Annotated in this window: 105 protein-coding genes, 2 tRNA genes and 2 pseudogenes (1 of these 109 cut by a window edge); 58 read left to right on the top strand and 51 right to left on the bottom strand. The window is 66.6% G+C overall.

Features of this window, described 5'->3' with window-relative positions:
* The 5 genes in view from J2751_RS00540 to J2751_RS00520 are tightly spaced (at most 53 nt apart) and all read left to right on the top strand, a layout consistent with a single transcriptional unit that may run on beyond the window.
* On the top strand, positions 1 to 241 hold the final stretch of the coding sequence (locus J2751_RS00540; RefSeq protein WP_209482508.1) for a branched-chain amino acid ABC transporter permease. Its footprint begins 686 nt before the window's first position; the window shows 241 of its 927 coding nt (coding positions 687-927); its start codon lies off the left edge, out of view; its stop codon occupies positions 239 to 241.
* A 53-nt stretch (positions 242 to 294) separates the two neighbouring features.
* Entirely contained in the window at positions 295 to 1,461 is a 1,167-nt protein-coding gene (locus J2751_RS00535) for a branched-chain amino acid ABC transporter permease (RefSeq protein WP_394357369.1), read from the top strand.
* Positions 1,454 to 2,302: an ABC transporter ATP-binding protein gene (locus tag J2751_RS00530; RefSeq protein ID WP_245202522.1), complete on the top strand. Its 849-nt coding sequence runs from the start codon at positions 1,454 to 1,456 to the stop codon at positions 2,300 to 2,302. Before J2751_RS00535 ends, J2751_RS00530 begins: the two co-directional genes overlap by 8 nt.
* Positions 2,299 to 3,069 (top strand): ABC transporter ATP-binding protein, encoded by a 771-nt coding sequence (locus tag J2751_RS00525; protein WP_209482507.1) that lies wholly within the window; start codon positions 2,299 to 2,301, stop codon positions 3,067 to 3,069. The genes J2751_RS00530 and J2751_RS00525 overlap by 4 nt, the downstream gene beginning before the upstream one ends.
* Positions 3,066 to 4,001 (top strand): DMT family transporter, encoded by a 936-nt coding sequence (locus J2751_RS00520; protein ID WP_209482506.1) that lies wholly within the window; start codon positions 3,066 to 3,068, stop codon positions 3,999 to 4,001. Before J2751_RS00525 ends, J2751_RS00520 begins: the two co-directional genes overlap by 4 nt.
* A 20-nt stretch (positions 4,002 to 4,021) precedes the next feature.
* On the opposite strand, the gene J2751_RS00515 is transcribed toward J2751_RS00520, so the two are convergent.
* Positions 4,022 to 4,819: an RIO1 family regulatory kinase/ATPase domain-containing protein gene (locus J2751_RS00515; RefSeq protein WP_209482505.1), complete on the bottom strand. Its 798-nt coding sequence runs from the start codon at positions 4,817 to 4,819 to the stop codon at positions 4,022 to 4,024.
* 96 nt (positions 4,820 to 4,915) lie between these two features.
* Here J2751_RS00515 and J2751_RS00510 point away from each other — a divergent pair, with 96 nt between their 5' ends.
* Positions 4,916 to 6,064 carry an acyl-CoA dehydrogenase family protein gene (locus tag J2751_RS00510; RefSeq protein WP_209482504.1) on the top strand — a complete coding sequence of 383 codons (1,149 nt, stop codon included), beginning with the start codon at positions 4,916 to 4,918 and terminating at the stop codon, positions 6,062 to 6,064.
* Here J2751_RS00510 and J2751_RS00505 read toward each other — a convergent pair.
* The 6 genes from J2751_RS00505 to J2751_RS00480 form a co-directional block, all read right to left on the bottom strand.
* Entirely contained in the window at positions 6,059 to 6,976 is a 918-nt protein-coding gene (locus J2751_RS00505; protein WP_209482503.1) for a DUF1028 domain-containing protein, read from the bottom strand. The genes J2751_RS00510 and J2751_RS00505 overlap by 6 nt on opposite strands.
* Before the next feature lie 100 nt (positions 6,977 to 7,076).
* Positions 7,077 to 8,513 (bottom strand): aminomethyl-transferring glycine dehydrogenase subunit GcvPB, encoded by a 1,437-nt coding sequence (gcvPB, locus tag J2751_RS00500; RefSeq protein ID WP_209482502.1) that lies wholly within the window; start codon positions 8,511 to 8,513, stop codon positions 7,077 to 7,079.
* Between the two features lies 1 nt (position 8,514).
* Positions 8,515 to 9,834, bottom strand: a complete 1,320-nt coding sequence (gene gcvPA / locus J2751_RS00495) for an aminomethyl-transferring glycine dehydrogenase subunit GcvPA (RefSeq protein ID WP_209482501.1) — start codon at positions 9,832 to 9,834, stop codon at positions 8,515 to 8,517.
* Positions 9,831 to 10,214, bottom strand: a complete 384-nt coding sequence (gene gcvH, locus J2751_RS00490; protein WP_209482500.1) for a glycine cleavage system protein GcvH — start codon at positions 10,212 to 10,214, stop codon at positions 9,831 to 9,833. Before gcvH ends, gcvPA begins: the two co-directional genes overlap by 4 nt.
* Positions 10,215 to 10,441: 227 nt before the next feature.
* On the bottom strand, positions 10,442 to 11,371 hold the full coding sequence (locus J2751_RS00485; RefSeq protein WP_209482644.1) for a mannonate dehydratase: 930 nt from the start codon (positions 11,369 to 11,371) through the stop codon (positions 10,442 to 10,444).
* Between the two features lie 163 nt (positions 11,372 to 11,534).
* Complete coding sequence (locus tag J2751_RS00480; RefSeq protein WP_209482499.1) at positions 11,535 to 12,821, bottom strand: AGE family epimerase/isomerase; 1,287 nt, start codon at positions 12,819 to 12,821, stop codon at positions 11,535 to 11,537.
* A gap of 436 nt (positions 12,822 to 13,257) precedes the next feature.
* Between J2751_RS00480 and J2751_RS00475 the strand changes: the two genes are divergently transcribed.
* Positions 13,258 to 14,124 carry an SMP-30/gluconolactonase/LRE family protein gene (locus tag J2751_RS00475; protein ID WP_209482498.1) on the top strand — a complete coding sequence of 289 codons (867 nt, stop codon included), beginning with the start codon at positions 13,258 to 13,260 and terminating at the stop codon, positions 14,122 to 14,124.
* Between the two features lie 89 nt (positions 14,125 to 14,213).
* Entirely contained in the window at positions 14,214 to 14,807 is a 594-nt protein-coding gene (gene tmk, locus J2751_RS00470; RefSeq protein WP_209482497.1) for a dTMP kinase, read from the top strand.
* Positions 14,808 to 14,838: 31 nt separating this feature from the next.
* Here the strand turns inward: tmk and J2751_RS00465 are convergent, their stop codons facing one another.
* Positions 14,839 to 15,162 (bottom strand): hypothetical protein, encoded by a 324-nt coding sequence (locus tag J2751_RS00465; protein WP_209482496.1) that lies wholly within the window; start codon positions 15,160 to 15,162, stop codon positions 14,839 to 14,841.
* A 76-nt stretch (positions 15,163 to 15,238) separates the two neighbouring features.
* Entirely contained in the window at positions 15,239 to 15,823 is a 585-nt protein-coding gene (locus J2751_RS00460) for a DUF5813 family protein (RefSeq protein WP_209482495.1), read from the bottom strand.
* Positions 15,824 to 15,974: 151 nt separating this feature from the next.
* Between J2751_RS00460 and J2751_RS00455 the strand changes: the two genes are divergently transcribed.
* The gene (locus J2751_RS00455) at positions 15,975 to 17,318 is read left to right on the top strand and encodes a carboxylate--amine ligase (RefSeq protein WP_209482494.1); all 1,344 of its coding nucleotides are present in this window, start codon (positions 15,975 to 15,977) and stop codon (positions 17,316 to 17,318) included.
* 36 nt (positions 17,319 to 17,354) lie between these two features.
* Here J2751_RS00455 and J2751_RS00450 read toward each other — a convergent pair whose 3' ends face one another.
* Positions 17,355 to 17,759 (bottom strand): halocyanin domain-containing protein, encoded by a 405-nt coding sequence (locus tag J2751_RS00450; protein WP_209482493.1) that lies wholly within the window; start codon positions 17,757 to 17,759, stop codon positions 17,355 to 17,357.
* A 92-nt stretch (positions 17,760 to 17,851) separates the two neighbouring features.
* Between J2751_RS00450 and J2751_RS00445 the strand changes: the two genes are divergently transcribed.
* Positions 17,852 to 18,316, top strand: coding sequence for a DUF5799 family protein (locus tag J2751_RS00445; protein WP_209482492.1), 465 nt, complete (start codon positions 17,852 to 17,854; stop codon positions 18,314 to 18,316).
* Between the two features lie 36 nt (positions 18,317 to 18,352).
* Here J2751_RS00445 and J2751_RS15675 read toward each other — a convergent pair whose 3' ends face one another.
* Positions 18,353 to 18,478 carry a DUF7557 family protein gene (locus tag J2751_RS15675; RefSeq protein WP_280900814.1) on the bottom strand — a complete coding sequence of 42 codons (126 nt, stop codon included), beginning with the start codon at positions 18,476 to 18,478 and terminating at the stop codon, positions 18,353 to 18,355.
* 45 nt (positions 18,479 to 18,523) lie between these two features.
* Complete coding sequence (locus tag J2751_RS00440) at positions 18,524 to 20,665, bottom strand: hypothetical protein (RefSeq protein WP_209482491.1); 2,142 nt, start codon at positions 20,663 to 20,665, stop codon at positions 18,524 to 18,526.
* 113 nt (positions 20,666 to 20,778) lie between these two features.
* On the opposite strand from J2751_RS00440, the gene J2751_RS00435 reads away from it, so the two are divergent.
* A complete protein-coding gene (locus J2751_RS00435) occupies positions 20,779 to 21,789 on the top strand; it encodes a phosphotransferase family protein (protein ID WP_209482490.1) in 1,011 nt (336 codons plus the stop codon).
* Here J2751_RS00435 and J2751_RS00430 read toward each other — a convergent pair.
* On the bottom strand, positions 21,786 to 22,580 hold the full coding sequence (locus J2751_RS00430; protein WP_209482489.1) for an aldo/keto reductase: 795 nt from the start codon (positions 22,578 to 22,580) through the stop codon (positions 21,786 to 21,788). The two genes, J2751_RS00435 and J2751_RS00430, sit on opposite strands and share 4 nt — an antisense overlap.
* Before the next feature lie 224 nt (positions 22,581 to 22,804).
* Between J2751_RS00430 and J2751_RS00425 the strand changes: the two genes are divergently transcribed.
* Positions 22,805 to 23,452: an alpha/beta hydrolase gene (locus tag J2751_RS00425; RefSeq protein WP_209482488.1), complete on the top strand. Its 648-nt coding sequence runs from the start codon at positions 22,805 to 22,807 to the stop codon at positions 23,450 to 23,452.
* A 70-nt stretch (positions 23,453 to 23,522) separates the two neighbouring features.
* On the opposite strand, the gene J2751_RS00420 is transcribed toward J2751_RS00425, so the two are convergent.
* Positions 23,523 to 24,074 carry a zinc ribbon domain-containing protein gene (locus tag J2751_RS00420; RefSeq protein ID WP_209482487.1) on the bottom strand — a complete coding sequence of 184 codons (552 nt, stop codon included), beginning with the start codon at positions 24,072 to 24,074 and terminating at the stop codon, positions 23,523 to 23,525.
* Between the two features lie 76 nt (positions 24,075 to 24,150).
* Between J2751_RS00420 and J2751_RS00415 the strand changes: the two genes are divergently transcribed.
* From J2751_RS00415 to aspS, 5 genes are all read left to right on the top strand, one after another.
* The gene (locus J2751_RS00415) at positions 24,151 to 24,318 is read left to right on the top strand and encodes a hypothetical protein (protein WP_209482653.1); all 168 of its coding nucleotides are present in this window, start codon (positions 24,151 to 24,153) and stop codon (positions 24,316 to 24,318) included.
* A gap of 46 nt (positions 24,319 to 24,364) precedes the next feature.
* Positions 24,365 to 25,606 (top strand): DUF4352 domain-containing protein, encoded by a 1,242-nt coding sequence (locus J2751_RS00410; protein ID WP_209482486.1) that lies wholly within the window; start codon positions 24,365 to 24,367, stop codon positions 25,604 to 25,606.
* A gap of 49 nt (positions 25,607 to 25,655) precedes the next feature.
* Positions 25,656 to 26,648 (top strand): NAD-dependent epimerase/dehydratase family protein, encoded by a 993-nt coding sequence (locus J2751_RS00405; RefSeq protein WP_209482485.1) that lies wholly within the window; start codon positions 25,656 to 25,658, stop codon positions 26,646 to 26,648.
* A gap of 342 nt (positions 26,649 to 26,990) precedes the next feature.
* Positions 26,991 to 28,415 (top strand): nickel pincer cofactor biosynthesis protein LarC, encoded by a 1,425-nt coding sequence (larC, locus tag J2751_RS00400; protein ID WP_209482484.1) that lies wholly within the window; start codon positions 26,991 to 26,993, stop codon positions 28,413 to 28,415.
* Positions 28,416 to 28,518: 103 nt separating this feature from the next.
* Entirely contained in the window at positions 28,519 to 29,823 is a 1,305-nt protein-coding gene (gene aspS, locus J2751_RS00395; protein WP_209482483.1) for an aspartate--tRNA(Asn) ligase, read from the top strand.
* Positions 29,824 to 30,518: 695 nt separating this feature from the next.
* On the opposite strand, the gene J2751_RS00390 is transcribed toward aspS, so the two are convergent.
* Complete coding sequence (locus J2751_RS00390) at positions 30,519 to 31,700, bottom strand: PAS domain-containing response regulator (protein WP_209482482.1); 1,182 nt, start codon at positions 31,698 to 31,700, stop codon at positions 30,519 to 30,521.
* A gap of 85 nt (positions 31,701 to 31,785) precedes the next feature.
* The gene (locus tag J2751_RS00385; RefSeq protein WP_209482481.1) at positions 31,786 to 32,046 is read right to left on the bottom strand and encodes a hypothetical protein; all 261 of its coding nucleotides are present in this window, start codon (positions 32,044 to 32,046) and stop codon (positions 31,786 to 31,788) included.
* A gap of 111 nt (positions 32,047 to 32,157) precedes the next feature.
* Here J2751_RS00385 and J2751_RS00380 point away from each other — a divergent pair, with 111 nt between their 5' ends.
* The 4 genes from J2751_RS00380 to J2751_RS00365 all read left to right on the top strand — a co-directional run bounded on the left by J2751_RS00380 (position 32,158) and on the right by J2751_RS00365 (position 38,411).
* Positions 32,158 to 33,567 carry a class II fumarate hydratase gene (locus tag J2751_RS00380; protein WP_209482480.1) on the top strand — a complete coding sequence of 470 codons (1,410 nt, stop codon included), beginning with the start codon at positions 32,158 to 32,160 and terminating at the stop codon, positions 33,565 to 33,567.
* A 241-nt stretch (positions 33,568 to 33,808) separates the two neighbouring features.
* Positions 33,809 to 34,954, top strand: coding sequence for an ADP-forming succinate--CoA ligase subunit beta (gene sucC / locus J2751_RS00375; RefSeq protein ID WP_209482479.1), 1,146 nt, complete (start codon positions 33,809 to 33,811; stop codon positions 34,952 to 34,954).
* Positions 34,951 to 35,820, top strand: coding sequence for a succinate--CoA ligase subunit alpha (sucD, locus tag J2751_RS00370; protein ID WP_209482478.1), 870 nt, complete (start codon positions 34,951 to 34,953; stop codon positions 35,818 to 35,820). The genes sucC and sucD overlap by 4 nt, the downstream gene beginning before the upstream one ends.
* Positions 35,821 to 35,903: 83 nt before the next feature.
* On the top strand, positions 35,904 to 38,411 hold the full coding sequence (locus J2751_RS00365; protein ID WP_209482477.1) for a hybrid sensor histidine kinase/response regulator: 2,508 nt from the start codon (positions 35,904 to 35,906) through the stop codon (positions 38,409 to 38,411).
* Positions 38,412 to 38,475: 64 nt separating this feature from the next.
* On the opposite strand, the gene J2751_RS00360 is transcribed toward J2751_RS00365, so the two are convergent.
* Positions 38,476 to 38,988 (bottom strand): SHOCT domain-containing protein, encoded by a 513-nt coding sequence (locus tag J2751_RS00360; RefSeq protein WP_209482476.1) that lies wholly within the window; start codon positions 38,986 to 38,988, stop codon positions 38,476 to 38,478.
* A gap of 145 nt (positions 38,989 to 39,133) precedes the next feature.
* On the opposite strand from J2751_RS00360, the gene J2751_RS00355 reads away from it, so the two are divergent.
* Positions 39,134 to 39,439 (top strand): helix-turn-helix domain-containing protein, encoded by a 306-nt coding sequence (locus tag J2751_RS00355; protein WP_209482475.1) that lies wholly within the window; start codon positions 39,134 to 39,136, stop codon positions 39,437 to 39,439.
* Positions 39,440 to 39,515: 76 nt separating this feature from the next.
* Positions 39,516 to 40,862, top strand: a complete 1,347-nt coding sequence (locus J2751_RS00350; RefSeq protein ID WP_245202520.1) for a tRNA (N(6)-L-threonylcarbamoyladenosine(37)-C(2))-methylthiotransferase — start codon at positions 39,516 to 39,518, stop codon at positions 40,860 to 40,862.
* Here J2751_RS00350 and J2751_RS00345 read toward each other — a convergent pair.
* Positions 40,847 to 42,880 (bottom strand): AMP-dependent synthetase/ligase, encoded by a 2,034-nt coding sequence (locus tag J2751_RS00345; protein WP_209482474.1) that lies wholly within the window; start codon positions 42,878 to 42,880, stop codon positions 40,847 to 40,849. The two genes, J2751_RS00350 and J2751_RS00345, sit on opposite strands and share 16 nt — an antisense overlap.
* Before the next feature lie 142 nt (positions 42,881 to 43,022).
* Between J2751_RS00345 and J2751_RS00340 the strand changes: the two genes are divergently transcribed.
* Positions 43,023 to 44,930, top strand: coding sequence for a helicase C-terminal domain-containing protein (locus tag J2751_RS00340; protein WP_209482473.1), 1,908 nt, complete (start codon positions 43,023 to 43,025; stop codon positions 44,928 to 44,930).
* A 346-nt stretch (positions 44,931 to 45,276) separates the two neighbouring features.
* Positions 45,277 to 45,468, top strand: a complete 192-nt coding sequence (locus tag J2751_RS00335; RefSeq protein ID WP_209482472.1) for a UPF0175 family protein — start codon at positions 45,277 to 45,279, stop codon at positions 45,466 to 45,468.
* A 68-nt stretch (positions 45,469 to 45,536) separates the two neighbouring features.
* Here J2751_RS00335 and J2751_RS00330 read toward each other — a convergent pair whose 3' ends face one another.
* The gene (locus J2751_RS00330; RefSeq protein ID WP_209482471.1) at positions 45,537 to 46,652 is read right to left on the bottom strand and encodes a 60S ribosomal export protein NMD3; all 1,116 of its coding nucleotides are present in this window, start codon (positions 46,650 to 46,652) and stop codon (positions 45,537 to 45,539) included.
* Between the two features lie 164 nt (positions 46,653 to 46,816).
* Between J2751_RS00330 and J2751_RS00325 the strand changes: the two genes are divergently transcribed.
* A complete protein-coding gene (locus J2751_RS00325) occupies positions 46,817 to 47,167 on the top strand; it encodes a DNA-binding protein (protein WP_209482470.1) in 351 nt (116 codons plus the stop codon).
* A complete protein-coding gene (locus J2751_RS00320; protein ID WP_209482469.1) occupies positions 47,168 to 47,761 on the top strand; it encodes a DUF7411 family protein in 594 nt (197 codons plus the stop codon).
* A gap of 95 nt (positions 47,762 to 47,856) precedes the next feature.
* Here J2751_RS00320 and J2751_RS00315 read toward each other — a convergent pair whose 3' ends face one another.
* The 6 genes from J2751_RS00315 to J2751_RS00290 all read right to left on the bottom strand — a co-directional run bounded on the left by J2751_RS00315 (position 47,857) and on the right by J2751_RS00290 (position 53,286).
* The gene (locus J2751_RS00315; protein ID WP_209482643.1) at positions 47,857 to 48,783 is read right to left on the bottom strand and encodes a decarboxylating 6-phosphogluconate dehydrogenase; all 927 of its coding nucleotides are present in this window, start codon (positions 48,781 to 48,783) and stop codon (positions 47,857 to 47,859) included.
* 78 nt (positions 48,784 to 48,861) lie between these two features.
* Complete coding sequence (locus tag J2751_RS15760; RefSeq protein ID WP_321168511.1) at positions 48,862 to 49,248, bottom strand: anion permease; 387 nt, start codon at positions 49,246 to 49,248, stop codon at positions 48,862 to 48,864.
* Between the two features lie 115 nt (positions 49,249 to 49,363).
* Positions 49,364 to 50,053: a thymidine kinase gene (locus tag J2751_RS00305; RefSeq protein WP_209482467.1), complete on the bottom strand. Its 690-nt coding sequence runs from the start codon at positions 50,051 to 50,053 to the stop codon at positions 49,364 to 49,366.
* Positions 50,054 to 50,147: 94 nt separating this feature from the next.
* Positions 50,148 to 50,612 (bottom strand): hypothetical protein, encoded by a 465-nt coding sequence (locus tag J2751_RS00300; RefSeq protein WP_209482466.1) that lies wholly within the window; start codon positions 50,610 to 50,612, stop codon positions 50,148 to 50,150.
* A 107-nt stretch (positions 50,613 to 50,719) separates the two neighbouring features.
* Positions 50,720 to 51,781, bottom strand: a complete 1,062-nt coding sequence (locus J2751_RS00295; protein WP_209482465.1) for an amidohydrolase family protein — start codon at positions 51,779 to 51,781, stop codon at positions 50,720 to 50,722.
* A gap of 236 nt (positions 51,782 to 52,017) precedes the next feature.
* Entirely contained in the window at positions 52,018 to 53,286 is a 1,269-nt protein-coding gene (locus tag J2751_RS00290) for an HD domain-containing protein (RefSeq protein WP_209482464.1), read from the bottom strand.
* A gap of 112 nt (positions 53,287 to 53,398) precedes the next feature.
* Between J2751_RS00290 and J2751_RS00285 the strand changes: the two genes are divergently transcribed.
* Entirely contained in the window at positions 53,399 to 53,800 is a 402-nt protein-coding gene (locus J2751_RS00285) for a universal stress protein (RefSeq protein ID WP_209482463.1), read from the top strand.
* A 28-nt stretch (positions 53,801 to 53,828) separates the two neighbouring features.
* Here J2751_RS00285 and J2751_RS00280 read toward each other — a convergent pair whose 3' ends face one another.
* From J2751_RS00280 to J2751_RS00270, 3 genes are all read right to left on the bottom strand, one after another.
* Positions 53,829 to 55,016 (bottom strand): HD domain-containing protein, encoded by a 1,188-nt coding sequence (locus J2751_RS00280; RefSeq protein ID WP_209482462.1) that lies wholly within the window; start codon positions 55,014 to 55,016, stop codon positions 53,829 to 53,831.
* A gap of 71 nt (positions 55,017 to 55,087) precedes the next feature.
* Positions 55,088 to 56,044 (bottom strand): halocyanin domain-containing protein, encoded by a 957-nt coding sequence (locus J2751_RS00275; protein ID WP_209482461.1) that lies wholly within the window; start codon positions 56,042 to 56,044, stop codon positions 55,088 to 55,090.
* A 108-nt stretch (positions 56,045 to 56,152) separates the two neighbouring features.
* Positions 56,153 to 56,719, bottom strand: a complete 567-nt coding sequence (locus J2751_RS00270) for a helix-turn-helix domain-containing protein (protein ID WP_209482460.1) — start codon at positions 56,717 to 56,719, stop codon at positions 56,153 to 56,155.
* A gap of 150 nt (positions 56,720 to 56,869) precedes the next feature.
* Here J2751_RS00270 and J2751_RS00265 point away from each other — a divergent pair, with 150 nt between their 5' ends.
* Positions 56,870 to 58,651, top strand: a complete 1,782-nt coding sequence (locus tag J2751_RS00265) for a PAS domain-containing protein (RefSeq protein ID WP_209482459.1) — start codon at positions 56,870 to 56,872, stop codon at positions 58,649 to 58,651.
* 29 nt (positions 58,652 to 58,680) lie between these two features.
* Here the strand turns inward: J2751_RS00265 and J2751_RS00260 are convergent, their stop codons facing one another.
* Positions 58,681 to 60,003, bottom strand: a complete 1,323-nt coding sequence (locus J2751_RS00260; protein WP_209482458.1) for a phosphoribosylamine--glycine ligase — start codon at positions 60,001 to 60,003, stop codon at positions 58,681 to 58,683.
* A 280-nt stretch (positions 60,004 to 60,283) separates the two neighbouring features.
* On the opposite strand from J2751_RS00260, the gene katG reads away from it, so the two are divergent.
* The 4 genes from katG (at position 60,284) to J2751_RS00240 (ending at position 64,362) form a co-directional block, all read left to right on the top strand.
* Entirely contained in the window at positions 60,284 to 62,422 is a 2,139-nt protein-coding gene (gene katG, locus J2751_RS00255; RefSeq protein WP_209482457.1) for a catalase/peroxidase HPI, read from the top strand.
* Positions 62,423 to 62,599: 177 nt separating this feature from the next.
* Positions 62,600 to 63,553 (top strand): alpha/beta fold hydrolase, encoded by a 954-nt coding sequence (locus J2751_RS00250; RefSeq protein WP_209482456.1) that lies wholly within the window; start codon positions 62,600 to 62,602, stop codon positions 63,551 to 63,553.
* A 69-nt stretch (positions 63,554 to 63,622) separates the two neighbouring features.
* A complete protein-coding gene (locus J2751_RS00245) occupies positions 63,623 to 63,949 on the top strand; it encodes a cupin domain-containing protein (protein ID WP_209482455.1) in 327 nt (108 codons plus the stop codon).
* The gene (locus tag J2751_RS00240; RefSeq protein WP_209482454.1) at positions 63,949 to 64,362 is read left to right on the top strand and encodes a rhodanese-like domain-containing protein; all 414 of its coding nucleotides are present in this window, start codon (positions 63,949 to 63,951) and stop codon (positions 64,360 to 64,362) included. The genes J2751_RS00245 and J2751_RS00240 overlap by 1 nt, the downstream gene beginning before the upstream one ends.
* A 69-nt stretch (positions 64,363 to 64,431) precedes the next feature.
* Here J2751_RS00240 and J2751_RS00235 read toward each other — a convergent pair whose 3' ends face one another.
* The 3 genes from J2751_RS00235 to J2751_RS00225 form a co-directional block, all read right to left on the bottom strand.
* Positions 64,432 to 66,648: a PGF-CTERM sorting domain-containing protein gene (locus J2751_RS00235; RefSeq protein WP_209482453.1), complete on the bottom strand. Its 2,217-nt coding sequence runs from the start codon at positions 66,646 to 66,648 to the stop codon at positions 64,432 to 64,434.
* 233 nt (positions 66,649 to 66,881) lie between these two features.
* Positions 66,882 to 67,781 carry a Vms1/Ankzf1 family peptidyl-tRNA hydrolase gene (locus J2751_RS00230; RefSeq protein WP_209482452.1) on the bottom strand — a complete coding sequence of 300 codons (900 nt, stop codon included), beginning with the start codon at positions 67,779 to 67,781 and terminating at the stop codon, positions 66,882 to 66,884.
* A gap of 84 nt (positions 67,782 to 67,865) precedes the next feature.
* Positions 67,866 to 68,210, bottom strand: a complete 345-nt coding sequence (locus J2751_RS00225; protein ID WP_209482642.1) for a DUF5802 family protein — start codon at positions 68,208 to 68,210, stop codon at positions 67,866 to 67,868.
* Between the two features lie 211 nt (positions 68,211 to 68,421).
* On the opposite strand from J2751_RS00225, the gene J2751_RS00220 reads away from it, so the two are divergent.
* The 3 genes from J2751_RS00220 to hisS all read left to right on the top strand — a co-directional run bounded on the left by J2751_RS00220 (position 68,422) and on the right by hisS (position 73,469).
* On the top strand, positions 68,422 to 69,681 hold the full coding sequence (locus J2751_RS00220; protein ID WP_209482451.1) for an ABC transporter substrate-binding protein: 1,260 nt from the start codon (positions 68,422 to 68,424) through the stop codon (positions 69,679 to 69,681).
* Positions 69,678 to 72,050 (top strand): methyl-accepting chemotaxis protein, encoded by a 2,373-nt coding sequence (locus J2751_RS00215; RefSeq protein WP_209482450.1) that lies wholly within the window; start codon positions 69,678 to 69,680, stop codon positions 72,048 to 72,050. The genes J2751_RS00220 and J2751_RS00215 overlap by 4 nt, the downstream gene beginning before the upstream one ends.
* 96 nt (positions 72,051 to 72,146) lie before the next feature.
* Positions 72,147 to 73,469: a histidine--tRNA ligase gene (hisS, locus tag J2751_RS00210; RefSeq protein ID WP_209482449.1), complete on the top strand. Its 1,323-nt coding sequence runs from the start codon at positions 72,147 to 72,149 to the stop codon at positions 73,467 to 73,469.
* 7 nt (positions 73,470 to 73,476) lie between these two features.
* Here the strand turns inward: hisS and J2751_RS00205 are convergent, their stop codons facing one another.
* The gene (locus tag J2751_RS00205; protein WP_209482448.1) at positions 73,477 to 74,262 is read right to left on the bottom strand and encodes an Nmad3 family putative nucleotide modification protein; all 786 of its coding nucleotides are present in this window, start codon (positions 74,260 to 74,262) and stop codon (positions 73,477 to 73,479) included.
* A gap of 35 nt (positions 74,263 to 74,297) precedes the next feature.
* Complete coding sequence (locus J2751_RS00200; protein WP_209482447.1) at positions 74,298 to 75,209, bottom strand: acyltransferase; 912 nt, start codon at positions 75,207 to 75,209, stop codon at positions 74,298 to 74,300.
* 137 nt (positions 75,210 to 75,346) lie between these two features.
* On the opposite strand from J2751_RS00200, the gene J2751_RS00195 reads away from it, so the two are divergent.
* The 3 genes from J2751_RS00195 (at position 75,347) to truA (ending at position 77,947) form a co-directional block, all read left to right on the top strand.
* Positions 75,347 to 76,429: an aldo/keto reductase gene (locus tag J2751_RS00195; RefSeq protein ID WP_209482641.1), complete on the top strand. Its 1,083-nt coding sequence runs from the start codon at positions 75,347 to 75,349 to the stop codon at positions 76,427 to 76,429.
* 190 nt (positions 76,430 to 76,619) lie between these two features.
* Positions 76,620 to 77,057, top strand: a complete 438-nt coding sequence (locus J2751_RS00190) for a universal stress protein (RefSeq protein WP_209482446.1) — start codon at positions 76,620 to 76,622, stop codon at positions 77,055 to 77,057.
* Entirely contained in the window at positions 77,054 to 77,947 is an 894-nt protein-coding gene (gene truA / locus J2751_RS00185) for a tRNA pseudouridine(38-40) synthase TruA (protein WP_209482445.1), read from the top strand. Before J2751_RS00190 ends, truA begins: the two co-directional genes overlap by 4 nt.
* A 45-nt stretch (positions 77,948 to 77,992) precedes the next feature.
* Here the strand turns inward: truA and J2751_RS00180 are convergent, their stop codons facing one another.
* Positions 77,993 to 78,592 carry an Rrf2 family transcriptional regulator gene (locus J2751_RS00180; protein WP_209482444.1) on the bottom strand — a complete coding sequence of 200 codons (600 nt, stop codon included), beginning with the start codon at positions 78,590 to 78,592 and terminating at the stop codon, positions 77,993 to 77,995.
* A gap of 303 nt (positions 78,593 to 78,895) precedes the next feature.
* Between J2751_RS00180 and nadE the strand changes: the two genes are divergently transcribed.
* Positions 78,896 to 79,792, top strand: a complete 897-nt coding sequence (nadE, locus tag J2751_RS00175) for an NAD(+) synthase (RefSeq protein WP_209482443.1) — start codon at positions 78,896 to 78,898, stop codon at positions 79,790 to 79,792.
* A 38-nt stretch (positions 79,793 to 79,830) separates the two neighbouring features.
* Here the strand turns inward: nadE and J2751_RS00170 are convergent, their stop codons facing one another.
* Positions 79,831 to 81,294 (bottom strand): M28 family metallopeptidase, encoded by a 1,464-nt coding sequence (locus J2751_RS00170; RefSeq protein WP_209482442.1) that lies wholly within the window; start codon positions 81,292 to 81,294, stop codon positions 79,831 to 79,833.
* Positions 81,295 to 81,391: 97 nt separating this feature from the next.
* Here J2751_RS00170 and J2751_RS00165 point away from each other — a divergent pair.
* Positions 81,392 to 81,462 (top strand) — tRNA-Gly (locus J2751_RS00165).
* A 651-nt stretch (positions 81,463 to 82,113) separates the two neighbouring features.
* Here J2751_RS00165 and J2751_RS00160 read toward each other — a convergent pair.
* The 3 genes from J2751_RS00160 to J2751_RS00150 form a co-directional block, all read right to left on the bottom strand.
* Complete coding sequence (locus J2751_RS00160) at positions 82,114 to 83,889, bottom strand: ATP-dependent nuclease (RefSeq protein ID WP_209482441.1); 1,776 nt, start codon at positions 83,887 to 83,889, stop codon at positions 82,114 to 82,116.
* Positions 83,890 to 83,991: 102 nt separating this feature from the next.
* On the bottom strand, positions 83,992 to 84,402 hold the full coding sequence (locus tag J2751_RS00155; RefSeq protein ID WP_209482440.1) for a hypothetical protein: 411 nt from the start codon (positions 84,400 to 84,402) through the stop codon (positions 83,992 to 83,994).
* A gap of 75 nt (positions 84,403 to 84,477) precedes the next feature.
* A complete protein-coding gene (locus J2751_RS00150) occupies positions 84,478 to 85,818 on the bottom strand; it encodes a KaiC domain-containing protein (RefSeq protein ID WP_209482439.1) in 1,341 nt (446 codons plus the stop codon).
* Between the two features lie 120 nt (positions 85,819 to 85,938).
* On the opposite strand from J2751_RS00150, the gene J2751_RS00145 reads away from it, so the two are divergent.
* The 3 genes from J2751_RS00145 to J2751_RS00135 are packed head-to-tail and all read left to right on the top strand — an operon-like array spanning position 85,939 to position 88,099.
* Positions 85,939 to 86,763, top strand: coding sequence for an NAD(+)/NADH kinase (locus tag J2751_RS00145; RefSeq protein ID WP_209482438.1), 825 nt, complete (start codon positions 85,939 to 85,941; stop codon positions 86,761 to 86,763).
* A 60-nt stretch (positions 86,764 to 86,823) separates the two neighbouring features.
* A complete protein-coding gene (locus J2751_RS00140) occupies positions 86,824 to 87,393 on the top strand; it encodes a hypothetical protein (RefSeq protein WP_209482437.1) in 570 nt (189 codons plus the stop codon).
* A gap of 43 nt (positions 87,394 to 87,436) precedes the next feature.
* Positions 87,437 to 88,099, top strand: a complete 663-nt coding sequence (locus tag J2751_RS00135; RefSeq protein WP_321168507.1) for a TVP38/TMEM64 family protein — start codon at positions 87,437 to 87,439, stop codon at positions 88,097 to 88,099.
* Between the two features lie 3 nt (positions 88,100 to 88,102).
* Here the strand turns inward: J2751_RS00135 and J2751_RS00130 are convergent, their stop codons facing one another.
* The 3 genes from J2751_RS00130 to J2751_RS00120 all read right to left on the bottom strand — a co-directional run bounded on the left by J2751_RS00130 (position 88,103) and on the right by J2751_RS00120 (position 91,958).
* On the bottom strand, positions 88,103 to 88,825 hold the full coding sequence (locus J2751_RS00130; protein ID WP_245202519.1) for a hypothetical protein: 723 nt from the start codon (positions 88,823 to 88,825) through the stop codon (positions 88,103 to 88,105).
* A 593-nt stretch (positions 88,826 to 89,418) separates the two neighbouring features.
* Positions 89,419 to 90,669 carry a threonine synthase gene (locus tag J2751_RS00125; RefSeq protein WP_209482435.1) on the bottom strand — a complete coding sequence of 417 codons (1,251 nt, stop codon included), beginning with the start codon at positions 90,667 to 90,669 and terminating at the stop codon, positions 89,419 to 89,421.
* A gap of 50 nt (positions 90,670 to 90,719) precedes the next feature.
* Positions 90,720 to 91,958, bottom strand: coding sequence for a CaiB/BaiF CoA transferase family protein (locus tag J2751_RS00120; RefSeq protein ID WP_209482639.1), 1,239 nt, complete (start codon positions 91,956 to 91,958; stop codon positions 90,720 to 90,722).
* Between the two features lie 146 nt (positions 91,959 to 92,104).
* Between J2751_RS00120 and J2751_RS00115 the strand changes: the two genes are divergently transcribed.
* The 4 genes from J2751_RS00115 to J2751_RS00100 all read left to right on the top strand — a co-directional run bounded on the left by J2751_RS00115 (position 92,105) and on the right by J2751_RS00100 (position 95,181).
* Positions 92,105 to 92,902 (top strand): SDR family oxidoreductase, encoded by a 798-nt coding sequence (locus tag J2751_RS00115; RefSeq protein ID WP_209482434.1) that lies wholly within the window; start codon positions 92,105 to 92,107, stop codon positions 92,900 to 92,902.
* 58 nt (positions 92,903 to 92,960) lie between these two features.
* Positions 92,961 to 93,884, top strand: coding sequence for an AEC family transporter (locus J2751_RS00110; protein ID WP_209482433.1), 924 nt, complete (start codon positions 92,961 to 92,963; stop codon positions 93,882 to 93,884).
* Positions 93,885 to 93,994: 110 nt separating this feature from the next.
* Positions 93,995 to 94,342, top strand: a complete 348-nt coding sequence (locus tag J2751_RS00105; RefSeq protein ID WP_209482432.1) for a cupin domain-containing protein — start codon at positions 93,995 to 93,997, stop codon at positions 94,340 to 94,342.
* Positions 94,342 to 95,181 carry a fumarylacetoacetate hydrolase family protein gene (locus tag J2751_RS00100; protein WP_209482431.1) on the top strand — a complete coding sequence of 280 codons (840 nt, stop codon included), beginning with the start codon at positions 94,342 to 94,344 and terminating at the stop codon, positions 95,179 to 95,181. Before J2751_RS00105 ends, J2751_RS00100 begins: the two co-directional genes overlap by 1 nt.
* 29 nt (positions 95,182 to 95,210) lie before the next feature.
* Here the strand turns inward: J2751_RS00100 and J2751_RS00095 are convergent, their stop codons facing one another.
* A complete protein-coding gene (locus tag J2751_RS00095) occupies positions 95,211 to 95,375 on the bottom strand; it encodes a DUF7838 family putative zinc beta-ribbon protein (RefSeq protein ID WP_209482430.1) in 165 nt (54 codons plus the stop codon).
* 219 nt (positions 95,376 to 95,594) lie between these two features.
* Between J2751_RS00095 and J2751_RS00090 the strand changes: the two genes are divergently transcribed.
* Positions 95,595 to 95,978: a hypothetical protein gene (locus J2751_RS00090; RefSeq protein ID WP_209482429.1), complete on the top strand. Its 384-nt coding sequence runs from the start codon at positions 95,595 to 95,597 to the stop codon at positions 95,976 to 95,978.
* Between the two features lie 15 nt (positions 95,979 to 95,993).
* Here J2751_RS00090 and J2751_RS00085 read toward each other — a convergent pair whose 3' ends face one another.
* The 6 genes from J2751_RS00085 to J2751_RS00060 form a co-directional block, all read right to left on the bottom strand.
* A complete protein-coding gene (locus tag J2751_RS00085) occupies positions 95,994 to 96,392 on the bottom strand; it encodes a hypothetical protein (RefSeq protein WP_209482428.1) in 399 nt (132 codons plus the stop codon).
* A 115-nt stretch (positions 96,393 to 96,507) separates the two neighbouring features.
* Positions 96,508 to 97,662: a DUF7118 family protein gene (locus J2751_RS00080; RefSeq protein ID WP_209482427.1), complete on the bottom strand. Its 1,155-nt coding sequence runs from the start codon at positions 97,660 to 97,662 to the stop codon at positions 96,508 to 96,510.
* Positions 97,662 to 98,084 carry a phosphoribosyl-AMP cyclohydrolase gene (hisI, locus tag J2751_RS00075; protein WP_245202518.1) on the bottom strand — a complete coding sequence of 141 codons (423 nt, stop codon included), beginning with the start codon at positions 98,082 to 98,084 and terminating at the stop codon, positions 97,662 to 97,664. The genes J2751_RS00080 and hisI overlap by 1 nt, the downstream gene beginning before the upstream one ends.
* 66 nt (positions 98,085 to 98,150) lie before the next feature.
* Complete coding sequence (locus tag J2751_RS00070) at positions 98,151 to 98,612, bottom strand: GNAT family N-acetyltransferase (RefSeq protein ID WP_209482426.1); 462 nt, start codon at positions 98,610 to 98,612, stop codon at positions 98,151 to 98,153.
* The gene (locus J2751_RS00065; protein ID WP_209482638.1) at positions 98,609 to 99,901 is read right to left on the bottom strand and encodes a DUF92 domain-containing protein; all 1,293 of its coding nucleotides are present in this window, start codon (positions 99,899 to 99,901) and stop codon (positions 98,609 to 98,611) included. The genes J2751_RS00070 and J2751_RS00065 overlap by 4 nt, the downstream gene beginning before the upstream one ends.
* A 350-nt stretch (positions 99,902 to 100,251) precedes the next feature.
* Positions 100,252 to 101,031 carry an HAD-IIA family hydrolase gene (locus J2751_RS00060; protein ID WP_209482425.1) on the bottom strand — a complete coding sequence of 260 codons (780 nt, stop codon included), beginning with the start codon at positions 101,029 to 101,031 and terminating at the stop codon, positions 100,252 to 100,254.
* A gap of 933 nt (positions 101,032 to 101,964) precedes the next feature.
* On the opposite strand from J2751_RS00060, the gene J2751_RS00055 reads away from it, so the two are divergent.
* The 5 genes from J2751_RS00055 (at position 101,965) to pyrF (ending at position 109,585) form a co-directional block, all read left to right on the top strand.
* Positions 101,965 to 104,187, top strand: coding sequence for a CDC48 family AAA ATPase (locus J2751_RS00055; protein WP_209482424.1), 2,223 nt, complete (start codon positions 101,965 to 101,967; stop codon positions 104,185 to 104,187).
* Between the two features lie 61 nt (positions 104,188 to 104,248).
* Entirely contained in the window at positions 104,249 to 104,782 is a 534-nt protein-coding gene (locus J2751_RS00050; protein WP_209482423.1) for a DUF5815 family protein, read from the top strand.
* A 114-nt stretch (positions 104,783 to 104,896) separates the two neighbouring features.
* A complete protein-coding gene (locus J2751_RS00045; protein WP_209482422.1) occupies positions 104,897 to 105,103 on the top strand; it encodes a hypothetical protein in 207 nt (68 codons plus the stop codon).
* A 204-nt stretch (positions 105,104 to 105,307) separates the two neighbouring features.
* Positions 105,308 to 108,532, top strand: coding sequence for a carbamoyl-phosphate synthase large subunit (carB, locus tag J2751_RS00040; RefSeq protein ID WP_209482421.1), 3,225 nt, complete (start codon positions 105,308 to 105,310; stop codon positions 108,530 to 108,532).
* Between the two features lie 216 nt (positions 108,533 to 108,748).
* The gene (gene pyrF, locus J2751_RS00035) at positions 108,749 to 109,585 is read left to right on the top strand and encodes an orotidine-5'-phosphate decarboxylase (RefSeq protein WP_209482420.1); all 837 of its coding nucleotides are present in this window, start codon (positions 108,749 to 108,751) and stop codon (positions 109,583 to 109,585) included.
* Here the strand turns inward: pyrF and J2751_RS00030 are convergent.
* Positions 109,576 to 109,806 (bottom strand): hypothetical protein, encoded by a 231-nt coding sequence (locus J2751_RS00030; protein ID WP_209482652.1) that lies wholly within the window; start codon positions 109,804 to 109,806, stop codon positions 109,576 to 109,578. The two genes, pyrF and J2751_RS00030, sit on opposite strands and share 10 nt — an antisense overlap.
* Positions 109,807 to 109,856: 50 nt before the next feature.
* Between J2751_RS00030 and trmY the strand changes: the two genes are divergently transcribed.
* The 3 genes from trmY to J2751_RS00015 all read left to right on the top strand — a co-directional run bounded on the left by trmY (position 109,857) and on the right by J2751_RS00015 (position 110,983).
* Complete coding sequence (gene trmY / locus J2751_RS00025; protein ID WP_209482419.1) at positions 109,857 to 110,453, top strand: tRNA (pseudouridine(54)-N(1))-methyltransferase TrmY; 597 nt, start codon at positions 109,857 to 109,859, stop codon at positions 110,451 to 110,453.
* 19 nt (positions 110,454 to 110,472) lie between these two features.
* A complete protein-coding gene (locus J2751_RS00020; RefSeq protein WP_209482418.1) occupies positions 110,473 to 110,850 on the top strand; it encodes a CHY zinc finger protein in 378 nt (125 codons plus the stop codon).
* 60 nt (positions 110,851 to 110,910) lie between these two features.
* A tRNA-Pro gene (locus tag J2751_RS00015) sits at positions 110,911 to 110,983 on the top strand.
* On the opposite strand, the pseudogene cas5 reads toward J2751_RS00015, so the two are convergent.
* Positions 110,965 to 111,066: pseudogene (gene cas5 / locus J2751_RS15845) on the bottom strand (CRISPR-associated protein Cas5); the annotation flags it as partial. The gene J2751_RS00015 and the pseudogene cas5 overlap by 19 nt on opposite strands.
* Before the next feature lie 296 nt (positions 111,067 to 111,362).
* Here cas5 and J2751_RS00005 point away from each other — a divergent pair.
* Positions 111,363 to 111,892, top strand: a pseudogene (locus tag J2751_RS00005) (IS66 family transposase); the annotation flags it as partial.

The raw sequence follows: 111,892 nt of genomic DNA, 5'->3' as shown, positions 1-111,892 counted from the left end.
CAATCTCCTGTTGGTCGTCTTCGCCGCGGTGATCCTCGGCGGGATCGGCTCGGTGTACGGCGCGGTGCTCGGCGGCTTTCTGATCGGCATGATAGTCGAGATGACGCCGCTGCTCTCCCGCGTCGGGGTCCCGATCGGTATCGAGTACGCTGAGGCGGTTGCCTTTCTGATCATGGTGGCCATCCTGCTCGTACGACCGACCGGGATCGCGGGCGACACCGCCGAGGGAGGGGGTGTGTAGTCGTGTCCCGATTCGATCCGCGGACCCTCGGCGACGAATTGACGTTCACGGAGGTGCTCGTGAGCGTCGTCCTCGGGTTCGTGGCCCTCGCGTTGCTCCTCTCGCTCGCGGCCGGTCGGCTCGGCCCGTCGTATTTCCTGTTCCTGTTCGGACTGGCCGGGATGTACGCGCTGCTGTCGCTCGGACTGAACGCCCAGTGGGGATTCGGCGGGCTGATCAACTTCAGCGTCGCCGCGTTCTTCGGGATCGGCGCGTACGGCGCAGCGCTGATGACGGCCGGAAACTCGCCGATTGCGGGGGGTTTCAGTCCGCTCATCGGTCTCATCGTCGCCCTGCTCGTCGCCGCGATCGTCGCGGTCGCGATCGGGGTCCCGACGCTCCGGCTCCGGGCGGACTATCTGGCGATCGCGACGCTCGGTCTCGCCGAAGTGATCCGGCTCTTCCTCCGCAACGAGCGGCAGTGGACGAACGGCAGCGCCGGGATCCGCGGGATCCCGAGCTTCTTCGAGGGGTGGCCGCTGCTCGGAACGTTCCCACAGACGATGCCCACTCTGGAGATCGTGATCGTCGTGGGATCCCCGATCACGCTCGGCACGCAGTTCTGGCGACAACTACTCAACGTGTCGCTGTTGCTCGCGTTCCTCGGGGGCGCGTTCTTCGTGCTCCGCCGAGCACAGCAGTCGCCGTGGGGCCGCGTGTTGCGGACGATTCGGTCGGACGAGGACCTCGCGAAGGCGCTCGGAAAGAACACCTTCGCGTTCAAGATGCAGGCGTTCGTATTGGGCAGCGTGATCATGGCGCTTGCGGGCGTCTTCTACGCGCATCTCAACCTCTTCGTCAACCCCGGTGACCTCGACCCGATCACGACGTTTTACGTGTGGGTCGCGGTGATTCTCGGCGGGAGCGGCTCGAACCGCGGCGCGCTGCTCGGCGGCTTCGTCGTCGTCGCGATCCGCGAGGGGTCACGGTTCCTCAACGACTTCGCGTGGTTCCCGATCGACGGAGCACCGTTGCGGCTGCTGTTGATCGGCCTGCTGATCGTGCTCGTGATGCGATTCCGGCCGCAAGGCGTGCTCCCGCCACAGCGCGAACTGATCTGGCCGAGCGCGATCGAGGGATCGAGCACGCCGGAGCGCCCGACGAGCGGCGTGCGCGAACGGAAGGGTGGAAGCGGAGGCGGCGGAGGCAACGGAAACGACGGAGGCGACAACGATGAGTGATCAACCCGAATCGACGGTGGCGACGGAGAGCAGTGACGTGACCGCAACCCCACAGGTCGGCGCGGTCGAAGACAAAGACGACGTCGTCCTCCGCGTCGACGACCTCCAGAAGTCGTTCGGTGGGCTCACGGCGACGGACCATGCGACGTTCGAGGTCGAACGCGGGACGATCACGGGACTCATCGGCCCGAACGGTGCCGGAAAGTCGACCCTGTTCAACCTGATCTCCGGCTTTTACGAGCCTGACGGCGGTACCGTCACGGTGAACGGGACCGACGTGACCGGGATGGAGCCGTACAAGGTCGCCGAACACGGGCTCATCCGGACGTTCCAGACCCCGCGGAAGCTGGAGGGGATGACCGTCCGGGAGGCGATGCTGATCGGGCCGCGAAACCAGCCCGGCGAGTCGTTCCTGACGCTGTTTACGTCGCCGGGGACGGTCGCCGAAAGCGAGTCCGCGAACCTCGCCGAGGCCGAACGGATACTGGAGGAGTTCGAGATCGACCACCTCGCGACACAGCCCGCGACGGACATCTCCGGCGGGCAGATGAAACTCGTCGAGCTGGCGCGCGCGATGTTGGCGGAGCCGGAGGTACTACTGCTCGACGAACCGGTCGCGGGGGTGAACCCGACGCTCGCGAAGAAGCTCAAATCACAGATCCGCCGGCTCCACGAGCAGGGAACCACGTTCGTCCTCATCGAACACGACATGGAGTTCGTGATGGATCTCGCCGACCCGATCATCGTTCTGGATCAGGGACACGTGCTCACGGAGGGGACGCCCGACGGGGTTCGGAGCGACGACCGCGTCATCGAGGCATACCTCGGGGGTGGGGCATGAGCGACGCGTCCGCCGGCGACGAGGCCGGTGTCGAGCCGACCGACGCCGAACGGACCGGTTCCGACCCCGTGCTCTCGCTGTCGAACGTCGACAGCGGCTACGGCGAGGTACAGGTGCTCGACGACCTCTCCATGGACCTCAACGCCGGCGAGATCGTCTGTCTCGTGGGACCGAACGGTGCGGGGAAATCGACCGTCCTCAAGACGGCGTTCGGCATGCTGACGCCGTGGGAGGGCACCGTCGAGTATCACGGTCGCGACATCGGCGGGATGGCTCCCGAGGACATCGTCCGGGAAGGGATCGGCTACGTCCCGCAGACGGACAACGTGTTCGGCTCGCTCACCATCGAAGAGAACCTTCGAATGGGTGGCGTCGCCCGCAACGACGACCTCGACGAAGTCATCGGCCGGCTCTACGATCGGTTCCCGATCATCGACGAGAAGCGTGGAGCGAAGGCGCGAACCCTCTCGGGCGGACAGCGACAGGTGCTGGCGTTCGCCCGTGCGCTCGTGATGGAGCCGGACGTGCTCCTCATCGACGAGCCGTCGGCGGGGCTCGCACCGAACACCGCCGACGACGTCTTCGAGGACGTCCAAGCGGTCAACGACATGGACACGGCGATACTGATGGTCGAACAGAACGTGACGAAAGGACTCGGCATCTCCGACTGGGGGTACGTCCTCGATCAGGGCACGGTCCGGTTCGACGGTACTCCCGACACGTTATTGAACGACGAGGAGGTCTCACAGCTCTATCTCGGAGGATGACCGGTCGCCTCGGCCGGTACGTCTTCGCGCTGGCTCCCCTCGTGGCCGCGGGGCTCTGGGGCGGAATGTACGTCGTCAGCAAGTGGGGGTTCACGCTGATCCCGCCGGTGACGCTCGGCTTTCTCCGCGTCGTGCTCGGCGCGAGCGTCCTCTCGGCAGTCGCCCTCGCCAGCGGTCGACGGGCCCCGTCCCGTGCGGACTGGCCGGGGTTTCTCGCGCTCGGTGGGTGGGTGACCCTGACGATCCTGACACAGTTCGTCGGCACGGAACTGACGAACGCGAGTCAGGGATCGCTTCTGACCGTGTTGACGCCGGTTTTTACGGTGTTGCTGGGTGCGATGGTCCTCGGCGAGCGCGTCACCACGGCGAAAGCGACCGGAATGGCCGTCGCCGGGGTCGGCACCGTCGTCGTTCTCGCGGGCCAGTACGACCTATCGGCGCTCGCCGCGGACAACCTCCTCGGTGTCGGGTTGTTGGTCGTCGCGAGCGTCGCGTGGGCCGGATACACGGTCTGGGGAGTAGACGTCGTGAGACGCTACGGCGCGCTCGAAGCGGCGACGTACTCCTCGATCGCGAGCGTGCCGATGTTGGCTATCCTCGCCGCCGGCGAGCTGTGGGCGCTCGGAATCTCGCCGGCGGACGTTCCGGTGACGGTCGAGTCGGTCGCGACGGTCCTCTATCTGGGGGTGGCGTCGACGGCCGCCGCTTGGTATCTCTGGTATAAGGGATTGGAGTATGTGTCCGCTGGAACCGTCGCCGTCTTCTTCTTCGCTCAACCCGCGGTCGGAGCGGCGCTGGGTGCGGTGCTCCTCGGGGAGCACCTCGGCGGAGGGTTCCTGGTCGGCGGGACGCTGATGGCCGTCGGGATCTGGATCGTCAGCCGTGAGCGAGCGTCGCCGGCGGACGGACCGTCCGACGCGACTCCGGAGTGACACGGATCGAAGCCCGACGATCAGGTCGCTCGTTTCTCGAGTTCGCCTTTCAGCTTCGCGGCGTCGAAGTCGTGATCGGGGCGAATGGCGACGAAATCGAGGAATCGGTCTGCCGCGAGCAGCTCCGCGGGATCGTAGCTCGTCAGGGCGGCGTCGACCGCGACGGAAGCCCCCACGAGCGGTTCCAGCGCCGCGAGCGCGCTCGCGAGGTCGTATGAGCGAGCGTCCTCCCGGCCGCCCTCGCTCACGCTCGTCGCGTCGATCACGTACAGCTCGTCGTCGAGGACCAACACGTTCTCCGCGCGGAGGTCCCCGTGGGCGAGTCCGGCGTCGTGGATCCGCCGGAGCGTCGCGAACAGCTCCGGGGCGAGTTCGCGTTCGCGCTCGTGATCGACCTCGTCGAGCGTCCGGAAGTCCGGGAGGTACTCCAACACGACGACGCCGAGACCGCCGATCTCCAGCGCCTCTATTGGCTCCGGCGCGTTGACGCCGATCTCACGGACCTTCCGAGTCGCCTCCAGCTCGTGGTTCGCCATCTCGTACGGCGTCTCGTAGCGCTCGAAGAATCCCTCCGTCCCCGCGGAGAACGCCCCGAGGTTCCGGCCGGTCGTGAACAGCGTGTGAACGAGGGTGTTCTGTTTGGTGATCACCTTCACGAACAGATCGTCGTCGATCACCATCGGCGTCGACAGCCAGTTGTCGGCGTCAAGGAACTCCACGCGCACCGTCTCCCGATCGTACCGGTCCGCCAGTTCGCGGACGACTGACTCCAGCTCGGCCCACCCGACGCTCCCTCGGACGAGTCGACGGAGCTCCATATACCGAACCAACGAGTCGGCACCTGATAAACGGATCCGTCCGTATTCTTCACGGTCGTTCGCATCGTTTATACTCGGCCGCCGCAAGACTTGCCTATGGACTTCGAACTGCCGGCGGAACACCGGATGATACGCGATACCGTCCGGGACTTTTGCGAGGAGGAGATCCAACCGATCGCTCAAGAGATCGAGGACGACCACCGGTTCCCCGACGAGGTGTTCGCGGAGCTGAACGATCTCGATATGATGGGCGTGCCGGTGAGCGAGGAGTACGGCGGGCTCGGCGGCGACCAGCTCATGTACGCCCTCGTCACGGAGGAACTCGGCCGCGTCTCCGGTGGAATCGGTCTCTCGTACGCCGCACACACCTCGCTCGGTGCGAAGCCGATCGAGCTGTTCGGCACCGACGAACAGAAAGAGACATGGCTCCGTCCGCTGGCGTCGGGCGGTGAGATGGGTGCGTGGGCGCTAACGGAGCCGGGCAGCGGCTCGGACGCCTCGAACATGGACACGACCGCCGAGTACGACCCCGCCGCCGACGAGTACGTGTTGAACGGCACGAAACAGTTCATCACGAACGCGAACGTCGCGAATTCGGTGCTGGTGAAGGCGGTCACCGATGCTGACGCCGGCTACGACGGGATCTCGACGTTCATCGTCGACCCCGACGAGGACGACGGGTTCGAGGTCACGACCGTCTGGGACAAGATGGGGCTCAACTCCTCGCCGACCTGTGAGATCCGACTGGACGACGTTCGTCTCCCGGCCGACCGACTCCTCGGTGAGGAGGGAGAGGGATGGACACAGACGATGAAGACACTGGAGGGCGGCCGGATCTCCATCGCCGCGCTGTCGACGGGGCTCGCACAGGGGGCCTACGAGGCCGCCAAGGAGTACGCGGGCGAACGCGAGCAGTTCGGCAAGCCGATCGCGAAGTTCGACGCGATCCGCGACAAGGTGGTCCACATGCACCGGCAGACCGAGCGCGCCCGCCTGCTTACATATAAGGCAGCCACGACGTACGACGCTGGAGAGCCGGTCACTCGGGCGTCGGCGCTCGCGAAGCTCGACGCCAGCGAGGCCGCCCGCGAGGTGGCCGAGGAGGCCGTCCAGACGCTCGGCGGCTACGGCTACACCACCGATTTCGCGCCGCAACGCTTCTACCGCGACGCGAAGCTCATGGAGATCGGCGAGGGGACGAGCGAGATCCAACACGTCGTGATCGGTCGCGAACTCGGGTTATAAACGCGGCAGTCGCCGTAGCCCGTGCCAGACGGCGTCGACGAGGCGCGTCTCACCCTCAGCCTCGGCGTCGGTCTCCGCCCAGCCGTGTGCGATGGCGTCCTCCAGCGCGGTGATCGAGTGGTTCTCGAAGTTGTTGACGCCGCGGAACGACTCCAGCGCGTCGCGCTCCGCCGTCCCGAACGTCTCCGACGGCTCGCCGGTATAAAAGTCGAGGTCGGCGAGGACCTCGGTCACCGCCTCCGCCTGCTCGCCCTCCAGCGGCCGTGGCTCGTCCGGCTCGGCTCGTGAGAGGAGCGTCACGTCGTACAGCTTGAACACCCGTTCCAGCTCCGCGATCGGCTCCTCATGGTCGTCGACGCGGACATCGATCCAGCGGTCGTTTCGCCCGTCGTAGCCCCCCTCCGGCTTGGCGACGTACAGCGCGGCCGACTGCTTGCCGCGGGAGTCGCCGCCGGCCTCGTCGCCGGCGAACAGCGCCGCGAGAAGCCGCTCCGGCAATCCCCCGTCCGCCGTCTCGAACGCCTCCGCCATCGCGGTGAGCGTCCGTTCGTTCTCCAAGATGTTTCCTTGGACGGTGTAGCTCTCGCCCTGTACGTCGCCCGCGACATCGAGACACTCCTCGCCGGTGAACGCTGCGACGGAGCCGTCCTGCCCGACGACGCCGACCTGTCTGCTCGCCGACTCCTCGTCGTCCTCGATGAGGGCGTCAATCACCTCTCCTGCGGCGTGTCCCTCGCGGAGCAGGTCGAGTCCGTCGGGCCCGTACGCGACGTTCGCGAAGCTTTGGGTCGCCACCGCGCCCGCGTCGGCAGCGGCGAACGGGACGACGGAGCCGACGCTGATGAACTTCGACTGGACGGCGACGCCGACCGCGTCCGTTTCTGGGTCGCGTGCGACTATGGAGAACGTCATGTCGGATCCGGCGAGCGGGAACGGCAAAAGCGTTCAGGCGGCGGCAGGGACGGATCGCCGCGAGCCCGGCTACCGCCAGCCTCACTGCCGCGAGCCGCGCCTACTCGCCGTCGTTTTCGAGCGCCCGCCAAGAGAGCCGCGGGGTGCGCGCGGCGTCGACCTGATCGATACGGGCCGACGTCGTCCGGTTCGGCGCGGCGTCGAGCGTCTCATCGTCGTCGGCGTACGCCCGGTTGAACGCGGCCGCGAGGTCGTCGAGCGACGACTGCCCCTCGATCTCGGTCGGCTCGGTCAACATCGCCTCGGGCACCATCTCGGGCCACTTCGTCGTGGGCGGGTGAACGCCGAAGTCGAGCATTCGCTTCGCGACGTCGGCGGCGTCGCGGTCGCCGGCGGTCGCCGCGAACTCGTGATGGAAGGGGCCGTAGGGCACGTCGAGGTCGATCCGCTCGCCCAAATAGTTCGCGTTGAGCACGGCCTTCGCCGCCGCGTCCGCGAGCCCCTCGTCGCCGAGTCGCGCGATGTAGGCGTACGTCTTTATTAACACGAGCCAGTTGCCCTCGAAGCCGTGTACCTTCCCGATCGACTCCGGCGGGTCGAACCGCTCGTAGCCGCTTCCCGTCTCCGCCTCGCGCACTCGCGGTCGCGGGAGGAACTCGGCGAGTTCGTCGGTGACGCCGACGGGACCGGCACCCGGTCCGCCGCCGCCGTGTGGCGTCGCGAACGTCTTGTGGACGTTGTAGTGCATCACGTCGAACCCCATGTCGCCGGGGCGACCGCGACCCAACAGCGCGTTGAGGTTTGCCCCGTCGTAGTAGAGGAGTCCGCCCGCGTCGTGAACGATGTCAGCGATCTCCGTGATATCACGCTCGAACAGACCGACGGTGTTCGGGTTCGTCAACATCAGCGCGGCCGTGTCGTCGCCGACGGCGGCTTCGAGCGCCTCCAGATCGACGCGTCCGTCATCGCCGGAAGGGAGTTCGACCACGTCGTAGCCGGCGAGCGCGGCGGTCGCGAAGTTGGTTCCGTGCGCCGACGACGGGATCACGACCTCCGAACGGTCGTTGTCGTGGTGCTCGTGATACGCCTTCGCGATCAGGATCCCGGTGAACTCGCCGGCGGCACCCGCGGGCGGCTGGAGCGTGACCGCGTCCATCCCGCCGATGTCGGCGAGGAACTCCTGGAGGCGATGCTGTAGCTCTAAGTTCCCCTGAACGGTTCGGTCGGAGCGATCCGGATGGACCGCCGCGTTCGGATCCGTGGCGACGTCCTCCGTGAACTTCGGGTTGTACTTCATCGTACAGCTCCCAAGCGGGTACGGACCCGAATCTATCGACCAGTTCATCTGCGAGAGGCGGGTGTAGTGGCGGGCGATCTCCGGTTCCGAGGGGTTCGGTAGCGTCACCTCATCGCGTGTGAGTTCGTCCGGAAGCGGGGACTCGTCGGTTACGTCCACCGTCGCCTCGCCCGTCTCCGAGAGAAGCGGTTCGTGATGCGGTTCGTCCTCTCGCGTGTAGCGAGCCTGATCGTGTCGCATCTCAGATCACCTCCTCGAACGCCGCGACCAACCCGTCGGCGCGGTCGGCGTTCAGATCGGTCACGCACACCTCGATGAGATGCTCTCCGACCACGTGAACCGCGAACCCTTCGTCCGCGAGGTCGCCCGCGACCGCGGCCGCCGGCTGGTCGGTGTTGACGACGAACTCCCGGAAGTGGTGCCGATCGTGGACCGGTGCCTTCGCGCCCGAGAGATCGTCGATCCGTTCGGCGAGATCCGCCGCCTCACGGACGCAGTCGTTCGCGAGTTCGACGAGCCCGTCCGGGCCGAGCGTCGCCGCGTGGATCGCCGCGCGGAGCGCCACCCACGCCTGGTTCGTACAGATGTTCGAGGTGGCACGCTCCTTGCGGATATGTTGTTCACGGGTCTGAAGCGTGAGCGTGAACGCGCGGTCCCCGTGCGCGTCCTCGCCGGCACCGACGAGCCGCCCGGGGACCTGTCGGAGGAACTCCTCGCGACACGCGAACACGCCGAGCCCCATGCCGTAGGCGGTCGGCAGGCCGAGCGCGCCGGCCTCGCCGACGACGACGTCGGCCCCGACGCTCGCGGGCTCCTCGAGGACCGAGAGCGCGACGACGTCCGAGCCGAGCGTGAACAGCGCGTCGTTCTCGCTCGCGAGCTCGCCGATAGTCGAGAGCCGTTCTTCGATACAGCCGCGGACGGTCGGGTTCTCGGCGTACACCATGACGACGTCGTCGCCGAGTCGCTCCGCGAGGGCGTCGACGTCGACGACTCCGTCGTCCATCGGATACGACTCGACGGTCAGATCCGCGCCCGCACAGTAGTTTGAGAGCACCGCCGCCTTGCCCTCCCGGAGGTGCTCGGGCACCACGACGACGTCGCCGCTCGTCGAGCGAACGCGGTCGGCAAGGGTCGCGGCCTCCGCCAGCCCGGTCGCGGCGTCGTACATCGAGCAGTTCGCCACCGGAAGCCCGGTCAGCTCGACGAGCATCGACTGGTACTCGAACAACGCCTGTAAGAATCCCTGTGAGACCTCGGGCTGGTACTGCGTGTAGCTCGTGAGGAACTCCGCACGGTCCGAGAGGTGGTCGACGACGCTCGGCACGTAGTGACCGTAGTGACCGCGCCCGAGGAACTCGACGAGGTCGTCGTTACGACCGAACAGTCGGGTACACTCGCGGCGGATCTCCCGCTCGCTCCGGGTGTCGATGCCGAACTCGCCGTCGAACCCGACCGCATCGGGGATGTCGAACAGCGCCTCCTCGTCGTCGACGCCGATCGTTTCGAGCATCGCGTCGGTCTCCGCGTCGGTGTGTGGCGCGTACGGACTCCCGCTCATGCGATCTGTTCGTCGTAGTCGGCCGCGTCGAGCAGCGCCTCGAAGCCGACTCCGTCGCTCGGCGCGACCTCGATCATCCAGCCGTCCCCGTACGGGTCCTCGTTGACGAGTTCGGGGCGGTCGAACAGCTCCTCGTTTACCGCGACGACCTCGCCGGAGACCGGAGAGTAGAGGTCGGAAACGGCCTTTATCGACTCGACGACGCCGAACGTCTCGCCCGCGACGACCTCGTCGCCGACGGACGGCAGCTCGACGAACACCACGTCGCCCAGTTCGTCCTGTGCGAAGTCCGAGACGCCGATCCGAACCGTCTCTCCGTCTCCGGTCGTCCATTCGTGCGATTCTAGGTATCGTAACTCGTCTGGAACTTCGAAGCTCATTGTGGGATAGACCGTGGCACCCCTTCTCCCGGGATTCGGCCACCGTGGCCGGCGGGCCATCGACGGGCCATTGGCGGGCCATCGTCCGGGTAGGAGTGGTCCACGATTCGCGTACCTAACCCTACCGAGGACGAGGAAATAAAAGGTGTGTTCCCGGCGGTCCGTCGCGGGTCACGAGTGGCATCGCAGCCGATGTCACGAGGCAGTGCCGAACCGAACTACGGGTCTCATTCGATCAGTCCCTTGATGTAGCCGATCGCGAACAGTCGGCCAATGTCGGTGTAGCCCGCCATGGCGTCCTCACGGTCCTGTTCTCCGATCATTCTCGGGACGTGATCCGGGCGGATCGGACCGTCGAAGCCGACCTCTCGATACGCCTCGATCGCCGCCTTCATATCCGTCGGTCCCTCGTCGTGCCACGTCTCGACGAAGTTCCGCTCGTCGCCCTCGACGTCTCGGAAGTGGACGAAGTGGATCCGGTCGCCGAACTCGCGGATCGCCTCGATCGTGTCCCCCGCCATCGCCGAGAAGTTACCCTGACAGAACGTGACCCCGTGCCGCGGACTCTCGTGGAGGTCTAGGATGCGGCGATAGTCCTCGACGGACTGGACGATACGCGGGACGCCGCGAACTGGCGAGGTCGGTGGGTCGTCGGGGTGTAAGGCGAGGTTCACCCCGTACTCCTCGGCGACAGGAACGATCTCGTCGAGGAAGTACTCGAGGTTCTCCCACAGCTCTGCCTCGGTGATTCCGGCCGCCTCGTGGTCCGGGGCGCGCTCGGTCCACTCGTGGTCGTACCCGATGCGCTGGGAGCCGCCGCGCCCGGGGAGCGAGTCGGACGTCCGGATGACGCCCAGCGGGTTCTCCGTCCACACCCAACAGTAGGTGTCGATCCCGAGTCGCCCCATGTTCTCGATCAGCGTCTTGACCGTTGCTATCTCCTCGTCACGGCCCTCCTCGCCGAGCACCGTGTTCTCCATCGGGGGGCGGTCCTCGACGACGTCCAACGAGAAGCCGTGGTCGGCAAACCGGGTGACGGTCCGCTGGAGCGTATCGTACTCCCACCAGTCGTCGACTCCCCAGAAGCGCACGACCGCCGTGTCGAGTCCGAGCTGCTTCGCGATGGTCCACCGCCGGTCCGGGCGCGGCGGGAGCATCACCGTCGGATCCGCTTCCGCGTCGTTCGCGCTCGCAGCAGTGTCGTTTCCGGTCGGGTCGGTGTCGTTCGATGTCATGTGTGTTAGTGTGTGTGTCGCCGTGTCAGTGGTCGTCGTATCCGTGGTCGTCACCGGCTCTCCGTCGAGTGGAGGCCGGTCGGGATCAGTCGTCACGTAACCGCCTCCGTGCGGATCGGTATCCCTCATAGCGCGCGCCCAGCGGATGGTAGTCCGGCTCGACGCCGGGCGAATCCGGCGGAACGACTCCGCCGCCGTCCTCGGGAGCGAGCCGCTTCTCGTACCAGACGCCGGCAGGTCCCCGATACAGGTCGGCGCAGATCTCGAAGCGTCGATTCCATTCGTCGAGGACCCCGGCCGCCTCGTCGTCACCGTTCGCGACCGCCCGCTCGGACAGCGCCGCGGACGCACCCATCGCCTCTGCGAGCGCCCAGCCGTAACGGTCGGCGACGATCGGCGTTCCGTTCGCCTCGTGAGTGTAGACGAACCCGTTCTCCGCCCAGCCGTGGTCGACGGCGCTGTCGAACAGCTCCCGGGCACGCTCGTACCAGCCGGTGGTCCCCGCGTCGACCTTCGGCGGGTCCGCCCCGTAGCGATCCAGGAGCGCGAGGAACTTCGCCCACTCGATGTGATGACCGGGTTGGTAGCCCGGCGGTCGGAACTGGTGGCGCGGAGTCTCCTCGTTGTACGCGAAGTCGTGGTCCCATTCGTCGGAGTAGTGCTCCCACAGCAGGCCGCCCGTCTCTCCCGCTAGCTCGACCGTGATCGTCTCGGCGATGTGACGCGCGCGATCGAGGTATCGCTCCTCGCCGGTCGCCTCGTAGGCGGCGAGATACGCCTCGCACGCATGCATGTTCGCGTTCTGGCCGCGGTAGGCCTCCTTCTCGGTCCAGTCGGGGTCACAGTCGCTGCGGAGCAGTCCAGCCTCGTCGCGGAACCGCGCCTCGATCAGCTCGTGGGTCGCCTCCAGATCGGCCGCGGCCCCCTCGATCCCGGCGTCCGTCGACCGGGCGTATGCGAGGAGAACGAACGCGTGAGCGTAGGCGGACCGCGTCCGATCGACCGGCTCCCCCGACCCGTCCACGACGAGATGGTAGCCGCCGCCGGCACCGTCGTCGTGCTCACCGCCGGTAGCGCGATGAGCCTCCCGGAGGAACCGCAGCCCGTGTTCGGCGGCGTCGATACACCAGTCCGGGCCGTCGACGAGTGCCCCGACCGCGAGGTTCGCGATCGACCGGCAGGTCGCGACGAGGTGTCGTCGGTCACCGGTGTAGTGGTCGCCGGTTCGCGGGTGTAACAGCCGGAACCCGCGGTCGGCGAGTACGTCCGGATACTGTACGCGGAGCGTCGCGAGGACGCCTCCTCGGTTGGCACCCGCCCGATCCCGCAACGCGTCGGTTTCGGCGGTACGTGTGTCGTGGTTCGATGTCATGGTGTGTGTTCCGGCTCCGTGTACGTCGGTGTCGGCTGCTGGCTCCGGACGAGGAGAACGGCCGTCTGAGTCCGTGATGACGCTCACGGACGAGGTATCGTCTCCCGTGTCAGCGTCGTCTCGGTGATCGGCTCCCGTCGTGGTACCCGGGTTTGCGTGCGAGTCGGCGTCGGCGACTGCCGAGACCGCCGGCTCGATGAGCTCCTCGACGTCGTTGACCCTCTCGTTATTCGTTGATCGCCTCCACGAGTACTGAACTGACTATTTTAGAAGATTCTACCGATCGGAGTCGACGCCGCGGGACGAACGAGCGAAGGCGACCGTGGGCCGATCGATGGCGACGGTCCTCACACGATCAGATCGTCCGTGAATTGTGCTACACTACCCGAGGGTACGAGACGGGGAATGAAGTATCACGCTTAAGAAAGGGAGTCGCATGAACGACGTCGATCCCGTCCGCGTTGCCGACACACGCGCGCACACAGGTGAAGGACCGTTGTGGCATCCGGAGGAGGAACGACTGTACTGGGTAGACATCCCGGCCGGCCGGCTGTACGCGCACGACCCGGCCACGGGAGCGAACGACCTCGTCTACGAGACGGACGGTGACCCGCTGGGCGGCTACACGATCGAGGCGGACGGAGCCCTCCTGCTGTTCACTCATGGAACGGTGGAACGGTACGTCCCCGGTACGGACGGGACCGAAACGGTTCTCGACGTCGACGCCGAGACACGGTTCAACGACGTGATAGCGGACCCCGAGGGGCGCGTGTTCGCGGGGACGATGCCGAGCGGGGACGGGCTCGGTGACCTGTACCGGATCGACCCCGACGGGTCGACCCGAGTCGTCGTCGAGGGGCTCGACATCCCGAACGGCATGGGGTTCTCGCGCGGCGGCGAGACGTTCTACCTCACGGAATCGGAGGCGCGGTCGATCTACGCGTTCGAGTACGACCGGACGACTGGATCGATCTCGAACCGCCGAACGTTCCGGGAGACGCCCGAAAACGACGGCGTTCCGGACGGTTTGACCGTCGACGACGCGGACCACGTCTGGTCGGCCAGGTGGAACGGAAGCCGCGTCGTCCGGTACGACCCGGACGGCGAGCCGGTCGAGACGATCGCGCTCCCGGCGCGGAAGGTCTCGTCCGTGACGTTCGCGGGTCCCGACTACGACGACCTCTACCTGACGACCGCGTTGACCGACGCCGATCGCGACACGGAGGGTGAGGGGGCGGGCGCACTGTTTCGAGTCCCCGACGTCGGCGGGGGCGTCCCGGAGTTCCGGTCGCGGATCGCCTGACTATCCGTGAGGACGGGAGCCGCGACGGTCGTCAGTCCCGGCGGCGACCGGATCCGGCGATTTATTCGTCGGGCTGCCGGAGCGAACGCATGCTGATCACGCTGGAGGGACTGGACGGAAGCGGGAAAACGACGGTCTGGGAGGCGCTCCACGACGTCTACCCCGACGCCCTGTTCACCCGCGAGCCGACCGACTCCTGGTACGGAGACGCGGTGTATCGCTCCATCGACGACGACGACGCTGATCCGCTCGCCGAACTCTTCCTGTACACCGCCGACCACGCCGACCACCTCGCCAACACGGTCCGACCGGCGCTCGACGAGGGGCGTCTCGTCGTCTCCGACCGCTACTCCGACTCGCGGTTCGCGTATCAGGCCGCGACCATCGCCGCGAGCGACGCGGACGTCGCCCGACCCCTGGAGTACGTACGGGGGATCCACAGCGCGTTCTCGCGTCCGCCGGACGCGACGATCTATCTCGACCTCGACGCACGAACCGCGGCGGACCGAGCGGGACGGACGAACAAGCTCGAACGCGACGGCTACCTGTCCGCGGTTCGGAAGAACTACGAACGGCTCGTCGAGGCCGAACCCGAGCGGTTCGTTCGGATCGACGCAACCCGATCGCCGGAGGCGGTGATCGACTCTGTCGAGCGGGCGCTCGCGGATATCCTCGACGAGTGAGTTGCCGTTGCGTACCCTCTCTTGGCCCCGATCACCGCGTATCCGGCAGCTCGTACTCGTCGGGCGGTTCGACGTAGAGGTAGTCGATGGCAGCACCGAGAACGGCCGGTAGCACCACGAGCAGCGCGACGACGACGGCCGGACTCCGGAGGTTCACTCCCGTTCCGAGACCGAAGAACCCGGCGAAAAGCAGGGTCGACACGAGCAACAGGATCGGCGTCAGGACGACGGTGTACACTACCCATCCCCACGACGTCGACAGTCGAAGCCGGAAAAAGCGTGTCACCACGCCGGCAACGAGGGTGTGAAACGCCAGCAGCGCGACGACGAGCGCGAATCCGAGCAGCGCGATCATGCGTCAGTGCTAGCCTCCTGCGGTCTTCCGCCGCACGTCGGCTCCAGTGAGGTCGGAGCGTCCGTGACGCTCGCCATCAGAACGCCCCGCCGTCGGCTCCGTCGGCCTCGTCTCCGCCCTGCCGCCTCGCCGACGAGATCAACCCGGCAACCGGTTCCGTGTACTCGTAACCGGGGATCACGCCCTGGACGTACGTCCCCTCGACGAAATCGATCAGCGCGCCGGCGTCGTCGACTCCGCGGCGCTCGTTGATATCGCTCAATTCGAACCGGACGACGACGTCGTCCACCCCGCGATCAACGTCGGGATCGAACTCGTGGTCGCCTCGCGTGACGCCCCCGACATCGGCGACGCGCCGTTCGAACGTCTCGAACCAGCCGGTCTCGACGACGTCGGCGACCTCGTCTGCCGTAACCGCCGACAGCGACGGCACGCGAACGGTGACGGCGAAGCGGAGACGCCCGTCTCCGGCGGAGAAAACCGCGACCTCGCCGTCGAACGCGGTCGTCTCGGAGGTCCAGACGTTCGTGTCGTCATCGCCTCCGTCACCATCCGAATCGTCGATATCGACGGGTTCGAAGGACCCGTGATCTCCGAAGGTGCGGCGGACGCGACGGGGGATCCCGGTTTCGTTCCCGGCGTCGTGCTCGGAATCGCTCATATCTCGGAGTACGCCCTGCGCACGCAAAAACGCGCCGGGATCGGGGCTCGGGCGCTCGCCGGGGGCTCCGGTACGACCCAACTCCGTCTTCGGTAGTGGCACGCGAGTCCGGTACTGGTGTCCCTTTGTACCCGGACCGGCGATCGGAGGTATGGCAGACCGATTTCACTCCACCCAGGGACTGATCGACGCGCTCACGGACGCGTCGTTCGACTGCCCGCCCGCACTCGTCAGCAACGCCCACGTCACCGGACTCGGGGTCGCGAGGGCACTCGACGCCCACGACGTGCCCGTGATCGCGCTCGACCGCCCGGCGAACGGCGGATCCGCCTCCGGCTCCAAGGACGCCTCCCGTCCCGACGGCGGCGCGGAGGCTGCGACGGTCTCGGTCACCCACGACGGCCTCGCCCCGCCGTCGGACGCGGTCGACTTTGCGGGCGCGGTCACCTATCCACTCGACGACCTCGACGGGTTCCGCGAGGACGTGGAGGCGATAGTCGACGCCGCGGGACGCGAGGCGGTCGCGTTCGGCTGTATGGACGAGTGGGCACTGGCGTACGCCGAGGCTGACCCGGACGGGGTTCGGCTCCCGTACGCGGGGATCGAGACGGTCGACGACGTGTTGAACAAGTCGCAGCTGTACGCGACCTGTGAGGAACTCGGCGTGCCGTACCCGGAGACGCATCGACTCGGGGGGAACGGCGGGGAGGGGTCGGTCGACGACGCCGACCTCGAGGCCGCGGCCGACGCGCTCGGCTTTCCGCTCGTCGTGAAGCCCGCCCGGAAGCGGGAGTTCGAGGAGGCGTTCGGCACGAACGTGATAGAGGTCGCCGACGAGGCCGAGTTCCGCGATACCGTCGCGGCCGCGGCGGCGGCGGGCGTCGAGGTGATGGCACAGAAGCGTGTCGACATCGCCACCGGCGAGGACCGCTCGCTGGCGTCGTACGTCCCGCCCTCGGGCGTCGACGACGCCCTCGCCGTCGTCGGCAACGCGGCCGTCAGATACCCCCGGCAGTTCGGCACCTCCTGTCTGGTCGAGACCGTCGCGGACCCGGAGATAGAGGCGCGAGCGCTCGGCGTCCTCGACGACGCCGGCTACCACGGGATCAGCGAGGCCGAGTTCGTCTACGACCGCGAGCGTGAGGAGTACCTCCTGCTCGACGTCAACACGCGGCCCTGGAAGTGGATCTCGCTGCCCGTGGCTGCCGGGGCGAACCTCCCGATGGCGGCGTACGCCGCGGTCACCGACGCCGAGTACGAGTCGACCGGGATCGAGCCCGCACGATGGGTCTATCTGCGCGACTACCTCGCCGCCCTCTCCGGTGGGGAGGTCGGCGACCTGCTCGGCGGCGACGACTGGCGCGCGCTGGTCTCGGGGAAATTCGAGGCTGGACGGTCGCTTACGACCGGGATCTATCGGCCGTCGGATCCGGCACCGACCGCGAAACTGTTCGAGACGGAGTTCGACGACCGCGAGTACTACTGTTCCTGCTGACCCACACGGAGGGGGCCGAGAGCCCTCCGAACCCTCTCACTCCACGACTTCGACCCGTCCGTTCATTCCCTGTGTCTGATGTGGTGTACAGACGTACTCGTACTCGCCCGGCTCCTCGAACGTGTGCTCGAAGGTGTGACCGGCCTCGTCGACGAGATCCGAGGCGAATACCTCGTCGTCGACCTCGACGACGTCGTGGCCGCCGCCTCGGCCGGTCCACTCCCAGACGACCGTGGTCCCGACGTCGATCACGACGTTCGCGGGGTCATACGAGAGCCCGTTGTCCGCGCCGACGGTCACGTCGATCGTGTCCTCGCCGGTCCGGTCGACGGCGTCACCGAAGTCGTTTCCGTCGTCTCCCAGTCCGGCACAGCCCGCGAGCCCGAGCAGGGAGAGCGCTCCGGCGGACGCGACGACCGCTCGACGGCTGCGTTCTACCATGCTCTCGGGGAAGGGATGAACGGGCTAAAACGTCTCGCCGTCTCCCGGTCGATGGGAACGAGTTTTTCAACCGTCATCGCCCATGAGCGGGTATGAGCGAGTGGACGGACGCGATCGTCGGCGAGCGGATGGCCGTCGACAATCGGTTCAACGACCGCGTGGCTTCGTCCCGCTTCTCCAGTCAGGAGTGGGGACTCATCATGACCGCGACGGAGTTCGAGATCGAGCACTCCGACGACCCCGAGAACGCGCGGATCGTCGCCGACACCTCGAACCTTCCCGCGATCATGCCCGAGTTGAAGAACGTCCGCGATCAGGTCTCGGCGATGGGTGGCACGCCCGGAGGCGGGGGAGACGGGGGATCCGGCGGCTCCGGCGGCGTCCTCGACTCGATCAAGGGCGCGCTCGGCCTCGGCGGCTCGGGCGGGGGAGCGGCCCCGAGCGACGAGGAGGTCGAGGCCGCCGAACGGCTGGTTCAGGAGTACGCCGACGAGCTACAGGCGCATCTGGAGGAGGTCGGAAAGTGGGAACAGGTGCGGATCGCGTATCAGGAGTGACCGATCGGGGCAGGGGCGCCGGCTTCTGGTTGCGAATTAGTTCCCGGTTGTGTCCGCGTGACTGTCCAGCAGTTCGGTAACGAGTTCGTCGTACTCCTCGTCGGCGGCGCGGAGCGCGTCGAGCCGTTCGATCGTCTCCTCGTCGAGGTGGATCTGTGGCATACGCCATGATTTGAGCGGAGGCGTTGAAAACTCGTCGGCAGTAGGCTACTCGGAGTCGGGTTGAATCAGCGATCGCATGTCGGGTCTGTCGCTCGTCTCGTCCTCGTCGGCGAGCGCGTCGCGGGCCGACTGTTCGATGTCTGACTCGGTGAGACCGTCACTCTGAAAGACGATCTGTCCGTTAAGATCGACGATTCCGTCAGGTTCGGGGATGAGATCCAGTACTTGCGTTCCCGACAGCGATTCTGGTTCGGTTTGTGGAATTCCCCCGAGCTCCGGCAGCTGCTGGCCCCAATTGTGGACACACGTTGACTCCGCACCAACACGCGAGTCCGTCGAGAGAGCAGTATGCGACTCAGCGATATGTGTTTTTGAAGAGCTTGACTGTATCTTGACTACACACCGATATTTATATGATCCGGGCTTTGGTGTGGCCACCACTACCCCCGGATCCCCCGCAAGTCGGATATCACCCGCCTCCTGTACCCCCGCAAGAGCAACGCTCAGAGCAAGCGGCGTCGCGCTCGCGAGGAGTCCGACGAGCGAGCGGATCCGGGAGGCATCGAGCGGTCCGTCGGCGGCGACCGACCCGACCGATCCCGACTCGACGGAGCGGTGCGCGGGTGCGACCGTCCCGGTACGCTCGAAGACCGTGGCAGCGGGGAGGGTCCGGATCCCCGCGAGGTCGATACCACCGTCTTCATGAACGATCCGTGACCCGTCGGTCGGGAGGCTACAGTACAGCAGGTCGACCGCCGGATCGGTCAGCATCTCGACGATCTCCTCGCGACTCGGGCGCTCGTACACCTCCCACGAGTCGACCCCGTCGGGCGGTGCCGGCTCGGACATCGCCCGCCTCCCGGCGTCGGCTCGCTCCGGCGAGTCGACGAGGAACGCGACCCGCACGTCACCCTCGACGGACCGGGATCCCGAGAGGAGGGTCTCGTATCCCGCGGGGCGTAACGCGGAGACCCCGGAGGGGAGCGGCTCGTCGTCGGGGTTCGGGACGCCGCCATCGGGCGGGAGATACGGGCTGGTCGCGAGCGCGAGAGGTCGGTTCGTGGTCGGAGCGCCGGCATCGTCGCCGTCGTCCCCGTCGAGCGGGGATCCACGGACGCGGATCGGAGCGACGAGGTGTGCGAGGTGCGGAAGCAGCTCCGCACCCGCGGGTCCGGGCCGGAGGACGGCCCACGTCGGCCACGGCGGCGCGTACGGCTCGAGTATCTCCGGATCGACCTCCAGATACTCCATCAGCTGTTCGCTTACCGATCGGTCCGCGAGCTTCGGCGGATAGAACGGAAGATCCGGACCGACCTGCTCGTACTCGTAGCGGTCCGACGGGACGTACCCCTCCGTGCGGACGAGCGAGTCCAGAAACAGCGTGGTTCGGAGCAGCTCCGAAACCCGCTCCTCGAGCGCCGGTCCCTCAGAGGGGAGCGGTTCAACGTACCCCGTGTCGAGCCGGATCTCCGGCTCGGCACCGGGAACGACGGCTGCGCCGAGGTAGTACGCGAGAGGAGCGATCCGATAGATGTCGGCATACGTCGGGGGGACGGCGATCTCGATCCCGGTGTCGGGGATCGAGAGGTGGTCCGGCACGTGGAGCTCGTCGCCGCGCTCTATTCTGGGCGGATAGCCGCGAAGCGTGGGCCACGAGCGCTCCGGCGACCACTCCGCTATCGACGAGCCGAGCGCCGACACCGCCGTCATCAGTGCCTCCGGGTCGTCGGGAACGGTGATCGTCGCCTCCGGGCGGGTGTGGAGGGAGCGACCTCCGACGGTGATCGTCGTCGGTCGGTCGAAGGTGATCTCGACCGGATCCTCGCCGGCCATCTCCGTTGCCTCGATCGATACGTCGACTGCGCGGACGAACACCTTCGTGGTCCCAGTGATATCGAAACAGTACGCTCCCCGAGGAAGGCTCAAATCCTCCGTCAGCATGGCGACGAACTCGCCGTCAGACTCGTTGATCGTCACCGAAGAGTAGGACGGAACCGATATCGATTCGGCCTCGAAGCTGACGGCTCGGTCGACGGGAACCGGAAACAGATCCGTGATCGCGGGCTGTGGGTCGGGCTCGCGATCGAACCGAAGCGTAAGTCGCTCACTCTCGATGCCGTCGCGGACGTACAGCGTCTCGCCGTCGGTTTCGAATTCTATTCGCCGAGCGGCGTCCCGTCCTGTCATCGAAACGTGAAACGCTCGTGATACGTATGACGTTGTCGGTCGTTCTCCCCGTTCGAGATCGTGAGCCCGCGGCTCGTCGGAACGGTTTTGCGTCACCGCGGGCCATCGAACGTATGAGCGATGCCGTCGAGGCGACCCTCCCGGTCGCGTTTCCGGATCGAGCCGTCGAGGAACTCGTCGGCGTCGGTCCCTCCTGGAACGGGGGCAACGAGACGGTGGGCGTCGACTTCGCGGATGGCGGGCGCGCGTACCTCAAGGTCGCCATCGAGGGCGACGGAAGCCGGATCGCACGCGAACGTGCGGTGTTGGAACACGTCCGGGCGAGCGGAACGGTTCCGGTCCCGAAAGTCCTCGCCGCGGACTCGGACGCGGACCCGCCGTTTCTCGCGACCGCGCCCGCGCCGGGACGGGACCTGCTCGACGTCTACGCGGCGGCAGAGGACGACCCCGAGCGAGTAGCGCTCCTGCGGGGCGTCGGGCGGACGCTGGCGGCGCTTCACGAGGGGCGCTTCGGGAGCCACGGCGAGATCGTCGGCGGTCGCGTTGACGCCGGTCTCGAACTGGAGACGGCCGGGTGGACCGACGTGCTGCTCGCGACGATCGAACGGACCCGCGAGATCGGGACGACCGATCGCCTCGCCGGACACTTCGACGCCGCCATCGACTGTGTCGAGGCCAACCGGTCGATCCTCGACGAGGCTCCGGCCGCGCTGTTACACGGGGACGTGGCCAAGCCGAACGCGTTCGTCGTCGACGAGGCGGCGGAGACGCAGGTCGGGCTGATCGACTGGGAGCTCGCGCACGTCGGCGACCCGGCCCGTGATCTGGTTCGGGCCCGCGACCAGCTGTGTAACGACTTCGATAGCGAGGGTCCCGCCCGGTTCGGCGACGCGGTGTACGCGGGCTACCGCGAGCGGGCCGGCGGGCTCCCCGAGGGGTTCGAGACACGAGCACCGGTCTACCGGGTCGTCAGGATCCTCGGCCGTTCAGGCTTTCTCGACCAGTGGGAGACGTACCTCGACACACCGATGCCGGAGCTAGTGGAGCGGATCGATGCGGAGCTGGAACGCCGATTAGCGGCCGTCCGAGCGGCGGAGACGGCGGACGGTTCCCACCGCGCTTAGTTCCACGCGGCGTCGTCCGGGTCGATGGTCCGCTCCCCGCTAACCATCGCATCGATGACTTCTAGGTCCGCCTCGGAGAGGTCGATGTCGAGCGCGCCGAGGTTCTCGATCACGTGCTCGCCGGTGGATTTGGGGATCGGAACGACATCGCGTTCGAGCGCCCACGCGAGCGCGACGACCGCCGGCGAGAGCCCGGCGCGCTCCGCGACCTCGCCGAGCACCTCGTCGTCCAGCAGCTCGCCGCCGCCGAGCGGGGAGTAGCCGACGAGGTGGTGATCGAGCTCCCCCGCAAGCTTCCGGATCTCGGGCTGTTGGAACCGTGGGTGACACTCGACCTGATGGGCCGCGATCGGCGAGTCGAGTATCTCTCGGGCTTCATGGACCAGATCCGGCGTGAAGTTGGATATTCCGACGTGGTCGGTGAGTCCCTGCTCGCGGAGTTCATCGAAGGCGGGGAGCGTCGTCTCGGCGTCGTAGCTCCGGATCGGCCAGTGGACGTAGAGGAGGTCGACGCGGTCGAGTCCGAGCCGGTCGAGACTCTCCCTTGCCGTCTCCCGAACGGCCTCCGGCGCGAGGTTCTCCGGGTGGATCTTGGTGGCGACGACGACCTCCTCGCGGTCGACGTCGGCTGCGGCGATACCCTCGCCGACGGCCGCCTCGTTGTCGTACATCTGTGCGGTGTCGACGTGGCGGTAGCCGGCTTCGAGCGCGGTCACGACCGTCTCCGTACACTCGTCCGGGTCGTCGAGTCCGGAGGTCCCGAGCCCGAGTCCGAGATCCAGCGGCGGCATGAACGGTGATTCCCGCCGTGGCCTCAAAAGGCCACCTGAGCCGGAAAGCGTGGGGTGGATCTGGCCGCGGTCCACCGCGCTTCCGCCGACAGCAACGCTTCCGCCGACAGCAACGCTTCCGCCGACAGCAACGCTTCCGCCGACAGCAACGCTTCCGCCGACAGCAACGGAACCCCGCTGCCGCGGTCGACGGATACAACCCGGGAGCCGTCGAACGGGGAGCCATGAGTGAACTCCCCTTAGAACACGTCCACGTCGCGCCGGATGACCCCGAGAACGCCCCCGCCGTCTTCGTCCTCCACGGTCGCGGAGCGGACGAGCAGGACCTGTTGCCGATCGCCGAGGCGCTTCCGGACGACCTCCACGTCGTCAGCCTCCGCGCGCCGGACCCGCTTCAGGGCGGCTACACGTGGTACGAGCTCGACCTCTCCGGCGGCGGGCTTCACCAGAGCCAGCCGGACGCCGCGGACTTCGCACGGGCACTCGATCTGGTCGGCGAGAGCGTCCACGCCGCAGTCGACGCCTACGGGATCGACCCCGATCGGATCGGCCTGCTCGGCTTCAGCCAGGGCGCGATCACGAGCCTGTCGCTGCTGCTCGAAGCGCCCGACCGCTACGCGTGGGTCGTCGCGCTTCACGGCTATCTCCCGGACTCCCACGCCGACGTCGACCCGGCAGGGATCGACGGGAAACCCGTCTTCGTCGGCGCGGGAACCGGCGACCGGGTGATCCCGGAGTCCCGTGCGTCCGCCGCGGCCGACCGCTTCCGCGAGATCGGCGCGGCAGTCACCTACGAGACGTATCCGGTCGGCCACGGGATCGGCGACGCGGAGCTGGCAGACGTCGTCGCCTTCGTCGAATCACAGTACTGATCGGGAAAACGGACGCGTCGCCCGTCTCACGCATCGCTATCGCCTACTTCACGCACCGCCTTCGCCTGCCTCACGCGTCGTTTCCACGATCCAGCGGCTCGGTACACCAGTGACAGAAGTCGATCTCGGGGTCGGTCTCCCGCCCGCAGTGGGGACAGTCGACGGTCGGGGTCTCCGCGGTCGACGTCGACTCGTTCGGAGTCTCCGCGGTCATCCCGGTCGACGAGCCGATCGAGGTGGTAGCCGCGTCGCCGTCGGACGATCGATCACCGTCGCCGAACTCGGATTCGCGGTCGCTTCCCTCTCGCCCCCCGGCTCCCGCCGTCCTCGCGCGTTGCTGACGATCGTACGTCCGGTTGTTCCGGATCGCGACGACGTACGCGTCGACGATGCTGGCCCCGATCACGACGAGCGCCGGCCCGATGTCGCCTATCGGGGGGAGCTCCCGTGCGAACAGCTGGTCGAGCGCCGCGTCGGGGACGACGAAGACGAGGGTGGCCGTGATCGCCACGTACCACGCGAGTGCTCTCCCCCATCGGCGGAGGTACGCGTGGCCGAGTCCGGAGATGACGATCGCCAGCAACACGGCGAGCCACGGTCGCCGTCGACTCACATCGCTCATACGTGGCCGGTAGGCCCCCGGGGAACGAGTAGTTGTCCCTCGGAGCGTTTATGTCCCCGAAACGCCGAGCGAGAGTATGACCGGTATTGCCGCGATGATCGGCATCGCCGCAGGCGATCTCGCCACGGGAGTCTGGTACGGGCTCATCGGCGTCGCCGTCTGGGCGATCCCCTTCGCCATCGCGTACCTTCTCTACAGGCGCTGGCGCGGCGAGGGACCGGAGTCGCGTCGAGACGCAGACTGAGATGTAACAGGAACTGCTTTATGCGGCTGCGGATGATGGATAATTGATGGTTGACAGACGGACGTTTCTCACAGCAGCGGGGCTTGTATCGGTCGGTTCAATGGCCGGCTGTCTTGGCGATGAGGATGGAGACATCCCGGACGTAGAGACAACGGACGGCCCGGCCGAATTCGCGGTCTATGGCGCGTCAGTTTCCGACGACGAGTCAGTAACGGTCGATTCGGACACGACCATCGATATCGTCATTGGTAATCGAGGTGGTGAGCCCGGGGAACCGGATGTCGAAGCGGTAATCGATAGCCTCGAAAGTGAATCCGCACCACAACGGTCTGCGTCCCTTTCTACGGTTGAAGAGGAAGTCGAGAGTGGTGGCACAGTGACTCTGACTACGGAAACAGTGGACTTCGAGTACGCTGGCCGATATGCGGTCACCGCTTCGGACGCCAGCGACGGGCTACTCCCCGTCGACGATGATGCGGATGCTGAAATCGAAGTGGGCCCGATCCGCGCCGAAGCCGGTGGCACACAAGAAGTCGTTGAAGACCTTCGATTCACCGTCGAAGACGTGTCCTTCGAACAAGGACTCCACTACGATATCACCGAATCCACTGGTGGGTTATTTGGCGGTAGCAGAGACCGGGTTGCCGTTGAAAGCACCCTCTCTGACCAAACCCTTGTGTTTGTCAATGTGAGCGTAGAAAACGCGGGGAGTAGCGGACTTACAGTCGGAACGGAGAACTTTACCTTCGCGGATGAATCGGCATTAACCAGTCTGAGTGGCACGGCCTTTGGCGATCTCCGGGACATTGAATCATCCCCAATTGAGGGAGTCTCGGTCAACCCCGGTAGCCGGATCAATGGCTGGATCCTGTTCAGAGCGAACAAAAACGAAGTGAGTGACGCTGAAATCGGCTATCACCGTGACTCGAGAAGTGCTCCCAAAGACGCTATCTGGGAACTTGACATCGGAGACGTTGGGTTCCCCGAATTCGAGTTCGTGAGCATGGACGTACCGGATCAACGCGAAGAAGGCTTCCAAGAGTTCGAATTCACCATCGCGAACGTCGGCGATGCCGTTGGAACGTTCCGGGGAGAGCTCGAATGGCGAGAAGGCGATAGTGCGGACTGGGAAAGGCGTCTTGAAGGGAATGAGACCCTTTCGGCTCGAATTCCAGCTGGCGAGGAGGCAACCATCACACAAGGCTCCGAAAACGATGAGCTAGACTCCACATACGACTACCGACTCAACCCGTTCGGAGCAACCTTCACTATCGGTCCGAGCGAATAGCGTCTTCCGCTTCGGTCACGCTTTTGAGGCGGCTCCTCCGAAATCCGGTATGACCGACACGGCGCTCGTCATCGGCGGCACGCGGTTCATCGGCCGACACACCGTCGAGGACCTGCTGGCGCACGGCTACGAGGTGGCGATGTTGAACCGGGGGAACCACGAGAACCCCTTCGCGGACGACGACCGCGTCACCCACGTCGAGGGCGACCGGACGAACGAGCGGGACCTGAAGGCCGCGCGCCTCTCCGCGGATCCGGACGTCGTGATCGACTGCGTGGCGTACCACCCGGCGGACGTCGCCGTGGCGACCGACGTGTTCGCCGACGTCGACGGCTACGTGTACATCTCCTCGGGAGCGTCGTACGCGGCCGAGCACGTCCCCAAACGCGAGGGTGTCACCCCGCTGGAGCCGTGTACGCCCGAGCAGGCGGCCGACGACGACCACGACACCTACGGGAACCGGAAGGCCGAGGGCGACCGCGAGATATTCGCCGCCGCCGAGGCGGGCGTGAACGCGATGGCGGTGCGGCCGTGTATCGTCTACGGCCCGTATGATTACACCGAGCGGCTCGACTACTGGATCGACCGTGTGCTGACCCACGACCGGGTGGTCGTCCCGGGTGACGGGCAGAACCTCTGGCATCGGGCCTACGTCGAGGACGTGGCGAGCGCGCTCCGGATCGTCGCCGAGCGCGGCGAGCCCGGAACGGCCTACAACGTCGGCGACCGACGAGCGCTCACCCTACAAGAGACAGTGGAGACAATCGCGAACACCGCCGGCACCGAAGTGACGGTCGTCCCCGCCAGCGACGACGCGCTGGCGGCCGGCGATCTCGCGCCCGACGACTTCGTGCTCCACCGGGAATACCCGCACCTGCTCGACACCTGCGCGCTCGCGGACCTCGGCTGGGAGTCGATGCCCGTCGACGAGGCGATGAACCGAACCGTCGCGGAACACCGCGAGTCCGACCGCGACGGAAGCGAGTGGGACCCGGGCCGTGACGCGGAGGAGCGCGTGTTGGGAGTGAAAGACACGTTATAAGGGAAAAACGCCACCGTTGAGGTCCGTAGCGGAACCGGTGGTCGTCCCCCCGCATGATCCGGACGGGGCGGTGAGCGATGTCAGGGGTAGATCGAGTGTACTGAGAGGGAGGCGTTTATAAACGAGTGAGTGGCGCTCTCTCGTCATTGCCGGCGGCGGAGTCGCCGGTGACGCCACCGCCTCGTTCATTTATAATGGATCGTGACGGCCGTTCTCACGTCCGTTATTTACGATCTCGTCGGTATCGGTTCGAGCGACGCACTCCCGAGATCGGTCAAACGGCAGCTCCATCGACGGAGGCGAACCCGGAGGTATTTGTTCCACGATCGCCACCGGTACCGCATGCGAACGCTCGTTTTCGACGGTCGAACCGGTGCCGCCGGCGACATGATCTGTGCCTCCCTGATCGCCGCCGGTGCCGATCCCGCGGTCCTCGAACCCGTGAGCGATCGACTCCCCGTTCGCTACGAGGTGGGCGAGACGACGAAGAACGGGATCCGCTCGACGACGGTCGACGTGCTCCTCGATGATCTCGGTGATACCGCCGATGGCCCCGATGACGGGGACGACCGCGAGCAAGCGAATTCGACTCCGTCCCACGAGCATGATCACGACCACGATCACGGCCATAGCCACGAGCATGGTCACGACCACAATCACGGTCATAGCCACGAGCATGATCACGACCACAATCACGAGCACGCTGAAGGCTCCGGAGCCAGCCGCTCGTACGTCGAAGTCGTCGACATCGTCGCGTCGATGGATCTCCCGGTTCCGGTCGAGACCGTCGCGCTCGACGCCTTCGAACGTCTCGGTCGCGCCGAGGCATCGATCCACGGCGTCGATCTCGAGGAGATCCACTTCCACGAGGTCGGCGCGGACGACGCGATCGCGGACGTCGTCGGAGCGGCGCTCCTCCTCGACGACCTCGACGTCGATCGCGTCGTCACCACGCCCGTGGCGGCCGGCGGTGGCGAGGTCGAGATGAGCCACGGGACGTATCCGGTCCCAGCTCCGGCGGTCGTCGAGATCGCGGGACGTGCGCCGTTCACGCTCTCCGGCGGACCGATCGACCGAGAACTGTTGACGCCGACGGGCGCGGCGATCCTCGCCGCCGTGGCCGAGGATGTCGACACGATCCCGACGATCGACATCGACGCGTCCGGCTACGGGGCCGGCGACGCGACGTTCCCGAAACACCCGAACGTGCTCCGCACGCTGGTCGGCGACGGGGGTGACGGTGTTGACGCCCGCGAGGAGCCGCACTCCGGCCACGACGGTCACGAGGAGGGGGGACCCCTCGTCCACGACGACATCGCGATCCTTGAGACGAACCTCGATGACGCCGCACCGGAGGTGCTCGGCGGGCTTCAGGAGACCCTCGTGGACGCGGGCGCTCGCGACGTGACGATAGTTCCGACGACCATGAAGAAGTCGCGCCCGGGGCATCTGGTGAAAGTCATCTGTAAGCCGGCGGACGCGGACACGGTCGCGGAGCGTCTCGCTCGCGAGACGGGGACGCTCGGGATCCGGCAGGCGGGGGCGAGCCATCGGTGGATCGCCGAACGTTCCTTTGAGACGGCGACGCTGACCATTTCGGGGACCGATCACGAGGTGTCGGTGAAGGTCGCCGCGACCGCCGACGGCGACGTGTACGACGTGAGCGCCGAGTACGACGAGGCCGCGGCGGTCGCCGAGGACACCGGCCTCCCGGTCCGCGAGGTGCTCCGGCGGGCCGAGGCCGCGGTCCACGCACTCCTCGATTGAAGCCTCTCGATAGCACTCGTCGGTCACGAGCGAGGGTCCCGTCGCCGCCGAGACGACAGGCCTATGCCGGATGCGCGGCCAGTTGGACGTAACACACACTTATATGATCGATCGAATTCACACGTCGCAGGTCGAAGCGGACGCCGGATCGGTCGCCATCGCGGGACACGTCCACGAGATCCGTGATCTCGGCGGACTGGTCTTCCTCATCGTTCGCGATCGCGAGGGACTCATTCAAGTCGTCTTCAAGGAGGAGCGTGAGCCGGAGCTGTTCGAGGCCGTACAGGACGTCGGCTCCGAGGACGTCGTTCGGATCGTCGGCGAACCGGTGGAAAGCGATCAGGCCCCCGGCGGCGTCGAGATCGCGCCGACCGAGTACGAGGTCATCGACGAGGCGGACTCCCCGCTCCCGCTGGAGATATCGAAGGACGTGGACGTCGACCTCTCGACCCGGCTCGACAACCGCGCGCTCGACCTCCGGAAACCGGAGGTCCTCTCCGTGTTCACGCTTCGCTCGGAGCTGATGACCGCGATGGAGGAGTGGTTCGAGGCGGAAGAGTTCGTCGACATCAAGACCCCGCGCATCTCGAAGGGCGGTGCGGAGGGCGGCGCGGAGCTGTTCCCGATCCTCTACTACGACAAGGACGCGTTCCTCTCACAGAGCCCCCAGCTGTACAAACAGATGTTGATGGCCGCGGGCTACGAGGCCGTCTACGAGAACGGGACCGCGTTCCGCGCGGAGGACTTTGCCACCTCCCGACACGTCTCCGAGATCGCGATGTTCGACGTCGAGCTCGCGTACATCGAGGATCACCACGACGTGATGGACGTCCAAGAGGAGTCGCTGCGACACGCGCTGCGGGCGGCCGCCGAAAACGCCGAGCGCGAGCTCGACGTGCTTGATGTCGACCTCCAAGTCCCCGAAGAGGACTTCCCGCGGATCACGTTCGACGAGGCGCTCGATATCCTCGAGACCGAGTACGGACACTTCCCGGACGATCCGACCGACTTGGACACGAAAGGCGAGAAGCTGCTCGGGGAGTACTTCGAGGAGCAGGGACACCCCGCGTTCTTCGTCGTCGGCTACCCGGACGAGAAGTTCTACTACATGCAGGACGTCGAGGGCGATGACGTCGCGTCCCGGAAGTTCGACCTGATATATAAGGGGCAGGAGCTGTCCTCCGGCGGCCAGCGTGAACACGACGTCGAGCGGATGGTCGAGGTCATGGAGGAGCAGGGCGTCGAGACCGCCAACTTCGAGTTCTACATCGAGGCGCTGAGCTTCGGAACGCCGCCCCACGGCGGCTACGGGCTCGGGATCGACCGGCTCGTCCAGAAGGTCGCCGAGCTCGATAACATCAAGGAGGCGATCATGTTCCCGCGCGATCCGAACCGGCTAGAGCCCTAGATCGGCCGGGATCGGGATCGTAGGGGTAGTCCGGGAGACGGGTTCCCGGCGTTTGGGCCCCGTTGAGGTCGCTTTTATATACATGGTTCTTCCCAGAAACCGTTGGTCGACGGGGGTTCGTTCATGAGCGATACCGAGAGTAGGTCTCGCAATACGGTGTGGTAGGTATTTATAAGTGGATTAGTGGTGTTGCTGGCGGCTGTTTATAAATGGGCGAGGATATGAGGAACTACTGAAAAGCTCTAGCCACTCGTTTATAAGCGGTTGACCGCGGATCGACGGTGACGACCTCCAAAGCCCTAGCCGGCACAGCAACCGCACCTCACGCCTCCCCAGCCTCGTCACCGGCGGCTTTGCCGCCGATTGCTAGAGAGAGCTCCGCTCTCGCCCTGTCGCTGGCGGCAGCCGCCGCCAGCGACTCCCTCGCGCGACGCTCTCGCCGGCGGCGTTGCCGCCGGCTGTCAGAGAGACCTTCGGTCTCTCCCTACTCGCGCCCTTAAAAGGGCGCTCGGAGGCGCACGCCACCGCACGGTTTGTTTATAAGCGATCGTTGCTGTCGCTCACAGTCCGTTTAAATACGATCACGTCGCTGCCGATTTGAGAGGCTTACTCCCGATATCGCTCACTACTACGTCCATACTAAGCCATCGGATGAACAGACAGCAACTGGAAACGAGTTCGACGACCCCGTCCGATCACGACCCGTCCTCGGCGTTCCGGTACAGCCACAGGTGTCCGCGGCCGTCCGGGAGGTCAATTGGCCGGTAGGTGCGTATCAGCCCTCGACCGTCGGCGAGCGCCAGCCGCTCGTTCCGTACTGGCTCGCCCCGCTCGATGATCGCGTTCACCCGAGTCAGGAACTCCTCGGGATCCGCAAAACGGTCGCTCGCGTCGCGGGCGAACTCGACACAGTCGGCTCCTACCGCTTCCGCCGGGATCTCCTCCATCCCGAACAGTTCGAACAGTCGGTCGTTGACGGTCAGCACTCGTCGGTCGGCGTCCTCCGCGAGAACGCCGTGCGGGAGCGCATCGAACACCGTGGAGAGTACCGCGTTCGTGCGTTCGAGCCGTCGTTTCCGCTCCTCGCGCTCCGTGATGTCCTCGAACTGCGAGAACACCCGGATTACTTCGCCGTCGTCGTCGGTCACGACCTGATTGTACCACGTACAGCGGATCCGCTCGCCGTCGGCGGTGACGTTCTCGTTGACACTCCGGAACCCGCCGCGGTTCGCCAGCAGATCGCGTTCGACCGCCGCGACGGTCCGATGCTGGTCCGTCGGCACGAACGGCGTCCACGTCTCGCCCACAAGCTCCTCGGCGTCGTACCCGAGTATCGTCTCCGCTGCCGGGTTGGTTCGAACGATCTCGAACGTCTCGTCGTACTCGATGGTCCCCAGTGGCGACTGTTCGATGAACCGCGAGAGCCGTTCCTGGCTCGACGCCAGCGCCCGCTTGGAACGGTACTGATCGACCGCGTTCCGCACCCGGTTCGCGAGGACGGTGTACTGGTCGGTTCCACCCTCCTTTTGAATGTAATCCGTCGCCCCAGCGGCGATGGCATCGCTCGCGATCTCCTCGGATCCCTTCCCCGTGAACAGCACGAACGGGACGTCGATGTCGTTGGACCGTACCGCATCGAGCAGTTCGAGTCCCGTCATCCCGGGCATGTCGTAGTCGCTAACGATACAGTCGAACGACCCCGATCCGAGCGTCTCCAGCGCGTCCCGGGCCGCCGTCTCGGACCGCACCGAGAACGCGTCGTCGAGACGCTCCAGATACGTCGCGACGAGATCCGCGAACGCCCCATCGTCGTCGACGTGGAGAACCCGGATCCCCTCGACGTCGTCGGAACCCGACTCGTGGACGGGATCGTTCATGCCCCACACGTCTCGTGGGCTCGAAATATAGTTTCGGGTGAATCGAGGAAAAAATGACGTTCCAGCCCGTGAACGCTTTAATCGTTCAATCGTTCGACTCCGGTTCGACGGACTCGGATCGCTCGTCGTCCGACCCCGCGGATCGAGCGGTCCGGAACAGCCCGACGAGTCCGACGAGAACGAGGACCGCACCCTCGATCCGCACGACGGTCCGGAACCACGGTCTGGCCTCCGCGTCCTCGGCGTCGCGGTAGGCGATCCGGGTGAACGCGCTCACGACGACTCCCGGGACCAGTGCCTCTACCAGCCCGATGACCCCCACGACGAGGAAGAGGATGGCTCTCATACCGACTCTTCGACGGGAGTCCTCAAAAGCAATGCGACGGTCGCGGGTGCCGAGGATCCCGCTCGTCACGCCATCGGCAGGTTTTACCACGTCTCCGGAGAACCCACGCGCATGAGCGAGGACTACCGCACGGAGGAGGACAGCCTCGGCGAGATGCAGGTCCCGACCGACGCCTACTGGGGCGCACAGACTCAGCGAGCCGTCGAGAACTTCCCGATCTCGGGACTCACGTTCGGACGGCGCTTCGTCCGTGCGCTCGGGGTCGTCAAGAAGGCGGCCGCGCAGGCGAACCGCGACCTCGGGCTCTTGGAGGCGGACACCGCCGACGCCATCGTCGCGGCCGCGGACGAGGTGATAGCCGGCGAGCACGACGACCAGTTCCCGGTCGACGTGTTCCAGACCGGTTCGGGCACCTCCTCGAACATGAACGCCAACGAGGTGATCGCCAACCGCGCCGCGGAGATCGCGGGCGCGGAGATCGGCGATCGCGTCGTCCACCCGAACGACCACGTCAACTACGGCCAGTCGAGCAACGACGTGATCCCGACGGCGATGCACGTCGCAAGCCTCGAGGCGGTCGAGAAGGACCTCGTCCCCGCCCTCGAAACACTCCACGCGGAGTTGGAGGCGAAGGAGGCCGAGTTCGACGGCGTCGTCAAGACGGGCCGCACGCATCTCCAAGACGCCACGCCGGTCCGGCTCGGACAGGAGTTCGGCGGCTACCGGACGCAGGTCGCGAAGGGGATCGAGCGCGTTTCCGGGATCCAGTCGAACCTCCGCGAGCTCGCCCTGGGCGGCACCGCGGTCGGTACCGGGCTCAACACCCATCCCGAGTTCCCGGAGCTCGCGGCGGAGTACATCAGCGACGAGACGGGGACGACCTTCCGCGAGGCCGACAACCACTTCGAGGCGCAGGCGGCTCACGACGCGATGGGAGAGGCACACGGCGCGTTGCGGACGGTCGCCGGTAGCCTGAACAAGATCGCCAACGACCTGCGGCTGCTCGCGTCCGGGCCGCGAAACGGACTCGGGGAGATCGAACAGCCCGAGAACCAGCCCGGTTCGTCGATCATGCCCGGGAAGATCAACCCGGTCGTCGCCGAGTCGGTGAACCAGGTCCACAAGCAGGTCGTCGGCAACGACGCCGCCGTCTCCGCGGGCGCGGCCCGCGGCGAACTCGACTTGAACCTCTACAAGCCGGTGCTCGCGTACAACTTCCTCCAGTCGGCCGATATGCTGGCGAACGCGGCCGAGACGTTCGGCGAGCGCTTCGTCGGAAAGCTGGAGGCCAACGAGGAGCACTGTGCGGAGCGCGTCCAGCAGGCGATGGCACTGGCGACCGCGCTCAACCCCGCGATCGGCTACGACAAGGCCTCGAAGGTGGCAAAACAGGCCCTCGACGAGGGGAAGACCGTCCGGCAGGTCGCCGTCGACGAGGGGTATTTAACTGAGGCGGAGGCCGACGAGGTGCTTGACCCCGAGGCGATGACCCATCGAGTCATTCTCGGCGACGACGACTGAACACACCGGATTCGGAGGGCCTTTTCGAATCTATATAAATGAGTGGCCGGATTTCGTGGACGGGTACCGCGCTAGCAGCACTGTCGGATCGTTCGCGTCGGCGGTAGCTCCGTTCGTCGGTGCCCTCGTTGGCTGCGCCGACGTCTATAAGCGATGTCGCATCGACCGTCCCCGCCGACATGCGCCTTGCTCACACCGGATCGGCACCATTTAAGCCGCCGTCCGTTCCGATCCCACACGGATGAAACTACACGAACATCAAGCGAAGACCATCTTCGCGGATGCCGGGATTCCGGTACCGGAGTCCCGGCTCGCGACGAGCGTCGAGGAGGTACTCGACGCCGTCGACGAGATCGGCTATCCGGCTGCGATCAAAGCGCAGGTCCACGTGGGGGGTCGTGGGAAGGCCGGCGGAATCAAGATCGCGACCGATCGCGACGAGGCCGAGCAGTACGCCGAGGAGATCCTCGGGATGGATCTCAAAGGATACACCGTCGAAACCGTCCTCGTCGAGGCCGGTGTCGACTTCGTCGACGAGCTGTACGTCGGCGTGACGATGGACCGTGGCGAGGGCAAGCCCGTGCTGATGGTGTCGACTGAGGGCGGCGTCGACATCGAGACGGTCGCCGAGGAGACGCCGGACGCGATCGCGCGCGAGCACGTCGATCCCGCGTTCGGGCTCCACCCGTATCAGGCTCGCAAGGTCGTCTACGAGGCCGGCGTCGACGCCGACGTCGCGCTCGACGTGGCGTCGATCCTCTCGACGTTGTACGATCTCTACGAGGACAGCGACGCGTCGGAGATCGAGGTCAACCCCGTCATGATCACGAGCGACCGCGACGTGACCGCCGCGGACGCCGTGATGAACATCGACGAGGACGCCCTGTTCCGCCAGCCCGACCTCGCCGACCTCGCCGAGGAGTCCTACGAGGACGACCTCGAACGGAAGGCCGGCGAGTACGGCTTCGATTACGTCCGCCTGTCGGGCAACGTCGGGATCATCGGGAACGGCGCTGGACTCGTAATGACGACGCTCGATCTGGTCGACTACTACGGCGGCAAACCCGCCAACTTTCTCGACATCGGCGGCGGTGCGAAAGCGGAGCGCGTGACGCAGGCGCTCGACATGGTCTTTTCCGATCCCAACGTCGACAGCGTCGTCTTCAACATCTTCGGCGGGATCACCCGCGGCGACGAGGTCGCTAAGGGGATCAACGAAGCGCTCGAAGGGTTCGATGAGATCCCGAAGAAGGTTGTCGTCCGGCTCGCCGGTACCAACGCCGAGGAGGGGATGGAGATCCTGAACACCGACCTCGTGGAAGTCGAGGCGACGCTGGAGGCAGCCGTCCAGCGTGCGGTGAAGAACGCGGAGGAGGTAACCCAATGAGCATTTTCGTCGACGACGACACCAGAGTGGTCGTACAGGGTATCACCGGCGGGGAAGGGAAGTTCCACGCCGGACAGATGATCGAGTACGGGACCAACGTCGTTGCCGGTGCGGTCCCCGGCAAGGGCGGCCAAGCGGTCGACGGCGTCCCCGTCTACGACACGGTCGACGAGGCCGTCGAGGCCGAGGACGCGGACGCCTCCGTGATCTTCGTGCCGCCGGCGTTCGCCGCGGACGCGGTGTTTGAGGCGCTCGACACCGACCTCGATCTGGCGGTCGCGATCACCGAGGGGATCCCGACGCAGGACATGGCGAAGGTGAACAAACGGCTGGGCGAGACCGACACGCGTCTGCTCGGTCCGAACTGCCCCGGGATCATCACGCCCGGCGAGGCGAAACTCGGCATTCTCCCCGGCAACATCTTCTCCGAGGGGAACGTCGGGCTGGTCTCCCGCTCCGGGACCCTCACCTACCAGGTCGTCGACAACCTCACCGAACGGGGTATCGGTCAGACCACCGCGATCGGTATCGGCGGCGACCCGATCATCGGCACTTCCTTCGTCGACGCCCTAGAGGCGTTCGAGGCCGACGACGAGACCGACGCGGTCGTAATGTGCGGCGAGATCGGCGGCGAGGACGAGGAGCAGGCCGCGACGTTCATCGGCGAACACATGGACACCCCGGTGACCGGCTTCATCGCCGGGCGTACGGCCCCGCCGGGCAAGCGAATGGGTCACGCGGGTGCCATCGTCTCCGGCTCCGGCACGGGCACCGCACAGTCGAAGATCGACGCGCTCAACGACGCGGGCGTTCCCGTCGGCGATACCCCCGAAGACGTCGCTGACCACGTCGAGAGCTTCCTGTAGGCTGGACATCGGGACACCCCGGCTGGTATCATTTTTGATTTTATTGACAAAACGTTCAAATAAGCGCGTGGTGACTGGCACGTATGAATTCGAACCCCGGGACCCACGGAACCGGGGAGGACGGAGTCGACGAGGACGCCCCCGATGACGGCAGGGCCGGTGAAACCGGACCCCGAATCGGAGTCGACGGATCCGACGACGCCGTGGGGCGAACGGCCGGCCCGGACCGCGTCCTCGTCGTCGACGACGAGCCGGGTGCCGCCGATCTCGCGGCGACGTACCTCGATCGGATCCTCGACGACGTCGAAACGGTCACCGCTTCCTCCCCGGACGCCGCGATGGACCGGATCCGTGAGGGTCACGTCGACTGCGTCGTCAGCGATCACGACATGCCGGATGCGACGGGACTAGACCTGCTGGACGATGTCCGAGCCGAGATCGGCGATCTCCCCTTCATTCTGTTCACGGGGAAGGGAAGCGAGGAAATCGCAAGCGACGCGATCTCTGCCGGCGTCACCGATTACCTCCAGAAGGGTGGCGGCTCCGACGGATACGAGATGCTGGCGAACCGCGTCGACAACGCGCTGAGCCGCCGACACGCAGAGGCGGATCTTCAAGCGGCCAACCGAAAGGTGACTGCCATCCACGAGTTCGCGACCGAGGTGTCCACCGTCGACGCGGTCGAGACGGTGTTCGATCGCGTCGTCGACGTCGCCGAACGGGTGCTGGAGTTCGATCGCTGTGTCACGGCTCGTCGTGAGGGCGACCACGTCTCCCCCGCGGCGCTCTCCGAGACCGTCACGAGCGACGAGGTCCGTTCGTTCAAGCTCGGCGAGGGGATCGCGGGGCGGACCGCCGCCGAGGAACGAACGTTTGTGATCGACGAGCTCGACCGGTCGGATGACGCGGATCCCGTCACCGACGACATCGGGTCGGTGATCAGCGTCCCGATCGGTGAGTACGGAGTGATCCAGGCGGTGTCCAGCCGTCCGGAAGCCTTCGACGAGGCCGACATCGAATTCGCCGAGCTCGTTGCCACGCACGCTGCCGAGGCGATAGCACAGATCGAGACGGAAAGCGCGCTCCGATCCGAGCGGGATCGGTTCGCCGCGCTGTTCGACAACATCCCGTTACCCGTCGCGAGGGTCCTCGTTGACGGGGACGGGAACCAACGCCTCGACGAGACGAACGATGCCTTCGAGGAGACGTTCGGCTACGCTGCGTCCGAGAACGGCTATCAGGAGGCCCGCGATGCTATGACCCCGGACGGCGCTCGACGGGTCGACCCTGACATGCTGAACGGCGACGGCGACCCCATCCGAGTCGAGGTACGGCGTCGGACGCTCGACGGAGTCAGGGACTTCATCCTTCACGGGATCCCCGTTAGTCAACCGGACGGGCGGATCGTGTACAGCGTGTACGCGGACATCAACGATCAGAAACGGGTCGAGCGGACGCTACGTGCGCTCCACGAGACGACACGTGAGATGTTCCAGACGGACGGAACGCGGGAGGTCGTCGAGGTTGCCGTCCGCGCCGCCATCGACACGCTAGGGCTCCCGAACAGCGGCGTCCGACTGTACGATCCCGAGTCCGGAACCCTTCGTCCGACCGTCATATCCGAGGAGGCGACCGAGATAATCGGTGATCGACCACCTTTCGGTCCTGGAGACGGACGAGTCTGGGAGGCGTTCGACCGCGGAGAGCTGATACGCGTTGACGACCTCGCCGCGGTCGACACGACCGCCGAGTACAGTGAGCTTCGGAGCCTGCTCATCGTCCCTCTCGGAGACCACGGCGTGATGCCGCTCGGCTCACGGGACCCGGGGTTCTTCGACGACCGCGACGTCCAGCTCGCACGGGTGCTCGGCGCGAACGTGACCGCCGCGCTCGACCGGGCCGAGCGCACCGAACAGCTTCGTGAGCGCGACGCCGAGCTCCAGCGTGAGCTCGACCGCCACGAGAAGTTCGCCGAGATGGTCTCACACGACCTCCGGAACCCGCTCACGGTTGCCAGCGGTCGCCTCGAACTCCTCGATGGGTTCGTCGATGACGACGGGATACAAGCGGAGATCGACCGAGTAGAGGACGCGCACGACCGCATTGGCGAACTGATCGACGACCTGCTCGCGCTGGCCCGACACGGACGGACCGTCGACGACGTGGAACGGATCGACATCGCGACCGCCGCGGCGGAAGCATGGCGCACGGTGGACACCGAAAGCGCCGTTCTGGAAACTCCCGATACGGACGCGACCATCGACGCCGATCCGGAACGGCTCCGAACGCTGTTGGAGAACCTGTTTCGGAACAGTGTGGAACACGGTTCAACGAGCAGTCGGCCGAAGGCCGAGGGAGCGATCACGGTGACGGTCGGTGCTCTCGATCAGGGGTTTTACATCGCCGACGACGGCCGTGGATTCGACGGGATCGATCCGAGCGACGCGCTGGAGCACGGCGTTTCGGGATCGGACAACGGATCCGGGCTCGGGCTAGCGATCGTTCGAGAGATCGCCGACGCTCACGGGTGGGAAACGACCGTGGAAGACGGCTCCGAAGGCGTTCGCTTCGAGTTCCGGCCGGCCGGCTGAACGACGAGGTCAGGCGTCGACGAACGGACCGCGGAAGTATCCGCAAGCGATTTATAACAGACACTCACCCGTTTCGTTCCGTTTCGCCCGCTTTCGACGCTTCCGTCCGGTCCGGCTGCGCGGGGCGTCCGCCTTCGGAGTCCGCATCAGTGCTCGGTGGTTCGTCGTTCGAGGAGTCGAGGATTGTGTCGAGTTCGGATTCGAGCTCTGCCTCCGATATCGATCCCTCCCGATACTTCCGTTTCACTCGGTCCGTTCGGGAGTTCGACGGACGGTCCCTGATGGCTCTCGAGTACTCGGGGGGCGAGTCAACGCGCCCGATCGCCGAGAGGTACACGGGCCAGATCGTGAGCACCGCCAGCAGCGAGAGGCCACCCCCGAAGGCGGCCGTAAGCGGGACGATCAGTAGCGATATCGGAGCCGGTGCGAGGAAGAACCCGGCCGCGAGGAACAGCGAGAATCCCGCTACCGGAGCGGCGACTGCGGCGAGCGCGAGACGACCGACCGTCCCGTCGGGTGTGTACTCCTCTATCGACTGTCGAAGGCGGTCGAAAGCCGTATCCGTCGTGGAGGGCATCGATTCGGTAGATCGACGCGTAGTCTCAATAACGTGGTGGTGTGTTACCGTTCGTACGACGGTGTCCCTCGCGCCGCGCAAGCGGTTATGTGCTGGGTGCGCACACCCGGACCACGATTATGCTCGTCTCGCCCGTCGTGTACATATGGACGACGAACCCCGTGAGCGTCTCGAACCGCTCCCCCCGAGCGCCAAGTTGGTTTATTACGTGCTTGACGCCGAAGGTCGGTTCGACCAGACCGGGTTGGCCGACGAGACGCGACTCTCCACTCGCACCGTCCGGTTCGCGATCGAGAAACTCGTGGACGCGGACCTCGTAGAGGAGGGCCTCTGTCCGACCGACGCGCGACGATCGGTGTACCGTACCGCCGACCCGGCGGAGTCAACCGCCGGGTCGGAATCGGGATCCGAGACCGGGACTGCTCGTTCTGCCGTCGTCGCCGAGGACTGACCGGGCTTCGGTTCGGTCGCTCTCTACTCTCGATCCGCCGCCCTTTTGCCTGCCCGCCGGATAACGTGTACAACCCATGGCGACGTACCACATCGAGACGTACGGCTGTACGTCCAACCGGGGCGAGAGCCGTGCGATCGAGCGCGCCCTCCGCGACGGCGGGCACCGACCGGCCGACGGTCCCGCCGACGCCGACGTCGCCATCCTCAACAGCTGTACGGTCGTCGAGAAAACGGAACAAAACATGCTCCGCCGCGCCGAGGAGCTGGACGCCGAGACGGCAGAGCTGGTCGTCACCGGCTGTATGGCGCTCGCACAGGGCGAGGAGTTCCGGGAGGCCGGCATCGACGCCGAGGTGCTCCACTGGGACGAGGTCCCGAGCCACGTGCTCAACGGCGAGTGTCCGACGCACACGCCCGACACGGAGCCGATCCTCGACGGCGTCGTCGGCATCCTCCCCATCGCGCGCGGCTGTATGAGCAACTGTTCGTACTGTATCACGAAGTTCGCGACCGGCCGGGTCGACTCACCCTCGATCGAGGAGAACGTCGAGAAGGCGCGCGCGCTGGTCCACGCCGGCGCAAAGGAGATCCGCGTCACCGGCCAAGACACGGGCGTGTACGGCTGGGATACGGGCGACCGTAAGCTCCCGGAGCTGCTCGATCGGATCTGTGATATCGACGGCGAGTTCCGGGTCCGACTCGGCATGGCGAACCCCGGCGGGATCCACGGGATCCACGAGAGGCTCGCGGACGTCTTCGCTCGCAACGAGAAGCTGTACGATTTCATCCACGCCCCGGTCCAGTCCGGCTCCGACGACGTTCTGTCCGACATGCGCCGGCAACACCGCGTGGAGAAGTTCCGTGAGGTCGTCGAAACGCTTGACAACCGGCTCGACCACTGGACGCTCTCGACCGACTTCATCGTCGGCTTTCCCACGGAGAGCGACGCCGACCACGAGCGCTCGATGGATCTCCTGCGTGAGATCCGACCCGAGAAGATCAACGTCACCCGGTTCTCGAAGCGTCCCGGCACCGACGCGGCCGAGATGAAGGGGCTCGGCGGGACGATCAAGAAGGAGCGCTCGAAGGCGATGTCCGAGTTGAAGATGGAGGTCGTCGCCGAGGCGTACGAGGCGATGGTCGGCGAGACCTACGAGGTGCTCGTCGTCGAGGAGGGCACCGGCGACTCGGTGAAGTGTCGCGACTCCGCCTACCGGCAGGTCATCGTGCGGAACGCGGCGGAGCGGGGGGTCGAGGTCGGCGACTTCCTCGACGTCGAAGTGACGAGTCACAACACGGTGTACGCGTTCGGGGAGCCGGTCGAAACGGTGGAGGAAGGAGTCGAAACCGTCGAAAACGAACGGTCGAGCGAGGTCGACTCCCGGTCAACCGGCTCGCGACCGCCTCAGTCCTCCTCGTAGATCATTTCGACATCGTCGGCGAAGCGGTCGAGGATGTTCCGGCGCTTCTTCTTCATCGTCGGCGTGAGCAGATCGTTCTCCTCGGAGAACTCCTCGGGGACCAGTCGGAACTTCTTGATCCGCTCGTAGGGCTCGAACTCCTCGTTCACGCGGTCCACCTCCTCTTGGAACCGCTCGCGGACGCGGTCGTCCCGACAGATCGCTCGCCGGTCCTCCGGCAGGTCGAACCCGCGGGTGTCGGCCCACGACGCGACGCGCTCGAAGTTCGGGACGAGCAGCGCTGAGACGAACTTCCGGGAGTCGCCGAGCACGACGCACTGCTCGACGAACTCGTTGGCGGCGAAGCGGTCCTCGATCGGTCCGGGTGCGACGTTCTTCCCGGTCGATAACACGAGCAGCTGTTTGGCCCGCTCGCGGAACGCGATGTAGCCGTCCGGACGGAGTTGGACGATGTCGCCGGTGCGGAACCAGGGCTCGTCCGGGTCGCCGTCGCGGTCTGCGGGGGCGGTTCCCGCGGTGACGATCCCGTCGGGCAGCGCGTCGGCTTCGGTGAACGCGTCCGCGGTCGCGTCCGGCCGGTTCCAGTAGCCGTTCGTCACCTGCGGGCCGCGGACGAGGAGCTCACCCACGTCGCCCGGAACGTCCGCGACCTCCTCGCCGACCATTCCCCCGTCGATCGCGATCTCGGTGTCGACGACCGACGGTCCGATGGTCCCGACTCTCGGCTCCTCGGGCGGGTTAACGCTGATGACGGGCGCGGTCTCGGTGAGTCCGTACCCCTCTAGGATCGGCAGGTCCATGGCGTGATACAGCGCGCACAGCTCCGCCGACAGCGACCCGCCGCCCGAGATGAAGAAGTCGACGTTGCCGCCGATCGCCTCGCGAACCGACGAGAAGACGAGCGTGTCGGCGAGCGACCGCTTCGCGTCGAGAAGGACACCCGGATCCTCGGTCTCGTGGTGGGTCCGTCCTACGTCGACGGCCCACTCGAAGATCCGTTTTTTGACGCCGGACTCCGACGCCTGCTCCCGGATCGCGTCGTACAACTTCTCGTAGACGCGCGGAACGCTCGTCGTCGTCGTCGGACGGACGTGTTGGAAGTCGTCACGGAGGGTGTCGGGGCTCTCGGCGTAGCCGATCGTGGCTCCCGCGGCGAACATCATGTAGTGGCCGGCCATCCGCTCGAACACGTGTGCGAGCGGGAGAAAGGACAGCGTCGTCGTCTCCGCCGAGATGCCGGGCGCGTCGGGGTCACGGTCGGGTCTGTCGGCGAACCGCTTGTAACACTGGTTGACGTTAGTCCGGAAGTTGGCGTGGGTGAGCCGGACGCCCTTCGGTTGCCCGGTGGTACCGGAGGTGTAGATGAGGCTCGCGAGGTCGTCGACGTCGGTCGCGTCGATCCACGACTCGTAGGTCGCCTCGTCGAACGCCGCCGCGCCGAGGTCGTGGACTGCGCCGAGGGTGTACACGATCTCGGCGTCATCGGCGTCCAGTTCCGCCGTGTCGATGTCGTCCATTGAGACGATCGCGTCCAGTTCGTGGGGGAGGTCGTCGCGAACGGCGAGCACCTCGTCGAGAAGCTCCCGGTTCTCCACGACCACGACGGTCGCGTCCGGGTCGTCGAGGAGGTACCGGACCTGATCCGGCGACGAGGAGGCGTACACGGTCGTGACGACCGCGCCCGCCGCGAGCGCCGCGAAATCGGTCTGTGCCCACTCCATGCGGGTGCCGGCGTAGATAGCCACCCGTGTGTCCTCCGCGACGCCGACCTCACGGAACCCCGCGGCGAGACACCGCACGACGGCCCGCATCTCCGCGTAGGTGAGGTCGGCGTAGTCGCCCTCGGCGGCAGCGTCGACGACGCCCGCGGTGACGAGCGATCGGTCGTAGATCCCGCCCTTATACTGCTGTGCGATGCGGTCCGCGTTCCGCTCGGCGGACCGCTCGAACGTTCGAGGGAGCGTTTCGTGAGCGACGACCTCGTCCACGAAATCGCGTTCGGCCTCCTGCCAAGTCATACCGACTGCGAACCCCCGAACCATGATAAACGATCTGGTGGTTGTTCGTTTGTTTCGGCTCCGACCGTCGGCGAGGCGTTCGGCGTCGACGGACTGACAACCACTCCGAGGGTTTAATTTCGGGAACGCGCGAGCAGTGGGTGTGGACCCCGACCGGATCCCCACGGAGTTTCCCGCCCCGACGTTTCGCGGCGCGCAGGAGCAGGCGCTCGCGGACATACGTGACGCGTTCGCCGCCGGAAACGACGTCGTGTTGGTGCGTGCCCCGACCGGCAGCGGCAAGTCGCTGCTCGCGCGCGCCGTGATGGGTGCGGCCCGCGAGGTCGCCGACGCGGCCCCGAGCGATCCAACTGACGCCTACTACACGACCCCGCAGGTGTCCCAGCTCGACGACGTGGCGACCGACGACCTGCTCGCGGACTTGGACGTGATCCGCGGGAAATCGAACTACGACTGTATCCTCCCGGGCGAACACGACACGCCCGTCGACCGCGCACCCTGTGCCCGTGAACGCGGATTCGACTGTAGCATCAAACACCGGTGTCCGTACTTCTCGGACCGCGCCATCGCCTCCGGGAACCGGTTCGCCGCCATGACGCTCGCGTACTTCATGCGTACTGCGGGCTCGGAGACGTTCCGGAAACGGGACGTCGTCGTGGTCGACGAGGCACACGGGCTCGCGGAATGGGCAGAGATGTACGCGACCATCGAGCTATCCCCCGAACGAGTACCCGTCTGGGACGACGTGGGCGTCCCGGACGTCGAGCGCGACGCCGGCGGCGACGAGGACGCGCTCGACCGCACCGCCCGGTTCGTCGAGAGCCTCCGAGGCGTCGCGAAGCGGGCGAAAGACGAGCTCGTCGGGCGATCCGAGTTGAGCCGCGAGGAGGTCGCCCGCCGAGACCGGTTGCAAGAACTGATCTCGGAGCTCGGCTGGTTCCTCGAGGACTACCGCGACCTCGACTCGCCGACGACGTGGGTCGTCGACCAGCCCGACGGGGAGGGATCGGCGCTCGCGATCAAGCCGCTCGACCCGGCACGCTACCTGACACACACGGTCTGGGACCGCGGCGAGCGGTTCGCGTTGCTGTCGGCGACGATCCTCTCGAAGGACGCGTTCTGTCGTAGCGTCGGCCTCGACCCCGCGAACGTCGCCCTCGTCGACGTCGAGCACACGTTCCCGGTGGAGAACCGGCCGCTGTACGACGTCACGCAGGGATCGATGACCTACGAACACCGTGACGAGACGATCCCGAAGATCGCTCGGTTGATCGTCCGGCTGATGGCCGAGCATCCGGACGAGAAGGGGCTGATCCACGCACACTCATACGACATCGCCGGCCGACTCGTCGAGAAACTGGGCGAGTTCGGCGTCACCGCGCGGGTTCGGCGGCATACCCGGTCGAACCGTGACGCGGAGCTGGAGGCGTGGAAGGCGAGCGCGGATCCGGAGGTGTTCGTCTCGGTGAAGATGGAGGAGGCGCTCGATCTCCACGACGAACTGTGTCGCTGGCAGGTCGTGTGTAAGGCACCCTATCGGAACACGAACGACTCCCGCGTCGCGCGGCGCTTGGCGGACGACCAGTGGGCGTGGTATCACCGGACCGCGTTGCGGACGGTGATCCAAGCGTGTGGACGAGTCGTGCGCGCGCCCGACGACTACGGCGCGACGTATCTCGCCGACGACTCGCTGCTCGATCTGTTCGATCGGGCTGCCGCCGACACCCCGCCGTGGTTCCACGACCAGATCGGCGCGATGGCGAGTCCCGCGCTCCCCGAGTTCGACCCGACCGCGGCTCTGGCGGGGATCGATGCGGATCCCTCCGGTCCGGGACGCGGGGGACGTGGGAGGAGAGACGAGCGCACGGGACGAGACGAGGGTTCGAGTAACGAGGGGCGGGCGGGATCGGCATCCGGTCGTAAACGGTCGGAGGCGACGGACGGAGCCGGGAGCGCGGACACGACGGATCCGGGCCTCCGAACGCGATCGGAAGCCGACGCTGATCGCCGAAGGAACCATCCGCTCTCGGACGTCTGGGGTGACGGCTGAGGTACCCTCTGACGGTCCGGAGCGGTGTCTCCGGAACTGACCGTCCGGAATCCGCGTCGTCGGTTGACCGGGTTAGATGATGCTGACGCCCCAGGCGACCATCGAACTCACCATGAGGAACGCGAACAGGACGGCGATTATCTGTTGTCTCTCCATACACCCGTCTCGGCCATAGAGGGTCATAATTCCTGCGGGGTTCGTCAACGATGACTGGTCGACCCCGCCCGCCCGGCGCGTTTCCTTATATCCTCACGCCATCTCTCATGGTACATAATATCATATAAGGTGTATCAGGGTCCTGAATGAATTAGTAAGGTTCATATTCGTTCACGAGTGACTGGTATCCATGGCAACGAACGGGCTGTCGAGTGCGCTGACGCTGTACGGTGCGCGAACGCTGACGCTCTCGCAGGCAGCAGCGCAGGCGGGGCTCAGCGAGGACGAGTTCATCCGGCAACTGGAGCGCCGCGGCATCGACGTGACCGAGTCCGAGCGCGCGGCCGTCTCCGCTAGCGACCGTACCGCCCGCGCGGACTGACGTCACCGCAGACCCGGTTTCTCACTACGCTCTCCCCCAGTCGAGCGGTAGCTGTTTTCCGAGCCTCGCTACGCGGACTCGTCCCGCGGGACGAGGTGAACGTCACCGTCGTGTTCGACCGCGAGCACGGTATCAGCGTCGTCGTCGACGAACGCGGGATTCGGCACGGTTCTCGCCTCGTAGGTCTCCGGATCGAGCACCTGTATCGCGTGTTCGTCCTCGACGGTCACGACCGTCGTCTCCGTCGCGTCCTCGCGGCGTCCGAGTCGGGTCGCTGTCGGCGTCTCTCCGTCCTCGAAGTCCGCGCTGTACGGCTCGCCGGTCGCGAGCCGAGTTCCGCGGAGCCGCCCGGAGACGCCGGTGACCAGCACCGGACCGTCCCCGTCCTCGGGATCGACGATCTCGTCGACCGCGTAGCGCGGAAGCCGAACCGCGAAGGTGACGCGGTACACCTCGTTGCCGTCGCCGTCCTCGGTGACGAGGGTCGGATACGACTCGAAGCTGCCGCCCAACTCCTCCGTGATCCGGGTCGCGACGTTTTGGGCCAACCCGTTGGAGGAGAGCTTCACGTCCGGGCCGTCGTCGGTCTCTTTCACCTCCGTGATGAACGCCTCACGATCCCCTTTCGCCTCCTGATCCGCCACGTACGACTCCGCGATGGAGAGCGCCTCCGCACGCTCCTCGGGCGTCAACTCACGGTCGTCCGCGCGGACCTGAACGACCCCGGCGTAGTACCCGCCGGCGATCCGACCACACCGGTCGCAGGTTCCTCGCGAGATCTTGACGGGGACGGTGACGTCCTCGGAGCGGAGCGTTCCGCGGACGACGCCCGAGAAGCGGCAGTGCATCCGGACCGTGTTCTCATCCACCTGCTCGGGTTCGACGCCCCATTCGACGTCCGCGGCGTCGACGTGGACTCCGAGCGCCTCGGCCACCTCGTCGACGGCGACGTCTGTGTAATCGCGCGCGCCGACGTCGCGCCACGACTCCCCGCGGCGAACCGCTCCACAGCCCGAACAGACGAGGACCTCGATCCGGTCCGGAGCGTCCACCAACTCGAAGTCCTCGAAGTAGCAGTCGTCACACAACAGCGCGTCCCGTCCCGCCGGCTCTCCCGGGAGGGGATCGCGACGCTCGGGGACGGCGTCGCCACACCGGGGACAGAACTCCCGCGACTCAGTCATGGGTCTCGATACGACGGTGCGCCGTTTAAGCGGCCCGAAGCGTGGTCCGATCCCAAGCGTGGTCCGATCCCAAGCGTGACCCGATCGATTGAGTCTCGATCCGTGTCGACGGGGAGAGGCGCTCCTCCGAAATCGTTTTTCGCCCGGGCCGAGAAGAAACGTCCATGAGCGAGAACCCCGACGACGAACGACTCGAAGAAATACGCGAAAAAAAGATGCAGGAGCTACAGGACCGGGCCGGCGAAGGCGGGGACGCTGAGGCCCAACAGGAGGCCCAACAGCGTGCGGAGGCCCAGCAGGAGGCCGTGCTCAAGCAGTACCTGACCGATGGCGCGCGACAGCGACTCAACGCGGTCGAGATGTCGAAACCAGAGTTCGCGAAGAAGGTCAAACAACAGGTGGCGTCGCTCGCCCAGAGCGGCCGCGTTCAGGGACGCATCGACGAGGAACAGATGCGTGATCTGCTCAAGGAACTCCAGCCCGAGCAACAGAGCTTCGACATCCGGCGACGATAGATGGAGCTCGCGCTGTTGTACAGCGGGGGAAAGGACTCCTCGCTCGCCGCGACCCTACTTGACCGGTTCTACGACGTCCGGTGTGTCACCGGCAGCTTCGGACTCACCGACGACTGGGAACACGCCGAGCGCGCGGCCGTCGAGCTGGGATTCCCCTTCGAGCGCGTCGAACTCGACCGAGCGGTCGCCGAGGAGGCCACGGAGCGGATGCTTGCGGACGGATACCCCCGGAACGGGATACAGCGCGTCCACGAACACGCCTTGGAGACCATCGCCGAACACGACGTCGATGCCATCGCCGACGGGAGTCGGCGGGACGACCGCGTGCCGACCGTCTCCCGTGCACAGGCGCAGAGCCTTGAGGACCGCCACGGGGTCGACTACATCTCGCCGCTTTCGGGCTTCGGGCGGCACGCGGTCGACCGACTCGTCGAGGAGACGTTCGAGGTCCAGCAGGGACCGAGCGAGGAGGTGCCGAAGGCGGACTACGAGGACGAACTTCGCGCACTCATCGCCGAGGAACACGGCGCGGAAACCGTCGCCGAAGTGTTTCCTGCCCACGACCAGACGTACGTCCGCGGGCGGAACGACTGACACCCACCGAGGAGCGGTCGCGACCTCCGGTTACGGACGTGCGAGGAGAAAGCCCCGCGTTTTGAGCGTGGGAATGAGTCCGACGATCGACGTCGCTATTCGCTGTCGGAGCGGCGTGCGACCTCGTGACGACCAAATCCGTATCGCAGCCGGTTCGCGAGGCGGCGGGAGAATCGACCCTCGTTGCGCGAGTCGAACCGTTCCGCGAGCGCACCGTATATGAGTGGAACCGGAACCTCCTGTTCGAGCGCCTCCTGAACCGTCCACGTGCCGGTCGATCCGCCGGCGACGTGGTCCGCGACGTCGCCGAGGTCGCTTCCCTCCTCCGCGAACGCCTCCTCACAGAGTTCGAGCAGCCACGAGCGGATCACCGCACCGTTGTTCCACGTGCGCGCGACCGTCTCCATGTCGAGGTCGTAGCGCCCGTCGTGGAGCAGCTCGAACCCCTCGCCGTACGCCTGCATCAGCGCGTACTCCACGCCGTTGTGGACCATCTTGACGTAGTGGCCCGCGCCCGACTCGCCCATCCGGTCGTGGCCGTCCGGCCCGGTCGCGACCGCGTCGAAGACGGGCGTCATGGTCTCGTAGGCCCACTTCGGGCCGCCGATCATCAACGAGAACCCCTCCGTCGCGCTGGCGGGACCCCCCGAAGTCCCGCAGTCGAGATACGCGGCGTCCGTCGCCTCGGCGCGTCGGACCGACGCCTGGAACCGGGAGTTACCGCCGTCGACGACGACATCGTCGTCGGAAAGGTGTGGTTCGAGGTCATCGAGGGTGGCGTCGACCGCGTCGCCCGCGGGCACCATCAGCCAGATCCGTTTCTCCTCACCGTCCCCCTCGGCCGGCCCGCCGAGCCGGTCACACAGGTCCGCGACCGAATCCGCGGGCTCTGCGCCGTTCTCCGCCGCGGTCGCCGTCGCCTCCGCCGAGAGGTCGAACGCCACCACGTCGTGGCCCGCGTCCATCGACCGGTTCACGACGATCTGCCCCATCCGCCCGAGTCCGATGACGCCCAGTTGCATATGCGGGCGGTGGCGAGCGCCCGCCGTAGTGGTTCCGGTTCCGGCCCCGACGACCCCGGACACGTCGCCGCCTCCGTCTCATCCCCACACGAACGGGAGCCACCAGACCACGCCGACGACGATGACGGCTGTCCCGGTCACGCTGACCGCGCCCCCGACCTTCGCCATCTCGGGGATCGTCAGGTAGCCCGAGCCGAAGACGATGGCGTTGGGTGCGGTCGCCACCGGGAGCACGAACGCGAACGACGCCGCGAGCGCGACCGTCGCCATCAGCGTCAGCGGCGGCGTCGGGAGCGATCCCGAGCCCGTCGCCGCCGATCCACAGCGCCGCGAACGCGGCGGGGCCGAGCGGGCGACCGAGATCGCTCCGGGAGGGGACGCGCATGCGTCGGCGTCGCACGAGATCGATTTAAAAGGATCGGTGGGTCCGTTGACACTGCCGGAGAGTGACGAACTCCGTTCCACTCCGTATCTGTACGGGAGGACGTGTGAGCGATAGCGGGAGTGAATCGCTCAGATCGATGGCAACGAAGTGATATTTGATGGAGTCGGTCGGATCGAACTCGAACGCGTCGGCCGATCAATCGTTCGTCGACGTGTGTGGACTCTCGTCCGTCGAGGACTCGGTCACGTTTCCGGTCCCGTTCTCGTCCGTGCTCGTTCCGGAACCATGGTACCCCTCCTCGCCGGTTCGGAGCACGTGGCAGGCGCGACAGCGGGCCTCGTAGGACTCCTCCGCACCCACGAGGATGGTCGGATCGTCGACGTGGGCGGGCTCTCCCTCGATGAGCCGCTGGTTTCGGGTGGCTGGCTCGCCGCACTGCGAGCAGATCGCGCGGAGCTTGTCGACATACTCGGCGGTCGCCATCAGCTGCGGGACGGGCTCGAACGGCTCGCCGCGAAACGTCTGGTCGAGCCCCGAGACGATCACACGGGTCCCGCGATCCGCAAGCGCGTCACAGACTCCGACCAGCGTCTCAGAAAAGAAGTTCGCCTCGTCGATCGCGACGACTTCCGCGTCCGGGTCGGCGTCGAGGATCTCCAGGGGCCCGTCGTCCTCGTTGTCGACGACGGTCGCCTCCCACTGTCGACCGTTGTGGGTACCGATCGTCTCCTCGCCGTAGCGGTCGTCGATGGCGGGCTTATATACCGCGACGGACTGGCCGGCGATCTCCGAGCGCCGGAGTCGCCGAAGGAGCTCCTCGGTCTTCCCGGAGAACATCGATCCGGTGATGACCTCGATCCACCCCGTCCGGGTGATCGCGTGCATGCGATGACGGGGTCCAGCCAGCGACTAAACGGTTTCCTTCCCGACGGCTCACCCCCGGGTCGTCCGCCCCGAAACGTGGGCGCTCGCCTCGCGCTCAGAGCGGCGGGAGACCCGCATCGACGACGCCGACGAGAACCCCGGCGACGACGACGTACGTCACCGCACAGACACCCCAGTCACGGCGGATCTGGTCGATCCGCTGTCGTGGCAGGCCCGACGCACGCGGGAGCGGAACGAGCGCGAAAAAGCCGACCATCAGTCCGACCATGACGACGCCCGCGAGTCCGAGCGTCACGACCGGGGTCGCTCCGAGCGTCGCGGTGGCGGCGACTAACGCGAGAAACAACACTCCGGATCCGACGCCGGCGACGTAGTGGATCCACGTTGCCAGACGGTCGGGCGCGTCGTCGACGTGCGTCCCGGTCAGGACGCTCGCGGCGACCCGCGGCGCGGTCGCCCCCTCCGGCAATCGCGGCATGACGCGGTCCATCGCGAGCGTCGCGAGCAGTCCGACGGCCGGGCCGACGACGAGCCCGCCGAGAAACGAGAACTCAACCATCACGTTCGCCTACGGTCGCGATCGGTTTGACCCCGTCGCTCGGGGAGCGTTCGGGCGGCAGTCCGGGCGCGGGTCGGGAACGGATCCGGGCGAACGCGAACCGACGACTATTCGGATCGATGGACCGTCTCGCCGTCGAGCACGACCCGGGAGACATCTGACGCGCCCGCCCGCCGGACGATCGCTCGGACGACGTCCCGCACGCCGGCGAGGTTGTCGGAGTCGCCGTCGAGCACGAGCAGGTCCGCGTCGGCCCCCTCGGCGATCACGCCGCGATGTAATCCGGCAATCTGCGCCCCGTTTACGGTCGCCATCCGCAGTACCTCGCGGGCGGGCAGGTCGGACAGCTTCGCCGCGAACTCCATCTCGCGGAACATCGACGGCGAGTCGAGCATCACGTTGTCGGTCCCGAGCGCGACCGTGGTCCGCTCCGCAAGCTCGCGGATCGGCGGGACGCCGACGTTCGTCACGAGGTTCGAGCGTGGACAGACGACGACCGGTGTCTCCCGGTCTGCGAGCCGGTCCATCTGGTGTGGCTCGGTATGAACCATGTGGACGAGGAACTCCGGGTCGAGGTCCATCGCCGCGTCCACGTCGTCCGCATCGCGCTCGCCCGCGTGGATCCCGAACAGTTTACCCGCCTCCCGGGTCGCCGTCCGCACCGACTCGAAGTCGCCGTCGCGCGCGCCGGAGGCACCGTATCCGTCCGCAACGGGCAGGACATCGGGGTCGTCGCGTCCGAGGACGACCGCCCGGATCGCGCGCTCGTCGAGGTCGACCCCCTCGCCCGCGAGTGCGTCCCGGATCGCCCGCACGCCGTCGACGCCACCCTCACGGAACTCGATGAACGTCCCCGTGCCCGTCGACTCCATGTAGCGGAGCGACCGAGCCATCGCCGCCACCGTCTCCTCGTGGCTCGCGGCCCGTAACAGCCGGTGTTTCAGTCCGTCCGGCGGGGCGACGAGTTCGTCGAGCGAGAGCCCCGCGCCGGCCTCCTTCGCGATCGAGTCACCGATGTGCGTGTGGGCGTTGACGAACGCCGGGAGCACGATAGCATCGCTGTCGGTCGACCTCTCCTCGATCCGGACGATCTCGCCGTCCGCGACGACGACCCGGCCCTCGACCGGGTCGAACTCCGATCCGACGAGTATCGTCCCCTCAAGGTGCATACGCGAGCGTCGTCCGGGCGGGGGTAAAGCTTCACGAACCGAAACGGGACTGTATACTTCCCTCGCGATGGATCACGGATCCAACGGACGGAACGTCGTTCGTGGTTAGGGTGGCTGTGGCAGCTGCGGTGATCCGTCGTACCGCGAGCGAGCCGGAGGGCGCCGCAGGCGCCCGACGACGAGTCTCGCGGCTTTTTAGTGGAGTTTTTGGTCGGCGAACCCCCGGATAAAAAGTCCTATTCGAACTCGTCGAGCGTCGTTGGCATGGCCTTTCGGACCTCGCTCACCAGCGCGTCGGGGTCGAGCCCGAGCACGTCCGCGGCCGCTCGCCCGACCCGATCGGTCGCGGCTGCGGGCGCGTACACGCCGAGTCGCCACTGGTTCCGCTGGGCCGTCCGGAGCGCGGAGACCAGCGGAGACTGCCGCTCCAAGCGACGAACCTCCCCGTTGACCGTGACGCGCGCGGTCGACTCACGCATCGAGGGCTCCGAGGGAACGTCGAGCAGGACGTGTTCGCGGTCGAGTCCCGCCTCCTCGGCGATCTCCCGTTCCAGCGAGACCTCTGTGTCGTGGTCAGCTTCATGAACCCGGTCCGGAACGTCGTCGTACTCGGCCCAGACCGCTCGCTTGTACAGGTCTCGCTCGTCGTAGCGGCGCGACAGCTCCGCGGTCTCCGAGCATCCGCGAAGCGCCGCGAGGAAGTCGTGGTCGTCCATTCGCCGGAGTCCTTCCGCGCTCGTCGACGTCGCGTCGAGGAGGTCGGCGGCGGCACGGCGCAACATCGCCTTCGAGATCCGCGCGACAGGATGGGTGTAGACGACGGGGTTCATCAGAGCGCGCGCCAACAGCAGGCTCTCTGCGGTCTGGACGTTCCCCTCGTCGAGCACGAGCGACGGGCCGTCGAGGGTCCGGCTTCCGCCCACGGCGTCCGCGTCGTCACCCTCGTCGACGAACGCCAACTCGCGAACGAACCGACCGGTATCGATGGTGCCGTACGGGACTCCCGTGTGGTAGGCGTCGCGGACGAGGTAGTCCATCCGGTCCACGTCGAGCTCGCCCGAGACGAGCTGGCCGTAGGTTCCCTCGCCGCCGACGATGTCGGCGATGTGTCCGGGATCGAGGTCGTGATCGCGGAGGACTGCCCCCACCTCGCCGGTCGCGAGCAGTTCGCCGACGTCGTCGTGGTACTTCCCGGTTCGCCGATGCGTGAGCGACTCCAGATTGTGGCTGAACGGGCCGTGACCGACGTCGTGGAGCATCGCGGCGGCCTCGATCCGGTCAGCGTGTCTCCCCTCGATCTCGAGGTGGTCGAGCGCCCGTCGGGCGAGGTGGTAGACCCCGAGGCTGTGCTCGAAGCGGGTGTGGTTCGCGGACGGGTACACCAGTTGGACGGTGCCGAGCTGTTTGACGTGGCGGAGCCGCTGGACGGCCGGCGTGTCGAGGAGGGCCGCGGCGACACCGTCTATCTCGATGTGGTCGTGAACGGTGTCCTTGACCGTTATCATGGGGGACGTTCGTCATCACCGGTTAAAAACGGCCGCGTCATCGACTGCGCTCGACGGGTCGGTCGTGCCGAAGGCGACACGATTTATGTCCCCATGCGACCGATCGTCGCGTATGTACGACGTTCTCATCGCCATCGACGCCGACGAGACGCGAGCGGTCGCACAGGGTCAAGCGATCGCCGCCCTGCCGGGATCGGCGGACGGTCTGACGGCTCACCTCTGTCACGTGTTTACGGATAACCCCGAAGGGGCGTCGGTCAACCAGCTCTCGGCGGTTCGGCGTGCCCGCGAAACGCTGGAAGACGCCGGCGTGACCTGCGTACACTACGAGGCGAGCGGCGATCCGGGCCCGGAGATCGTCGCCGCCGCCGAGGAGGTCGACGCCGACACGATCTGTGTCTCGGGCCGCAAGCGAAGCCCGACCGGAAAGGCGGTGTTCGGGAGCGTCACACAGGACGTGATCCGTTCGAGCGACCGTCCCGTGCTCACGGTTCCCCGGCCCTCCGACGCGTAGACATCGGGATCGGACACCGACCGTCTCGTTACGCCGGTCGCCCTGCGGTTCGGAGTCCGAGCACGTCGGCGGCCGCGTCGCTCACGGCTTCGACGTGGTCCGCCGGACAGTACACGCCGAGGGTCCATCGTCGTCGCTCCGCGGCCCGGAGTCCGGCCACGAGCTCCGAGGCGTCCTCCAGCCGCTGCGGGACGCCGTCGACGACGACCGTCGAGGCGGACTCCTTGAGTCCGGGCCGAGAGGGGACGTCGACGATCACGGACTCGCGATCGATCCCGACGCGATCGGCGATCTCGCGCTCGCCGGCGAGCTCCTCGTCGTGGGCGGCGTCGACCGTTCCAGCCGGAACGTCGCCGAGCCCGACCCAGACTGCTCGCTTGTAGAGGTCGCGGCGCTCGATCCGACCGCCGAGCTCCGGGACGTGCTCGCGGAGGGCGACGAGCAGGTCGTGGTCCGCCATCCGCCGAAACTCCTCGATTGTCGCGTCCGTCCGGTCGAGGTAGCGCTCGCAGGCGCGCTCCAGCATCGCGCCGGCGACGCGGGAGACGTGATGGCGGTAGACGACCGCGTTCATCAGCGACCGGGCGACGAGCAGGCTCTCGGCGGTCGCGACGTTGCCCTCGGCGAGGACGAGCGCCGTCTCCGGCGGATCAGTGAGTCGAAGCTCGTTCACCAGTCGCCCGGTGTCGACGGTTCCGTAGGGGACCCCGGTGTGGTGGGCGTCGCGGACGAGATAGTCCATCCGGTCCACGTCGAGCTCGCCCGAGACGAGCGCGCCGACCCCCTCGCCGCCCGCGATCAGCGCCGCGACGCGCTCGGGGTCGAGGCCGTTGCGTTCGAGGACGCGGCAGATCTCGCGGTCGGCGTCGCTCAACAGCCAGTCGACGTCGTCGTGATCGCGGCCGGTTTGCCGTCGGATGATCCCCTCGGTCTGGTGGCCGTACGGGCCGTGTCCCACGTCGTGAAGGAGCGCGGCGGCACGGACGTGCGCGGCGGTATCGGGGTCCAACTCGAGCCCGTCGAGCGCCTGTCGCGCGAGGTGGTAGACGCCGAGGCTGTGCTCGAATCGGGTGTGGTTCGCCGAGGGGTAGACGAGTCGAACGGTGGACAGCTGTTTGACGTGCCGGAGCCGCTGGAACGCGGGCGTGTCGATCAGTTCGGCCGCGACCGGGCCCAGCCGAACGTGGCCGTGGACGCTGTCCTTGATCGCCTTCATTGACACGCGGTCGGTCCCCCGAGGAATTGGTCGTTTCGACTCGGAGGCGAGTCGCCGTCCGTATCCACTCGTCAGTGTCGCGACTCGGCGACGACCACGGCGCCACGCATTCCCTGGTCACGATGACGCTCGCAGGCGTACCGGTAGGTTCCGGGATCCTCGAACGTGTGACTGAACGCGTGTTCGTCCTCCTGTTCGTCCAGATTTTCGGCCGCTTCGACGGCGACGAGGTCGCTCCGGAACGAGCCGTCCTCGGCGACGATGCTGTGTTCTCCCGCACCGGGGACCCAGCGCCACGTGACCGTCGTTCCGGGTGTGACGCGAACTGCGGGGGTGTCGTAGACGGGGGCAGTGTCCCACGCCTCGGCGTCCGTGTCGTAGCGACCAGTGCCACCGACGCGGACGGTGACGGAGTCGCGTCGCAGCGGGTTCTCGGTCTCGCCGACGTCGGGTGTCCCCTCGAACCAGTCGCCGTAGTCGACGGGGGTCGTGTCGTACTCCGTGACGTACTCCTCAATGTCAGGGCCGACGACGAGCGCCCCGTGCTTCCCGACGAGCTGGTGCGGCCGGCAGACGTATCTGGTGATTCCCTCGTCTGCCTCCGTCACGGTGACCGCGTACTCGTGGCCCGCCTCGTCGGTGAGCTCGGATTCGAGCGCCGCGGGCCCGTCGTACGTGACAACATCGTGTGCGCCGCCCTCGCCGGTCCACACCCAGCGAACGGTCGTCCCGTAATCGATCCATACCGCGGCCGGATCGAACCGAAGTCCGCTTGCGCCACCGCCGACGTCGATCCGGACCTCCTCCTCGCCGCGCCGGTCGACGGTACCAGCGTAGTCGACGCCGCCGTCGAACCAGTGGCCGTATTCCGGTTCGGGAACGTCCGTCGTGTCGACGAATCCGTCACCGTTTCCGTCTGTCCCGTCACGAGGGTCGAACACGTCGAGACAGCCGGCAAGCGATCCGAGAGCCGTGCCTCCCGCCAGCGACAATGCTCGGCGGCGGGAGATGGAGGGCCGCTGTGACATCGGTTCTACTTCAGATTCCCGGAGTAATACGTGCTGTGATAGGCGGAGAGGGAACGTCCGTTGGCGGAAACGGGTCAACGACGACGCTGTCGGGTTCGGCGTCCGATCCTACTCGTCGACGAGGTCGACACCGAGCCGGTCCGCGACCGCGCGAACGGCGGAGCCGCCGACGTTCGCGGTCGCCGCTCTGCCGTCCTCGATCGCCAACAGGTCGTCCTCGTCGATCCCGAGCTCCTCGGCCAGTTCCTCGACCGTGAGCCCGGCGTCCTGACGGGCATCCTGCGCGATCTCGCCGTATCCCGACACGAGGTACGGGAGTCGGTCGTCCTCGTAGTCCGTCCCCTCCTCCTCCCATCGTTTCGAGTCGCCGGTGGCCGAGTCGTACATCTTGGCCTGCTTCCGGGCGATCTCCTTCTTCCGGCTCTCGGTCGCGGTCGAGTCGCCGTCGGCACCGCCGGAGCTGCCGCCGGCGCTCCCACCGCCTCCACCCCCGCCGGAGCCGCCGTGCCCCCCGGAGTTCTTGCTCGCGTCGTCGTGCGGCCGGCAGTTCGAGCAGACGAGCAGTTGTGCGCCGGCGACGTTCGCCCGTTGGAGGTTCGACGTCTCGCGTCCGCAGAGCTCACAGGCGTCGCCGTCGTCGCCGCCGCCTCCGCCGCCCGTCGAGTATTTCGGCATATCCGGAACAGTGCTCCCGCAGTGATAAAAGATGGCGGGTGTTCTCGGGAGCGCAGACGCTGTGACCCGGCCCCGGAACCGCCTCGTCCCGGACCGCTGTATCGGGATCCAACAGGACTAACCGGGACGCCGACCTAGGTTGTTAGGACTATGTCCGAGCCGACCCTCGTCCTCCTCGTCAGTGCTGACGAGGAGTACCTCGCCGAGTTCGAGGGTGCTCTCGGGGATACCGCGGGGTTTCAGGTGACGACCGCGGCCACCGTCGATGAGGCGGTCGCGCGTCTCTCGACGGCGGACGTCGACTGCGTCGTCAGCGACTACGACCTGCCGGACTCAAACGGGGTCCGGCTGCTGCAGGTCGTGCGCGCGAGCGCGCCGACGCTCCCGTTCGTTCTGTTCACCTCGTGTGGAACCCAGGAGATCGCCAGCGACGCGATCACCGCCGACGTCACCGACTACCTCATAAAGGAGCGGTTCGGTGACCAGTGGGACCGCCTGGGAGCGCTGATAACCGACGCGGTGTCGCATCGGCGGAACCGCGACGAGTCCATCGACACGACGACGCACACCGCAGCGGTGTTGAACGCGATCCCGGACGGCGTGCTCGTCGTTCGCGACGGTCGGATCGTCTTCAGCAACGAACGTGCCGGCGTGTTTCTCGCGGACGGTTCGAGCGGTTTGGAACGCGAACGAGTCGACCGAGTGCTTCGGTCGACCGACGGGACGCTCGAGGCGGTCGCCGAACCGGTGGTCGACGGACGGCGGGCGTTCGCGCGCGTCGAGGTCGACCTCCTCGTCCCCAACCGCGGATACGTCCCCGTGGAGGTGAGCATCGCGCGCGCCGACTGGCGGGGTTCCCGGTCGATCGTGTACGTCGTGGCGGACGTGTCCGACCGGCGGGCGACGGAACACGAACTCGCCATCAAGAGTCGGGCCGTTGACGACGCGCCGGTCGGGATCGTCCTCGCGGACGCCGAAGCCGACGACCTCCCGCTCGTGTACGCCAACGACCGGTTCGAGGAGCTAAGCGGCTACTCAGAGGCGGAGATACTCGGACGGAACTGCCGATTCCTCCAGGGTGACGGGACCCGTGAGGAGCCGGTGCGGACGGTTCGGGACGCGATCGAGGCGGGCAAGCCCGTCACGGTCGAGCTACTGAACTACCGAAAGGACGGAGCGGAGTTCTGGAACAGACTCACGGTCGCGCCGATCCGCGACGAGGAGGGCACCGTCACCCACTACGTCGGGTTTCAGGAGGACATCACGACACGGAAGGAACACGAACGGCACCTAGGGACGCTGGATCGCGTTCTCAGACACGACCTTCGGAACCGGCTCAACGTCATCATGGGTCACGGGGAGGCGATCCGCGAGGCCGCGGCCGGCGAACCGGTCGCCGAGCACGCGGAAAAAACGATGGCGGCCGTCGAGGATGTCCTCCGGATGGCCGAGCGTGGCCGGGAGATCAACCGGATGCTTCTGGAGCGACCCAATCGCGTGGAACTCGAGATCGTTCCGGAGGTCTCCCACGCGCTTGAGGACCTGCGTCGGACGCGTCCGGACGCGACGATCGCCTTTTCGCCGTCGTGTCCGGACGATCGGGTCGTGTTCGCGACCGAGAACGCCGCCGACGCGGTCACGAGGATCGTCGAGTACCTTCTCGATCACGCGGACGCGGACCACCCGTACGTCGACGTTACCATCGCCGAGACCGATTCCGGGGTCCGGATCCGGATCGCCAACGACGCGAAGCCGATCCCGGAGATCGAACAGGACGTCCTGTTGGACACCGACGAGATCAACCCGCTCAACCACGGGCAGGGACTCGACCTCTGGTTCGTCTACTGGGTCGTCCGCCGGTCGAACGGATCGATGTCGTTCGAGGACGTCGACGAGACGGGAAACGTCGTGACCATCGACCTGTTGACGTGACTGGATCCCGATTCGATGAACCGGCCCCGCTACTCGGCGTGACTCGGACCCAAATATCCCCACGCTAGTAGCCGGTCCCCGTCGCCATCGATCCACCGCTCGCCGATGTCGTCCCGGTAGTACATGTTCGGCATCACGATGTCGTCGATCCGGTCGTACGCCTGCTCGCGTGCGGCATACATCGTGTCCCCCTTTCCGGTAACCACGATCGGCATTCCGTTGCCGCCGGCGACGCGCCACTGACCATCGACCTTCTTTGCGTCCTCGATGTGGATCCCCTCACGGCTCTCGGTCTCGAACACTACGGCGGCGTTCCGCGAGTTCTCGTCGTACGTCTTCTCGTCGTCGAACGGGAACGGCGGGAGGACGACTCGAACCGCGATCTGGTAGCCGTTGTGGACCGCGACGTCGGGATCGCGACCGTGTGCGAGGTCGGAAAGGAACTCGCCGGTGGACGACTCGATCGACTCCTCCTGTAAGGCGATCGTCGGATAGCCGAACCGTGGCGTGAACTCCAACGGGTAGATCCCCGTCTCGTTCACGATACAGTTGACGTCGATGCTCCCGACGTACCCCTCGTCGGCGAGCCACCCTTCGAGCTTTCCGAGCGTCTCCTCGAACAGCTCGTTTCGCCCGGCCCAGAACATCGACGTTCCCATCTCACCGGTCTGCGGGCCGATGTTTCCGGGGAACAGCTTCTTGTGCTCGAAGTTGAAGTTGACCTGATCGATGAACTCCGCTCCGTTGAAGAAGCCACAGACTGCGATCTCAACGCCATTGACTTTCCGCTGGAGTTGGAACCCTTTCATTCGGTGGCCCCACGCCTTCTTGTACGCCCGGAGCACGTCGACGACGTCGCTTCCGTCGGTCTCGTTGCCCACGTAGAGGAGTCGCTTGACGTTCTGTACCTCGCCGAGCGGCTTGATCACGTAGGGTGCCGGGTTCTCCCGTACGTGTCGAATACCCGCGTCGAAATCGTCGAAGACGTGATGTTCGACCGTGTTGACGCCGTGTTCTTCGAGCATCTCCATCGCGTAGCCACGGTCCTCTTCGAGGCGATCCGTGTTCGGCGTCCCGCCGACGACGGCGTGGCCACGCTCACGGAGATCCCGCGCGAGCTCGCCGGTACCGACCTCGGAGCCGATCCAGATGTCGTCGAAGACGATCACGTCGGCCCAGTCGACGTCGGTCGTCCAGTCGTCCGTCTTGGGGACGAACCCGTCGCCGATCTCCCGATCGCCCTCGGACTCGATGTAGTACTTCACCTCGTGGCCCTCTCGGTGGACCTGCCACGCGAGGTCGGTGATGAGAGCTGCGTCCGCCGAGACGAACAGGAAGCGTTTGCCGTCCATGATCGTATCGTAAAAGGCGGATGACTTGAGTGTGTGGCACCCGCCCCGTATCGGCGTCGAGACGGGTCGATGCTTGGATTTTGGGAGCATGTATAAAAATAGCGCTGCGTTTTCACTATTTGAGAATAGATGTTTTCTTAATAGAAAATAAGGTTGTTATTGCTGGTTATTTAGAACCAAAGTAGCCACTTTTTTATCTTCACTGCTGGAAATTGAGGACGTAATAGATGACAGTCAACATCGACGCAACTCTCATCGACGCTCTGGAGGTATCCCGATAATGCGGGGACAGAACCACGACTGGTGGCCAAACCAGTTGAATCTGAAAGTACTCGATCAGAACGCGCGCGACGTCGGGCCGTACGAGGACGACTTCGACTACGCCGAGGCGTTCCAGTCGCTCGACCTCGACGAGGTAAAAGCCGAGATCGAGGAGCTGATGACGACCTCGCAGGACTGGTGGCCGGCCGACTACGGCCACTACGGGCCGCTGTTCATCCGGATGGCTTGGCACAGCGCCGGGACGTACCGTACGGCCGACGGCCGCGGCGGCTCGGACGGTGGCCGCCAGCGCTTCCCGCCGCTCGACAGCTGGCCGGACAACGCGAACCTCGATAAGGCTCGCCGACTGCTGTTGCCAGTCAAACAGAAGTACGGCCGCAAGCTCTCGTGGGCGGATCTGATGATTCTTGCCGGCAACGTCGCCATCGAGTCGATGGGGTTCCGGACGTTCGGCTTCGGCGGCGGGCGTGAGGACGCGTTCGAACCTGACGACTCGGTCTACTGGGGTCCCGAAGCAGAGATGGACACGAACGAGCGGTTCGACGAGCCCGGTGAGATCCAAGAGGGGCTCGGCGCGTCCGTCATGGGGCTCATCTACGTGAACCCGGAGGGTCCGGACGGCAATCCCGACCCCGAGCTGTCGGCGAAAAATATCCGCCAAACGTTCGACCGAATGGCGATGAACGACAAGGAGACGGCGGCGCTCATCGCCGGCGGCCACACGTTCGGGAAGGTTCACGGCGCGGACGACCCGGACGAAAACCTCGGCGAGGAACCGGTGGCTGCTCCTATCGAGGAGCAGGGGCTCGGCTGGAAGAACGAGAAGGGCCCCAGCAAGGGCGGAGAGATGATCACCAGCGGTATCGAGGGTCCGTGGACTAGCTCCCCGACCGAGTGGGACATGGGGTATATCGACAATCTGCTGGAGTACGAGTGGGCGGCCCAGAAGGGCCCGGGCGGCGCGTGGCAGTGGGTCCCCGTCAACGCGGACGACATTGATCGCGCCCCGGACGCGCACGACCCCGACGAGGAGGTCCTGCCGATGATGCTCACGACGGACGTCGCGCTGAAGCGTGACCCCGACTACCGCGAGATCATCGAGGAGTTCCAGGAGAACCCGATGGCGTTCGGAATGAACTTCGCGCGTGCTTGGTACAAGCTGACGCACCGCGACATGGGCCCGCCGTCACGGCTCCTCGGCCCGGAGGTTCCGGACGAGGAGATGCTGTGGCAGGACCCGATCCCCGAGGTCGACCACGAACTCGTCGGTGAGGCGGAGATCGCCGAGCTCGAAGACGAGATCCGTGACTCCGATCTCACCGTCTCACAGCTCGTCAAGACCGCGTGGGCGTCGGCGTCGACGTACCGCGACAGCGACAAGCGCGGCGGCGCGAACGGCGCGCGGATCCGTCTCGAACCGCAGCGGAGTTGGGAGGTCAACGAGCCGGAGCAGTTGGAGACCGTACTCGACACACTCGAAGGGATCCAGGAAGCGTTCAACGAGTCGCGCGACGACGACGTCCGCGTCTCGCTCGCCGATCTGATCGTGCTCGGCGGCAACGTCGCCATCGAGGAGGCGGCTGCGGACGCCGGCTACGACGTGGACGTCGCCTTCGATCCGGGTCGGACGGACGCCTCTCAAGAGCAGACCGACCCCGACTCGTTCGATGCGCTGAAGCCGAAGGTCGACGGGTTCCGGAACTACCTCGGCGACGGCTACGAGAAGCCGGAGGAGCTGCTGGTCGACAAAGCGGAGCTGTTGAACCTAACCGCCACGGAGATGACCGTACTTGTCGGCGGGATGCGCGCGCTGGGCGCGACCTACGACGACACCGATCTCGGCGTGTTCACCGATCGGCCGGGCACGCTGACGAACGACTTCTTCGTGAACCTCCTCGACATGGACGCGGAGTGGGAGCCGGCCGCCGAAACCGATGGCGTGTACGAGGCGATCGACCGCGACACCGGCGAGGTGGCGTGGACGGGAACCCGCATGGACCTCGTCTTCGGTTCGAACGCTCGGCTCCGAGCGATCACCGAGGTCTACGGAAGCGACGGCGAGGAGGAGACGTTCGTTCACGACTTCGTCGAGGCTTGGGAGTCGGTGATGCGTCTCGATCGCTTCGACTTGGAATAAACTGAACCGAACGCGGCTCGAATAGGCGGGTCGAGCGCGGCTCGAATCCGATCGAGACGGGGCCGACCACGGTCGGGGCGGGGGCAACCACGATCGGGACAAGCCCGGATCGATTTTTTGGCGGTTGGTGTCCACGTGAAACGCACGTATTAGTCGCTCGCGTGTGACGGGTGAAGTATGCCGGACGCATCTATCACCTCCCCAGCGGACGGAGCACTTCCGGAGCCGGTTCCGGACGACGAGATCCCTGACCCCGTCCCCGGTCGCTCGCGAGTCGTTCGGACGAACGGCGTCGATCTCCACGTCGTCGAAGCCGGCCCGGAGGACGGGAAACTGCTCGTGTTGCTTCACGGCTTCCCCGAGTTCTGGTACGGCTGGCACGAGACGATTGCGCCGCTCGCGAACGCGGGATATCGGGTGGTCGTCCCCGACCAGCGCGGCTACAACCTCTCGGAGAAACCGCCCGCGGTCGGCGACTACCGGATCGACACGCTCGCGGACGACGTGGTCGGGTTGATCGACGCCTACGACCGTGACACGGCCGCCATCGCCGGCCACGACTGGGGGGCCGCGGTCGGCTGGTGGCTCGCGATCCACCACCCCGACCGGCTCTCGGAGTTCGTCGCGGTCAACGTTCCCCATCCGACCGTCTTCGAGCGCGCGCTCCGAAGTTCCTGGAGCCAGCGGTTCAGGAGCTGGTACATGGTCGCGTTCCAGCTCCCGAAGCTCCCCGAGGCGGTCGCCAGCGCCGGGAACTGGCGGCTCGCGGTTCGCAGCCTCCGCGAGACGAGCGAACCCGGAACGTTCGACGCGGAGGACTTCCGGCGGTACCGTCGGGCGTGGAACCGGGATGGCGCGTTCGAGGCCATGGTGAACTGGTACCGGGCGATCGTTCGCGACCGTCCGGAGCCGGCGACGCCCGAGGTCGACGTGCCGACGCTCGTGGTCTGGGGCGCGAACGACCCCTTCCTCCAGAAGCGGCTGGCCGGCGAGAGCGTCGACTACTGCGCGGACGGACGGCTACTGACGATCGACGCCGCGACACACTGGGTGATCCACGAGGACCCGCATCGCGTTGCCGACGCGGTCATCGACCATACGGATCCCTTCCCTCCCGGCGCGCGGGAGTAACCCGAGCGGTCGATCGTATCCGGCGTGACCCGACCGATCGCTTTTGTCTCGGTGGACCGACTGACGACCATGGCACTCGATCGATACGCCGACGCCGTCGACAGCCTCGATCCCGCGGACGGCGAGGTGGAGACCGTCGAACTCATCGTCACCGACGACGTGCTGGTGAAGGCGTTCGTTCTCGGATCAGGCGGCGAGGTCGACGCCCACAAGCACGGGGACGCGACGAACGTCTTCCACGTACTGGAGGGAGCGCCAACCGTCGTCCGCGACGGCGAGACCGAGCGGCTCGCCGCGCCCGCCGTCGTGCTCAACGAGCGCGGCGATGTCCACGGAGCCCGCAACGACACCGACGAACGCGCCGTGCTCACCGCGAGCCTCTGTCCGCTCTCCTGATGGTCGACGAGATCGATCCGGACGAGCTGGTGGTGCTTCTCGGTGAAGGGGACTCCGAGGACGGCCTCCGAGTCGTCGACATCCGCGACACGCGGGCGTTCGATCGCGGTCATCTCCCGGGAAGCGAGTCGATCCCGTTTCCCGAGCTCACGACTCGGGTCCCCGAACTGGAGGGTGCGGAACGGATCGTCACCGTCTGTCCGCACGGCATCGCTAGCCGACAGGCGGCACAGCTGATTGGGAGCTACGAGGGGACGACGGACGCCCGCGTGGAGAGCCTCCGCGGCGGGATCGAGGCGTGGGAACGCGACGTGGGTGATCTGGTCACGACGGAGTCGGAAGAAAACGCGGAATCGGAGGGGGACCTGTCGGGGAGCAACGTGGAGTCGGAAGGGCCGGACGCCCCGTTCTGACGCGCTTCGCACCGCAGTAGCGACCGTCATGCGCCGAGGTCGGCTACCGGCGTCGAGCGAGGAATCCGACTACCGGCGTCGAGCGAAGAGTCCGACGGCCGAGAGCAGTGCGACCACCGCGACCACGAGACCGAATCCGGGAACGCTCACGGCGACGTCGTCGTCCGAGTCCGCGCCCCCGCCGACGGAGTCGTCGGTTCCGTCGGACTCCCCGACGCTCACCGACACTGACGCCTCGTTTTCGGGCCCGACGACGGTGATCGTCGCTGTTCCGACCGTTTCGAGGACCACGTCACGCTCCACGGTCGTTTCCGCGTCCGCGTCGAGTTTCACGGGGTCGGTTCCGACCGGCTCGCCGTTCACGAGGAACTCGATCGGTCCGTCGGCCGGGATCCCCGCGTCGGTTCCGACGGTGGTCGTCACGCGGACCGACTCGCCCGCAGCGACGTCGGCGGCGTCCGTCGCGACGTCCCGGACGCTCACGGACCCGGGCTCGGAGACGACGACATCGAGGGTCTCGCTGCCGACTCGAACCTCGTACTCCCCGGCGTCCGTGAACTCGTGTTCGAGGCGCTCGACCGTCTCTGCTCCGGCCTCAACGCTTCCGGATCGGGTTGTGACGGTCTCGCCGTCGACGCGTATCGACACCTCGTAGCTCCCGGCGGTCCCGCCCGTGTTCGAGACGCGGACCGCGAGCGCGAGGCGCTCGCCGTCGACGAGTCGAACCGGGTCGCGCTCGATCGCACGATCGCGGTACTCGCCGACCGCGCGGACGCCCTCGTCGTCGATCCCGTAGCCGACCTGCGCGGGCGTCTCCCCGAACGCCTCGGCGTGCGTCTCGCGACCCCAGAACTCGGGCGTCGCGTCCGTCGTCGTCAGGCGCTCGGCCTCCTCGCGGATCTCGGTCGCGACGGCGTCGTCGCCGCCCTCGGCGGCCGCGTCCTCGACCGCGTCGAGGAAGTCGTCGTTGGTGACCCACGTGTCCCGGTCATCGGGATCGACGGGGGCGTCGTTGAACTCGCGGAACACCGTCGCGAGCGACGCTCGTCCGTCGGTTGCCACCCGGATGCGACGGTCGATCTCGCCGGCGACGAGCGCCCCTTTGACGTAGTCGGCGTTGGCGGCCCACGCGTCGGGGTTCGCGAGAACGGAGCCGGCGTACGGGTCGCGCTCGCCCGCCGAGAGGGTCCGCTCGAACGCCTCGAAGTCGGCAGCACCGCGTTCGAGCGCGAACAGCGCGGCGTAGTACGTGGCGGTCGCCTCGGTGAACCAACGGGCGCTCCGCTCCGCCCGGTACGACTGGCGGGTGTGGACGTACTCGTGAGTCCAGACGTCGTCGGCGGTGCCGGCCGGCTCCGTGTCACGAACCCAGAGGTCGGCGTCGCCGATCTGTAGGCCACGGGGTGCCCACGACACCGACTCGGTCGGCGCGGCGACCGCGAACACCTCGTCGTCGCGCGCGCCGACCTGAAGCGCCGTCGACGCGCCCTCGAACGCCTCGAACACCGCTCCCGGCGACGGCTCCGGATCCGCCGCGTCGGGAACGATCAGCCGGAACCGCTGGTCGGCGGCCTCGTGGACGTGCTCCTCGTAGGGGCCGAGAACCGCCAACGCCTGCGAGGCGACGCCGTCGCCGGCGACCGAGTTCTCGCGCTCGACGGAGACGCTTCCGCCGGGGCCACCGGTGAAACTCCACGCGATCGAGGCTCGTGGCGGGCGAACGATCGCCCAGTCGCCGACGTCGACGAACCGGTAGGCACCCTCACCGGCGAGCGGCCCCTCACGCTCCTCCGTCTCGTTCCCGTCCATCGTGTAGGTGAGCGACGGCCGCGTCGTTTCGCCGTCCCAGACCCACTCTTCCCCGCCGTCATCGGTCGTCTCGCGGTCGAACCCGTCAGCCTCGATCGCATCGTCGGTCGCGCTCAACGGGGTGAGACGGAGACCGGTAACTCGATCCGGAAGCCGGGCCTCGGTCGTGACGTCGACCGTTCCGGGCTCGTCGTTCGTGGATAGCTCGTGGCGGACTAGGATCGTATCGTCATCGACGTCGAACGGGGTGTCCGGTCTAGGCTCGATCGCGTGACTCCCGTCGAGAACGGCCCTCTCGGAAGCGATCTCCTCGGAGACGGGCCCGTCCGCGAGCGATTCCGTGTCGGACTCGTCCGCGAGCGATCCCGTGTCGATCCCGCCGCCGACCGCGACGCCGACGCCCGCGATCAACAGCACGGTGACCACGACCGCGACGGTCATCGCCCGACTACCGAGTCGATCCTCCAGCCGGTTCATACGGTAGAACGGAGGGTTCGGCGGCATTATCTCTGTCCATCAGGTTAGTGAAACGACCCGCGGATCGTTCCGGCCGGTATCGGGTCGATAGAAAGGGGGAGGGGCGTGTGACGTGTCCCTCCACGGAACGGTACGCCGAGGAGTCACATAGTCATTCGGTGTATACCCTCGGATCGGGGCGCGATTCTCGCGTGGTTAGGCGCGGGCAAACCCCGGTCACAGGCCGTAAGCGGTCAGATCGCGTGGACCCGAACCGTCCAGAAGTCCCGGAACGCGTCGTGAAGCGCCTCTTTCGGCCGGCCGGTGGCGTCGGTGACATCGGTGTAGTCGGCGTGCTCGCGGACGTCGCCGAGGACGCTCCGCTCGCCGACGACTATCGTTCGGTCCACGTCCTCAACGCCGTCTAGGACGGATCGAGCGCGTTTCAGATGGTCGTCTATCTGTCCCTCGCGCCGCCGCTCGAAGCGCCCCTGTGAGAACCCGCCCTTCGAGTGGGCGTCCTTGACGTCGGAGTCGAATCCTTCGAAATCGACGCGCTCGTCGCCCTCGTACACGCCGAGCGCGAACGTGTCCGAGCGGACGAGCGCGAACGCGAACCGGCCCGTGGGGCGGAACCACGTCGGATCGAGTCGGGGCGCGTCCGACCACTCATCGAACGGTTCGGGTGCTATCGGCGGAGAGAGCGCGACGCTCACGGCCCCGGTGTCGTCGGCGACCACGACCGCGGGTGCGGCTCGCCGAACGAGCCGGGAACGGTCGCCGAACCAGTCGGAGACGGCCGTCGGGACCGCGTCGTCGTCGGGAACGAACGCTGAGAGCACGCCCTCCGGATCCGCGCTTCGGATCCCGCGAAGCCGGTCGAGGACGTCCGCGAGTCGGTCACCGCTGGCGTCGCTCACGCGACGGAACTCCACGGTCACCACGTCGCTCTCGGCTCGATCGACACGGTCCTCGAGGGATTCGATCCGGTCTTCAAGCTGGTTGACGCGTTCCTCGGCTCGCTGACGGTCGGCGACGGCCTCCGAGCGGCGCTCGCCCTCGGCCTCTGCGCGCCGCTCCAGATGTTCCTTCTCCTCCTCGAGCGTCTCGATCCGCTCTTTCAGCTCGGCGCGGCCGAGCAGCCGGTCGATCATACCGGAGGATCGTTCCCGGGATATAAAAGGCCCATCGCCCGGAGGGAACGGTTCGCCGGTCGACGGTCGACGGCGACACCCTCGCTAGGCGTTCACGGACGGTTCCCAGCCCTCCCAGCGGAGGAGGTTCTCCGCGCGGTCGGCGTCCGCGAGCAGGACGTTCCGAGTGTCCGGAAGGGTCTCGTCGGCGATGGCTCGCGGAACCGCGAGCGTCCCGCTCGGCACCGCCTCGTCGCCGTCGACGGGGATGTGTCCGCCGCCGACCTTCATTACGAGGGGGGCATCGAGCCGTTCGAGGCCCGTTCCCGCCGCGTACAGTTGCTCGTTAACGTGTTCGTGGTCGGCCTGCTGGATGACGGCGCGCTCGCCGTCGTGGGGCTCGACGTACAGTTCCCCCAAGTAGTATCCGCTGGAAAAGCGTTCGAACATGCTGTGCGTGATAACCTCTGACACGCCAGTATATAAACGTTTCTCGGAGGATATCGATCGTGACGTTCGGAACCATGTCGTGGGCGACGGCTCGGTTCTGACGGCGGGACGAGACCGGAACGCTCCGACTTCAGTCGTGGATAGCTGATCAAATATCACTTCTGAGAATCGGGAGTTGGGAGTTAAAAACCGATCCCGATTTCGATGGCACATGTGTCCTGATAGACGGATATCGGAACACGGGCGTCGCGACCTGTTGGCCGCGACGGCCGGAGCTGCCACTCTCGGGATCAGCGGCTGTCTCGGATCGAACGCCGGGAATAGGGAAGACGGTCGGACCTCCCTGTCGGAACGGACCCTCCGGTATGGAGGTGTGATGGCGCTTTCGGGCGGATTGGGATCCGTCGGTACGCCAATCGCCGACGCGGTCGAGCTCCCGGGGAAACAGCTCGACGCGTCAGGTATCGAGGCCGACGTCGAGTGGCGGATCGAGGACTCCGGGACGACGGCGCGAGGCGGGATCGACGCGATGCGAACGCTCGTCGACGCGGGCTATCCGGCCGTTGCCGGACCGCTCGGATCCGACGTGACCCTCCAAGCGGTCCAGCAGGCCTCCATCCCGGGAGAGGTCGTCAACTGTTCGCCCGCGAGCACGACGCCGACCCTCTCGATCCTCAACGATCGCGGGTTCAGCTTTCGGACCGCGCCCGACGACTCGCTACAGGCGGTCGTCGCAGCCGAGCTCGCGGCCGACGAACACGACGCGTCGTCCGTCGCGACGCTTCACATCGCGGGCGACTACGGACGACAGCTCTCCGGCGCCTTCGCCACGTCGTTCAACGGCGAGGTACAGCGACAGGTTCCCTTTTCGGACGAGTACGAGGAGCCGCTCGCGACCGCGCTCTCCGACGATCCCGACCTGCTCTTCGTGGTCGGCTACCCGGCGGACGGTGTCGAGATCTTCGGCCACTACTACGACGGCTACGCCGGCGACGAGACCGTGTTCACCACCGACGGAATGATGGACTCGTCGCTTCCACAACAGGTGGGCGAGCCGATGACGAACGTGTACGGGACGGCCCCGTCCTCGAACGGTCCCGGGTACGACGCCTTCGCGGAGCACTACGCGTCCGAGTACGGCGAGGATCCGAGCATCTTCACCGCGAACGGCTACGACGCCGCGGCAGTGTTCCTCCTCGCGAACGCCGCCGCGGGCGAGAACGACGGGGGAAAAATACGTGGCCGGATGCGTCGCGTCGCCTCGGAGGGCGGCACTGAGGTGACGCCCGATTCTCTCACGGAGGGCGTTTGTCGGGCCGCAGCCGGCGACCCGGTTGAGTACCGAGGTGCCTCAAGCGAGGTCACGTTCGACGACAACGGCGACGTCTCCGGCATCGACTACGAGTACTTCCGGTACGAGGCCGACGGGATCGACGTCATCGAGGAGGTCTCCCCGGAGGTGGGAGCATGACCGACGGCGAACCACACCGGTCTCCCGACTCCTCGGCCGACGCCGACGAGTCCGTCGTCGGCCGGGTCGCGAGGCGTCTCACTCCCGGGGTGATACGGCGGAACTATCGGGCGAAGTTCGTGATTTCCATTCTTCTCGTCGTGGTCGTCCTCGGGGCCGTCGGTGGTGTGAACTATGTAAGCGCAGAGGCGACGGTCGAGGAAGACGCCGAACAGCAGCTCACCTCGATGGTCGACATGCACGGGGACTCGATCAACGAGTGGGCGGTGTCGATGGAGACGCACACCCGCTCTGTCTCCTCGGTACAGGCTCTCTCCGGGGCGGACGCCGGAACCGCCGAGGAAGAACTGATACAGAAACAGGCACAGCTCCCGGTCGACGTGCGGGCGGTCCACCTCGTCGACACGGCCGATGAAACGGTCGTCACGAGCACGTCACCCGATCTCCGTGGCGACTCCGTAGACGAGGTCACAGCCCCGTGGAGCGACGTCGAGCCCGGGGTCGACCTCACGTCGTCGAACGACGTCTGGAACTCTCCGACAGCCTACGAGTCGAGCGCAATGGGAGATCAGGTGATGGCGTTCGCCAGTCCCGTCGCGGGCGACGAGTCGCGCGTCGTCGTGGTCGTCGGGACGCTGGAGTACCGAGTCGACAACCTCCGGCAACTCCACGCCGACCAAGAGACGACGATCATCGGCGCGGACGGCGAGGCGATCCTCTCCAGCGACGCCGGTGCGGTGGACGCCGACCTCGACGTCGTCGGCGAACTCGGGGCGGCCCGCGACGGGACGGCGTTCGACCGCGGTGACGACGAGGTGGTGGCGTACGCCTCGACCGGCGACAAGGAGTGGGTCGCCGTCACCACCGTTCCGACCGCACAGGCGTTCGCCGCGAGCGACGCGGTCGGGACGAGCGTTCTGACGGTGATCGGTGCCGGCCTCCTCTCGCTCATGGTGGTCGGGTTCGCGTTGAATCGGCAGACGGTCGGGCCGCTGCGTGACCTCCGTGACCGCGCGGAGCGCATGGAGAGCGGCGACCTCTCGGTCGGTCTGGAGACGCCGCGGGTCGACGAGATCGGTCGGCTGTACGGGTCGTTCGGGGCGATGCGCGACTCCCTCAGCACCAAGATAGAGGAGGCCGAGACCGCACAGGAGGCCGCTGAGACGGAGCGTGAGCGGATGGCACGGCGTAACGACCGACTCCAGTCGACGGCCGACGACTACGGCGAGACGATGCGAGATGCGGCCGAGGGGGATCTCACTGTGCGGATGCGGACCGACGCGGACGACGAGGCGATGGCGGCGATCGCCGAGGAGTTCAACGAGATGATCGCGGAGATCGAGCGGACGTACGCGCAGCTCACGACGTTTGCCGACGAGGTCGCCTCGGCGTCCGAGCGGGCGACCGAGTCCACCGAAGCGGTGGCGGAAACAGCGTCGGAGGTCGCGGGATCGGTCGACGAGATCTCCCGCGGCGCGGCCGACCAGAGCGAGTCGCTGACCGAGGTGAGCGACGAGATGAGCGACCTCTCGGCGACGATCGAGGAGGTCGCCTCGTCGTCCGATCAGGTCGCCGACGCCGCAGCGCGGACGGCGGAGGCGGGCAACCGCGGGCAGGAGGCCGCCAAAGACGCGATCGCCGGGATGGAGGCGACCGAGGAGACCGTCGAGGAGGCGGTCGCGGCGATCCACGCGCTCGACGACGAGGTGAGCGAGGTGGACCAGCTGATAGACCGGATCACGGAGATCGCGGAACAGACGAACATCCTCGCGTTGAACGCCAACATCGAGGCCGCCCGTTCGGAGGGCGAGGCCGGCAAGGGGTTCGAGGTGGTCGCGGAGGAGATCAAGGCGTTGTCCGACGAGGTGAAGGACGCCGCGGAGACGGCCGAGTCCCGTATCGACGCGATCCGCGAGCGGATGGACCAGTCGACGGCCGAGGTCGAGTCGACGAGCGAACAGATCGACGACGCGGCGGAGCGCGTGGCGGCTGCCGTCGACGACCTCGAACACATCGCCGAACTCGCCGACGAGACCAACGACGGCGTTCAGGAGATCTCCGACGTCACCGAGGAGCAAGCCGCCTCCACCGAGGAGGTCGTTGCCATGGCGGACGAGGTGGCGACGATCAGCGAGGAGACCGCCTCCGAAGCGGACACGGTCGCCGCGGCCGCCGAGGAACAGACCACCTCGCTCACGGACGTTTCGGAGTCCGTCTCGTCGCTCTCCGAGCGAGCCACTCGGCTCTCGGCGACCCTCGACAGGTTCGAGACCGACGCGGACCTCGATCCGGCGGCGGACACGAATGGTACGGGGGCGGATTCCGGGTCTCGCGCGGCCGCCGATGGGGGGACGACCGGGACCGAGTGACGCGGACGCCACGGACTCTCGTCCCTGCCCACTGAGGAGCCGTCTCCCCGCCCCCGAAAGGATGCTTTCAAGCGGGCGCTTGCCGAACTCGCGTCCATGTACGACGGACTCAAAGGATTCCGCGATTTCTACCCGGGCGAACAGTCGGCCCGCCGCGAGGTGACGGACGCGATCGAGAACGCCGCGAGCCGGTACGGGTTCCGCGAGATCGCCACGCCCGCCTTGGAGCGAACGCAGATGTACGTCGACAAGTCCGGGGAGGAGATCGTCGAGGAGCTGTACGCGTTCGAGGACAAGGGTGGCCGCGGCGTTGCGCTGACGCCCGAACTCACCCCGACCGTCGCCCGGATGGTCGTCGCAAAGGGCCAGGAGCTTTCCAAGCCGATCAAGTGGACGTCGACCCGCCCGTTCTGGCGCTACGAGCAGGTCCAGCAGGGCCGGTTCCGGGAGTTCTACCAGACGAACATCGACATCTTCGGCTCGTCGGCCCCCGAAGCCGACGCCGAGGTGCTCGCGGTCGCGGCCGACGCGCTCACGTCGCTCGGACTCACCGGCGACGACTTCGAGTTCCGGGTCTCACACCGAGACGTTCTCGGCGGACTCGTTCGAGCGCTCGCGGCCGACCCCGACGCGGTCGACACCGCGGCCGCGATCCGCGCGGTCGACAAGCGCGTGAAGGTCGACGACGGCGAGTACCACGGACTCCTCTCCGACGCCGGACTCGACCGCGACACGGCTCGCGAGTTCGACGATCTGATCACGAGCGTCGAGACCGTCGACGACCTCGACGCGGTCGCCGAGGCCGGCGGCGAGGACGTCGAGGCCGCCGTCGAGAACCTCCGAAACGTGCTCGCCGCGGCCGACGACTTCGGCGCAGGCGAGTTCTGTGAGGTATCGCTGACGACCGCCCGCGGGCTCGACTACTACACCGGCGTCGTCTTCGAGTGTTTCGACTCCACCGGCGAGGTGTCGCGCTCCGTCTTCGGCGGCGGCCGCTACGACGACCTCATCGAGAGCTTCGGCGGCCAGCCAACGCCCGCGGTCGGCGTCGCGCCCGGACACGCGACGCTCAAGCTGCTCTGTCAGCGCGCGGGCGTCTGGCCGGACGAGGCCCTTTCGACCGACTACTACGTGCTCTCCGTCGGCGACACGCGAAGCGAGGCCGCCGCGCTCGCCCGTGACCTCCGCGCGCTCGGCGACGACGTGGTCGTCGAGCAGGACGTCTCGGACAGATCGTTCGGCGCGCAGCTCGGCTACGCCGACTCGATCAACGCGGAGACGGTGGTCGTGGTCGGCGAGCGCGACCTGGAGAACGGCGAGTACACGGTGAAGGACATGGAACGCGGCGACGAGACGACTGTCCCCGTCGACGAGTTCCCGCCGGAGTCCGGGCGGCCGACCTACGAGGACTACGAGTAGCGCGTCGTTATCGACGGAGCCGCGACGGGAGCCGATCGAGAAGCGTCGCCGTCGCCGCCTCGTCGAACCGCATTGGCCGCCGCCACCACGGGCCCTTCCCCGAATCGCTCGACAGATCGGTCACCAGCCGGTTCGCCTCCACACCCGCCTCGGCGACACTCAGCGGGACGACGCGGTCGAACAGTCCCGACGCGTGCGGGTCGCCGGCGGCGACGACCCGGGCGTCGAACGGGTCGCGTTTCAGATGTGCGTTGGTCGGGGTTAGCGTCGCGGCCGCGTCGCGGTCGGAAGCGTCGCGGTCGGCGGTGTCGACGACGCGCTCGATACGCATGCCGGCGAACAGATACGCGCCCCACTCGGGTGCGAGGTCGTCGTCGACGGCGGCGGGGTCGGGCGTCGCCGACCGACCCTCGCCGACCGGCCCTCCCCAGTTCGCCGGACGGAGCGTCAGGGTCGCATAAAAAAGTAGCCAGTCGCCCGGCTCCAACGCCGCGATCGGTCCCGCCTTGATCGGATAGGGGTCGCCGTACGTCGCCGCCGTCCGCCCGTGGACGCCCGGGAACTCCGGGTCCATGTGAACCGGGGTTCCTCGTAGGCTCTCGGGCAGCGAGAACGGGAGATCGAGGTCGGCGTATGTCGGCACGGGCTCGTCAACTGGAAACCCCTCGCGTGGGAGTGTTTCCGCCGATTCCGGGATCGGGACGTACGCGAAGGAGCCGTCGGGAAAGACCGGGCCGCGAAAGCCCGGCTCGTTGGTGTTGGCGGCGACGTTGACGGCGACGGCGCGGGGCATGATGGAAGCGAAGTATCGTGGAGCGACCGACCCGGCTACCTCGTCGCGCTCGGCGGACTGAGGTCGCGCTGGAACTCGTCGAACCGTTCGAGTTCGTCGTCGAGCTCGTACTCGATCTCGCGTTCGTCGCCGCGGTTGACGAGTCGGCCGTCCTCCAGCTCCTCAGCGACGTCCTCCCAGCCGGGCTTCACGCGGATGCTCCGTGCGGGCGTGCCGACGACGACGTGGTGGTCGGGCACGTCGCCCTGAACGACCGCCCGCGCGCCGACGACGCTGTTCTCGCCGACGCGACAGCCCGCGCGAACCATCGCGTCGTAGGTGACGCGAGCGTCGTCCTCGACGATCGTGTGGTAGTTGCGGACCTCCGTCTGGTCGACGAGGTCGTGGTCGTGGCTGTAGAGGTGGACCCCGTCGGAGACGGACGCGCGGTCGCCGATCGTCAGCTTGCCGCGGTCGTCGAGGTGGACGTCGTCGTGGATCACGACGTTGTCGCCGATCTCGATGTTGTGGCCATAGGTGACCGAGATTCCCTTGAAGAACCGACAGTCCTCGCCGCACTCGGCGAAGAGGTGGTTGCCGAGCATGTTCCGGAACCGGAGGGCGAACTCGACGTTGTCGGCCATCGGCGTGGCATCGAACTGCCGCCAGAGCCACTGGAGGTGTTTCGAGCGCTGGAAGCGATCCTCGTCCTTCTCCGCGTAGTACTCGGATTCCAGCGTGGCGTTACACGGGTCGTACCCCTGTAAACGAACCCGTTCGGCCTTCGACACGTCCTCGCCGTTCTGCCACGCCTCCCAGCGGTCTCGGTCCCCGTGTAAGTCGATCAGCGTGTCCCGAACGACCTCGCAGGTGTCCTCCGCCGAGGCGAGCCGCTCGTCCACCTCGTCGATGAACGCCTGGACCGACGCCTCCGCGGCGTCCGGTAGGGACACGTGTCGCTTTGTCATCGTCGACCGTTCGACGGCGATCCACAAATGGGTTCGGTTGTGCGACGACTCCGCCGGAAGGTATATACCCCCGTTCCAGTCCCCGATCGATGGGGAAGACCGCGCCCGATAAGTGGGACCGGGCCGAACGTGACGACATGTATAACCGTGAACTCGGAGGGTCCGGCGTCGAAGTGTCGGAAGTCGGCTTCGGCGCGTGGGTTGTGGGAACCGACTGGTGGGGCGACCGTTCGGACGAGCAGGCCGTCGGGATGGTCGAGGACGCCCTCGACGCCGGCGTCACCTACGTCGATACCGGGGACGTGTACGGCCACGGCGACAGCGAGCGGATCGTCGGCGAGGCGATCGACGGCCGTCGCGACGAGGTGACGCTCTCGACGAAGATCGGCTACGACTTCTACGACAACCCGCAGGCCGGCCACGGCGAGCTCCCGAAGGAGCTGAACGAGGAGTACCTCCGCGAGGCGCTGGAATCGTCGCTGGACAGGCTCGACACCGACTACGTCGACGTGCTCCAGCTACACAACGCGAACGTCGACGAGGTGACGCCCGAGGTTCGGGACCTCCTCCGCGAGTGGAAGACGGAGGGTCGCGTCCGGGCGCTCGGCTGGGCGCTCGGCCCCTCGATCGGCTGGCTCGCCGAGGGCGACGCGGCGGTCGAGTACGAGGAGTTCGACGCGGTTCAGACCGTGTTCAATCTCTTCGAACAGGAGCCGGGCCGCCACTTCATCGACACGATCCGCGATAGCGGTTCCGACACCTCCGTCATCGCGCGCGTCCCGCACTCCTCGGGACTGCTCAACGAGCAGGTGACGCCGGACACCGTCCTCGAGGACGGCGACCACCGCTCGCACCGCCCGAAGGAGTGGTACGAGGCCGGCTGGGAGAAGGTCGAGGCGATCCGGTTCCTCGAGAACCCGGAGGACGCCGAGGGAACGGCGGGAACGAGGACGCTTGGTCAGGCGTCGATCCGCTGGCTGCTCGCCCACGACGAGGTCGCCTCCGTCACCCCGACGTTCCGGAACGCCGACGACATCGCCGAGTGGAGCGCCGCCAGCGACGTCCCGCCGATCACGGACGCCGAGTACGAGCGGCTGGAGGAGCTGTACGCGACGAACTTCGGCATCGACCGCGACGACGGAATGGACGCGCTCCGCACCTCAGTCGACGGCGAGGACATCGCCGCTGCGGGTCTCGACAAGCGAGCGGCCTCGTACTGAGCGGTCGCTAACGGGCGTTAGCGTGGTGGCTCGGAGGAAAGCCCATCGTCACACGGGGCTCGGTGGGGGTAACACGTCGTCACGGCCACCACGACCGTCGTTACGCCGTGAGGGTGATAAATCAACCGTGACCGAGCGACGGACGACTTTGGCCGGTACCGTTTTGCGCCCGGCGGATCCACCTTTCGGCATGTACGACGACATTCTGCTGCCGGTCGCGCCGGGAAGCGCCGCCAACGACGCGGTCCCGCACGCGCGGAGTCTCGCCGAGCGCTACGACGCGACCGTCCACGTCGTGAGCGCGGTCGACACGCTCGAACACACGCTGAGCGGCCCTCGCGTCGCGTCGCTCGCCGATCGCGTCGAGGCGGGGGCGGAACGGCGAGTCGAGACGGTGACGACGGAACTCGAGGAGGCGGGGATCGACGTCGTCGGCAACGTCATCCACGGGGATCCGCTTCAAGTCATCAAAAACGCCATCGAGGACACCGGGGCGGACATCGTCGTGATGCCGACCCATACCCGCACCGGCCTCCAGCGCGTCCTCCTAGGGAGCGTCACGGAGAAGATCGTGCGGGTGTCCCCGGTTCCGGTCGTCACCGTTCCGATGGCCGACCGCGAGACGTGACCAGCGCCTTTCGGGTCGCCTACGACGGCCGCGAGTATGCGGGGTTCCAGCGACAGCCACACGCGACGACCGTCGAGGGGACGCTGTTGCGGGCGCTGGCAGATCACGGTATCGTCGAGCGCGGCGACGGTCCGACCCACGCCACGCCGCCGAGCTACGCCGCGGCTGGCCGCACGGACGCGGGAGTCTCCGCGGTCGCCCAGACGGTCGCCTTCGATGCGCCCGACTGGCTCACGCCGCGAGCGTTCAACGGCCATCTCCCCGGGTCGATCCGCGTCTGGGGAGCCGCGGATGTCGACGACGGCTTCCACGCGACCCACCACGCGGTGTGTCGGACCTACCGGTATCACCTGTACGCGCCGCGAGGAGGCGGTTCGGAGTCGGCCGCGACCGGTCCTGAATCCGACGGCTCGACAATCGACGACGGCGCGGTTCACGACGTACTTGACCGGCTCTCGGGGGAACACGACTTCCACAATCTCACGAGCGACGACCGCGGGACGACTCGGGACCTCCGGGCGACGGCGACCCGCGAGGACGACGTACTCGTCATCGAGGTGGCCGCCGACGGGTTCCCGCGGGCACTCGTCCGCCGACTCGCCGCCGTCGTCGAGACGGTCGGACGGGGGACGGCCGAGCCCGCGTTCGTCGATCGACTCCTCGATCCGGAGCCGATCCCGGGAGAACACGGTGTCGGACCCGCACCGCCGGAGCCGCTCGTTCTGTGGACCGTCGAGTACGATGGCCTCGAGTTCGCAGTCGACGCGGAGGCGGCCGCGAGCGCACTGGACGTCTTCGGCGAACGATATCGCGACGCCCGTCACGCCGCGGCGGCAACCGGAGCGATCCGCGACCGGATCCGGACCCGGATCACGAACGTCGAGGCGTGATATTCGTAGTCTCGGGCGAACAGAGCCGGCTGCGATCGACGTCGTTCAGTCGCTTGCGGAACGAGCCGTCGCCGTCTCGTTCGTCGCCTCGTTCGTCGCCTCGTTCGTCGTCGCCTCGTTCGTCGTCGGGGGTGCCGTCTCCATGGAGTCGACCCGGATCATCAACGTGTTTCCGTCGATGTCCGCGGCGTCGACGACGCCGGACAGTCGGAGGCCGGCGGCCGGCGTCGGCCCGACGGTCACGCGGTCGCCGCCCGCAAACGGCCGGACAGAGCCGTGAAGCACGACTTCCGCACGGCACAGTTCGGGGTTGTTGACGCTGGAGAGGTCGATCTCGCGGACCGTCACGCCCTCGACCGGCGTTCCGCTCCGCTCGACCGGAACGGGCTCCGAATCACGGAGTCGCCGTAGATCGAGTACGTCGTACGCCTTCTCCGTCGGCTTGTACCCGCCGTCCGGCCCGGCGACGCCCTCGACGAGTCCCAGCGAACGGAGGCTCTGCATCCGATTCCGGACGGTCCCCGGGTTTCGGTCGATCCCGTCAGCGATCTCCCGACCACAGATGACGCTCTCCTCGTCGTCCGCGAGGTTCACGAGCGACGTGAGGATCCGCTTCTGACTCGCGCTCAGCTCTAACGTAGACATACAGGGGAAACGCAGTCGTTACTGTATAAACGTTAGGTTATATACACCTTATATTCTTAGATACGGCAAATTACGGTCGATATGGTATAATACTGTAAGATTATGTGTTGAGGCACACGGACGGTCGATTTCGACCCACAGGAGACGTGGATCTCCTCGGGTTTCGACCGAGCAACCCGGATCGGTGATCGGTCGGAAAGTAGTGGTCGGCGAGACCGCCGACCGGATCCGATCGGGGCGCAGATTCCCTTATATAATACCCACGGAGCGTATTTATGCGTCGATCGGCGACCGCCATCCGTGATGAACACTTCCACGCGTACTGACGAGGGGACCGCGACGACCGGTTCGTCTCCGGGACACGTCGACTTCGACCCGGGGGCGGAGATTGACCGAATAGCGTCGTTCGTTCGGGCGACCGTCGACGCCGCGAACGCGAACGGCGTCGTGATCAACATGAGCGGCGGGCTCGACTCGACGGTCACCGCCGCGGTCGCCGTCGAAGCACTCGGCCCGGATCGAGTGTACGGGTTGATACTTCCGTGTAACAAGCTCGGCGCGCTTCACGCACGGGACGCCGAGGGGATCGCCGAAGCGTTGGGGATCGAGCACGACACGATCCACCTCCAACCGCTCTTCGCACAGTTCGGAACCGTAGCCCCGGACCGGTTCGACCTCCACGACGAGCCGACGCTCACGGGCAACGCCATCGCACGGCTGCGCATGACCCTCGCGTATCTCGCCGCCAACGCGACCGGTCGGCTCGTGTGCGGGACGACCAATCGAAGCGAGCGACTCCTCGGCTACGTGACCAAACACGGCGACGGAGCTGCCGACCTACTGCCGATCGGCCACCTGTACAAGACAGAGGTCAGGGCCCTCGCCGAGGAGCTCGACGTTCCCGAGTTCGTCGTCGACAAACCGCCGTCCGCCGGCTTTCTGCCCGGCCAGCGCGACGTCGACGACCTCGGCGCGCCGTACGAGGTGATCGACCCGGTCCTCCGGGTTGCGGTCGACGACGGGATCGACGGCGAGACGGCCGATACGGGCCTCGATCCCGACGCGGTCGCCTCACGGATCGGCGGCGACGTCGATCCGGACGTCGTCGCCCGGCTCCTCGACCGATACCGGGCGACGGTACATAAACGATCCACGCCGCCGATACCGGAGAGGAACGAGTCGGATCCGGTCGACGAGTAGCGCGGATCGGCGGGTGACACGGTTCACCCGGTCGTCCCTCACTCCCACTCGGCGGGCCACAGGTCGGCCGCACGCATCCCGGTTTCGAATCCTGCCTCCCGGAACGCGGCCGCGAGCGCGTTCGGATCGAGCCGTGATGGCTCCCGGTCGACCGCCGCAAACCCGGCGACGAGCAGTGCCGTCAACCCGGCGTGTTCCCGGACGGTTCGGTCGTCGACCTTGTCCCTCGTGTCCGCGTGCGTGTGCCCCCACCCACGACCGCGTTCGCCGGAATCGCTGTGGAGCTGAAGCGCGGGCACGCCGCGCCGAACGAACGGCCACTGGTCGGAGAAGGGATGCGGCTCCGGCTCCACGTCGATGGGGTGTCGCGTCGCCGCCGAGACGGCGTTCACGACCGAGGCGGCGTCGTCGGAGGTGTGTGTCAGCGCCACGAGGTCGCGGAACCGACCCGCGCCGTCCGCGTTGACGACGCCGCGAACGGAACCGAGATCGGTCCTCTCCGCGAGGCGTTCGGAGCCGAGGAGTCCGACCTCCTCACAGCCGACCGCGACGACGTCGACGCCGATCGGAAGCAGTTCGTCGTCCGCCCCGTACGCCTCGGCCAGGATCCCGGCCGCGGTGACGATCGTCGCGATCCCACAGCCGTTGTCCAGTGCGCCCTCCGCGATGTCGTGGCCGTCGTAGTGTGCGAGCAGCAGCAGGCGCTCCTCGGTGTCGGGACCGACCCGCCCGATCACGTTTCTCGACTCTCCGGGCGTCGTTTCGGCGTCGACTGAACACTCGACGCTCGCGACCGGACCGGCCGTGTTCGCGGCGTACTCGCGGAGCCACTCGCCGGTTTCCTTCGAGACGCCGACCGCCGGGGCCGCCGCTTCCTCGCCGAAGGTGAGCGACCCGGTCGGCGGTAGCTGGCCGTCGAGGTGGTTGACGAAGACGAACCCGACCGCGCCGGACTCGACCGCGTAGCCGAACTTCTCCATGCGATGGACGAACCGGGAGTCCGCGGGCGTCGTCGTCGACGCGACCGCGATCCGCCCCTCGACGTCGACGGCGTCGACCTCCTCGGGCGTGCCGTACCCCACGTCGACGAGCGCGCCCCCGACGTCCCCGGCCGGAGAGTACGGAAGCGCGAGGGCCTCGAAGGACCGCGTCCGATCGCTGCCGTTCCGTCCGGGCGTCGTGACGCGGAGGTCGGCGTCTCCCCGCTCCCACGCCGCGATCCCGAACGAATCGGATCGGACGTTTCGCAGCCCCGCGCGCTCGAAGGCGTCGACGACGAGGTCGGCCGCGCGCCGTTCCCCCTCGCTGCCCGCCATGCGGCTCCCGATCGCGGTGAGATCGGTCAGGAAGCGCCACGGCTCGGCGTCGGTCCACGCGCGGCCGATGGAGGGTGCGAGTCGCTCGCGGTGGTCATGAACGCGCTCAAGAGTGGCAGGGTCGTGTTCCGCACGGTGATCGCTTTCGGTTGGCGGGTGGTCCGCTTCGGACGTTTCCTCTCTCATACCGATCCCTCCGTCGGACGGGAGTTAATCCTGTGGGCAGCCCCCGAGACCGTGAAAGCGCTACGTTGAAGTGGGACGGTCGGATACGACGAATCGGGCACCGTTGGTCCAGTGGTAGGACATTAGCTTCCCAAGCTAATAGCCCGGGTTCAATTCCCGGACGGTGCATTCCTGCGGAATCGAAACAGACGAGATCGGAGCGTACCAACGGAGCGGTCGTTTATAAATGAGAGAGTGGTGTTGCTGGCGGGGGGTTTATAAGTGATCGAAAACGGAGTAGACGCCACCGCAGTCCCGACCGTTCGTTTATAAGTAGTTGACTGCGGATCGTCGGTGGAGACCTCCAAAGCCCCATCCGTGCGGGCGGCGTAGGTGACGTAAGCAGTGTGGCGCTCCGCGCCACGGGCAGCCGGCGGCTCCGCCGCCGGCGACACCGCAACGAGGGAGCTTGCGACCGAGTGAGGAGCGCAACGAGCGTACGCCGCCCGCACGGCAGCGAGGCGCTCCCCGCCTCTGGCAGCCGGACGTAGTCCGGCGACTGCCCTTTTGAGTCCCACCCCGAACCGCAACCGCCACCGCACCTCACACCTCCCCAGCCTCGTCGGGGGCCCCCCCCCCCCCCCCGGGGGGGGGGGGCCCCCCGACTCCCTCGCGCGGTCGTTCGCGGCCCTCCGGGCCGCTCACGGCGCGCGCCACCGCATCGATCACTTATAAGTGGTTGACAACGCCGCTCACACCCATTTAAATACGGTCTCGTCGCCGTCGATCCGAGCGATTCACTCCCGCTATCGATCAATGCGTGATAAATAAGCGTGGCGGCTACCCGCCGAACAGCGACTCGAAGAACCCGGTCTTCCGGTCGCCGTCGAAGTGTCCGAGCGTCCGGTTCAGTTCACGAGCCAGCGACCCGAACGCCTTCCGGGTGTCCATGTCCACCTCGTCGGCGAACTCCCCGCGATGTCGTTGGAGGTACGTTGCGGGCCGCGATCGCTCGAACGAGCCGTCGGCGATCCCGTGTTCCGCGAAGTACCGGTCGAGTCGGTCGACGATCGGCCCCGTCGACGCGACGTCGGCGAGTCCCGCGCTCGTTACGCGGTCCGGGGCCCCGGAGGCGGCCGAGAACTCACCGGCGTACGTCCGGTTGACGAGTTCGAGATAGAACGACTCCGAGAGGACGTCCTCGATCGTCGCGTCTCCGTCGACGAGCGCGTGTGAACCGATTCCGACGACGGTGACGTCTCCGGGAGGCGGAGAGCCGCCGAGCTCCGTTCCGTCGTGAACGATCGCGACCTCCCGTTCGCCGGTGTCGAAGACGGACCGAACCGTCGCCGTGTTTTCGAGGGTACCGATCGGGAGGACGGTCCACCCGCGATCCAACACCGGCGCGTCGGTGTCCTCAAGCAGGTCGGAGACGTTATAGAGGTACTCGTAGGTCGTTCCGTCCTCAACCAACAGGAGTTGCGACCGCGACACCATCGTCTCCATCACGCCGAGCTCGAACACGTTCTGGAGCGGGAACCGCGTGTACGCGTCCGCGTCGTCGGGATCCGAGAGCACGGTGGATCCGGTTTCCGGATCCTTGTGGATCATCTTCGTCCGGTGGGCCCGGTCGAGATCGATCATGAACGGCGAGTGGGTGCTGTACATAACGGTCCCATCGGCAGCGATCTCCTCGTCGAGGAACGAGAGGAACTCGCGTTTGGCCTTGGGATGGAGATGGAGACCCGGCTCGTCAAGCAGTAGGACCACCTCCTCGTCCGCATCCCGGAGGGCAAACAGGGTACAGAACGTCGAAAAGAACCAGCGGAACCCCTGTGATCGCTGGTCGAACTCGACGGTCACTCCATGATGTGGGTTCTCGACGCGCACCTCCACCGTTCGCGACTCCCCGTCGACCCCGCGGAGTCGAACCACCACGTCGTCCGCTTGGCTCCAGTAGTCGGTGACCGCGCTCGTCACCTCGCTTGAGGCGGCCTCGAGATCGGTGAGCGTCTCGCGCCAGTCCTCCTGCCGAAGCGAGTCGACCGACAGGTCGGCCACCGAGAGCAACGACTCGAACACGCGATCCGAGGCGGTTCGTTCGCCCGTTTCGACCCGCTCGGCGAACGCGTCGAGGTCGATGGACGCGTCCAGCGAGCTGTACTCTCCGACGTACTGGAACGCCGGGAGCTCGGGAGCGAGCACTTCCTCACCGATCTGGTCGGCGGCGGCCGCCGTCGACTCGTCGACTTCGATATCCCAGTGCCGGTCGTTCGCGTAGTCCTTCGTCACCACGACCGTTCCGTTCGGAGCGCGGCCCCCGTGCTCGTCGAGCAGGGAACGCTCCTCCCGGTCGAGCGCGAACTCGACGCTCACGACCGGGTCGGGGTTGTCGTCGTGTCGGTCCTTGTATTCGGACCACCGACGTCTCGGATAGTCCTCGTACGGCGTGAACGAACTCTCCCCCTGAGCGGGGTTGAGACGCGTCAGCGCCTCCATGAGGACGGTCTTTCCGGATTCGTTTTTTCCGATGAGGCAGGTGAGATCGTCGATCTCGACCCACCCCGTATCGTCGATGCTCTTGTAGTTCCTGACGCGTGCGCGTTCTGGCTTCATAACTGGTTGTCGCTCGAAAAACGGATGGGATTCGTGGATGATACTCCGGAACCGGGTCGAGCGGGTGCCGGAGCGCGTCGCGTCCGGACCACCACTCGCTCGTTACCGCGGGCGCTCCTCTTCGGGCGTCCGAAGCTTCGAGACGTCGAACGCCACGTCCGGTTCATCGATCGTCTCTCCGACCGCCTCGAAGACGTGGACCCGATCCGCCCGGAAGATACGGGCACTGAAGATGTTGTCCCGAATATACGTCGGGATACCCCTATCGAGCGGGGTCACGATGACGAGGTCTTCGTCCTTGTCAACGATGAGCTCGACGAACGCGACCTCGCCACCGACGACGCCCGCTATCACGTCTCCCGGGTATATTTTGGGGTCCTTCATGTTGTCCGGGACGAACGGTTCGGTGTCAGCGACGGGTGGGACATCGAACTCGCCCGTTAGGGGGAGGTCGTCGACCGTCGCGTTCGGGTGTACGTATATCTCTCGTCGATCGTCGGCAAATCGTTGCATACACCGATTTATATGGGCGGATCAGTAATAACGTACGTACCATCCCAGTAAGGTATTTGCGACCGATCGGGGATCTCAGAAGATGTTCGCCTGTCGGTACACGGATATCCCGGCGTTCGTTATCTCGTAGGGCTTGGTCTCACGGGAGTGGTTCGCGTCACGGATCTTCTGTATCTCGACGGCGAGTCTCGTCTCACGGAAGTCGGACCCTCGGACGTACTGGAGAACGAACACCGCGTCGGTGAGGTACTCGACGATCCCGTACCGCGAGGAGTAGGGCGTCTCGTCGCTGGCCTCCGAGGTGAGAAGCGTCGTCACGCCCGCCTCCTTCAGCGATCGTGTGAACCCGAACACCTCGGAACGGCGCTTGGCCGGGTGATCGTACATCATCTCCAACAGCGAGACGGAGTCGAGCACCAACCGATCCGCCTCGAACGACTCGATGAGTCTCGCGAGATCGTTTCGAATGGAAGCGAGCGAGTTCGCCATCTCGATCGGGTCGAGCGCGGCGACCGCCAGTCGTCCGGCCTCCGCGTGCTCCCGGAACGGCCATCCCTTCTCCTCGGCGGTCGAGAGGATCGACTCGCGGCTCTGTTCGAGAGTGATGTACACTCCGCGATCGCCCGACTCCAGCGCCTCGTTGAGGAACTGGAGCGCGAACGTCGTTTTCCCCGTCCCGGCACCGCCGATGACCGACAACAACGACCGGCTGGGAACCCCGCCGAGGATCATCTCGTCGAGACCGGCGATGCCGATGTCCGTCCGATCGATGTCGGAGTCCAGTTCCGCCGCCGCGTCCTCGTCGAACCCGCTCGGAGCCTCCGTGTCCATCGACCGTGACCCGCCAAAGGGATCGTCACCCACGTTCCCGGCGGATCCGCTACCTCCGAAGGGGTCGCCCTCTCCGAAAGATCCTCCTCCGAACGGATCGTCGCTGTCCCCATTGCCACCACCGCCGCCGAACGGATCGTTACCATCCCCACTGTCTCCACCACCTCCGAACGGATCGTCCTGCCCGAAAGACCCACCTCCGAACGACTCATCACCGCCGCTACCGCCTCCGAACGGATCGTCCTGCCCGAAGGACCCGGATCCGGAGGATCCGGAGCTGGAGGCTCCGGAGTTGGAGGATTCGGACGGTTCCTGCTCGCGACCGCTCCCGTTCGGTGATCGCTCGGCCGACACGTCGACATCGCCATCCGATCGGCTCTCGACTGCGTCGTCCAGTTCCGCCTCGTCGTCCGGTTCCGCCTCGTCGTCGGATCCCTCCCTCGCTTGCGGTTCGATCCCGTCATCGGGGCGTGACTCGTCGTCCTGTACGTGCTCCTCCTCGGCGGCGGCCTCGGACTCGGGACCCTCCTCGTCGAGCTCACGAAGCGCGCGCTCGAACCAGTCCTCGTCGTCGTCCTCGCTCATGGTTCCGGGCGGCCGCACAGGGTCGCCATATGGCCCGAAACGGGGGCCGATGGTTTGAACCTTTCCGGAGCCGGGACGATGTCCACATGCTTTTACTCCGGCCCGCGAGACCTAGCGGGTATGGAGATCGGAATCGTGGCCCGGAAAGGAAACCCGGACGCAGCAGCGGTTGCTGCCCGGGTTCGAGACGCGGTCCGTGCCCGCGGGGCATCCGTCTGGGTCGACGATCAGACCGCGAGCGCCATCGGCGAGGATCGTGGCCGATCCGTCGACGCGCTCGTGGACTGCGACCTCGCGGTCGCGATCGGCGGCGACGGGACCTTCCTCTTCGTCGCGCGAAACGCCGGTGGCACTCCCGTCCTCGGAGTCAACCTCGGCGAGGTCGGGTTCCTCAACGTCGTTTCGCCGGACGAGGCGGAGGAAGCAGTCCTCTCGGCCGTCGAGGCGTTCCGTGACGGCTCGATGAGCGTCCGGGAGTCCCCACGGCTTGCCGCCCGGACCGACGGCTGGGAGTCCGTTCCCGCGGCCAACGAGGTCGTGGTTCAGGGTGATCGGCGCGGGCCCGGAGGAGGGATCGCCTACGAACTGGGCGTCAACGGATCCCGATACTCGACCGGACACGCTGACGGCGTCCTCGTGGCGACGCCGACCGGTTCGACTGCGTACAACCTCTCGGAGAGGGGGCCGATCGTTCACCCCGACGTTGCGGGTCTGGTCGTCAACGAAATGGTCTCCGAGACCGGAATGCCCCCGCTCGTGGTCGGCGTCGACGCGACCGTGACGGTTTCCGTCTCGGATCCCGATGGGGCTGTAGTGGTAGGCGACGGACGAAACGCCACGGAACTGGACGGGCCGGTCGAGGTGACCGTCGAACGGACGACGCCGCCCATGCGGATCGCGGGCCCGGACTCCGATTTCTTCCGTGCGCTCGACAAACTGTCCTGACGGGCGATCGGGCGCCCGCGACGCACAACGTTCAATCCGGCAGCCGTTCCGATCCCGTGTATGGAACGCCCCACGGCGCTGGATCCGTTCGTCGATCAGACGTGCCGAGAACACGCCCTCGTCGTTGGTATCGGGACGATCGCCTGCGCCGTCGGATACGTCGGAACGGCAGTCCTCGTCTTCGATCTCTCGGTTCTCGACCACGGTGGACCGAACCTCCCCCGATGGCTCGCCTCGTCCGTCGCCTCGCTGGCCTGTTGGGGGGTGTACTCGGTTGCGTTCGTCCGCGGCAGAGGCGGACCGGTGACGTCGGCCCTGGTGTACCCCGTCTCGACCGTGCTGGTCGTCCCCGTCGCGATCCGATGGCTCACGTTCGGCCCCGTGTGGAGCGCGATCCGGGACCGGATCACGTGGGTCTTCCTCGACGTCGGTCTCCTCGTTACCGCGGTCGTGCTCGTGATTCCGGGACTGTCGATGTTCCTGTTCGTCCTGTCGGTCTGGGGCGCTCGCCTCGACGAGACGCGGATTCGCAACTGGCAACGACGGCATCTCTCGGCGGAGTTCCGGGAGGCCTTCGTCGATGGGACCGAGACCGAAAGCGGATCGTTCGATGAGAGAGACGCCCGGTGATGACCGGCACAAGACGTTTACCACCCGGCCGTGTCCGATCGCCGTGAACCGTCGATACGTCGCCGGAGGGCTTCTCGTTGCTGGCGTCATCGCCCTCGCGTGGACCACCTCGCCGACCGCGGCGCTCGACGCCTTGGCGTGGCTCGCGGCCGACCCGGTCCGCTTCGGGATCGCGTTAGTGGCGTTGGCGGCGGTCCGCCCGTTCCTCGCCTGGCCGACGACGCTCGTCGCCGTCGCCGTCGGATTCGGCTACGGGTGGGTCGGTCTCCCGCTCGCCGTACTCCTGCTCACGCTGACGGCACTGCCGCCGTATTGGCTCGCGGGAGCCGGCCGGCCACGCCTCGCTCGCGGAGCGGGAACGCTCGCCGGCGCGTCCGACGCGGTCGATCGCTTCGTGGCCGACGCCGGTGGCGTTCGAGCCATCGCGGCCACCCGGTTCCTTCCGGTGCCTGCCGACGCCGTCTCGGTCGCCGCCGGCGTCGCCGGCGTTCGGCTTCGGCCCTTCCTCGCCGGGACCGCGATCGGCGAGTTCCCGTGGGCCGTTGTCGGTATCGCGATCGGCGTCTCGGTCGACAGGCTTGCCCGTAACGACCTGTCCACGGCCGATCCGACGCTCCTCGTCGCGACCGCGCTCGTCGGCGTGTTGCTGCTCGCCGGACCGGTGTATCGGGCGGTCTCGAATGAGACCGATATCGCGGGGACGTGACCGTCAGGCGAGCGGACCGCCGTTTCGGCCGTGCCGCGCGTACTGGAACGCCGCGCCGCCGAGCAGGAGCACGAGGAAGAGTACGGTCGAGAGCTCGGCCTGCTGGGCGAGCGCGATCCCATCGCCGGCGACGAGGGCTCGCCAGACCGGGTACGTCGTCGCGAGGACGCCCGCACCGAGACCGGTCAACGCCGCCGAGATGACGAGATCCGCGTACCGCATCGCGAGGACGCCGGCGACGACGCCGACGACGACGGAGACGAGGAAGAACTGTTGGAACTCGGGCTGGGAGAAGAGGCCCGACTCGACGATCGGCTCGACCTGTACTGCCTCGATCACCGATTCGTCAGGTCCGGCGGGGTCGTAGACTAACTCGAGCACGGACTCTCCGACGGTGAACACCAGCGTCGCGAGCGTCGAGACGACGAACGCCGCGATGGCAACCGCGAAACGCGCGACGAACGGGAGGAGCGCGCGCCCGAACACCGCACCGATCAACACAAGCACGGCGGCGAATCCGACGCGCCCACCGGTCGTGAGGCTCCCGGCAGCGAGTTCGGGGAGGACGACCCACCCCAACACTCCGCCGCCGAACGCGCCGGCTATCCACCCGGTCCATCCCAACACGAGCCCCTTGAGGTCGTACGCGCCCAGAACCAGTACGAGACCGACGAGCGAGTTGAGACAGAGCAGCGCGAACAGCAGCGGGCTCTCCGTAACGGGCATAACCCGACTTTCGCCCGATCCATTATAAATCACTGGCACCAACGAACCCTTGCCAAGCGACGCTCCCTCTTTGGCCCCGATCAGTACGGATACGTCGGTGAGCGATGGCGGGAGTGAATCGATCACATCGGCAGCGACGCGGTCATATATAACTGGACTGTGAGCGACAGCAACGCTCCCTTATAAACGAACGAGGCGGTTGGCGTCACCGGCGGCGGAGCCGCCGGCTGCCAGAGTATCTCCGATTCTCGCTGGAGTCAGGGACGGTCGCCGGAACCGCTCGGCGACCGTCCCTGACGAGGCTGGGGAGGCATGAGGTGCGGGTGCGGGGCAGGGCGGGGCTTTGGAGGTCGTCACCGTCGATCCGCAGTCCTCGACTTATAAACGAGCGGCTGGAGTTTTTGAGTAGTTCAACACACCCTCGATCAGTTATAAACCGCCGCCAGCAACACCGCTCTCTCCGTTATAAATACCACCGCCTCAGTATGTTCGATATGCTCCCGATGTCGATCAGGAGATAGTGTCGATCAGCGAGTCGGTTTACGTGAGTGGGGGTCGGTCAATGGGGTTCTAACGGGGTCGACGCGGTCGGGTCAGTCGTCGGCCTCCGGCGCGTCCGGCTCCGCGTCGGTCCCCTCCCGCTCTCCGAGGTGTGCTCGGAGCGTGTCCACGTCCTTGTTGCCCGCGCCGGTGTTTAAGAGGACGACCGTGTCGTCGGGGCCGAACTCGCCCGCGTCGGCCAGCGCGAACGCGCCCGAGGCCGCGGCCGCACAGGTCGCGCCGACCTCCAACCCCTCCTCGCGGGCGACCTCGATCGCGGCGTCGAGGATCTCGCGGTCGGTCGTCGCCACCGCGCCGCCCTCGGACTCGCGGATCGCCTCCAGTATGAGGTGGCTCGCGCCCGGGTCGGGGATCGCGATCCCGTTACAGCCCGTGTCGATATCGTCGTCCCTGACCGGCTCGTGACGGTCCGCGCCGGACTCGTACGCCTCGACGACCGGTGCACATCCCGTTGCCTGCGCGGCGTACATGGGGACGAGTTCGTCGGTCCATCCCAGATCGCGGGCCTCGCGCGCGGCCTTGTGCATCCCGACGAGCCCGACGCCGCCACCGGTCGGATAGACGACGGCGTCCGGGGCCTCCCAGTCGAGCGCTTCGAGCAGTTCCAGCGCCATCGTCTTCTTGCCCTCGTGGCGGTACGGCGTCACGAACGTCTTCGCGGAGTACCACTCCGGGTGCTCGTCCATCGCCGCGGCGTAGGCGGCCCCGGCGTCGCCGATCTGTGAGTTCCCGTCCATCGGATCGGTGACGGTCAGCGCCGCGCCGTGGACCTCCGTCATCGCCTTCTGGGTGAACCCCGCCCGCGACGGGAGGAACACGTGGGCATCGAGGTCGGCGCGTGCGGCGTAGGCGGCCGCCGCCTGTCCCGCGTTGCCGGCGCTGTTCAGCGCCACGTCCGTCGCGTCGTGTTGGCGTGCGGCCGTCATCGCGAGCGACTGCCCGCGGTCCTTGAACGTCCCCGTCGGGTTCGCACCCTCGTCCTTCAGGAGGACCCGCCCGACGCCCATCGCGTCCGCAAGCGACGGACACTCGACGAGCGGGGTCGCCCCCTCCCCGAGCGACACCGCGGCAGACCGCGGGAACGGCAGCAGCTCGGCGTACCGCCACATCGAGTCGCCCTCCTGACGGTCGAGGTCGGCCGGCGTCAGGTCGATCCGGTCGTAGTCGTACGTCGGGTCGAGGATACCGTCGCAGTCGGGACAGCGGTGCGTCGTCGTCTCGGCGTCGAACGTCGCCCCGCAGTCGACACACGAGAGGCCGTCGAACGCGGTCGTCGTCTCCATGCTCGCCGATCACGCTCCCCGGATTTCGGTCCATCGATCGCGGGTAGTACTCACTCCGGGATCGCGTCCGCCTCCCGTAGCGCGGCGAGGTCGCCGTCGGCGTAGCCGTACTCGCGGAGCACGGCGGTCGTGTGTTCGCCTCGCGACGGGGGATGTCGCCGGACCGTCGTCGGCGTTCGCGAGAACTTCATCGGCGACCCGGGCATCGTCATCTCGCCGGCGGTCGGGTGGTCGACGGTTACGCGCATGTCCCGGGCCTCGATCTGCGGGTCCGCGAACAGCTCCGCCATGTCGCGGACGCCACTCGCCGGCACGTCGTGGTCGGTCAGCACCGCCACGGCCTCCGCCGTCGTCAGGTCGGCGAACTCGGGTTCCAGCTCCGCGTCGAGAGCATCGCGGTTCCGTACCCGCTTCTCGTTCGTCTCGAACCGCTCGTCTGCGGCCAGATCAGGGCGATCGAGCGCCGCACAGAGCAGGGGCCAGAACGCGTCCGCCGAGCAGGCGACAACGACGTAATCGTCGCGGGTCTCGAACGCGCGATACGGAACGATGTTCGGGTGTTTGCTCCCCATCCGTCCGGGAACCTCGCCGCTCGCGAAGTAGTTCGTCGCCATATAGCTGGTCCACGCCGCCTGCCCGTCGAGAAGACTGATATCGATCTTCTGACCGGACCCGTCCCCGAGTTCTCGTTCGAGCAGGGCCGCGAGTATCGCCTGTGTCGCGTACATCCCCGCGCCGATGTCCGCGAGCGCGACCCCGATCCGAACGGGCGGACCGTCCTCGACGCCCGTGATCGACATCAGGCCGCCCTTCGCCTGCATCACGATGTCGTACGCGGGCTCGTCGCGGTCGGGGCCCCACTCGCCATAGCCGGAGATCCCGCAGTAGACGAGTCCCGGGTTCTCCTCGACGAGGTCGGGATAGTCGAGTCCCCACTCCGCGGTCTTGCCGACCCGGAAGTTCTCGACCAGCACGTCGGCCTCACGGGCGAGATCACGGAACACTGCGCGTCCCTCCTCGCAGGCGAGGTTCACCTCGATCGAGCGCTTGTTGCGGTTGACGCTGGCGTAGTAGGCGCTCTGTGCGCCCTCGCCTTCGCCGAAGGCCGGTGGCACCCACGTTCGGGTCTGGTCGCCCGTTCCGGGGCGCTCGACCTTGATCACCTCCGCGCCGAGGTCGCCCAATTGTAGTGTGCAGAAGGGGCCAACGAGCACGCGGGAGGCGTCGAGGACGGTCACTCCGTCGAGCGGCCCCGTCTCTCCGGACGGGTTCCGCGCCTCACCGACCATGGCTATCACGCATACGTCGACCACCGAGCGCGACCGGTTAAAACCGTTCCCGGCGATCCCGGCCCGGGTCGTCGGTTCGACTGCTGTGATCCGACCCCGCTGCCGCGTCGCCAACCGTTAAGCCGCCGGGACCGCCACGTCCGGACATGGATCTCGATATCGACGGCAACGTCGCGCTGACGACGGCGTCCAGTGCCGGCCTCGGAAACGCGGCCGCGACCGCGCTCGTCCGCGAGGGCGTCAACGTGGTCATCAACGGCCGCGACGCGGACCGACTCGGAGCCGCCACCGAGACGCTCCGTGAGGAGGCCGCCGGCGACGCCCGTGTTCACCCGATTCAGGCGGACCTGACCGACGAGGACGCGGTCGTCGGACTCGTCGACGAGACGCTCGACGAGTTCGGCCGGCTCGACCACCTCGTCACCTCCGCGGGTGGCCCGCCGTCCGGTCCGTTCCTGGAAACCGACGATGAGGACTGGTACGACGCCTACGAGCTGCTCGTGATGAGCGCCGTCAGGCTCTGTCGGGCGGCTGCCGAGCCGCTACAGGCGGGGAACGGTGGCACCATCGTCAACGTCACCTCTCGCTCTGTCAAGGAGGCCATCGACGGGCTCGTGCTCTCGAACTCCGTGCGGATGAGCGTGATCGGGCTGGAGAAGACGCTCTCCGCGGAGCTCGCGCCGGACGTGCGCGCGAACGCCGTGCTTCCGGGCCCCCACGAGACCAGCCGGATCGAGGAGCTCGTCGAGCAGGCGGTCGAGCGCGGCGAGTACGACTCCTACGAGGACGGGCTCGCCGACTGGGGCGAGGGCGTCCCGCTCGAACGCATCGGCGACCCGATGGAGCTTGGAAACACCGTTGCGTTCCTCTCATCGCCGAAGTCGGGGTATATCACCGGTCAGTCGATCGTGATCGACGGCGGTGCGGGCGCGTCTAACCTGTGAATTCGGCGTCCGTGATGACCGATGACCTCCGTTCTCGAAGCCGGATCCGTTCCCGATAATGGAGGTACTCGGTCGGCTGCTCGCGCTGCTCGCCGTCCTCCTCGTCGGGACCGCGCTCCGGACGACCGGGATCCTCGACGCCACCCGGACGGAGCGACTGAACGCCGCGACCTACTACGTCGCGCTGCCGGCGCTCGTGTTCGTGGCGACGTACGACCAAGACGTCGGTGAGATCGCCTCCGTGGGGCTCGCCGTCGGGGTCACCGTCGTCCTCCTCGCCACGGCGCTGGTCGCGTGGGGCGTCCACCGGAACCGGGCCTCGGACGCGCGCCGCAGCGTCGCGATCGTCCAGTCGTACCACTCGAACCTCGGCTACCTCGGAGTGCCGCTGATCGCGGCGACGTTCGACTCGGCGGTGACTGCCATCGCCAGCGTGATCCTCGGGCTCGGCGCGCTCGTCCAAGTGCCGCTGACGGTGTTTCTCCTCGTCACGATCAACGACGCGGACGCCGACGTCTCGTTACTCCGGGAGGTCGCCCGGCTCGTGCGGAATCCGGTTCTGATCGCGCTCGTCGCCGGTCTCGCGATCGGATGGGTCGGCGTCGGCGTTCCCGGACCGGTCGCGCTCGGACTCGACGGACTCGGGTCGCTCGCGCTCCCCCTTGCCCTGCTGTGTGTCGGCGCGTCGCTTCAAGTGGATCTGCCGAACGTCGACGTCGGTGCCACCGCGTCGGTCGTGGCGGTCAAGGTGGCGTGTATGCCCGCCATCGCGTGGGCCGTGTTCTCGTTTCTGGACGTCGGAGCCGCGACGTTCACGGCAGGGGTCGTCATGCTGGGGATGCCCACCGCGGTCTCGACGTACGTGTTCGCGGCGGAGCTCGGCGGCGACGCGGAGTTCGCCTCGCTGAACGTGTTCGTGACGACGGTCGCGTCCGTGCTCTCGCTTTTCGTTCTCATCGAACTCGTCGGGGCCGTCGCGTGAGCTGTCGCGGCCGTCACGTGACCCATCGCGGTCGTCCCGCGATCTGCCGCAGTCGTCGCGTGGGCCGCCGCGACCCGAACAGATTTCCAGGTCCTCGTCGTTTCTCTCCCATGGAACACGTTCCGTTCGACGAGGCGGAGAGGTACGAACCGGAGGCAGGCTGGGGTCGCGCCGCGCTCGCCGGCAGCGACCGGTTCACGTTCGAGTGGTTCGAGAAGCCACCGGGTCACGCCTCGCCCGATCACGACCACGAGAACGAGCAGGTGTGCGTCTGTCTGGAGGGCGAGCTGACGGTTCACACCGAGGAGCGGAGCGTGACGCTCGGCGAGTACGACTCCGTCCACCTCGACGCGTGGGAGACCCACCGCGTCGAGAACGCGACTGACGAGCGCGCCGTCGGGCTCGACGTGTTCGCGCCCGGCCGTGGCTTCGACTTCTGGACCGACCGCGAGGAGTGATGTTCGGCGAGACACACCGCTTCGCCCGGACCGTCGAGGGGTCGCCGCTCGTCGGCGACGAGGACGGGTTCGTTCCGCTGGCGACTGCCGGGATCGATACCGTGGAGGACTCGCTTGGCGCAGTGACCGGCGGTCCAGCGGTGCTCCCGCCGGTCGACGCGCTTCCTGCGAGTCCGACCCCCGCAGACCACCTGTCGTTCGGGCTCCCGTTCGACCCGGGGAAGCTGTGGGGCATCGGGCTCAACTACGCGGACCACGCCGCCGACCTCGACGAGACTCGTCCCGACGAGCCGGCGAGTTTCATGAAGCCGGCTACGACGCTGGCCGCGCCCGGCGGTCCGATCCGGCTCCCGCCCCGCTCGGAGTCGGCGCGCGTGACCGCCGAGGCGGAGCTCGGGGTCGTCATCGGTCGGACCTGTACGGACGTCGAGGAGGCGGCGTTCGGCGACGTCGTCGCCGGGTTCGTCCCCGTGATCGACGTAACCGCGGAGGACGTGCTGGAGCGCAATCCCCGATTCCTCACCAGAGCGAAGAGCTACGACACGTTCTGCGTCGTCGGGCCGTGGGTATCCGCACCCGCGACTGTCGACCGCTTCGGGGATATCGAGGTCAGGACGGTCGTGAACGACGAGGTGGTCGCCGAGAACACGCTCGACCGAATGCTGTTCTCGCCGCCCGAACTCGTCGCCGTCCACTCGCGGGTGATGACGCTGGAAGCGGGTGACCTGATCTCGACCGGCACGCCCGGCGCGGGAGTCATCGAGGACGGCGACACGGTTCGTGCGGAGGTCGACGGCGTCGGCGTGCTGGAGGCTGACGTGGTTCGGAAACGGGAGTAAGCACCCGGAAAAGACCGATATCGGATCGCTCAGGCCGGGAGCGTGTCGATCCCGTTGATCGCGACGAAGCCGTAGCCACACTCCGGGCAACGCCACTTCGTCTTCTCGCCGAGGTGTACCGTCATCGCGGCCGTTCGGTAGAACGAGGTCGTCTCCTCACACGACGGACAGTCCACGTCGTTTTCGAGCGCCATACCAGTATTCCGAGTCGGCGTGGATTTCAACCTATTGATCCGACGAACGACTCCTCACCCATCCCGACCCCGTCGCCTGCGGCAAAGTCGCTGCTAGCCGTGCGCGTAGCGTAACACCGTCGTCGACCTTCCGCTGGCTTCCAGCGAGAGGCGTCTTCGCGACCGTCGTGATCGACGACTGCCGGAACCAATAAGTCGTCCATACCGGTACTCCTGAACGTGTTTGACGCGTTGTTCCCGAACTGGACGAACCCCGAAGCGATCGCGGTGCTGATCGGCCTCCGGCTCGTGTGTAACGTCGCGATGCTCGCGTACGTGGCCCACGTCGCCGAGGTTCGCTCAGGCTACACCGCCACGATGGGCGGGCTCGTCGCCTTCTCCACGGTTGCGACGGCCGTACTCCTCACCACGGGGTGGGGTGGTCAGCCGCTGTCGTACGTCGAACTCGTGAGTCAGGTACTGGTCCTCGGCCTGTCGGGATACGTCGCTCTCCGGGTCGACCCGAGTCCGGCTTCGGTCGCGCTCCTCCTCGCGTGGCCCGGTGCAGTGTTACTGCTGCTCGCGATGGTTCCGGTGTACGGCGAGGCGTTCGTCGCGCCCTGACTGCGGGGGTCCTATTTAAATAGCCGTCACCCACGCTTTGTACTCCGGTTCGAGCTCGTACACGTCCAGAAACGCGCGTTCGATGAAGCCGGCGACGCGGTTCGCGTCCGAGCGCGCCGTGATCACGGCGTTCGTCCCTTCGGCCTCCTCCGGTGTCACGAGCTCGTCAATCCGGAACTCCGGGAACTCGGTAAGTAGACTTTTCAGTCGGTCCAGCTCCTCGTCGGTACAGTCCATCACCACTTCCGTGCCGACAAGCTGGATCCACGGCGGTACCTCGCCGCCGTCGGAGGTGTCGCTGTCGGGGTCGATATCGACGGTCATCACGTCGCTCGACCGGGCGCGGTGGGCCGCCGCCGCGTCCGCGAACAACGAGAGGCGCTCGGACTCGGTCGCGGCGTCGAATCGGGTCATACGTCGGGTTCGTCGCTCGCAGTATATAAACGATCAGTCGCGGTTCGCGTTCGTGCGGCTTCCGACTCGTCGCTCAGACCCACCCCTGAAGGGGTGGGCTTCCGCTCGCCACGTGTCAGTCCCGGTCCGTCTCCGCCAACACGTCCTCGACGAGTTCGAGGGTGCGCTCCGCCTCACGAACCCGGTCGTCGATCGCGCCGGAATCGAGGAGCGCGAGCTCCGGAGGGTCGAGGGCATGACGCACCTCCGCGGCGCGCCGGAGGCGTTCGTACTCGTCCGATCGAGCCAGATCGCGGACCGATCGGAGCGTCGCCACCGTCTCGTTGTCGGCGATCCGCGAGACCAGCGGGATCAGCTCGTCGATCTCGTAGGAGAGTTCGTCGCCGGGCGCGGGCGGCCAGTCGATCGTCAGCGGCTCGCCGTCGATCCGGTTGAGATACGTCTTGTGGACCGCGACCGCGGTACGGAGCGCTCCGGCGTCGTCGACGTAGTGGTCGAGCTTCGAGTTCGAGTAGTCGGCGTACTCGAGCAACGTCGGTAGCGGCTCCTCCCCCGCCCCGTACTCGTCGACGTACTCCCGTAGATCCGGCGGCGGGAGGTCGATGTCGACGAACGGGGTATCGTCCGCGCGCTCGACGAAATCGAGGACCTCCCGAGCCGAGGCCGATCGATAGAACGTCCGAAACGCCTCCCGGACCGATTCGTTGTACTCCTCGACCGGGTCGCGCAGTCGCTCGACGTCGGCATCGAGGTCCGCATCCGCCATGTCGGCGACCTCCTGAAGCTCCGAGAGACGGTCGGCGAGGTCGTCGTGCGCGTCGCGAGCGGCCTTCCGGGCGGCACGGTAGTCGTCCCCCGCGTCGTCGCGCTCGGTCAGCAGATCGACGTACGCCTCGGCGGGGTCGAGCGCCTCGCGGGCGGCCGCGAAGTCGCTCCCCGAGAGCCGTCGTTTGTCCACCGCGTCGTCCGCGGCGGCGAACGCCTCCGCCGCGAGCGCGTCGTCGTCGACGCTCGTCGCGTTCGCGAACGCGCCCTCGAACTGGACGTACGACTTGAAATCACCGCTGCCGACCGCGTCCTCCTCGTACTGGTCGAGCACACGGTGGGCCCGGCGATACGCGTCCGCGGCGGCCTCGACGCGACCCTCGCCGAGATCTGCGATCCGTGACTCGACCCGTCGGAGCCCGTCGTACCGCTCCCGGAGCTCGGCCGCCGCCTCACCGGCGGCACGGATCGGGTCTGCGTCGGTTTGCGACCCCTCGGACGACATCAGTACACCTCGTCGGGGTCGAACGCGTGCTCGCCCACGTGCTCACCGTCCACCGTCCGATAGAAACACGAGCGGTGTCCGGTGTGACACGCCCCGACCGACTGGTCGACGACGTACAACAGGGTGTCGGCGTCACAGTCGACACGGATCTCCCGGACGGACTGCGTGTGTCCGGAGGAGCCGCCCTTGTGCCAGAGCTCGTCCCGTGACCGGGAGTAGTAGTGGGCCTCGCCGGTCTCGCGGGTTCGCTCGAGGGCCTCCGGCGAGACGTACGCGAGCATCAGCACCTCGCCGTCCGCGGCGTCCTGTGCGATCGCGGGAACGAGCCCGTCCTCGCCGAAATCGACGTCGACGGCGGCGTCGGTCGTTTCCGTTCTTCCGCCCCCGGCGTCCGCCTCGGAGTCCGTGTCGGTCTGGCTCATACCTCGGAAAACGCGTGCGCTCCGAATAGGCCTTTTGTGTGTGAGCGTCATCGGTTCGCCGACCGGTCAGTCGTACCGCAACACGAGCGCGTCGCCGTCGGCGTACGCGTCCGGTCGACGGTCGACCACGGTGAACCCGAGCGAGTCGTACAGGGAGAGCGCGGCGTCGTTCCCGGGGTGTGCCTGTAGCGTCACCGGCCCGTCGGCGTCGCGAAGGACCGCGGAGAGGAGGCCGCGCGCACGACCCTCCCGTCGAAACGCCGGGTCGACGACCAGTTCCGCCAGGTGACAGCCCGCCCTGTTCGGGGCGTCGACCGGGAGGAGATAGCCGACGACTCCCCCGCCCGCTTCGGTCGTCCCGTCCGCTTCGGTCGTCTCGACGCTCACCAGTACGTCCCCGGTGACCAGTCCGTACTCCAGCAGGTCCGGACTCGGCTGTCGGAGGTAGGATTGGAGCTCGCGGATCCGGCCCGAGTCCGTCGGTTCTGCGCGTCGAACCTGCGGATTAGGATCGGTCGATCGGGTCATGCGAGCGTGACGCCGGCCGCGACCGCGATGGCCGCACCCGAAACGGTCGCAAGGAAGTTCACGGTCTGGTTTCCGATCCGACCCCCTTCGATCACCGCTCCGAGGAGGCTGTCGACGGTCATTCCCCCGACGCCGGCGGCGGCGACGATCACGCCCCCGACGAGCGGATCCCCAACCGGCATCGCCACGCCGGCGATGGTCCCGACAAGGACTGCCCCAGACAGTCCCGCGAGCTCGCCCTGCCACGTCACCGCACCGTCCGTTCCCGGCTCGACCCGCCGGAGCGTCGTTATCAGCCGCGGATCGTCGAAGAGGCCACCGATCTCGGAGGAGAGGGTGTCCGCGAGCGCGGTGGCGAACGCGCCGGCGAACGCGAGCGCGAACACGATCGCGGGGACGTCGACGTGGTCGGTCGCGGCGTAGCCGAGCAGCGCGAGCAGAGCGACCGCGGAGTTCGCGAGCACGTTGCCGGTTCCGCGGGCACCCTCGTTCTCTTGGGCGACTCCGCGGTCGGCCTTCTCGTCGAACCGGTACTTCGAGGCGAGCGCGCCGATCGAGTAGAACGCGATCAACACGAGGAACCAGCCGGGCCCCCCGAGAACGACCGTGAGAAGCGCGAGGAGGACGCCCGTGAGCATTCCCGGAACGGAGGCGGCACCGAGCGCGTACGAGACGTAGCCCAGTCCGACGGTCACCGCGAGTCCGACGGCGATTCCGAGGGCACTCACCGTCGGCTCCAGCGTCGTGAACCCCCAAACGACGAACGCGACGATGACCACCGTGAGATGTGCGTCCCGGGCGTATACGAGCGAACGGACCAACGCAGCGGTCAGTGCTGCGACGGCTCCGAGGAACGTGAAGACGGGAAGCGCCTCGACGACCGCACCCGGAGCGATGTCGCCGGCGATGAGGGCGACTGCGGTCTGGCCGGCGACCGCCGCGAGACCGGCTCCGACGAGGTAGCCACCCACGAGTTCGAACTCGCCGTCGAACCGGCGTTCGAACGCCGCCCGACCCGGACGGCCGCCGCCGACGACGAGGGCGGCGGCAGCGAACGCGCCGAACGGCAACGGGACCCGCGGCCACGTCGCGAACGCGGCGAGTCCGGCGAGCGCGAGCGCGAACGATCCGATCCCGTACAGCCGCTCGGCCTCCCGGTCGCCGGGGAGCGCGAGCGTCTCGAACCACTCGCCGTCCCGGATCCCGAAGAGAAAGAGGCCGGCAAGCGCGAGAAACGGCACGACTGCGGCGTCGCCGAGCGTCGGCGTGATCACCACGAGCGCGGCCATCGCGGCGAAGGCGCTCGCGCGTCGGGACCTCCGATTCACACGCGGAATACCCCCGACGACCACTTAACCCTCCCGACAACGGGTCGCGGCCCCGGGGCCAACCGTGGTCACTCGTCGTCGTCGTCGTCACTCTCCGTCGTCGTCACTCTCCGTCGTCGGAACCGATCGTCCGCTGACTCAGTAGCGGTACTCGTTGAACTGTACCGCGTGTCCCTCGATGACGCGGACGTGCCGCTCGGGATCCTCCTCGTCGTCCGGCGTCGGTTCGTGTGAGTCAACGACTGTCATGTGCGGGAGAATGAATTGGGTGTATATAAATCTTTCTCGGGTAGCTTTCGAAGAAGCCGGGTTCAGCCGATCACGCGACCGATCTCGCCGAGATGGTCGAGGACGTAATCGGGGTCGAGATGGCTCTCGGCAAGCGTCGCCTCGTCGGTGACGCCCGAGCGCACGAGTACGGTCGTCATGCCGGCGCGTGCGCCGAGTTCGATGTCGGTGTCGAGGCGGTCCCCGACCACGAGACACTCCTCGGGCGGGGAGGGGAGTCGCTCGCGGACCATCTCGATCGCGGGCTCCGAGGGTTTTCCGAGGACGACATCGGGGTCGCGCTCCGCGACCCCGGCGATCGATCGGATCACCGCACCGGATCCGGGTACGTCGCGTTCGGGCGCGGGAATGACGACGTCGGGATCCGTTCCGATGAAGGGGATCCCACGATCGAGCGCCCACAGGGCGGTACACAGGTCGTCGTAGTCGAACTCGCGGTCGATGGACGCGACCAGCGCGTCCGCCGCGTCCACGTCCTCGGTCGTCGAGAGTCCGGCGTCGACGAACTGGTCGAACAGCCCGGGCGCGCCGATACAGAGCAGTTCGTCGTCGGGGTGGTGTCGCCGGAGATACTCCGTCGTCACCGTGCCGGCCGTGATGACGCGGTCCGTGTCCACGTCGTACCCCGCAGATCCGAGCCGGTCGACGTACGCCGGCGGTGCTTTCGTCGGGTTGTTCGAGACGAACAGCGGATCGATCCCGGCCTCACGGATCCGGCGGTACCCCTCTGGTGCGCCGGGGATCGGGTCGTTACCGCGAACGACCGTCCCGTCGACGTCGATGACCGCTCCGGAGAACTCCATGTGACGACCACGTCCGCGAGCGTCGTAGTGGTTGCGCTCGGATCGGTCGACTACGTCGCGATCCTCCGGCGGTGATACGTATCGACCGCGATCAGGTCGATACTGATACGCCTGTGAGTGATTCCGGGAGTGGGTCTCGCAAATCGGCAGCGACGTGATCGTATTTAAACGGACTGTGAGCGACAGCAACGATCGCTTATAAACAAACCGTGCGGTGGCGCGCCCCGGTTCGCGCCCTTTTGAGGGCGCGAACCGACGGCGCGAGGGAGTCGGTCGGCCGAAGCGAAGCGGAGGCCGGCCGACGAGGCTGGGGAGGCGTGAGGTGCGGGTGCTGTGCGGGGCGGGACTCAAAGGGGCAGTCTGCTCCGGGAAGATGGGCGTTCACGAGAGCGGCGCTCTCGTGAGCCGATCAGAACGCGGAGCGTTCTGATGACGACGCAAGCACTCAAAAAGGGCGAGCGCAGCGAGCCGTGTGAGCGCGCAGCGAGCCCCTCGACCGGAGCAGACTGGGGCTTTGGAGGTGTCCACCACTGATTCGTTGCCAACCGTTTATAAACGAACAGCTAGAGATGTGGAACTGTTCACCACAGCACCATCTATTTATAAACAGCCGCCAACAATACCACTACCCCACTTATAAACACTCACTCCAACGTATTGCGAGACCCACTCCCGACATCGCTCACACGAACGTCCACACTGACCGCAGGAGAGACGAACACGTCGGTCTCCGATTCGACCGTCGACGACGGTGAAAACCCACGCATACGACGGGGTTTTATTTACGGAAGCCGTACCACGCTATATGATGACATGGTCCTCTACGATCGACGGTCGATCGGAGAGAGCTGACCGATCGGGAACCGTGACGCCGGCGGGCAACAGGCTTATTCCCGAACCGGGAGGAGTTACGGGCAACCCCCGCGAGGAATCATGAACGAAGTCCAACTCGAAGTGGCGAAGGCGTACCCGAACGACTCGGGTCGCGGTATCGCTCGACTCGACCCCGACACGCTGTTGCATCTCAAGCTCTCGCCCGGCGACATCATCGAGATCGAGGGCGCGGAGACGACTGCCGCGAAGGTCTGGCGAGCGGATCGTCAGGACTGGAACACCGACACGGTCCGCATCGACGGGTTCACCCGTCAGAATGCGGACGTGGGGATCGGCGAACGCGTTACCATCCGGAAAGCCGAGGCGGAGAAGGCCGACAAGCTCGTCTTGGCCCCGCCCGAGGAGGCGTCCGTCCAGTTCGGCTCCGACGCCGCCGGGATGGTGAAACGACAGATCCTCAAGCGCCCGGTCGTCGAGCGCGACATCGTCCCCGTAATGAGTTCGACGAACCATCCGTTCATGCGCTCGCCCGGTCAGGCGATCCCCCTGATCGCGGTGGAGACCGAGCCCGAGGGCGTCTGTCTCGTCACCGAGGACACCGAGGTCGAACTGCGTGAGGAGCCGATCTCCGGCTTCGAGAAGACCGGCGGCGGAATCACGTACGAGGACATCGGCGGCCTCCAAAACGAGATCCAACGGGTTCGGGAGATGGTCGAACTCCCGATGAAGCACCCGCAGATCTTCTCGAAGCTCGGGATCGAGCCGCCACAGGGGGTCCTGTTACACGGCCCGCCGGGCACCGGGAAGACGCTGCTCGCGAAGGCGGTGGCCAACGAGACGAGCGCCTCGTTCTTCTCGATCGCCGGCCCCGAGATTATCTCGAAGTACTACGGGGAGTCCGAACAGCAGCTCCGGGAGATCTTCGAGGACGCGAAAGAGGAGAGCCCGAGCATCATCTTCATCGACGAGCTCGACTCGATCGCGCCGAAACGCGAGGACGTCACCGGCGAGGTCGAGCGCCGCGTCGTCGCGCAGCTACTGACGATGATGGACGGTCTCGAAACGCGCGGGCAGGTGGTCGTCATCGGCGCGACCAACCGCGTGGACAGCGTCGACCCGGCGCTCCGCCGCCCCGGCCGGTTCGACCGCGAGATAGAGATCGGCGTGCCCGACGAGGTCGGTCGCAAGGAGATACTCCAGATCCACACGCGCGGCATGCCGCTTTCGGACGACGTGAGCCTGGACCACCTCGCGGACGAGACCCACGGGTTCGTCGGCGCCGACATCGAGAGCCTCACCAAGGAGGCGGCGATGAAGGCGCTCCGCCGGTACCTCCCCGAGATCGACCTCGATGAGGAGGAGGTCCCGCCGAGCCTGATCGACAGGATGATCGTCAAACGGGACGACTTCGGTGGCGCGTTGAACGAGGTCGAGCCCTCGGCGATGCGAGAGGTGCTCGTCGAGCTTCCGAAGATGTCGTGGGACGATGTCGGCGGGCTGGAGGACGCGAAACAGCAGGTTCAGGAATCCGTCGAGTGGCCCCTCACGTCCCCCGAGAAGTTCGAACGAATGGGCGTGGAAGCGCCCAAGGGCGTGTTGCTGTACGGTCCGCCCGGAACCGGGAAGACGCTGATGGCGAAAGCGGTCGCCAACGAGACGAACGCCAACTTCATTTCGGTTCGGGGCCCGCAGCTGCTCTCGAAGTGGGTCGGTGAGTCCGAAAAAGCGATCCGACAGACGTTCCGGAAGGCTCGACAGGTGAGCCCAACGATCATCTTCTTCGACGAACTCGACAGTCTCGCGCCCGCACGCGGCCAAGAGATGGGGAACAACGTCTCCGAACGCGTCGTCAACCAGCTGCTCACCGAGCTCGACGGGTTAGAGGAGATGGGCGACGTGATGGTGATCGGTGCGACCAACCGGCCGGACATGATCGATCCCGCACTGATCCGTTCGGGTCGGTTCGACCGGCTCGTGATGATCGGCCAGCCCGATCAGGAGGGGCGGGAACGGATCCTCGAGATCCACACGCAGGACACGCCGCTCGCGCCCGACGTCAGCCTCCGTGAGGTCGCGGACATCACCGACGGCTACGTCGGATCCGATCTCGAAGGAATCGCTCGCGAGGCGGCCATCGAGGCGCTTCGTGACGACGACGACGCCGAGGACGTGGAAATGAAACACTTTCGTCGAGCGATGGAGTCGGTTCGGCCGACGATCACCGAGGACCTCATGTCCTACTACGAGGACGTGGAACAGGAGTTCAAGGGCGGTGGCCGCGACACGGTCCGGGACACCAGTGGCCGGGTCGGGTTCCAGTAGTACGACCGGACGTTTCGGTACCTTCCGCGCCTTTTAACCGACACACCGGCCAAGACGTGATATGACTGGGCCACGCGTCCCCGGTGGCGACGACCACTCCTTGGAGCTCGCATGCGGGGAGACCGTCGGGATCGGCGAGTTGGACCTCGGGATGCGGGAGTTCGACTGCGACTGCGGCGAGACGCACGCGGTCGTGATGGACGTCCATCCCCCGGAGCGGTTCCTCCCGGAGTTCCTCGTCGACGTGCTCCGTGAGGCCATCGAGACGACGAGCGAGGAGATGCCGGAGTTCGACACGCCACACCTGCTCGGAGTAGTGTTGGAGGAGTTTCCCGAGGCCGTCGTCACACACGACGCGAGCGGCGACGGCGACGTGGGATTCGCGATGGTGTGGGTGGCCGACTTCGACTCTCGCCGGCTCCACGAAACCATCGTCGAACTCGTCGTCGAACTGATGGAACACGCCGTGAGCCACGCCGAGGACAACGATGCCCTCTCGCAGTTCGAACGCGAGATGATGGAGTTCGATGTCGCGGAGTTCGTCGATCAGTATCGCGCCGAACGCGACCTCGAAGCCGAGGACCCGTACGCCTGACGCACGGGAGTGTCCGGAACGGTCGATAACGCGGGCCTCAGCCGCCTCCGTCCGACATATGTCGGACTCCTGTCTCACTGAATCATATACGTGTAGAACGCGTGTGTAAGACACATGCACACCCACGAGTACGAGCGTATCCGCGGTGTGCTCGCGGAGGCCGACGAGCCGCTGACGGCGCGAGAGATACTTGCTTTGCTGGAGGACACCGAGGATCTCGACAGTCCACACCGTGTCGCGACCGTGCTTGGGCGGTGGGCCGAGCGTGACGAGGTGGAAGTGATAGCAAAGCGACCGTATCGCTATCGACTCAACACGTAATAGCCGAACGTACTAGTCGGTAGATCCGCTCTCGTCGGCCGAGCGGCCTCGTTCGTCCCGGGACAGAGAGAGCGGCGGCTACGAGTACGTAAGCAACGCGAGCCAAATGGTATGAGACGCCATACCTTGCGAAAATCGCAAAAGTACTGCGAGATTCGTACTCTATCGCCGACCTTATTACGATGAGCGTACTCCGTCGCGATAATGACCGAGGACCGGACCATACTGCTCATCGGTAGCGGACCGATCCAGATCGGACAGGCGGCGGAGTTCGACTACTCCGGCGCGCAAGCGTGTCGCGCCCTCCAAGAAGAGGGTGCCCGCGTCGTTCTGGTGAACTCGAACCCGGCGACGATCATGACCGATCCGGATACGGCGGATCGGGTGTACATCGAGCCGATCACGACCGAGGCGATCGCGGAGGTGATCCGGATCGAGGAGCCCGACGGCGTTATCGCCGGACTCGGCGGTCAGACCGGACTCAACGTCACGGCCGAGCTCGCCGAAGAGGGGATCCTGGAGGAGTACGACGTGGAGGTGATGGGGACGCCGCTCGACACGATCTACGCGACCGAGGACCGGGACCTGTTCCGCCAGCGCATGGAGGCCATCGGCCAGCCCGTTCCGAAGTCGACGACGATCGCTCTCGACGAGGGTGAGTCCGTCACCGATTTCGACGAGAGCGCACTCCGCGATCGGGTCCAGAACGCCGTCGACCACGTCGGAGGGCTCCCCGTCATCGCCCGGACGACGTACACGCTCGGCGGCTCGGGGTCCGGCGTCGTCGACGAGTTCGAGGAGCTCGTCGAGCGCGTTCGCAAGGGACTCCGACTGTCCCGGAACAGCGAGGTGTTGATCACCGAATCCATCGCCGGCTGGGTCGAACTCGAGTACGAGGTGATGCGGGACGCCGACGACTCCTGTATCATCATCTGTAACATGGAGAACATCGACCCGATGGGGATCCACACCGGCGAGTCGACGGTCGTCACTCCCTCACAGGTCATCCCCGACGACGGCCACCAAGAAATGCGCGACGCCGCGCTCGGCGTGATCCGTGAGCTCGGCATTCAAGGCGGCTGTAACATCCAGTTTGCGTGGCGTGATGACGGCACACCCGGCGGCGAGTACCGCGTGGTAGAGGTGAACCCTCGCGTCTCTCGCTCCTCCGCGCTCGCCTCGAAAGCGACCGGGTACCCGATCGCCCGCGTCACCGCGAAGGTGGCCCTCGGCAAGCGGCTTCACGAGATCGACAACGAAATTACCGGCGAGACGACCGCCGCGTTCGAACCCGCAATCGACTACGTGGTGACGAAAGTCCCGCGGTGGCCTATCGACAAGTTCGACGATGTCGACTTCGAACTCGGCACGGCGATGAAGTCGACGGGAGAAGCGATGTCGATCGGTCGGACGTTCGAAGAGAGCCTCACGAAGGCGCTGCGGTCCTCAGAGTACGACCCCGCCGTGGACTTCGGGGCGGTCGACGACGAGGAGCTGGAAGGCGAGTACCTCGTCCGGCCGAGCCCGGACCGCCCGTACGCGATGTTCGAGGCGTTCGATCGCGGCTACTCCGTCGACGAAGTGATCGACCTCACCGACATCCACCGCTGGTACGTCGAACGCTTCGCAAACGTCGCGGAGGCAACCGCTGCCGCCGCCGAGGGCGATTTCACTCCGGCGGCGTCCGTCGGTCGGACGAACGCGGAGATCGCCGCCGTCGCCGGTGCCGGCGGCGTGGACGCCAGCGTCGGAGACGTCGAGACCGCGGTTCCCGATCGGACGTTCAAGCAGGTCGACACCTGTGCCGGGGAGTTCGAGGCGTCGACGCCGTACTACTACTCCGCGCGGCTTCCGGAGTTCCTGGCGGGATCGGACACAGCAGGTGCCTCGAACGAGGTTCGCGTCGACCCCGACGTCGAGAGCGTCGTTGTCGTTGGCGGAGGACCGATCCGGATCGGGCAGGGCGTCGAGTTCGATTACTGTGCGGTCCACGCGGTCCGCGCGCTCCGTGAACTCGGCATCGACGCACACGTCGTTAACAACAATCCGGAGACGGTTTCGACCGACTACGACACCTCCGACGGGCTCTTCTTCGAGCCGATCTCGGCCGAAGAGATCGCGGACGTGATCGAGACGACCGGCGCGGACGGAGTGATGGTACAGTTCGGCGGCCAGACGTCTGTCAACGTTGGCGAGCCGCTGGAGGAAGAGATACAACGGCGCGGCCTCGACTGCGAGATACTGGGCACGAGCGTCGGTGCGATGGATCTAGCCGAGGACCGCGACCGGTTCAACGTCCTGATGGACGAGATCGGCGTCGCCCAGCCCGACGGTGGCACCGCGACGAGCCGGGAGGAGGCGCTCGACATGGCCCACCGGATCGGCTATCCGGTCCTCGTCCGTCCCTCGTACGTGCTCGGCGGACGCGCGATGCGGGTCGTCGAGGACGACGAGGAGCTGGAGCGGTACATCGAAGAGGCGGTTCGGGTTGCTCCCGACAAGCCGATCCTCGTCGACCAGTTCCTCTCGGACGCAGTCGAACTCGACGTCGACGCGGTTGCTGACGGCGACGATGTCCTGATTGGCGGCGTGATGGAACACGTCGAGAGTGCTGGCGTCCACTCCGGCGACTCGGCGTGTATGATCCCGCCGCGCTCGCTTGACGAGACGACGCTCGCCCGAGTGCGGGAGGTCACGGAGGACATTGCCCGCGCGCTGGACACCGTCGGTCTGTTGAACGTTCAACTCGCCGTGACCGGCGTCCACGACCCTGAGGCAGACCCACAGGTGTACGTGCTGGAGGCGAACCCCCGGTCCTCGCGGACGGTTCCGTTCGTCTCGAAGGCGACGGGCGTCCCTATCGCGAAACTCGCCGCGAAGGTGATGACCGATGATATCTCGCTTGCCGACCTCGACGTCGACGAACAGATCCCCGAACACCGTAGCGTCAAGGAGGTCGTGCTCCCGTTCGACAGGCTGCCGGGCTCGGACCCGCGGCTCGGCCCTGAGATGAAGTCGACAGGCGAGGTGATGGGGACGGCTCGCTCGTTCGGAAAAGCGTACGACAAGGCGCAGGACTCCACCGGAAAGCCAATTCCGGAATCGGGCACCGCGGTGGTCGATCTCTCCGCCGGGGAGTTCCCCGACCCCGGCACCGAGGCGGGCGAAGCGCTCGTCGACGGATACGCGGAGCACTTCGAGTTGTCGACGGCGACGGACCTGATCGAGGCGACGAAACGGGGCGAGATCGACCTGATCGTCTCCCGCCAGCGCGACCTGCTCGAGGTGGCCGTCGAGGAGGAGATCACCTACTTCTCGACGCATCCCAGCGCGAAGGCGGCGCTCGAAGCGATCGGCCACGCGGGCGACGACATCGACGTCATGGCGGTCTCGGACCGGCCGAAGCGCGTCGCCGACTGGGGACGGTAGCGATACCGATCGGGACGCTGGAAGTCGTGGGTGGCGAACAGGCGACACACGCGTTTTCATCGTCCCCACGACGGCGTGCCGCACACCGGTCTCGGTTCGCCGTGGGACGGTGTTCAGGTCACGCGGGACGTGGTCTCGGTATCAGATATAAGCTGTCCGGCCCACGGCCCGACCGGGAACACAACGTTTAGCGTGGCGTCTGACACACACTCGTGTATGCGATTCTTCGAGCGGCTTGCGGACCGAATCGAGCGGACGGACAGCGTCGTCTCCGTCGGTCTCGATCCGGATCCGGACCGGATCCCGGAGTTCCTCGCGGATGCCGATCTCCCGCGGTGGGCGTTCAACAGACGGATCATCGATGCGACGCACGAACACGCGGCCTGTTATAAACCGAACGCGGCCTTCTACGAGGACGCCGACGGCTGGCGTGCCCTGCGTGAAACGGTGGCGTACGCGGCCGGGAAGGACGTACCCGTCCTGTTAGACGCCAAACGCGCCGACATTGGGAATACAACTCGGCAGTACGCCGAGGTCCTCGACTGGGTCGATGCCATTACCGTGAACCCGTATATGGGTCGTGACTCGCTTCAGCCGTTCCTTGACCGAGAGGGAAAGGGCGTGTTCGTGCTCTGTCGCACCTCGAACCCGGGCGGGAGCGACCTCCAAGACCTCGAACTCGATTCGGGGGAGCCACTGTATCAGCGCGTCGCGGCGCTGGCTGATGTCTGGAACGCCGACGGCGACGTGGGGCTCGTCGTCGGTGCGACGACAACCGAGGAGCTCGCGACGGTCCGTGAACTCGTCCCGGAGATTCCGTTCCTCGTGCCCGGCGTCGGTGCGCAGGGCGGTGACGCCGAGGCAGCAGTCGAACACGGCCTTGCGGCGTATCCGCACTCCGACGCCGATGTGTCTGTTGGCCTCGTCAACTCCTCTCGGGGGATCATCTTCGCCGGCGAGGAGTCGTCGCGCCCGGACGACGAGGCGACCTACTTCGGTGCCGCCGGCGACGCGGCCAAACGGCTGAAAAAACGGCTGAATCGTCACCGGTAGCCGTCTCCGGGATTGGAGTCCCCGCGTCCCGGATCGGGGCCCTCGCCTCCGGAAGCGGGCCCCTCGCCTCCGGGATCGTCCGCGTCGACGCCGCGGGCACACGCCGAGCACGCCCGGACCGTATCGCTCCAGTGGTCATCACACACCTGCCGGCCGCAGGTCCGGCAGGCGTGTTCGGCTTGGGCGTTTTCACACACCTGACAGAGACCGGCTACGCTCATGGCCGTCCTCCGGTCGGGCGCATTATAAGCGTCGGGGCGAAGGGATCGCTATGCGCCAGTTCGTCGTCGTCGGCCACGACGTCCCGACCGATCCGGACGCCGTCTCGCTATCGGACCTTCCCGGTGCGGGGCGACTCGACCTCCTCTGTCGGTGTGTCGCAACCGGCGTGTTCCTCTCACACGGAATCCGTGAGGACACACGCGTCCACCTCGTCTATGCCGACGAGTTCACCGTCACCTTCGACGCGGCCAGCCTCCGGCACCTTCACCCGGACGAGCGCAACGTCGCTGCGCGAATTCGCGACGCGCTCGACGCTCGCGAGGACGCCATCGGACACATGCCTGCCGACGTCTCGCCGGGCGTCGAACTCCGGCGGATGGGGCTGTCCGCGACGCTGGACCGGCTGGCCGAGGCGGGAACACTTGTCCACCTCCACGAGGACGGCGACCCCCTCGTCGACGCCGAACCCCCGAGCGATCCCGTGTTCGTCCTCTCGGATCACAACGATTTCACCGACGCGGAGTCATCGCTCCTCGCCGACGCGGCCGACCGGCGAGTCCGCGTCGGCCCGAAGCGCGTACACGCCGACCACACTGTCTCCGTCGTCCACAACTGGCTCGACACGGACGGGTACGCCTCGTACTGACCCGTCGTGGTGATCCGACATGAGTGACGCTGACGACGACCGACACACGAGTCGTGTGCCAGCTCTTGACGAGCGGTTCACGGTTCCGCTTCGGGGAGTCGATGTCGACGCCGAAACGCGATGCACTCACTGGGACTCGCCCGTGGACGTGATCGCCCTGCGCTTCGGCTGCTGTGAGACGTACTACCCGTGTGCGTCGTGTCACGACGAGGCGACCGACCACGAGGCTGAGCCGTGGCCTCGCGCCCGGTTCGACGAGGCGGCGGTCCTGTGTGGCGTCTGTCGCGAGCGACTGACGGCCAAGGAGTATCTCACGAGCGACGACGCCTGTCCATCCTGTGGAGCCGGATTCAATCCCGGCTGTCGGGACCACCACGACGCGTACTTCGAGCAGTGATCGCCGGGGCGTCCCGACTTTCGGAAGGATTAAAAGAACGAGCGGCCTTCTTTCAGATGCGGGCCGGTGGGGTAGCTTGGTATCCTTCGGCCTTCGGGTGGCCGTAACCACGATTCAAATTCGTGCCGGCCCACTTTCTGCCCGCACTTCACAACGACGAGCAGTAGCGAGGAGTCCGAGCATCGTGCTCGGGGGCGGTTCGTCGGCTGTGAGACGTGTTAACTAAATAGTATGCGGACAACGCGGCCCGCAACCGAGACACTCCCTCCCTCTTGTTCAATTTCCTCAGTGGTTGCTCCGGTCTCAAAGAATAACTCCACCATTTCTTCCACATCTACCGCTTCCTCAGACGGTACGTGTTTAGCCCGAACTGATTTCGCTGCTATCTCATAGAAGGCGCACAACTTAGCCTGTATGAACTGGCAGCAGAGGTTCGTGATGATTCTCAGGGATGGGCTCCGTCGTGGAGCCCATCCCGTTACCTCTGCTGTCTGTACTGGAAGGTGGGATCTGTGAACGGAGATGATCTCACCAAAGAGGAGTTGCTCTCCCGGTTTTTACAACTTGAACAACGAGTCGAAGAGCTTGAACAAGACAACGCACAGCTCCGAGAGAAGTTACAAGAGAAAGACGAGCGGATCGAAGAACTCGAAACACGTCTTCGCAAATACGAGAATCCGCACACTCCACCCAGCAGGCGACGGTCGGGGACCGATGGGTCCCCGACCTCGCAAGATGACGAAGACGACGATGTCCGAACTGACGGTGGCACTCCCGGTCGGAAGGATGGTCACGATCCGGAGTGGCGTTCTACGGCCGATCCTGACGAAGAAATCGAAGTCACCTGTGACTGTTGTCCTGAGTGTGGCGACCGCTTCGACGAGTCGGTGGGCGTCAGCCCCCGACTCGTCGAGGAGATCCCTGATCCCCAACCCCCAGAAATCACCCGGTACAACCGCCACTACTACCAGTGCGATTCCTGTGGAACAGAGACAGTTGCGGCTCACCCCGACTGCCCCGATGAGGGGCAGTTCGGGGTGAA

Origin of the sequence: Halorubrum alkaliphilum, assembly GCF_017873815.1 — an archaeon.
Lineage (GTDB): Archaea > Halobacteriota > Halobacteria > Halobacteriales > Haloferacaceae > Halorubrum > Halorubrum alkaliphilum.
Note: the sequence above shows the minus strand (reverse complement) of the source record. Positions and strands in the feature narration are given on the sequence as shown.

Excerpts from the sequence above, each read along its gene's own strand:
- J2751_RS00530 (WP_245202522.1), top strand. The coding sequence starts at position 1,454 with ATGAGTGATCAACCCGAATCGACGGTGGCGACGGAGAGCAGTGACGTG.
- J2751_RS00525 (WP_209482507.1), top strand. The coding sequence starts at position 2,299 with ATGAGCGACGCGTCCGCCGGCGACGAGGCCGGTGTCGAGCCGACCGAC.
- J2751_RS00520 (WP_209482506.1), top strand. The coding sequence starts at position 3,066 with ATGACCGGTCGCCTCGGCCGGTACGTCTTCGCGCTGGCTCCCCTCGTG.
- J2751_RS00515 (WP_209482505.1), bottom strand. The coding sequence starts at position 4,819 with ATGGAGCTCCGTCGACTCGTCCGAGGGAGCGTCGGGTGGGCCGAGCTG.
- J2751_RS00510 (WP_209482504.1), top strand. The coding sequence starts at position 4,916 with ATGGACTTCGAACTGCCGGCGGAACACCGGATGATACGCGATACCGTC.
- J2751_RS00505 (WP_209482503.1), bottom strand. The coding sequence starts at position 6,976 with ATGACGTTCTCCATAGTCGCACGCGACCCAGAAACGGACGCGGTCGGC.
- gcvPB (WP_209482502.1), bottom strand. The coding sequence starts at position 8,513 with ATGCGACACGATCAGGCTCGCTACACGCGAGAGGACGAACCGCATCAC.
- gcvPA (WP_209482501.1), bottom strand. The coding sequence starts at position 9,834 with ATGAGCGGGAGTCCGTACGCGCCACACACCGACGCGGAGACCGACGCG.
- gcvH (WP_209482500.1), bottom strand. The coding sequence starts at position 10,214 with ATGAGCTTCGAAGTTCCAGACGAGTTACGATACCTAGAATCGCACGAA.
- J2751_RS00485 (WP_209482644.1), bottom strand. The coding sequence starts at position 11,371 with ATGCTCCCGCCGCGCCCGGACCGGCGGTGGACCATCGCGAAGCAGCTC.
- J2751_RS00480 (WP_209482499.1), bottom strand. The coding sequence starts at position 12,821 with ATGACATCGAACCACGACACACGTACCGCCGAAACCGACGCGTTGCGG.
- J2751_RS00475 (WP_209482498.1), top strand. The coding sequence starts at position 13,258 with ATGAACGACGTCGATCCCGTCCGCGTTGCCGACACACGCGCGCACACA.
- tmk (WP_209482497.1), top strand. The coding sequence starts at position 14,214 with ATGCTGATCACGCTGGAGGGACTGGACGGAAGCGGGAAAACGACGGTC.
- J2751_RS00465 (WP_209482496.1), bottom strand. The coding sequence starts at position 15,162 with ATGATCGCGCTGCTCGGATTCGCGCTCGTCGTCGCGCTGCTGGCGTTT.
- J2751_RS00460 (WP_209482495.1), bottom strand. The coding sequence starts at position 15,823 with ATGAGCGATTCCGAGCACGACGCCGGGAACGAAACCGGGATCCCCCGT.
- J2751_RS00455 (WP_209482494.1), top strand. The coding sequence starts at position 15,975 with ATGGCAGACCGATTTCACTCCACCCAGGGACTGATCGACGCGCTCACG.
- J2751_RS00450 (WP_209482493.1), bottom strand. The coding sequence starts at position 17,759 with ATGGTAGAACGCAGCCGTCGAGCGGTCGTCGCGTCCGCCGGAGCGCTC.
- J2751_RS00445 (WP_209482492.1), top strand. The coding sequence starts at position 17,852 with ATGAGCGAGTGGACGGACGCGATCGTCGGCGAGCGGATGGCCGTCGAC.
- J2751_RS15675 (WP_280900814.1), bottom strand. The coding sequence starts at position 18,478 with ATGCCACAGATCCACCTCGACGAGGAGACGATCGAACGGCTCGACGCG.
- J2751_RS00440 (WP_209482491.1), bottom strand. The coding sequence starts at position 20,665 with ATGACAGGACGGGACGCCGCTCGGCGAATAGAATTCGAAACCGACGGC.
- J2751_RS00435 (WP_209482490.1), top strand. The coding sequence starts at position 20,779 with ATGAGCGATGCCGTCGAGGCGACCCTCCCGGTCGCGTTTCCGGATCGA.
- J2751_RS00430 (WP_209482489.1), bottom strand. The coding sequence starts at position 22,580 with ATGCCGCCGCTGGATCTCGGACTCGGGCTCGGGACCTCCGGACTCGAC.
- J2751_RS00425 (WP_209482488.1), top strand. The coding sequence starts at position 22,805 with ATGAGTGAACTCCCCTTAGAACACGTCCACGTCGCGCCGGATGACCCC.
- J2751_RS00420 (WP_209482487.1), bottom strand. The coding sequence starts at position 24,074 with ATGAGCGATGTGAGTCGACGGCGACCGTGGCTCGCCGTGTTGCTGGCG.
- J2751_RS00415 (WP_209482653.1), top strand. The coding sequence starts at position 24,151 with ATGACCGGTATTGCCGCGATGATCGGCATCGCCGCAGGCGATCTCGCC.
- J2751_RS00410 (WP_209482486.1), top strand. The coding sequence starts at position 24,365 with ATGGTTGACAGACGGACGTTTCTCACAGCAGCGGGGCTTGTATCGGTC.
- J2751_RS00405 (WP_209482485.1), top strand. The coding sequence starts at position 25,656 with ATGACCGACACGGCGCTCGTCATCGGCGGCACGCGGTTCATCGGCCGA.
- larC (WP_209482484.1), top strand. The coding sequence starts at position 26,991 with ATGCGAACGCTCGTTTTCGACGGTCGAACCGGTGCCGCCGGCGACATG.
- aspS (WP_209482483.1), top strand. The coding sequence starts at position 28,519 with ATGATCGATCGAATTCACACGTCGCAGGTCGAAGCGGACGCCGGATCG.
- J2751_RS00390 (WP_209482482.1), bottom strand. The coding sequence starts at position 31,700 with ATGAACGATCCCGTCCACGAGTCGGGTTCCGACGACGTCGAGGGGATC.
- J2751_RS00385 (WP_209482481.1), bottom strand. The coding sequence starts at position 32,046 with ATGAGAGCCATCCTCTTCCTCGTCGTGGGGGTCATCGGGCTGGTAGAG.
- J2751_RS00380 (WP_209482480.1), top strand. The coding sequence starts at position 32,158 with ATGAGCGAGGACTACCGCACGGAGGAGGACAGCCTCGGCGAGATGCAG.
- sucC (WP_209482479.1), top strand. The coding sequence starts at position 33,809 with ATGAAACTACACGAACATCAAGCGAAGACCATCTTCGCGGATGCCGGG.
- sucD (WP_209482478.1), top strand. The coding sequence starts at position 34,951 with ATGAGCATTTTCGTCGACGACGACACCAGAGTGGTCGTACAGGGTATC.
- J2751_RS00365 (WP_209482477.1), top strand. The coding sequence starts at position 35,904 with ATGAATTCGAACCCCGGGACCCACGGAACCGGGGAGGACGGAGTCGAC.
- J2751_RS00360 (WP_209482476.1), bottom strand. The coding sequence starts at position 38,988 with ATGCCCTCCACGACGGATACGGCTTTCGACCGCCTTCGACAGTCGATA.
- J2751_RS00355 (WP_209482475.1), top strand. The coding sequence starts at position 39,134 with ATGGACGACGAACCCCGTGAGCGTCTCGAACCGCTCCCCCCGAGCGCC.
- J2751_RS00350 (WP_245202520.1), top strand. The coding sequence starts at position 39,516 with ATGGCGACGTACCACATCGAGACGTACGGCTGTACGTCCAACCGGGGC.
- J2751_RS00345 (WP_209482474.1), bottom strand. The coding sequence starts at position 42,880 with ATGACTTGGCAGGAGGCCGAACGCGATTTCGTGGACGAGGTCGTCGCT.
- J2751_RS00335 (WP_209482472.1), top strand. The coding sequence starts at position 45,277 with ATGGCAACGAACGGGCTGTCGAGTGCGCTGACGCTGTACGGTGCGCGA.
- J2751_RS00330 (WP_209482471.1), bottom strand. The coding sequence starts at position 46,652 with ATGACTGAGTCGCGGGAGTTCTGTCCCCGGTGTGGCGACGCCGTCCCC.
- J2751_RS00325 (WP_209482470.1), top strand. The coding sequence starts at position 46,817 with ATGAGCGAGAACCCCGACGACGAACGACTCGAAGAAATACGCGAAAAA.
- J2751_RS00320 (WP_209482469.1), top strand. The coding sequence starts at position 47,168 with ATGGAGCTCGCGCTGTTGTACAGCGGGGGAAAGGACTCCTCGCTCGCC.
- J2751_RS00315 (WP_209482643.1), bottom strand. The coding sequence starts at position 48,783 with ATGCAACTGGGCGTCATCGGACTCGGGCGGATGGGGCAGATCGTCGTG.
- J2751_RS00305 (WP_209482467.1), bottom strand. The coding sequence starts at position 50,053 with ATGCACGCGATCACCCGGACGGGGTGGATCGAGGTCATCACCGGATCG.
- J2751_RS00300 (WP_209482466.1), bottom strand. The coding sequence starts at position 50,612 with ATGGTTGAGTTCTCGTTTCTCGGCGGGCTCGTCGTCGGCCCGGCCGTC.
- J2751_RS00295 (WP_209482465.1), bottom strand. The coding sequence starts at position 51,781 with ATGCACCTTGAGGGGACGATACTCGTCGGATCGGAGTTCGACCCGGTC.
- J2751_RS00290 (WP_209482464.1), bottom strand. The coding sequence starts at position 53,286 with ATGATAACGGTCAAGGACACCGTTCACGACCACATCGAGATAGACGGT.
- J2751_RS00285 (WP_209482463.1), top strand. The coding sequence starts at position 53,399 with ATGTACGACGTTCTCATCGCCATCGACGCCGACGAGACGCGAGCGGTC.
- J2751_RS00280 (WP_209482462.1), bottom strand. The coding sequence starts at position 55,016 with ATGAAGGCGATCAAGGACAGCGTCCACGGCCACGTTCGGCTGGGCCCG.
- J2751_RS00275 (WP_209482461.1), bottom strand. The coding sequence starts at position 56,044 with ATGTCACAGCGGCCCTCCATCTCCCGCCGCCGAGCATTGTCGCTGGCG.
- J2751_RS00270 (WP_209482460.1), bottom strand. The coding sequence starts at position 56,719 with ATGCCGAAATACTCGACGGGCGGCGGAGGCGGCGGCGACGACGGCGAC.
- J2751_RS00265 (WP_209482459.1), top strand. The coding sequence starts at position 56,870 with ATGTCCGAGCCGACCCTCGTCCTCCTCGTCAGTGCTGACGAGGAGTAC.
- J2751_RS00260 (WP_209482458.1), bottom strand. The coding sequence starts at position 60,003 with ATGGACGGCAAACGCTTCCTGTTCGTCTCGGCGGACGCAGCTCTCATC.
- katG (WP_209482457.1), top strand. The coding sequence starts at position 60,284 with ATGCGGGGACAGAACCACGACTGGTGGCCAAACCAGTTGAATCTGAAA.
- J2751_RS00250 (WP_209482456.1), top strand. The coding sequence starts at position 62,600 with ATGCCGGACGCATCTATCACCTCCCCAGCGGACGGAGCACTTCCGGAG.
- J2751_RS00245 (WP_209482455.1), top strand. The coding sequence starts at position 63,623 with ATGGCACTCGATCGATACGCCGACGCCGTCGACAGCCTCGATCCCGCG.
- J2751_RS00240 (WP_209482454.1), top strand. The coding sequence starts at position 63,949 with ATGGTCGACGAGATCGATCCGGACGAGCTGGTGGTGCTTCTCGGTGAA.
- J2751_RS00235 (WP_209482453.1), bottom strand. The coding sequence starts at position 66,648 with ATGAACCGGCTGGAGGATCGACTCGGTAGTCGGGCGATGACCGTCGCG.
- J2751_RS00230 (WP_209482452.1), bottom strand. The coding sequence starts at position 67,781 with ATGATCGACCGGCTGCTCGGCCGCGCCGAGCTGAAAGAGCGGATCGAG.
- J2751_RS00225 (WP_209482642.1), bottom strand. The coding sequence starts at position 68,210 with ATGTTCGAACGCTTTTCCAGCGGATACTACTTGGGGGAACTGTACGTC.
- J2751_RS00220 (WP_209482451.1), top strand. The coding sequence starts at position 68,422 with ATGTGTCCTGATAGACGGATATCGGAACACGGGCGTCGCGACCTGTTG.
- J2751_RS00215 (WP_209482450.1), top strand. The coding sequence starts at position 69,678 with ATGACCGACGGCGAACCACACCGGTCTCCCGACTCCTCGGCCGACGCC.
- hisS (WP_209482449.1), top strand. The coding sequence starts at position 72,147 with ATGTACGACGGACTCAAAGGATTCCGCGATTTCTACCCGGGCGAACAG.
- J2751_RS00205 (WP_209482448.1), bottom strand. The coding sequence starts at position 74,262 with ATGCCCCGCGCCGTCGCCGTCAACGTCGCCGCCAACACCAACGAGCCG.
- J2751_RS00200 (WP_209482447.1), bottom strand. The coding sequence starts at position 75,209 with ATGACAAAGCGACACGTGTCCCTACCGGACGCCGCGGAGGCGTCGGTC.
- J2751_RS00195 (WP_209482641.1), top strand. The coding sequence starts at position 75,347 with ATGTATAACCGTGAACTCGGAGGGTCCGGCGTCGAAGTGTCGGAAGTC.
- J2751_RS00190 (WP_209482446.1), top strand. The coding sequence starts at position 76,620 with ATGTACGACGACATTCTGCTGCCGGTCGCGCCGGGAAGCGCCGCCAAC.
- J2751_RS00180 (WP_209482444.1), bottom strand. The coding sequence starts at position 78,592 with ATGTCTACGTTAGAGCTGAGCGCGAGTCAGAAGCGGATCCTCACGTCG.
- nadE (WP_209482443.1), top strand. The coding sequence starts at position 78,896 with ATGAACACTTCCACGCGTACTGACGAGGGGACCGCGACGACCGGTTCG.
- J2751_RS00170 (WP_209482442.1), bottom strand. The coding sequence starts at position 81,294 with ATGAGAGAGGAAACGTCCGAAGCGGACCACCCGCCAACCGAAAGCGAT.
- J2751_RS00160 (WP_209482441.1), bottom strand. The coding sequence starts at position 83,889 with ATGAAGCCAGAACGCGCACGCGTCAGGAACTACAAGAGCATCGACGAT.
- J2751_RS00155 (WP_209482440.1), bottom strand. The coding sequence starts at position 84,402 with ATGCAACGATTTGCCGACGATCGACGAGAGATATACGTACACCCGAAC.
- J2751_RS00150 (WP_209482439.1), bottom strand. The coding sequence starts at position 85,818 with ATGAGCGAGGACGACGACGAGGACTGGTTCGAGCGCGCGCTTCGTGAG.
- J2751_RS00145 (WP_209482438.1), top strand. The coding sequence starts at position 85,939 with ATGGAGATCGGAATCGTGGCCCGGAAAGGAAACCCGGACGCAGCAGCG.
- J2751_RS00140 (WP_209482437.1), top strand. The coding sequence starts at position 86,824 with ATGGAACGCCCCACGGCGCTGGATCCGTTCGTCGATCAGACGTGCCGA.
- J2751_RS00130 (WP_245202519.1), bottom strand. The coding sequence starts at position 88,825 with ATGCCCGTTACGGAGAGCCCGCTGCTGTTCGCGCTGCTCTGTCTCAAC.
- J2751_RS00125 (WP_209482435.1), bottom strand. The coding sequence starts at position 90,669 with ATGGAGACGACGACCGCGTTCGACGGCCTCTCGTGTGTCGACTGCGGG.
- J2751_RS00120 (WP_209482639.1), bottom strand. The coding sequence starts at position 91,958 with ATGGTCGGTGAGGCGCGGAACCCGTCCGGAGAGACGGGGCCGCTCGAC.
- J2751_RS00115 (WP_209482434.1), top strand. The coding sequence starts at position 92,105 with ATGGATCTCGATATCGACGGCAACGTCGCGCTGACGACGGCGTCCAGT.
- J2751_RS00110 (WP_209482433.1), top strand. The coding sequence starts at position 92,961 with ATGGAGGTACTCGGTCGGCTGCTCGCGCTGCTCGCCGTCCTCCTCGTC.
- J2751_RS00105 (WP_209482432.1), top strand. The coding sequence starts at position 93,995 with ATGGAACACGTTCCGTTCGACGAGGCGGAGAGGTACGAACCGGAGGCA.
- J2751_RS00100 (WP_209482431.1), top strand. The coding sequence starts at position 94,342 with ATGTTCGGCGAGACACACCGCTTCGCCCGGACCGTCGAGGGGTCGCCG.
- J2751_RS00095 (WP_209482430.1), bottom strand. The coding sequence starts at position 95,375 with ATGGCGCTCGAAAACGACGTGGACTGTCCGTCGTGTGAGGAGACGACC.
- J2751_RS00085 (WP_209482428.1), bottom strand. The coding sequence starts at position 96,392 with ATGACCCGATTCGACGCCGCGACCGAGTCCGAGCGCCTCTCGTTGTTC.
- J2751_RS00080 (WP_209482427.1), bottom strand. The coding sequence starts at position 97,662 with ATGTCGTCCGAGGGGTCGCAAACCGACGCAGACCCGATCCGTGCCGCC.
- hisI (WP_245202518.1), bottom strand. The coding sequence starts at position 98,084 with ATGAGCCAGACCGACACGGACTCCGAGGCGGACGCCGGGGGCGGAAGA.
- J2751_RS00070 (WP_209482426.1), bottom strand. The coding sequence starts at position 98,612 with ATGACCCGATCGACCGATCCTAATCCGCAGGTTCGACGCGCAGAACCG.
- J2751_RS00065 (WP_209482638.1), bottom strand. The coding sequence starts at position 99,901 with ATGGCCGCGCTCGTGGTGATCACGCCGACGCTCGGCGACGCCGCAGTC.
- J2751_RS00060 (WP_209482425.1), bottom strand. The coding sequence starts at position 101,031 with ATGGAGTTCTCCGGAGCGGTCATCGACGTCGACGGGACGGTCGTTCGC.
- J2751_RS00055 (WP_209482424.1), top strand. The coding sequence starts at position 101,965 with ATGAACGAAGTCCAACTCGAAGTGGCGAAGGCGTACCCGAACGACTCG.
- J2751_RS00050 (WP_209482423.1), top strand. The coding sequence starts at position 104,249 with ATGACTGGGCCACGCGTCCCCGGTGGCGACGACCACTCCTTGGAGCTC.
- J2751_RS00045 (WP_209482422.1), top strand. The coding sequence starts at position 104,897 with ATGCACACCCACGAGTACGAGCGTATCCGCGGTGTGCTCGCGGAGGCC.
- carB (WP_209482421.1), top strand. The coding sequence starts at position 105,308 with ATGACCGAGGACCGGACCATACTGCTCATCGGTAGCGGACCGATCCAG.
- pyrF (WP_209482420.1), top strand. The coding sequence starts at position 108,749 with ATGCGATTCTTCGAGCGGCTTGCGGACCGAATCGAGCGGACGGACAGC.
- J2751_RS00030 (WP_209482652.1), bottom strand. The coding sequence starts at position 109,806 with ATGAGCGTAGCCGGTCTCTGTCAGGTGTGTGAAAACGCCCAAGCCGAA.
- trmY (WP_209482419.1), top strand. The coding sequence starts at position 109,857 with ATGCGCCAGTTCGTCGTCGTCGGCCACGACGTCCCGACCGATCCGGAC.
- J2751_RS00020 (WP_209482418.1), top strand. The coding sequence starts at position 110,473 with ATGAGTGACGCTGACGACGACCGACACACGAGTCGTGTGCCAGCTCTT.